This window comes from Mycobacterium tuberculosis complex sp. N0072 (assembly GCF_030323725.1).
GTDB lineage: Bacteria > Actinomycetota > Actinomycetes > Mycobacteriales > Mycobacteriaceae > Mycobacterium > Mycobacterium tuberculosis.
Genome location: NZ_CP040689.1, coordinates 1,955,674 through 2,071,016, shown reverse-complemented (window position 1 = coordinate 2,071,016; position 115,343 = coordinate 1,955,674). Strand labels below are relative to the sequence as shown.

Below are 115,343 nucleotides of genomic sequence, written 5' to 3'. Positions count from 1 at the left end.
GCCGTTTCGGCGGCTTCTAGGTCCGGGGGTAACCCCTGCGATCTGTATCAGCGACAGAACGAGAAGGATGAGCGTCTCGCAGGACAGCCCAGCTTGCCAGAGGCCAGAAAGGGCTCAGATTGCATTTGCCACCACCGCAAGTGTCAGCACTGGTAGCCTTGAGTGAACACGTTCTAATGCCGGCTGGACACGCCGATTGCAGCAGCTTCAATGCTCGGCCAGCACGGCCACCAGCAGCCGTGTCTGGGCATCGAAAACCACTCCTGGATCGGTTAGCATGTCGGCCCCGTACTGACCGAATACCTCCAGGCTGATCGCGCCCACCACGCCCGCCCAGAGCAGAAAGCACTTTGTGACGACACGATCGTCGCCGGGAAAGCCGAACTCCTGCCGGATCTTTTCGAAGTCCGATGACATCGGCTGCGGCGCAACGTCATCGGTTAACCTGATGTCTCCGGTGGCGATTCCCGCGGCGATCGCGTCGAAGAACGCTCCGACCACGCGGGTGGCGACGCCCGCGGTACGGTCAGGCGGCGCGTGATAACCAGGAACCGGGCTACCGTATAGCAAGGCCCAGCGGGCGGGGTTAGTGACTGCCCAACCGCGCACCGCTCGAGCGATTGCGATGACGTCGTCACTCCACGAGTCGGCGACGGTGTCGTCGCGGGCTCGGTCCACGGTATCGGCCAGGTCGGAGTAGGCGTCGACGAGCAGCAAAGTCAACAGCTCATCACGACTGGACACATAGCGGTATACGGCCGAGGACACCATGCCCAGGTTGCGGGCAATTGCCCGAAGCGACAACCCGGCCGCGCCGTGATCCAGCAGCTGGCGACGGCCGAGTTCGACAATTTTCGCCTCGATCTGTTCCCTCGCATCCCGGCGTTTGCCCACGCGGCAAGTCTGACACAACCGAGATCACCGCTCTAGCAAACACACGGCGATCAACCTGGTGGCCGCTAACGGGGTGCTTGCTAAGCAAGGGGCGTCACGCCGAGATCCGCGTGAACCTGCTCGGACGTCGACCGCCAGGACACCGCCGCGGGAAAGCCGCCCCAGACGCTGTTGAAGATCCCGACGATCTGCGCGGGGCCGCCATCGGGGGCCAGGTAGACCGGGCCCCCCGAATCCCCCTTCTCACTGAGCACGCCGTGGGACATGGTGAACCAGCCGTTGTTGACGCTTTCGACGGTCCCACAGGTTTCGCCTGTGCTGACGCCGAAATGGCAGACCGCTTGGCCCGGGTGAAGAACCACACCCGGTCTGGATTCCAGTGCACGCCCGCTCGGCAAAATGTTGCTTGCCGTGACGTCGTCAGCCAGCACAATCGCCTCGTAGTCGGCGATCAACTCGTGCGTGGCCACGGTGGAGCCGCTGGGTGTGTTGTCCCGGAAGGCCCTGAGATGGCCGATAACCTTGTAGTCCCGGCTGGTGACCGCTCCCCCGCCCCGACAATGCCCCGCGGTAAACGCGATTTTCAGAGCTGGGTCGACGTAGCCCAGGGTGCAGACGTGGTTGTCCTGACGGATTTCCATGCCGGGGAACACCAAGACCGGATCGGCACTGGCGGTCGCTGGCGAAAACCCGGCCGCCAATAGGGCGACCGTCGCTGCGAATGCGCGTGGTACCAGGCGGACCACCTTGAACTCCCATCCGTCGGGGCCAAGCGCATCGCCCGCCGCCGGTTACGGCTAAGGCGTACCAAAACCCGACGGTAATACTTTCGCAATGTCGGGTCGCGACGTTACCGAGACGTGACCAGGGAGGCGGCGGCATTGGATTTATCGATGGTGCGCGGTTCCCAGCCCGGCGGTCCGAAGACGTAGCCCAGCCGATCCCGCAGACGTGTTGCCGACCGCCAGTCACGCACGATCGCCACGTACTCGCGGGTCTGCAGCTTCCAGATGTTGAACGTGTCGACCCGCTTGGTCAGGCCATAATGCGGTCGGAATAGCTCCGGCTGAAAGCTACCGAACAGGCGGTCCCAGATGATGAGGATGCCGCCATAGTTCTTGTCCAGATACACCGGGTCCATTCCGTGGTGGACCCGGTGGTGCGACGGGGTATTGAAGACGAATTCGAACCACCGCGGCAGCCTGTCGATCCGCTCGGTGTGCACCCAGAACTGGTAGATCAAGTTCAGCGACCAACTGCAGAACACCATCCAAGGGGGAAGCCCCATCAGTGGCAGCGGAACCCACATGAGAATCTCGCCGCTGTTGTTCCACTTCTGGCGCAGCGCGGTGGCGAAGTTGAAGTATTCGCTGGAGTGATGCGCCTGGTGGGTAGCCCAGATCAGCCGAACTCGGTGGGCGATGCGGTGATAGGAGTAGTACAGCAGATCGACACCAACGATCGCGATCACCCAGGTGTACCACCGGTGGGCGGACAGCTGCCAGGGGGCAAGGTAGGCATAGATTGCGGCATAACCGAGCAGGGCAAGGGACTTCCAGCCGGCGGTGGTGGCTATCGAAACCAGCCCCATCGAGATGCTGGCCACCGAGTCGCGGGTGAGGTAAGCGCCCGAGGCGGGCCGTGGCTGCCCGGTAGCAGCGGTCTCGATGCTTTCCAGCTTGCGGGCCGCCGTCCATTCGAGAATCAGCAGCAATAGAAAACATGGAATGGCGAACAGTACCGGGTCCCGCATTTCCTCGGGCAGCGCTGAGAAGAATCCGGCGACGGCATCCACATCAGACAGGCTACGACTCGCATGCGTGACAGGTGACGACTTGACAGTGAAGCCGCTTGCCCGAAGGCCGTTGTTCCCTATCCGGTCGGTGCTGTTAGAGACTTTATGCCCTACCCGGGTCAGGTATATTTATCGCACACTTGGGCACATGACACACAAGCGCCAGAATCCCGGACCGAACCGAGCACCGTGGGTGGGCAGCCTCCATACAGCGATGACCTGATCGATCATCGGCCAGGGCGCCGGGCTTCCAACCGTGGCCGTCTCAGTACCCAGCCTCATTGACCCTTCGACGCATCCACTGCGCGTAAGTCGGCTCAACCCTTTCAAACCGCTGGATTACCGACCGCAGAAAGGGGGCAGGACATGATCACAAACCTCCGACGCCGAACCGCGATGGCAGCCGCCGGCCTAGGGGCTGCTCTCGGGCTGGGCATCCTGCTGGTTCCGACGGTGGACGCCCATCTCGCCAACGGTTCGATGTCGGAAGTCATGATGTCGGAAATTGCCGGGTTGCCTATCCCTCCGATTATCCATTACGGGGCGATTGCCTATGCCCCCAGCGGCGCGTCGGGCAAAGCGTGGCACCAGCGCACACCGGCGCGAGCAGAGCAAGTCGCACTAGAAAAGTGCGGTGACAAGACTTGCAAAGTGGTTAGTCGCTTCACCAGGTGCGGCGCGGTCGCCTACAACGGCTCGAAATACCAAGGCGGAACCGGACTCACGCGCCGCGCGGCAGAAGACGACGCCGTGAACCGACTCGAAGGCGGGCGGATCGTCAACTGGGCGTGCAACTAACAATCGCTAACCAGCGAGCCGAAGCCGAATGTGCCAGCGTACGCTGCTCTGACCCGGTATCTGCTACGCCGATGGCGATCCGCTCGATACTCCGCTGGCAGCCCGAGCGGGGGGTGTCCCCTACCCTGGCTGCCCCGGCTGACGGTATTCACCGGTATCCCATGATGCACTCAATCCCGATGCCTGCACCTTCTGTAAGCTCGCGACGGCTAACGGGGTTATCGGATGGCCCGGGCTCGAAGGAGGTTGGCACGTGTGGATGTTCCTGCCCGGTCGCCACGCGGCGGCGGCGATACCCCAGAGTCGTCAGGTGTTTAGCCGTTGACCCGGGTGGTGGTGATCGGCTCCGGGTTCGCGGGCCTGTGGGCGGCGCTCGGTGCGGCCCGACGACTCGACGAGCTCGCCGTCCCAGCGGGCACGGTCGACGTCATGGTGGTGAGCAACAAACCGTTTCATGATATCCGGGTTCGCAACTATGAGGCTGATCTGAGCGCCTGCCGCATCCCGCTCGGCGACGTGCTCGGCCCTGCCGGCGTTGCGCATGTCACCGCCGAGGTGACCGCGATCGACGCCGACGGCCGCCGCGTCACCACGTCGACCGGTGCCTCATATAGCTATGACCGACTGGTCCTCGCGTCGGGCAGTCACGTGGTCAAACCCGCGTTGCCAGGACTGGCAGAGTTCGGTTTTGATGTCGACACGTACGACGGCGCGGTCAGGCTACAGCAGCATCTGCAAGGACTGGCCGGCGGGCCGCTGACATCGGCGGCGGCAACCGTCGTGGTCGTCGGTGCCGGGCTGACCGGTATCGAGACGGCCTGCGAGTTGCCGGGCCGACTGCACGCGTTGTTCGCCCGTGGTGATGGTGTCACCCCCCGCGTGGTACTCATCGACCACAACCCCTTCGTCGGCTCCGATATGGGTTTATCGGCGCGGCCGGTGATCGAACAGGCGCTGTTGGACAACGGCGTCGAGACCAGAACCGGCGTGAGCGTTGCCGCCGTCAGCCCGGGCGGTGTAACGCTGTCATCGGGGGAACGGCTGGCAGCGGCCACCGTGGTGTGGTGCGCCGGCATGCGGGCCAGCCGCCTGACCGAGCAGCTGCCGGTAGCCCGTGATCGGCTGGGACGCCTGCAAGTCGACGACTACCTGCGGGTGATCGGGGTGCCTGCGATGTTTGCTGCTGGCGATGTGGCCGCGGCCCGGATGGATGACGAGCACCTGTCGGTCATGTCGTGTCAGCATGGGCGCCCGATGGGCCGCTATGCCGGCTGCAACGTCATCAACGATCTGTTCGACCAACCGTTGCTGGCTCTTCGGATCCCTTGGTATGTCACGGTTCTCGATCTAGGATCGGCGGGCGCGGTGTACACCGAGGGATGGGAACGCAAAGTGGTATCGCAGGGCGCACCGGCCAAGACCACCAAGCAGTCAATCAATACCCGGCGGATCTACCCGCCGCTGAACGGCAGTCGGGCAGACTTGCTGGCTGCGGCCGCGCCGCGAGTACAGCCCCGCCCCTAGTGTCGTGGGTCATTCGGCCTGCGCGTGCTCACCGGCATACCAGTGCACAGCGTAAACGCCCGGCTGCAGCGACAGTTCCGCCACCAACCGCTCTAGCTTGGCCGGGGTATGGCCAACCATCAATAGGTGGGCCGTCAACGTGATGTTGTCGTCTCCGGCCGGCCCCGTGCGTATACCCCGCAGCGTGATGTCGTTGCTGCTGGTGCGCTGCACGATATGGGCACGTACATAGGTCTCTGCTTTGGGCCGACAAATCACCCGTACCTGGTAGGGCTGCAGCCCTTCGTCTTCGACGGCGTTGTCGCGGTCGACCAGCCGGCCAAGTGGGCGCCCCAGGAGATGGACAGCGACGATGGTTCCGGTGCCAATCAGGGTGAACACCAGATGCCCGGAGGCGGCCAGCACTCCGACCGCGGCCGAGCACCAAAGCGTGGCAGCCGTGTTCAGACCGCGGACGTTGAACCCCTCCCGCAGGATGACCCCGCCGCCCAGGAATCCAATTCCAGAAACCACGTAGGACGCCACTCGGGTGGGGCTGCTGTCCTCGGTGGCGACCGCGTACAGCACGAACAAGGTAGCACCGGTCGCCACCAGAGCGTTGGTGCGCAACCCAGCCATCCGCGCCCGCCACTGGCGCTCGAGCCCGATAATGGCCCCGCAACCCACTCCGACGGCCAGCCGGAGAGCGAAATCGGCGACAGTCAGCGTTTGCATGACGCCGAGTCCTTCCCGATCGCAAGACGGCCACGGCAGCCAACCACGCGCAGGTTAACAGCAGTTTGAGCCTAGGCGAACCGGGTGCATCGCAACCCCCTCGGACGCACCACACCACCGCGAACCACCGCGGTGATCAGGAAATGCGCCCCGCTAACTCGGGTGATGTTCCAGGTGTTCGGGGCAGTACGCGCCTGATGCGATGGCAGCGAACTTGGCCGCGCTGTCCATGGTCAGCCCGGGATTGTAGTCCCGCAGGTCCGCGACCAGCTGTAGACCTGTTACGCCGTTAGCACACAGCCCACACATCGCCTTGGCGGCCGTTATGGCGTGGCCTGGGTCAGCGTAGGTGATGCCGGCCTGGTCCAACGCGGCAAGGAAGGCGGCATCGTCGCCTGTTGGATCGGCTTTCCCGGGTGCGGCTAGGCCGATCATGGTGGCGGCGCTCAGCAGGAGCGCTACTAGCATTCTCATAGGTCTGCTCATAGGTCTGCATTGTCCCATCGTGCGTTGTAATTGCATCGCGTCCTGCGGCAGATCTGCTGCGAGGGCCCGACATACTTTTCGAGTCAAAATTCGGCCATCAGTACAGCAAAGCCCTTACCTACCAATGACATTGACCGCGGTCGAAGGTGACCCGCCGGACGCGGATGTCAAGACGTGACGAATCTCACGGCCACATGGCAATGGTCTAAGCCTGGATTTCCAATGCGCTTTGCTTCAGCCGGTAATCACCTCCAGTATCAGTGTGGATTTCGAATCACGTTGAGTGTGAACCCAACTGAGTATCGGGCAAGGCAACCTTGGGTTTGTCGCCGTTCGACACGTGTACCGCGTGGATGCCGGGCTGTTTCGACAATCGATCCAGCAGGCCATCAAGATCGGCCTTATCGACATTCCAGTGTCGCACTGCGTCCGGTTGCTTTTGTAGCTGCGCGATGACAGCCTCCAGCTTGACCGGCTCAGCGCTGGGCGTTCCCCCATTGGCGCGGGCCCGGGCGCCACTGCCCGTGTAGATGGCGGGGGCGGCGGCACCGAGGGCACCTCCGGTCATGCTCCCCAGAGCCATCTGACCGAGCAGGTTTGCTGGGATCTGTGTCGCGGGGGCCGCAGCCAGGCTGGTGGCCGGCAATGTGTTGGCAACTAGCCTGACCGCCGGGGTAGCTGAGGCCCAACTGGGCGGTACCGACAGGTCTCCCACCAGGTTCGCCTGACCCAGACCCGCCGATGCGGCGTGGGCCAGGCCCGCGCTAAGCCCTGACCGCAGGCCAAGTCCGGCACCCAACGACGATTTGGGGATCTCGGGCGCCGGCGGGGGTTGCCAGAACACCTTGAACTCCGTCATTCCCAGGTTGGGCGCGCTCATGGCGTCGTTGGCCCACGTGCTGAACTTGGTGACGTTGGCTGCGGTGACAAACAAGTTCTGATAGGTCGTTGCGCCCGTCGGCCCGAAGATGGCGTTAATGAGTTGGCCCATGAGTTGGGTGTATTGGGTGCTGAGTGTGGCCAGGCCCTGCAGCAGGGTCGGGATGATGTCGAACGGAAACTGCGCCGCTGCACTCGAAAGCGCGGTTGTCACCGCATTGGTGCCGCTCGCTAGGGCGGTCGCTTGCCCCGTTGCGGCCGCCTGGCCGGCAAGTCCGGACGGGTTGGTGGTCTGCGGCGGTGCAGTGAACGGGGTCAGCCGCGAGGCGGTCGCCGAGGAGCTGGCATAGCCGAACATCGCCATGGTGTCCTGGGCCCACATTTCGCCGTATTCGGCTTCGGTGGCTGCGATCGCGGCGGTGTTTTGTCCGAAAATGTTGGTCGCCACCAGCGATATGAGCTGGCTGCGGTTGGCCGCAATCTGCGGCGGTGGCACCACCGCCGCGAACGCGGTTTCGTAGGCGACCACCGCGGCTCTGGCCTGGTCAGCGGCCGCCTTGGCCTGTGCCGAGGTACCCGACATCCAGGTCACATATGGTGCGGCCGCAGCGGCCATACCGGCCGACGACGGACCCAACCATGACTCACTCGCCATGCCCTCGACGATCGAGGCGTAGGAGGCCGCCATGGACTGCAATTCGGCCGCCAACCCATCCCAGGCCACTGCCGCAGCCAACATCGGACCGGCGCCCGGACCTAGGTACATCTCCCCGGAGGTGATCTCCGGTGGCTGCAATCCGAAATCCATTGCCACACCTTTCCTCAACCGGCCGCTAACTGGCTGGCCGCCAGCCACCGGCCACAGTGGCGATGACACCGTCCTTCTCTCCTCTCCGGTGGGGGCTAACACCCAGTTCAAGTGCCATCTCGAAAGTCCTGTCAGTCCGCGGGTATGACGATGATGGTGGTCGTGCTGGCGACGTCTTCGGTGACGGAACCGCCTGCGACGCGAGCAGCTCCGGCACCAGAGCGCACCGCGGTTCCTGCCAGCGCGCGTCCGGCCAGACTCGACAGGGCCATCTCGCCGAACAAGGCACCTGGTGCCTCGGCGGCCAGGGCGGGGGCGGCGCCGGTGCCCGGCAATACCGATGCGACCGCCCTCATCACCGGTGCGGCCTCGGCCCAGCCCTGCGGGACCGAGAGCGACCCGACGTAGATCGCACGGGCGATGCCCCCTGTGGCCCCACCACCGAGAGGCGTGATATCTGCGATATACCCGCCCCGTAGCGGCGCCAATGGCGACAACGCGCCGGCGGCGGCTTTCGGGCCCAGTAGGGCGGCCACACCTGGGGCGTTTTGGGCTAGGCCGAGGATCTGGCCGAACGTCAGCCACCAGCCGCCAGGTATAGCGCCCAGCCCGATGATGCTGTACGGCCCCGTGAGGTTCGCCAAGATAGTGGTGATGCTTTGCAGGACGGTGTCCCAACCAGCGCTGGCCGACGTCGCGGTCGCTGTTGTCGCCAGGCTTTGCAAGGTGCTGGGTAGCAGGCTGATCAACTGGGACAGCTGCGCTGTGATGTCAGAGCTGGCCGCGGCGCCGGCGGCCTGGGCGACGACGGCTGATTGAGCGGCCGTTGCCGACGGATTGGTCGTTTGCGGCGGCTCGCTGAACGGCGCCAACTGCGACGCAGTGGCCGACGAGCCGGCATAGCCATACATCGCGGCCGCATCTTGCGCCCACATCTCCGCGTAGTGGGCCTCGGTGGCCGCGATCGCCGGTGTGTTCTGCCCGAAGATGTTCGTGGCGACCAGCGACATTAACAAAGCGCGGTTGGCCTCGATTACCGGTGGCGGCACCGTTGCCGCAAATGCCGTCTCATAAACGCCCGCAGCGATCTTGGCCTGGGCCCCTGCCTGTTCGGCCTGGCCGGCGGTGACGCTAATCCACGCCACATATGGAGCGACCGCGGCGGCCATCGTGATCGAGGAGGGACCCATCCACGGTGCTACGGTGAGGCCCTCAATCGTCGAGCCATAGGACGCCGCCGCGGAGTACAACTCGGCGGCTAGCGCATCCCAGGCCGCTGCGGCGGCCAGCAACGGTCCGGATCCCGGACCCGCGTACATTCGCCCCGAATTAATCTCCGGTGGTAGCGCCCCGAAATCCAACATCCCTGACCTCCGGTCCCCTCGATGGCCGCCATGCTAATCACGCTCGCGTAGTTCTGCCCACCAACTGGTCAAGCTCTTATGAACTTCACCAGATATCCCAATGTCTACGTCCTGCCGATCCCATCTATTTGCGCTGCTGCACGGGTGCTTCGCCCGAGAAATTTCCGCTTATTGAGCCTGGCCCGCCTGCGCTGGTGAACGCGCTAAACGGAAATGATTTCGCGCGACCAACTCCGGTATTCGCAGAGAAAAGCACTGTCGGCTATTCGGCTGCGCCATCGTGACCCTGGCGCTTTCCAGGGAACCCACCCCCTACGGGATCACCCGGCGGCGGGCGGTCGTGCGACGAAGTTGGGGCGGAAGCCATACTGGGGCACGGCACGCCCGAAGCCTTGACCGCCCATGGTGCCGAAAGGCATTCCGGGCATGCCGGCCGCCACTGCTGGGGGCGGTGCCACCATCGGTGTGCCTCCCAACGCGGAGCCCAAGGGGCTGGCTAGTGGTGCGGCCGCCGTCCAGCTCGGCGGCACCGACAAGGTTCCGACGGTGGCCGCGTTGCCCAGGCCGGCCGCGACAGTGCCGCCTAGCCCGCCCGCTGAGCCAAGCGGCGCCACCAGCGCGCCACCGAGCCCGCCACTGGTGGCCTCTCCCAACACATCCCCGGCCGCATCCGCAGCTGCCACGCCGCCGAGTAGACCCAAAAAGGGCGCAATCGTGTTACTCGGCAAGAACAGTCCGGACGAAGCTATCGTGTTCCAGAAATTGGAGTTGGGGTCCAGTAACGCCCAGAGTTTGTCGAGCCAGGAAGATCCAGACCCGAGAATGCCCAGCAATCCGGACGGCCCCGACGCGGACGTGGCTGCAGTCGATGACGAAAGTCCTTGCAGTACAGACGGTATGGCGGCGATCAGCTGCGACAGCGTCGTTTGCTGAGCACCAGCCGAGGCGCCGGTGGCGTGGGCAATCGCAGCCGACTGGGCCGCCAGGCCGGACGCGTTGGTAGTCTGCACCGGCTCGGTGAACGGGGTCAGCTGGGTAGCGGCTGCCGAGGCGCCGGCGTAGCCGTACATGGCCATCGCGTCCTGGGACCACATTTCGGCGTACTGGGCCTCGGTGGCCGCGATCGCGGGGGCGTTTTGGCCTAGCACATTGGTGGCGATCAGCGCCATGAGCTGGGCGCGGTTGGCCTCGATGACCGGCGGGGGCACCGTTGCTGCGAACGCGGCTTCGTACGCTGCAGCGGCAGCCTCCGCCTGTGCCCCGGCCTGCTCGGCCCGGACGGCGGTGACGCTCATCCAGGCCACGTAGGGGGCGGCCGCGGCTGTCATCGATGCCGACGCCGGACCGTGCCATTCTTCACCGGTCAGCGTCGAAAGCACCGAGCTGTATGACAGTGCGCTGGCGCGCAGTTCTGCGGACAAGCCGTGCCAGGCTGACGCTGCGGCCAGCATCGGGGCCGAGCCCGCGCCGGAATACATACGCGCCGAGTTGATTTCGGGCGGTAGCGTGGCGAAGTCAAGTGCGGCAGTCATCGTTGATCTCCTCGTTAGCTCACAGCAATGATGTTGGCGGCTTCGGTAGCCGCGTAAGAATCCGCGCTGGCGCCCAACATCGCGACGAACGCCTCATTCATGGCGATCGCCTGGGCGCCGACCGCTTGGTACATGGCGGCATGGAAGTTGAATTGTGTTGCAGTCAAAGCTGATACTTCGTCAGCGGCCGCCGGGGCCAATTCGGCAGTTGCCGGTGCCGCGACCGCATTCCGCGCGGCTATCACCGATCCAACATGGCGCAACTGACCGGCCGCGATGGCCAGCGCATCTGGACAGACAAGAACAAACGCCATGGGTCTTCTCCTGACAGACGACCGAACCCGGAGGCCTATGACCGCTTCTGTCGTGGCTACTTCCCGTGAACGTCACTCACACAAGGCCGCGAAGCAACGAGCTTGCGAAATAACGGATTTCGAACCGGAAGGCCGATTCAGAGTGCGAAAACGGCGCCGGGGTCGGATCGGAACGAAACGGTCGTCGATCTCGGATACGGACTATCGCCGGGACTCATTTCGCTCTCACCTCCTCACGGCCGGGGCACACGGGGATGCCGATGCACAGCACAAAGGGATGACAGCCCAGCAGACCACCGAACTCGGCACCCCTCTCGTCAGAGCTTTGGCACCACACGGCGTATCCGGCCGGTCCAGCCGGAAGCCACTTGGGCTCAACCCTTAAGCCGGGAAGAGCTGTCCTGACCCTGGGCGTCTTTCGACGTTCGAGGTCAGTGGCCTATATCCGCGCAGACGCCTCACCTAGCGAGGTGCTTGCAAGGGTAATCGTGACACTCGTAGCGACGCGCGTCAACCCAACGGCTTGACTCATCCGATGCCCCGGAGGCTATCAAGATCGGCTGTTAGCCAGCGAGCAGACAACGCCGGTCAGCAGACGACCTTCAGGTCCAGCGCAACCCGAACACCCTTCAGCCGTAACGTATTGGAATGACGCGGTAACCGGTTGCACCGCAAGAGAAGCGCAATTCCGGGAGAATCGTTGTCTATGAGAGTTGTGTCAACGCTACTCAGCATTCCGTTGATGATCGGCTTGGCGGTTCCGGCCCACGCGGGGCCCAGCGGTGACGACGCGGTCTTTCTTGCCTCGCTAGAGCGGGCAGGCATTACCTACAGCCACCCGGATCAAGCCATAGCATCGGGCAAGGCCGTATGCGCGTTAGTCGAAAGCGGCGAATCGGGTCTTCAGGTCGTCAACGAGCTGCGGACCCGCAATCCCGGGTTTTCGATGGACGGTTGTTGCAAGTTCGCTGCGATCTCCGCGCATGTCTATTGCCCCCACCAGATCACTAAAACCAGCGTCAGCGCGAAATAGTTTGGGCTAGAGAGTAATCAGTGGATTGACCCCGCTTGGGGTGACACGGGGTTCACATCGTTGCCAGTGAATCTGGTGAATGCACCCCATAGCGGGTCCGCAAAACTGTAACGTTGGCGTCGGTTCCAAAATTCCTTTGGCGGTCGTATGGATTCCCCATGCGACGACAACGGCCAGGAGGTGTGGACGTCGCAGATGATCGTGGCGCCGGCGTTTGTCGATGCAGCGGCAAAGGACCTAGCAACTATTGGTTCGGCGATTAGCCGGGCCAACGCCGAAGCGTTGGTCCCGATAACGGCGTTACTGCCTGCGGGCGCTGACGACGTGTCGGCTGCGATTGCGGCGCTGTTCGCAACGCACGGGCAGGCATACCAGGAGCTCAGTGCCCACGCGGTCGCATTCCATGAGCAGTTCGTCCAGCTCATGAGCGCGGGGGCGGCCCAGTACGCCAGCGCCGAGGCAGCCAACTCGTCACCATTGCAAATCGTGGGCCAAACCGCCCTCGATGCCATCAATTCACCCGTGCAGACGCTGACCGGGCGTCCGCTTATCGGCAACGGTGCCAACGGGGTCGCAGGAACCGGGCAAAACGGTGGCGATGGCGGATGGCTATACGGCAACGGTGGCAACGGCGGGTCCGGCGGGACGGGCCAAAATGGCGGCAACGGCGGGTCGGCTGGGCTATGGGGTAGCGGCGGCAATGGCGGCCAGGGCGGGGCGGGTGCCAACGGCGCAGCCGGTCAACCCGGGAAAGCGGGCGGGTCCGGCGGCAACGGCGGCGCCGGTGGATGGATCTATGGTCACGGTGGACATGGTGGGGCCGGCGGAAACGGGGGCAACGCCACAGCGCCCGGGGGTGCGTCGGCAGGCTTCGATGGGGGCGCCGGCGGAAACGGGGGTTCGGGTGGTCGCGGTGGACTGTTGTTCGGCAACGGCGGCAACGGCTCGGTCGGTGGCATGGGAGGACAAGGCACTAATGACACAGCCGGAGATTCGGCCGGCAGCGGCGGATTAGGAGGCAACGGGGGCAACGGCGCCCAGGGCGGGTGGCTGATCGGCAACGGGGGGCAAGGTGGGGACAGCGGCGCCGGCGGCGGCACCGACTCCACTCAAACGGGCGTCATGAACGGCGCTTCCGGCGGTTCGGCCGGGATAGCCGGTAACGGCGGTGACACGGGCCTAGTCGGCAACGGCGGGGCCGGTGGCAACGGCGGGAATGGAGCGGCCGGGTCTGCGCTGGGTACTACCATCTTCGGCGGGAGCGGCGGGGTCGGTGGCTCAGGCGGCGACGGCGGCAACGGCGGGTGGTTGTTCGGCAGCGGCGCGTCCGGCGGCAACGGGGGTCAGGGCGGTGACGCAGGCACCAACGGATTTGCGGGCTTTGGCGGCTCTGCTGGCGGTGGCGGCTGGGTAGGTGCCGTTAACTTCGGACCGATTAGTGTCCAGGGTTTTGGGTTGTTTGGTCACGGCGGTGACGGTGGCAACGGTGGTGACGTTGGGGCCGGCAGCCTCAGCATTCAATTTGGTGCATCAGGGGGTGACGGCGGCCAAGGTGGGGTGCTATACGGCAATGGCGGCAACGGTGGTAACGCCGGCAGCGGCGGAGGTACCGGCTTCGAAGGCAGCGCCGGCCAGGGTGGCGCCGCCATTCTGATCGGCAACGGCGGGGCCGGAGGGAATGGGGCGACCGGTGGGACCGGAGTAGGCAACATCATTCAGGAAGCCGGAGGTGACGGCAGCGACGGTGGCGCGGGCGGCAGCGGAGGCCTACTGTTCGGTAGCGGCGGGGCCGGCGGCATCGGCGGGGCCGGCGGCGTCGGCGGGTCGGGCAACGACGGCGGCAACGGCGGCGATGGTGGCCAAGGCGGGGCAAGCGGCCTGGGGATCGGCAACGGCGGACCCGGGGGAAGTGGCGGTACCGGTGGGGCCGGCGGAACCGGCGGCAGTGCGGGCACTGGCGGTGCCGGCGGTGACGGTGGTAACGCCGCCCTGCTGATCGGTACCGGTGGCGACGGCGGAGATGGTGTCCCACCCGCACCCGGGGGCCAAGGCGGCAAGGGCGGATTGATCGGTTTGCCTGGGCAGAACGGGCAGCCGTAGCCGCCGGTCTGGGGACGAAACTAATTCTCCTGCTGTGGGATTCGGGTTCCGATCTCAAGGGCATCAACCAACTCAAGCAATGGTGCGGTCTGGCGACTCGTGTCTGCCTCGGGGCCTATCAATTGGAAGACACGCCCTAACCCTGCCCTAGCCCGATTCTGATATCGTCGGTGCAATTTCAGCCTTGTTGCCGCCGGCCATGTGCACGGCGTGGATGCCCGGTTTCTTCTTCAATTCCGCGAGTAGATCATCGAGCCCGTCCTCGTCGGTGTGCCAGTGCTGCACCGATTCGGGCTTCTCCATCATGTGCGCGACCACCCGCCGCAGCTTGTCCGGTGAGTCGCTGTCCTTGAGAGATTTCTTGACCGCGGTGACTCGGCCTCCGCCGAGGAAACCACCAGTGGCGCGTGCAGCGGCGCCGCCAAGGGCCCCTCCGGCCACACTCGCCAGGGCCATCTGGCTGAGCAGACTGCCCTCGCTAATTGCGGCCGCCGGGACAGCCTGAAGTCCGGTGCTCGAGAACACAGCGGCAACCGTCCGGATCGCCGGGGTGGCCGCTGCCCAGCTCGGCGGCACCGACATCCCCCCGACCGAGCCGGCCTGGCTCGCACCCGCCGATATCGCTGGCGCGGTCGAGCCCAGACCACTCGAGATCGCAGACCGCAGGCCAAGCCCGGCCCCTAGAGCAGATTTCGGGATCAAATCGGGATTGAAGGGCGTCACCGGATTGAAGAACTTCTGGAACTGCACCATGCCGAAGATGGTCGATATTACGGTGTCGTTAGCCGGCAGGACCATTTTTGACTCAGCGAAGCCAAGCCCGAGCATGCTGTTATACACCGAAGATGCGTACGGCACCCCGGTGACCGCGTTCATCAGGCTGGCCACCGTCTTGTTGTAGTTCGTCCCGGCCGTTGCCAGGAATTCCAGCACCTCGGACACCAGTGAGCGCGCGTTGCCGGCCGACGCGCCGACAGCCTGGGCAACCGCAACGCCTTGGGTGGCCAGTCCGGCCGCGTTGGTGGTCGGCGGCGGTGCAGCAAATGGCGTCACCTGGGTCGCCACCGACGACGAGCCGGCATAGCCATACATCGCGGCTGCGTCTTGCGCCCACATTTCCGCATAGCGGGCTTCGGCGGCCGCGATCGCACCGGTGTTCTGACCGAAAATGTTGGTCGCCGCCAACACCGCCAGCTCGGCGCGGTTGGCCGCGACGACCGGCGGCGGCACCGTGGCTGCAAACGCTGCCTCGTAGGCCGCCGCTGCCGCGCTGGCCTGGGCGGCCGCTTCCCGAGCGAGCGCCGCCGTGGCCGACATCCACGCCACATACGGTGCGGCCGCAGCCGCCATGGTCCCCGACGACTGTCCCGACCACACGCCGGTCAGAACCGAGATCACCGAGCCATAGTCGGCCGCCGTGGACTGTAATTCGGTGGCCAGCCCGTCCCAGGCCGCTGCCGCGGCCAGCATCGGACCCGACCCGGGACCGGCATACATGCGCCCGGAATTGATCTCCGGTGGTAACACCCCGAAATCCATTACCGCATCCCTCCTTAACGGGCCGTAACCCCATTGGCAGCCCCGGTGGCCACATACCGAACCGGCGCTGGTCGCAAAAGTGTCGACAACCTTCTCTCCCGTGACATGGCGCTAGTCGTCCATGGCCGGTATCACGAAGATGTTGGCTTCGGTGGCCAGGTCCTCGACGGCAGCGGCAGCGGCACCGACGGCGGGTGCTGCGGCGCTGCCGATGGGGTGGCCGGTAGAACCGGCGGCAGCGCGGCCAGCCAAGCCCGACAGCGCCATGCCACCGAGCAACGCACCCGCGCCGTCGGTGGCCGCAATCGGCGCGGCGGCCAGGCGCGTCGCCTGCAACGCCGCCGCCGGCGATGGGATCTCCGGGGCGGCCACCGTCCAGCCCTGAGGCACCGATAGCTTTCCGACCAAGCCTGCCCGGCCAATACCCGCGGAAACCGATCCACCACCCAAGCCCTCCGAACCCAAAATTGGTGTATGCAAAGCAAATTCGGCCAGCGGAGCCAACGCTCCGGTGATTGGTTTCCCCCCGATCTTGCCAAGCAAGGCGCTTACCCCCTGCCCGTTTTGGGTTACCAAGACGCTCTGAATGCCTAACAGGTATGGCACCCCGGAGGGAGGCAATACCCCGGGAAAGGTGTACGGGCCGGTGACCGCCCCGCCCAGGAAGGTGGACAGGTTCCCCAGGTCGGTAACCCACTGCGGCGTCGCCGATGCCGACTGTGATGCGGTCGGCAATGCCAGGCCTTGCAGGGCGCGGGGAACCGCGGAGAGCAGCTGCGGGAATGCCGATTGCAGGTTGCCGCCGGCCGCGGTGGCGGCGGTTTGTGCGACGGCGGAGGACTGGGCCCCCAACTGACCATGGTTAGTGGTTTGCGGCGGCTCAGTGAACGCTGTCATTCGCGAGGCGGTCGCTGACGAGCCGGCGTACCCGTACATCGCGGCGGCATCCTGCGCCCACATTTCCATGTATTGGGCCTCAGTCATCATGATCGCCGGCGTGTTCTGCCCGAAGATGTTCGTCGCGATCAACACCATCAGTTGGGCACGATTAGCGGCGATCACCGGCGGAGGCACGGTGGCAGCGAACGCAGCTTCATAGGCAGCTATCGCCAACCTGGCTTGCGCGCCCGCCAGCTCGGCATGCACTGCGGTGGCGCTCATCCATGCCACATAGGGTGCGGCTGCAGATGCCATGGACGTCGACGAAGGACCGCTCCATGCCCCGGTCAAAGCCGATAGCTCCGAGGCGTAGCCAGCCGCTGTTGCGTGCAGCTCAACAGCCAGCCCGTCCCAGGCTGTCGCGGCGGCCAGCATGGGCCCCGGCCCCGGCCCCGTATACATCCTGCCTGAGTTGATCTCCGGCGGTAACAACCCGAAATCCATTTCGCTTAATCCCTAATCGCGTGGCTCGCCGGAATCGCACTCGCGGCCCCCTGGCAGCGCAGGAACCGCAGCGGCCCGTAGTGACAAATCACCCGTGTTCACCTCTCGCCGCTGAGTTGTCAGGGACGGCGGCGAGTCGGTTTTTGGCGGCCGCTGGACCCAAACCCGTTCCAAATATCTGGCGATCATGGTTGGCGAGTATTGCTCGTGTCACGTTCCGGCGAGGTAATCGCAACGTAAAGAATGATCACCATCACCTCGCTGTTGGCTTGGGCCGCGCGTGAGATCTATTCGCCAACATTGGCATTGCTATGGCCAGCCGCATCGGTATCGGCGCTTTGTGATCAGCTAGCGGCACGCCAGCGGCGCCGACTGCCGATTTGGCGGCATGTATTCACGCTCGATGGAAGCACGCGAGCCAGTAGCAGCCCGAGAACCATGCCCTCTGGGTGGCCGCCCGATGACCGCGCAGGTAGTTGTCTCGACCATTGGCGCTCATGCATAGGTGGTCGCGCGGGCCGCCCCACACGCGAGCGGAACATACCTCAGCACAACGCTTTAAAGTTCACGCAAAACACGATCAGGGGACAATGGCCGAGATGTCATTGGCAATCGTTCGGCCCGCGCTGATGATGATCAAGAGCTGAAGACCGCCTGCGGCCGTGAACAGTGCCACGTCGGCCGCGAGTGGGTATCCGACCGCGTTGACGAGTCCCATCGGGTCGCCCTTGAGCGCTTGCTGGATGCCCTCCAAAAAAAGGTGGATGTTGTACGACAGCACGATCGTCAACGCCGCATTGGCGATGTCGGCGGTTGGGAGCACCGTCGCGTAGCTCGTCGCGGCCACCTTCGAAATCGTGTTGGCGAGGTTGCGGTTAGCCACCTGCAGGTCGTCTATCAGGCTGTCGATCGAGAGCGGGGGGACCGGCGTACCCGAGCCCGGTGCGGTGCTTGGCATCGTCGACCCGTCTGCCGGCAACGGCAGTTCGAGGTGGCTGACGTCGTAGGCGAAATCGCCGATTCCCTGCTGGGTCCCGGCGACGAGAGCGTCGGCGATGACGACCGGGCTGACCTCTGGGAACAACCCGAACGGAGTCGCAACATTGGGCGGCGAGGTCGAATAACCATAGGCCGGGTCGCCGTAGCCCAGGTTAACAATCACCTTCAAGTTTGGTTGAACCAGGTTCGCCAGTGGGTTCCCCACGATCGGCACCGATCGCAGTGGCTCTAGCAGCGGCAGGTTCTCCGTGCGAATGATGTAGTACTGGGTCATCGTGGGACCGACCGTATTGGTCAGCGGAACCGCTGCGTCAATTTGTTCCGGCGTCAGGATGAAGTAGTTGGAGTGCACGTAGTAGGTGCCGGCAATGGCGTTGAGGGTCGACACAAAGTTGAGCGGGTACCGCGGAAAGTCGGCGACGCCGTCGTATTCGATGGTGTAGATCTTGGTCGGGTACAGATTGTGCGGAGTGGCCCCGGTGGCCGTCACGCCCAAGCTTGGAAAGGAGATCCCCGGGAACCTGGTGGCAACCCCGCCATTGGGGTTGTTGGGATTGCCGATCAGCGTGAAGGAAAGCTCGTCTGGAGACGGCGGGTCGGCCGAAGCCGCAAGATTGGCCATCACTAGTGACGAGATCGTGGCGCTCTGCGAGTAGCCGAAGACGGTGACGTTGTTGCCGGCGGCAATTTGCTGCCGAATCGCACTTTCGAGAATGACGGCACCCTGCGCCACCGAGGAATCGAAAGTGAGGTTCTTGATCACGACCACCGGGTAGAGCCCTTGGGGCGTGAAGAGCGCCTGCGCGATAACACCCGGGACGCTGCCACTCATGTACAGCGCGTTCGCGAGCTCGACATATCTGGCCGACGGTATTGGCGTGCCGCTGCCTCCCATGACCAGGCCAACGGTTTGTGCCGCAGCCGCATTGGCGGCGATCGCGCTGTTGACCGCGCGGACGACTCCCATCGGTGCCTCGGCCGAGCTCGGCAGACGGGCATCAAGACTGGCGGCGCCGGGGATGCTCTGTAGCCGTTGCAGCCACGATGCCAACTGTGTGGCCACCGCCGAAGCCCCAACGTAATAACCCGCCATGGCCGCTGCATCCTGGGCCCACATCCACTCATACAAGGATTCGAGCGCGGCGATCGCAGGCGCGTTCTGCCCAAACAAGTTCGACGCTACCAGCGACGCCACCTGGGCGCGATTTGCCGCAACCATCGCCGGATGCACCGTCGCGGCCAGCGCCTCCTCGAACACCGATACCGCGGCCCGAGCCAGACCGGCCGCGCCCTCGGCGTGGGCAGCCGACGTGCTCAGCCACCCGATGTACGACGCGGCTGCGTCCACCATCGCCGCCGACGCCGATCCCTGCCACCACCCAACCACCAATCCCGACGTAACCGACCCGAATGACATTGCAGCACAATGCAGCTCGGAGGCTAGATCATCCCAGGCGGCCGCTGCCGCTAACATCGGCGCCGACCCCGCACCGGCGAACACCCTCGCCGAATTGACCTCGGGGGGCAGCACCGCGAAATTCGGCAGCATCGCGACGGTCCTTCCTCAGCCGAGACGGCACACTTTCATCCGATGCGCTAACAAACAACCGCGCAGTCGGATGAAAGTGCGTACAGATCCCGAACGGGGCGGTCAGACGCCGCTGTGCATCGGCGCGACGATCACAGTGCCACCCACCGGAGCCGGTGCCCCCTGAGGGTTGCGGCCAAGCGGGGGACCCTCTGCCAGACATGCTGAGCCCGTCAGCGCGATCATCGCAAACAGGGCCGCCAGTGCCACCAGTACCCGAGCGGCGAGACGACCGTTCTTACTCTTGACGCTCATCGATCATTCCTCTCATGTTTCGATATATTGGCCTGACCGTACGCCGATTAAATGCTAGCTCCATTGCGGCCTCCGTGAAATATTTCTGGGAAATTTGGTAGATATCCTTGAAGCCTCATTGACACCCAACCAATGCCGGGCACGGCGCCGCCGTCGCCCGCCGTGCGTCACACGAAGGGGGCGTGGCCCTTCTCAATCACTATGGCGCATAGGAATTTTAGTAGCAAACCTGTAGTCGAGGCGCAAGCGATGCTGTCTGGATACCGGACACCCACAAACGAAAGACACGCATTTCCATGCCCGGGAGTCCGCTCGATTGCCTAATGACTTGGCAACGCGCCACCGATACTTGTGCCAAACGTGGGATTTTTGACCGACGTCAAATATATTTACATTTGGAATTTAAGGTGTGGCACCACCGTTAATTGTAAACAATTTGGACACAGCACGGATTGAGACGGCACGTACCCCGCCCTGAGCGGCTGAACACCACACCCTCCCCCGCGTGCACGGACACCATCTGGACCAGTCTCCGCCCCGCCCCGCCTCATTCGCCAACCACAGACCACTCACCCACCGCCGACTGTTCAGGTCAAAGTAGCCAGTGACACCGACGAAAAGAGTGCCTACTTCGTCTTCTTCTCCGCGACCGCAGCGCGCAGCCCTTCGGCCAGGTCCTCGCGAGTCAACTCCTTGAATCGGCGCAGCTGATCCTCGCTGAATTCGGTGAGATCGCTGGCCAGTACGGCGTCGAGATCCTCATCGTCCAAACGGAAACTACGGTGGTCGCGGGCCTTCTCCACCACGTTGCGCACAAAGCCGGCATTGCCCAACAGATCGATCCCGCGGATCAGGTCGCCGTCCTCGGAGTAGCTCTGCTCCATGTAGAACTTGGTATACGACGGCAACAACACTTGAGACTCTTCCTCAGTGATCACGTCTTCGTTCTCCCGACCCATCAGCTGGGTCAGTGCGATCAGCTCCTGCGGGGTGTAGCTGAAGAACTCGATCACCGTCGAAAAGCGCCGGCGCAGACCCTGATTCACCTCGAGCATTTTCTCCATCGCTTTGGCGTAACCCGCACCAAACACCACCAGCTCGTCACGGTGATTTTCCATGTACAACAGCAGCGTGTTGATGATCGCGTTACCGTACGGGTCGCCCTGGGAGTAGCCCTTCTCATGCAGAGTGTGCATCTCGTCAAAGAAGACCGCACCGCCCAACGCCCCTTCGAGCATCTCCTCGGTGTTCTTCTCGGCGTCGGCCATGTACCGGCCCAACAGCTTGGTGCGGCTGGTCTCCACCACCAGCGGCTTGCGCAGCACTGTCAACCCGCACAGCTGCTTGGTGAAAGCCCTTGCGACCGAAGTCTTCCCGGTACCGGGCGGCCCGAGCAACAAGGTGTGGCGCGACGTAACCGGGACCGGAAGCCCCATCTTGGCACGCGCTAAATTCACCTTCGTCGTCGACTTGATGAGCTTGATCTCCTTCTTGGCCTGCTCCATGCCAAGCATCGCGTTGAGCTCGGCATCCCCTTCGGCCAAGTACTTCGCGGCCATCTCGGCATGGCGGGCGGCCTCGGTCTGAGCGCGGGTTGGCGCACTGTCCGGATCCCACGGATCTGTGCGCGCCTCAATCGTTTCCGGGTCGGTGAGGATCAGCCGAAAGTTGGGGTTATCCAGCGCCTCGCGGGCCGGGGTGAACTTCGCATCGCGCGAATACACGCGGCGCAGGAGTTCGACAGCTTCCTCCTCACGGCCGACGTGCCGCAGGCACATGCCTTGGGTGTACAAGGCGATGTTAGCCGCGCCCGGCACCCGGTCACCTTCGATTGCTTCCTGAGCGCGCCGAAAGGCCTCTTCGAACACCCCGAGCGACGCCAGCGCCGTGGTGGCCATCGCCGCCCCCGCGGCCTTTAGCTCGGGGTGACGCCACTGCGTTGCCTCGGGGAACTGCGCAAGAACGTCAGGCCAGCGTTTGGTGCGGAAGTACAGCACGCCCCGCACGTAACTCACCAGCTCGGCGTCGAACGGATGGCGAGGATCGGTGGCGTCGAGCAGCTCTGCCGCCTCCTGGTAACGCTTGGCCTCGGCGAGGACCGCCGCGTAAGCGCAGGCCAGCGAATCTACGCTGGTAATCGCCAGTCGCAGGAATAGCCCGTCGGACACCTCGGGGCGGAACTGCAGATCCGTCACGCCGAGGCGGCGGGTTTCCCAGCCGAAAGTCCGCACCGCAGCCCATGCGCCGGCGAGCACTTCGATGCTCTGGTCGCCGGCCAGCAGCCGAGCCAGCCAGGCATCACACATCTTGGGATCCAGCCTGGTCGCCGTGGTGAACATTTGGGCGGCCACCTGCGGGTTATGGCTGGGCTGCAGTCCATTGACGGAGATCCCCGATGCCAGCAGACCGGCGACCATGGCGTTGCGGGCATCTTCGGCGGCGGCCTGCGGGCGTGTCATTGCCCCACAAACGAGCTTGTCGCGTGCTCGAGTTCCTGGCCCACCGGCAGCACGAGCTCGTCGTGGTCACGCAGGTTCCGACTGGGGATGACCAGGAGTGGACGGTGCGTCGGGGCCGGCAGGCTGGCACGCACCGCGGCCAACTGGCGACCGGTGAGCCGGTTGAGTCCGGCCGCTACCTCCTTGGGCAGGCGCGTGTCGCTGTGATAACGCACCCATGCCGATAGCGCGGGCGACCCGACCCGAGTGGTCAGACGCACCGTGACCACGGTCGTCCCGACTTCGGGGCTATCTGGCAGACACAGCTCATCCAAGGTCTCCGACGTGATGTCTGACGGCGTAACCCAAAAACTGGTCGCATAACCATTGAAATGCTTGAGGTGACGCCAACCGGGGCGACTCCATGTCGGTTCCAAGTCAGCCAACACGGCGCTGTCGACCTCGGTCAGCTCATCGGCCGTCACCGGCCGGGCCGCACAACTTTGCCCATCCAGATCCTGGACCAACCGCTCGGTGGCTGCCACCAGCGTCGACGCCAACGAGTCACGACACGCCACCGCAGCCACATTTCGCTGCGGATTCATCCGTAACACCAACCAGGTGCGGCGCCGATCGGCGACAGTGCGATCACCGGCTCGTTCTTCGGATTTCCAGCCCTGCGGCTCCCACTCCTGCAGCGAGGCCGAAGCTTTAGCAGCATCAACCCCGCCCCGCACCAGCACCGACACGATGTCGATGCCATCGAGGTGAATGTCGAACTGGTGCAAACCATCGGCGACCGCGACCACCGGCAACATGGGTACCGGCGATTTCCGGTGCCAATGCCGACCCGACGGGCCGCTCTCACCGCAGGTGACCTCGATCACCGAGACCAGCCGGCCGTTATACTCACGCACCCCTACCGTGTCACGCCCAAAACGGCGCTGGTGGTCGATTGCCGGAGTGCACCCCGCACCCAGTGTCGTGCCCGGATCCGCCGACCAATCCCGCACCCACGTCGCCAAACCCGAAATCACCGTGATGCCGTGGTAACTGACCACCGACAGTAACGTCACTACGGCCGCCACGCCGACGCCGACCCACCACGCCACATGATGATCGGCCTGCCAGGAATCCGGGCAATGACTGGCCACCGCCAAGATCAGGACATCCACCAGAAACACCGCGGTCACCCGCGGCCACGACAACGCCAACCCGAAGCTGCGCTGAGCCTTCATTGCTGCTTCCGTGATCGCCGCATCAAGGTCGCGGTACCGAACACCGCACCGCCTATCAATAGTGCCCCGGCCAATCCCCCGGCGGCCACCCATATCGGCACCATATCGCGGGGGGCGGGCGGCTGCGGCACCACCAACGGCGCTGACAGCTGCTTGGGCGGCTCGGCCGGGCCTTTGGGCACATCCCAAGTCAGTGCTGCCACTGGGTCGACCACACCGTAGCCGACCTGGTTGTCGACGCCGCGAGCGGGTGGCCGGGCGGTATGAATCAGCCGATTGATGATTTGGTACGCCGACAATTCGGGGAACTTAGCACGTACCAGCGCAGCCACCCCGGACACGATCGCGGCGGAAAAACTGGTGCCAGCCGGAACCAGCAACGAATTATCCGGGCCGTCAATCGCATTGATCAGGCCGTCGTCACGGGGCGAGAGTCCGACGACGTCGGTTCCCGGCGCCGAAATGGAGACCCAGGGTCCCGCGATACTCATTTTGCTGAGCGGTTGACCGTTGGCGTCAACCGCTCCGACCGTCAGGACGTAGTCGTGGAACCACGAGGGTGTCACCACCGTGGTGACCGCGTTCCAAGCGCGTGGATCGTCGGGCTGCAAGGGATCAAAAATCGGGTTCTGCTTACAGTCCTTCTTGCTGCCGTCGCCCGCTGCAGCCACGATGACCGCGTCCTTGTCGACCGCGGCGTAGTGCACCGCGGCACCCAGTGCACGCTGGTCGATGACATTACGAGCACTCATGCACATCACATCGGAGATATTGATCACCGAAGCACCCATGTTGGCAGCATGCACGATCGCGCGCGCCATTGTCTCGACGTTGTCGATCTTTTGCGCCGTCTGCGGGTCTTCGTCCCCAGTGTAAGGGTCCTTAAGGCCGAAGGCCTGGCTTGACTGGCGGATGGAGATTATCTCGACACCGGGGGCGATCCCACTGAACGCGTCCGGCGGTGGTCCCAGCGCTGGCGATGGCGCACTCGGGTGCGGATTACGCGGGTTGTCGATCGGGGCTATCTTGCGGCCCCCGGAGTAGCTGGGTACTGTCACCGTGCCGCCACCGCGGTCCACGGCCGGCGGCTGTGGACCAGGAGCCGGCGGCGGCTCCGGTCCTGGCACCGGTGCGCCCGGCGGAACTCCTTCCTCGGGAGGTGGAGCCGGAATCACGGTCACGGTCTGCGGCGGTACCGGTGAAAGGGTCACCGTCTGTGGCGGCGGCGGCGTTTCGGTCGTGGGAATGGTGACCGGCCTGCGCGGTACCGACGGCAGCGGTACCGCCCCGTTCGCCGGAACCGCCGCGATCATCGACGCCACCAGGGTGCCGTGGGCGTCGCAGTCCGACAGACCGTCGCCACCGGCCATCACGTAGTCGCCGCCAGGGATCAGACGCGGCAACCGGGGATGTGGAGTCACACCCGTGTCGATGACAGCGACCTTCACACCGTCGCCGCGGCCGAACTGCCAAGCCTCGTTCAGGTTCAGCATCTCCATATATTTTGGCTGCAGCTGAAAGTCGGTGCCGGGCAAGACCCCGACCTCGGTGCAGTAGGCGTTCTGCTTCATGGGCGCCAGCGGTCCGGGCGGCCCGTCGGGTGGCAGCGCGCCCGGATCGATCGTCGGAGGCGAAATTGCATACGCTGGCGGAAGGCCGGTCAGCGCGCCCGAAGCTAGCAAGACTGCGGCAATGGTCGCGGTACCCGCGCGACCACACCACGACCTGCTGCTACCGGTACCGAATCGCTGCATAGACGTTCATCAACCACAACGCCAGCGGGAAGATCGGCATCAGGCAGAGGTATTCAATCCATTCCACAAACTTGCGGAATAGCGGACTGTAGATGGTGTGGGGCACATGTGCAGCAGCTGCCATGCCCGCCGCCGGCAGCAGCACCAGGATCGCGGCGACAATGGACACAGCCAACGGCGAGGACAATTCCAGCGCGTACCGCACACACACCGCAGCAGCGATGATCACCGCAGTTCCGGCCAGGGTAATCGACTGCCAACGGTCGACGTAGGAGCGGCCCCGCAACAGCAGGAAGCCCGAGGTAAATCCGGCCAGTATCAGCGGCAGCCAACGTTGCCCGGTGTGCGGGTCGCACAACGATGTCATGCACACCACCACCATCACGCCAAGTCCCGTTAGCAGGCCGCTCAAGAACGACCGAGCGCGCTCAGCTTGCAGCAGCACATCACGCACCGATGACGGCCCTTCCAAGACCGGTGCGCTGCCACCGGACACCACCACGGTGGTCGGTAGGTCGGGCCGAGCCTCGAAGACCCACCGGCTGGTGGCGGACGGGAACACCGGCAGTCGGATGCCGGCCAGCCGCCGAGACAGTGCCGGCGCCGCGTGGTAGGCCACTACGCAAATCAACAACAAGGACGACAACAGCGTCACCGCGCTTGTGGCCGCGACCATCCGCGCCAAGGCTGCAAGCATTGTCAGCGCACCGATGATGACGATTGTGGTGTAAATCCCCAGGCGGCGACCGGTGAACCGCAGGGCCAGGGCCGCAGCGACGGTCAGCACTCCGAAGCCCAACACGGCCTGCGGGGAGCCCACCGGGCCGGGCGGGGCCGCTGCCGCCGCCACCGTCACGGGCATGATCGCGCTCATCAGCATGATGTCGGCGACGCGTCGATCCGCGTCCGTCTTGGCACGCATCAACAGCAACATGGCGACCGCCAGCACCAGCACACCAATCACCGCGGTGTAGATGGTGGTCAACCAGGTGTTGTGATGCCAGCGCCACCAGCCGAGCACCCCGGTGGCAAGAACAACCCCGGTCGCCACCATCGACGCCCCGACCTGCACAGCAACGATCGGGTCGATCCTGGCGAACCGCTTGCTGAGATCCGAGGCGACTGCGGTGGAGATATGTTCGATGACTTGGGAGCGACGTTCGGTGTCTGCGATGAACCGAATCCACAGCCGGTCGCCGTCATAGACGTCTTGTTCGGTCAGCGACTGGGTAGCACGCAACGGCGCGCCGTCCACCAGACACAGCGCCCATCGGCCGCGTCCAGTGGCTTCCAGTGGAGCCTCACCGAGCTCTCTGAGCCGACTATTAACCACTTTCAGCAGCGGGTCGGTCATCACCGAAACTGGGGCGTTGGCATCCAGCAGGACGCCGATCTGGACGCCTTCGCCGGCCATGACGCCCACGACGACAGCCTGGGGCGATGCCACACCCTCAATGTCAGCCTGAGGTGCGTCAGCTACTGCGGTCATCGTCCTGTACCCCCTGCCATGGCAAACGTGTTACACCGTGGCTTCAGTGGCGCGGGGAGCTCCGTCGGTGTAGGCACCGAGGCGCGGTAGCCCACCGGGAGCTGCGGCTCGACTAACTCCGATTTCATTTGCCTTGCCTCGCGACCAAATCGTTGTGGTTGACCTTGCCTTGCAGTATTGCAGTCGATTCTAGAGCAATTTGCCCTGTACGTATCTGGGTTGTATCTGATGCTCAAATTTGTTGTTGTACTTCGGGTTTCACGCCCTGGCGTCATACTCTGCTGTGTGTTTTCCACTCGCCGTAGGGCAGTGTATCCAAAACGGTCTTCACTCCTACTTGCACCAACTGCGGGGTAGCCGGGCAGATAGCCAGCCACGCCTCGCCGGAACCTGCCGTTCGCGCCTGCTGATACAGCGCGATGCGTCCACCGGAGCCGTCTTTCAGCGACAACACCGAGGCGCTGGGGCCCTTGGCGTCGTCTCGGTACTGTCGCGCATACACTGCGACCTCGGCCGCGGGATCCGACAACGCCTGCCCCAGCGCGGCCACCGTCGCGGCACTGATGCCCATTCGGCGCAGATCTCCGCCGGAGAAGACGTTAAACCCCGATTCCTGCCACGACTTCGTTGCCTCTAGCATCTCCTCCATTGGCACGTTGACCGCGTTGATCGCGGCTGGGTCGGCGTGGTGAATCGACTCCAGACCGTCCATTACCAGTGCGGCGATCGAGGCGCTATCCGAGACCGTCACGTCATCGACGGTGATGTCATTGCCAACCCGTACCGCCGACACCCAGTGCTGGCCTCGCCGGGCCAACACCACCCGGAACTCATTGTCAGGGATGTCACGCGAACCCGGCGGCTGGTTCTCGTCGTCTATGACCCCGTACAGCAACTTGCCGCGTGACAGCAGGGCGACGACTTCAAGATCAGGTGCGGCAAGCACCTTCATCCGGGCAGCGACCTGTTCGTTGACCGCGTCGTTGACGACAATGCCCTGCTCGCGCATGACCGCCATCCCCGGGTGCTCGTTTAGCCAGTCATTGGAATCGGTGGAGACGTACGGCCGGCAACGTAACTCAGGCGCAACGTGGCGGATATCCAGTAGCGCCTGAAGCATCCAGAAGCCGTCGACGTTGACGGTGATGTCGGTGCGGGTACTCTGTTGATCCATCGCTACCTCAGCGGTCGAGTGCTAGTTAACTGCAGGACACAGCAGCACACCGGCTGGTTGGTGTGCTGCCGCGACTGAAGTTCAGTTTTAGGCCCAGCTGGAGCCGACGGCGCTGTCGGTTTGCGCCATGTTGTTGCCGGCAGCCTGCACCTTCTGCCCGTGGGCGTTGGCCTGCTCGTAGATCACCTGGAAGTTACGGCCCAACTGGGTAATGAACTCCTGGCAAGCCACCGAACCGGCGCCGCCCCAAAAGTCACCCGCGGCCAACACATCACGAACGATGGCCTGATGCTCCGCCTCAAGCGACGCCGCCTGAGCGCGGATCATGGCGCCATGAGCGTCGACGTCCCCGAACTGGTAATTAATCGTCATATTGGTGTTCTCCTAATGTGAGAAAGCGTACGCAGCTGTGGCTTTCGGCGCTAGCTGCTCAGGATCTGCTGGGAGGCCTGCTCTTGCTGTTCGTAGTTGTTGGCGTCGCGAACCAGCCCGTCACGCACCCCGTGCAGCATGTTCACGATGTTGCGAAACGCCTGATTCATCTGGGTCATGGTGTCTAGCGAGGTCGCCTCGGCCTGACCACTCCAGCCCGCACCGGAAATGTTTTGCGCGGACGCCCACATCCGGCGAGCCTCGTCCTCCACCGTCTGGGCGTGCACCTCAAAACGGCCCGCCATGTCCCGCATCGCATGCGGATCCGTCATAAAACGTGAGGCCATGTTGCCTGTCTCCTTAGTACTGAATGCCTAGATCGTCTGCTGTTATGGACGCCGATAGCTGAATCGGCTGGGCGCTGGCGCAACCCCTGACCCGAGAACTCCGGATGTTCCCCCTCTCCTTCAGCAGGTTCGTGCGAGCCCGTTCAGCCGGCAGCGGCTGCGTTGGCCGCCTCGGTGGCCGCGTATGAGCCAGAACTGGCCACCAGCGTGTTCACGAACATTTCGTGAATGGCCGCGGCCTGGGCGCTGACCGTTTGGTACATCTGCGCGTGCGCAGCAAACTGAGCCGCGGTCAGCGCTGATACTTCATCGGCGGCTGCGGGCACTACTCCGGTGGTTGGAGCAGCCGCGGCCGCGTTCTGGGCGTTCATTGTCGTGCCAATACCCTGTAGGTTCGCCGCCGCAGCTGCCAGGGCTTCCGGCTGTGTGGTCACGAACGACATGCTGTCTTCCTCTCCCAATTAATCCCAGCAACGGCTCTCTGCAAGAGAGTAGATCACTGCAACGCAACAAGTTGATTTCGATGCCACCCGTTCGCAAGTGTTCACCAGTTGGCACCGCAAATTCACCTGTGGTAACGCCACAGTAACAGCGTTTGACCGGGTTTGCGGCCCACTCGAGATACTCGGCGTCGAGCGGGCGCCCAGAGCATCGAATTCAGCCGGAAGAGTCGCGCTGACCAGCGTATTTATCGGCCCACCGACCGGGCTGGGGATGAAATCTTGCCGCAGATAAAGCCCCGTCGGGACGGTCAATTTGGCATCAACGCCCGCCGTGCGCATTGATAGTGCCGTGTGCGGCGTTTACCGACCGGCGCGGTCGATCGCTATCTGCAGCATTTCCGGCGGCCGCGCAGACCGGATCGAAAGCTATCCCGCCGACGGAGACCGGGTAATCACGCTGTGGCGGAACCCGTATCGGTGAGCGAAGGCGCCCGTACGCCGCCCCGCTCTCGCCAGCGGTATGCCTCGAAGCAGGCCTCCCTGACCGCAGCTGGACGCTTCGCCGATGACGGACATCGGCGTGCCCGCCTCAGGCTTCTCCGCGAAGGCCGGAGCCGCGACGGCCCAACTTGGCGGCACCGACAACCTCCCGACCGGCTCCGCCCGCGCCAAACTCGCCGACACCGCCGGGCCTGCACCCAGGCCGGCGAATTGTGGCGTTGGGTACCAGGCTCCGCCGGAGCCAGCCGTTGTGCCCCCTGGGCCGAAGGTCAGCTGCTGTGCGATCGAGGTAAGAAACCGCGCCATGCCCGTCGCCAAGTACGACTGACCGAGCAAACGAACGATCGTCGTCCTTTCCGTGGGGGTAATCGAGCCCAGCAACCGCACGAGCCACCAATCATTGGGATTCGGCCAGCTGACCGACGCAACCGCCTGGGCGACCACCCCAGCGGAGTTGGTGGTCTTCGGCGGCGCCGCGAACGGAATCAACCGCGACGCGCTCGCCGACGCAGCCGCATAGCCATACATAGCAACGGCGTCTTGCGCCCACATTTCGGCGTACTGCGCCTCAGCGACCGCGATCGCCGCCGAGTTCTGACCGAAAAAATTGGTCGCAATCAGCGTCATCACCAAAACCCGATTCGCCGTAATCACCGGCGGCGGCACCGTCATCACAAAAGCGGCCTCATAAGCCGCCGCGGCCGCCGCGGCCTGCATCCCCGCCTGCTCGGCCCGCGCCGCGGCTTGGCTCAGCCAGGCCACATACGGCGTGGCCGCCGCCACCATCGACAACGACGCCGCACCCACCCACGGCGCACCGGTCAGCTCGGCTATCACCGACGCATAACCGGTCGCAGCCAACCCCAACTCCACGGCCACCCCGTCCCAGGCCGCGGCCGCAGCCAGCATCGGCCCCGACCCCGGACCGCAATACATACGGCCCGAATTGATCTCCGGCGGTAACGCCCCGAAGTCCATTCCGAACCCTTTCTCCGGTTGCGGAGTCGCAAACGACATCTGAGGTGCCTTTCAATGGCTCGACGGGGATTGAGCCGCTGGGAAACGCGAGCTAGCTGCTCGGTTGTGAGGCTAAATCGCCGTGCTGCTCCGCCGCTGACCCCGACGCTGCGGGACGTTGGGCGGCCAGCTACATCCCGGGAGCCACAACCGCCAAGTACCCTGTGCTTCAGCGCACACGACCAGTCTCGCCGCGCCATCACCACCTGCATGGATACCGCGATCAACACCACCGGAACTTGCTGACGGCGCGGTGCCGTTGAGTCGCGGGACCGTTAGGAAATCCGGTGCTGAACCCGGCTTCGGGAAAAAATCCCACCGCAAATAACCCACCGAGATCTCGGCGCCGACCAATTGCCACCCGCAGCGGACCACACCAGCCGAGGCCGGCGCGTTAATACGTTGCGGCAGCGACTATCCGGCGAAGGGTGGGCGAGCCATGACGGTGGGACGGAATCCGTAGCGTGGACCCGCGCCGGCCCCGCCCGCACCAGCTAGCGGCAGGCCGCCCAACAGGCTTCCGGGCGCCGCCTCCGGGGCGGCACTGACCGTACTCACCGGTAGCGGAGCAGCCCCCGGAGTCACCGACCCGGGCAACGGTCCACTCCACACCGGCGGCACCGACAGCTTGCCAACCGAAGCCGCATTGCCCAGACCCGCCGCCACCGGCCCGCCACCGAGCATCCCGCCCAGTCCAGGCAAGCCCTTGGCGGCATCCCCAGCAGCCGCGACCGCAGCCGGTGCCGCCGAGCCGATCAATCCCAGGGTCTTGGCCGACTGAATGAAGTTGTTGCCCATGCCGATGCTGAAGTACGGCAGGCCCTCGGTGTTATAGAAGAAGCTCGCGTAGGGCTGCAGGTCGGTCAGCAGTGCCGAAATTGAGGTGGGGAAATTGGGCGTGCCGAACAAGATCTGCCACAGCCACGACAGCGGACCGTTAGACGACTGCAACAGAGGTGAGGTGAGGCTTTGCAGCGCGTTGGGTAGCCCGGTGATCATCTCCGTCAGCGTCGACTGGGCGGTACCGGCGGCGGTGGCCACGGCCGCGGCCTGCGTACCCTGAGCGGTCGGGTTGGCAATCTGCGGCGGCGTGCTAAACGGCGTGACCGCCGAGGCGCTCGCCGAACTGCCCGCGTAGGCATACATCGCCGCGGAGTCTTGGGCCCACATCTCGCCGTACTGAGCTTCGGCGGCCGCGATCGCCGAGGTGTTCTGACCAAAGACATTCGTCGAGATCAGCTGCATCAACGAAGCCCGGTTGGCCGCGATCAACGGCGGAGGCACCGTCGCGGCAAACGCCGCCTCAAAAGCGGCCGCGGCGGCCCTGGCCTGTGTGGCCGCCTGCTCGGCTTGCGCCGCAGCGGCACTCATCCACGCCACATACGGCGCAACTGCCTCGGCCATCGCCGCTGACGCCGGACCTAGCCACCCCTCACTGCTGAGCTGAGTGATCACCGTCTCATAACCGGTGGCCGCCGAACTCAGCTCCGCGGCCAACCCGTTCCAGGCCGACGCCGCAGCGACCATTGGTGCCGAGCCAGGACCGGCATACATCCGCACCGAATTGACCTCCGGCGGCAACGCCCCAAAATCCATCGCAGTGACTCCTCTAGCCGGCCGCGGCCGCGTTGGCGGCCTCGGTAGCAGCATACGACCCTGAGCTCATCTGTAGAGTGTTGACGAACATCTCGTGAATCGCCGCGGCCTGGGCGCTGACGGCCTGATAGATCTGGGCGTGTGCCGCGAACTGAGCCGCCGTCAGCGCCGACACTTCATCGGCGGCCGCCGGGACCACCCCCGTCGTGGGAGTCGCCGCAGCCGCATTCTGGGCGTTCAATGCGGAGCCGATTCCCTGCAGACTGCCGGCCGCCGCCGCCAGTGCTTCTGGTTGGGTAGTCACAAACGACATGCGATCTCCTGCTTAGTTGTCTTCGGGTGCTCACGCCTTTGGGAGCATTGTCATTTCTGCCGAGCTGAGGTCATGGCGTTATCCGGCCGATGGCGGGCGGGCAACCACACTGTGACGGAACCCATATCGGTGGGCAAAGGCGCCGCTACGCCGAGTGATCCGCGACCCTAGCGGCAGTCCGCGGAGCAGGCCATGCGGTCCGTGTGACGAACCGACGGTAGGGTTGGCGCTCACCGCGTGGGCGACCGGGCTTTCGGTCAGTGCAGTCGTTTTGACCCAGCTCGGCGGAACCGACAGAGCCCCAATCTTGTTGGCCCGCGCCAAACTCGCCGACACCGCCCGGCTTGCACCCAGGCCGGCGAATTGCGGCGTTGGGTACCAGGCTCCGCCGGAGCCAGCCGTTGTGCCCCCTGGGCCGAAGGTCAGCTGCTGTGCGATCGAGGCGAAGAACTGCGCCATGCCCGTCGCGAAGTACGACTGACCGAGCAAACGAACGATCGTCGTCCTTTCCGTGGGGGTAATCGAGCCCAGCAACCGCACGAGCCACCAATCATTGGGATTCGACCAGCTGACCGATGCAGCCGACGAAAGTCGTTGCAGCAGTCCAGGCATCGCCGCGACCGCAGCCACCTGTGCGACCACCCCAGCGGAGTTGGTGGTCTTCGGCGGCGCCGCGAACGGAATCAACCGCGACGCGCTCGCCGACGCAGCCGCATAGCCATACATAGCAACGGCGTCTTGCGCCCACATTTCGGCGTACTGCGCCTCAGCGACCGCGATCGCCGCCGAGTTCTGACCGAAAAAATTGGTCGCAATCAGCGTCATCACCAAAACCCGATTCGCCGTAATCACCGGCGGCGGCACCGTCATCACAAAAGCGGCCTCATAAGCCGCCGCGGCCGCCGCGGCCTGCATCCCCGCCTGCTCGGCCCGCGCCGCGGCTTGGCTCAGCCAGGCCACATACGGCGTGGCCGCCGCCACCATCGACAACGACGCCGCACCCACCCACGGCGCACCGGTCAGCTCGGCTATCACCGACGCATAACCGGTCGCAGCCAACCCCAACTCCACGGCCACCCCGTCCCAGGCCGCGGCCGCAGCCAGCATCGGCCCCGACCCCGGACCGCAATACATACGGCCCGAATTGATCTCCGGCGGTAACGCCCCGAAGTCCAACCAGTCCTCCCTCTCCACACACGATCGCGTTGGCGATCCGGATGAGCCCTGATGAGCATTGCCACCAAACGTGGCCAACGAGACGCGCGCTCGGCATCGAAAAGGCGCCGAATATAGCACCGCTAGTCGATAACGGCGTCGCTGCGCAACTGTTGCATAGAAAACACATTAGATTGCAATACCGGCCTCCAGCGCCGATGACGCCAAATATTCATTCCTCGTAAACGATCGTTTGGCCAGCGTTAATTTTGTGGTATGACCCGGAATCGTCAGTCCGCGTCGTCCTCCTCGAGGATGAGCGCCATTTCGGGGCAAGCGGCCACACCGTCTCTGGTCAGCTGCATGTCCTCGGGCCGCACCTCGTGCTCTGCCAGGATCGAGTTGCCCGAGTCGTCGATCGGGAACAGGTCCGGATCGACGGCATAGCACTGCGCATGACCCACGCATCTCGATGGATCGAGACGGACTTTCACGGGATTTCCTCCCTTTACCGCCCAAAGCACACGCCAGCTTGGACCGGACAGTTCGCTTCGAAGATTAGCCGCTGAGCCCCCAGATGCGCTCGACACCACAATGGTGGGTGCACGCCCACGTGCGATATTGGCTAGGTCGGCACCGCTTGGCTACGTCTGCGACCTGCGACAAGAACGGAGACACGAAAGACTTGAGCGCATGACCACCCCCGGCGAGGACCACGCCGGCTCGTTTTATCTACCGCGGCTCGAATATTCGACGTTACCGATGGCCGTTGACCGGGGTGTCGGCTGGAAGACCCTCCGCGACGCGGGGCCCGTGGTGTTCATGAACGGCTGGTACTACCTGACGCGCCGCGAAGATGTGCTCGCGGCGCTGCGGAATCCGAAGGTTTTCTCGTCGCGGAAAGCGCTGCAACCTCCGGGAAATCCGCTGCCGGTGGTTCCGCTCGCGTTCGACCCGCCCGAGCACACCCGATACCGCAGGATCCTGCAGCCATACTTCAGCCCGGCCGCTTTGAGCAAGGCGCTACCGTCGCTGCGCCGTCACACTGTCGCTATGATCGACGCCATCGCAGGCCGGGGCGAGTGCGAGGCGATGGCCGATCTCGCGAATCTGTTTCCGTTTCAGTTGTTTCTCGTCCTGTACGGCCTGCCGCTCGAAGACCGTGACCGTCTGATCGGCTGGAAAGACGCCGTCATCGCCATGTCGGATCGACCTCACCCGACCGAAGCCGATGTCGCTGCGGCGCGCGAGCTGCTCGAGTATCTCACGGCCATGGTCGCCGAACGCCGGCGAAACCCAGGGCCGGACGTCTTGTCGCAAGTGCAGATCGGCGAGGACCCGTTGAGCGAGATCGAGGTTTTGGGTTTGAGCCACCTCCTGATACTGGCGGGACTGGACACCGTGACGGCAGCGGTAGGCTTTTCGCTGCTCGAGCTCGCCCGCAGACCACAGCTGCGCGCCATGCTGCGCGACAATCCCAAGCAGATCAGGGTTTTCATCGAAGAGATCGTCCGGCTGGAGCCATCGGCGCCGGTGGCGCCGCGAGTTACCACCGAGCCCGTCACCGTCGGCGGCATGACACTGCCTGCGGGGTCACCAGTGCGGTTATGCATGGCCGCAGTCAACCGCGACGGCAGCGACGCGATGTCCACCGACGAGTTGGTGATGGATGGAAAGGTGCACCGGCACTGGGGATTTGGCGGCGGTCCACACCGTTGCCTGGGTTCGCATCTAGCCCGTTTAGAGCTCACCCTGCTGGTGGGCGAGTGGCTGAATCAAATTCCCGACTTCGAGCTCGCGCCGGACTACGCGCCCGAAATACGGTTCCCGTCCAAGTCCTTCGCGCTTAAGAACTTGCCGCTACGCTGGAGCTGATCGGTTTGGCCGAACTACCGACGCACCTCGGTGGCTGCCACTTGGACGAACACACCGGTGTCTTCTGCCATCAACAGGCCTCGACCGCGGGGCAGCGGGCCGCCCTTCATCTTGCCGCGAATGAAGCCCTCGTCGGGATCGGCGTCCATCACCAGCAGTGGCGCATTGGCCTGATGCAGGGCCCGCAACATCGGGTCGCTGCCGGCTGACGACCAACCACCGAAGGTGCGCGTGAAGATCACATGCAAGCCGACATCGGCGGCCCTGTTCACAAACGGAACAGCCTTGTGCAACGGTGAATCGAAGCCCGGCGGCAGCTGCTGGATGTCGTCGACGATCAGGAAGATTTCTGGGCCGCTCCACCACGACCGCGACAACAACTCTTCGGCGGACAGGCCCGGTGGCGGCTCACGACCGGCCAACGCCGCCGCAAGTTCACCCATCATCGCCACCACCCCGTCGAGGTTGTAGGCGAACCGCTCCACATAGTCCGAACCGAGCGCGGTCAGCAGCTGACGGCGCGGGTCGACCAGCCATACCTGCGCAGAGGGCCGCCCGGGGGCGGGAGGCGGTGCGCTGCTGGCGCCCGGCGCGTAGAGCCGCCCGATTTCGGACATGATGGTGGCCAGCGTGGTGGTGCGGCCACATTCGCGTCGACCAGTCACCATCAGGTGCGAATTCTCGGCGAAATTCAGATAAACCGGCGCCAGATCCAATTCCGATATCGCCCAGGCGATTCCGCCAGCGCCAACGCCTTGGCGGGTGTCCCGCGAGGCCAGCTCCCGCACCTGTTCCACGCCGAAACGCGCCGGCAACCGGCGCACCGGTGGAGCCTGGGCGCTGGTGAGCCGGCTCACCGCCGCGACCACGCTGTCGCACTCGAAGACATTGTCGGGTGTGCTGCCCAACGCCGGTCGAGCCACCAGGGTGTGCAGGCCGGCCTGCGGGTCGCTGTCCAGGCGGACGTAGTTGACCGCAACCATGCCGCGCCCCGGCTTGACCGGAACGTCCTTGGCGAATCGAGAACGCACCAGCTTGGCGTCCTCAACCGCCGCCAAGCGCAGCTCGATACGGGATCCGAAGCCGCTGCGCACCGGCGGCCGCAGCTCCGATTCGCGGTCGGCAGTGACCACCACGTGCACCCCGAACGAGGGGCCCTGGTTGATGATCACGTTCACCTGCTCGATCAGCACCTCGTTTTCTTCGGCCAGGGCCCGGTAGTTATCGATCACCAGGTAGACGTCACCGAAGCCGTCGTCGGGTACCGGCCCGGCCTCTCCGCCGAACTTGCGGCGCCGGAACATCTCCATCGACGCGATTCCGCATTCCAGGAAGCTGCGTTTGCGCTCGCGCACCAGCGCCAGCAACTCGGCCACCGTCCGGCGCACACCGTAGGGATCGGTGGGACCGGCAACCTCGCCCACGTGGGGGATGCGGGAGACCGTGGTCAACGCGGTGCTGCTGTAGGCCAGGCAGTAGAACTGAACCTGCTGCGGGGTGTGAGTCAGTGCCGCTGAGCAGATGAGTGTCTGCAGCGCAGTGGTCTTGCCCGAACCGCCGGCGCCCAGGATTAGCACGTTGGCACCGGGCCCGGAGGTGTCAACCGTCCACGGTGGCTGGTCATGCTTATAGGGGCGATCGATTATCCCGATCGGGAACACGAGATTGCACGCCGAACCGTACTCCTTGTGCCACGGGCGGCCGAGGAACCGGTTGACCAAGTCGTCGATGGCGACGGGTTGGGTTAGTGGCGGTTGCCAGAGCCGGTACGGCTCGAACTTGATCTTGCGCAGCTGATCAATGATCACCGTCCCAACCTTCGGGGTGCGCACCCCCTCTTCGTCCTCGTCCTCGCCGCCTTCAATGTCGTCCGACTCGAGCACCTCACCGTTGGGCTGGGCAACTACCGGCTCGATATCGGGACCCCCCACGCTAACTTCCAGCGGTGTGAACGAGTTGGTAAACAATTGCGGGCGAATGTAGTCGATGCTGTGTACTAAGGCAGGCGCTTCCTCGCCGTCGATGCTGACGCCGGGTTGGAAGTAGTCCCGCCACAGGAATTCCGCCTGGAATCGGATGATGTCCTCGAGGCTCTTGCGGAAGTAGCCCAGACCGGCCTGTGCGGGCAGATTCACCGCGTTGGGCACCCCGGCCGCCTGCGCCGCTCCCGCGGTACGCGCTTTCAGCACCAAGCGGTAACCCATGTTCTCCATGAGCTTTTCGGCTCGGCTCTCGATGGTCTGAGACGCCATCATCAGGTGAATCCAGTAGGCGCGGCCCTGCCGGCCGATCGAGTCGAGGACGTCGACCGCCGTCGGCATGATGCGGAACCATTCGTAGAACTCGTCGATGACCACCACGAGCATCGGCAGCGGCGCCATGTCCTGACCGCGCGCACGCATCCTGGCTCGCACCGAGTTGTACTCTTTGGCGTCGTCGACACCGGCGCTGTCGCATATTGCTTTGCGGCGGGCGATCTCGCCCCACAGCGCATCCAGAAAGCGCTCCATGAGCGCCTGGTCTTCTTCGAGGTCGGTGATGATCCGCGACACGTGTGGCACTCCCGCGAACGGCTTGACCGCCGAGCCACCTTTGAGGTCTGCCAAAACGAACTGCAACTCCTCCGGCGGATGGCTGAGCATCAGCGATTCGATCACGGTTCGCACCAACGTCGACTTACCGGAACCGGTCGTCCCGGACATGACCCCGTGCGGGCCGTCGCCGCCTTCGTCGAGCGATTTCATATCCAAGAACAGCAGCTCGCCGTTGTCGGAGCGATTACCGAACGGCGCCCGCAATCGCGACCGTCCCATGGTGTCGGTCCGGCTAGCCCACAGCGAGTCGAAGTCGATGTTGCCAGGATCGTCAATCCCGTAGTAGGACAAGATGTCTCGGGCACCAATGTGGGCAACCCGCTGGCCGATCTCTTCATAGGCCTCAGCCAGCCGCCACTGCGCCAGCTTCTGCGCGAACTCTTCTGCCTCGGCGATGCTGACTTGGTCGGTGAGAGCGAAGAACCAAGCCTTGTCGTCGATCACCATCCAGGTGTCGCGGTCGCGGGGCAGCGCCTCGATCACGCCGGTCTTGTCGAACTGCAGCTTCCGCTCCGGGATGTCAGTCCACATCGAAGAGCCGGTCAGGTCGAAGAACGTCACCCCGTCGACACCCTCGGCGCTGATCACGTACTCCCATTGCGGATCGTCGACGTCGGCGATGATCACGGTGTGCGGGGTCGGGGTCTGCGCCGACGAACTCGCGTGTCGAGGCGTGAAAGAACCACGGCCCGCGAATAATTCGGCTTGCTCTGCGGCAAACTCACGAACCGAGGTGTAGACCATCCGCGCGTTACCCGCCGCGTCGTGCCGCCGCGAGTCACCGAAATGCGGTAGCCACTTCACCCAGTCCCATTGGTCTAGATCGGAACTGACAACGATCATCTGGACATGGTCAGGCCCGTGGGAGAACGCCAGCTGGCAGATGATCGCCCGCATCAAACCCAGAACCTGCTCGCGTTCCCCGACCAGCGCATACCAGGGTTCGACCAGCAGCGAAACCATTTTCGGCAGGTTGTACACGACGCTTTGGTAGCGCCCGAATTCCTGCAGCGCCTTACCTGTCACCGGCTCCAGCTCGATGTCGGTCGGCATATTCTGCGGCTCACCCCAGGTCACTTCGGGACGCGTCATTCCCACGCCGACGCGGACAACCCCGAAGTTCAGGTCCTTACCGTCGGGCTTGCGCTCCCACATCCGGGGTGACCCCACGGCGGCCGCCAACGTATTGGGCGCCGGGTGGAACCACCGATAGTTGGCGTCCATGCTGTCGGCCGACTCTTGGGCCGTCTCGCGCAGCATGTCCAGCATCAACATGAACTGAGCGCGCATCGCGTCCAATTTCGGCCGGCTCATTTGCTGTTGGCCGCCGCCCATGCCGCGGAACATCATCATCATGATCCCGACCATCATGAAGAGCGGGAAGATCGAGCCGATGCCGCCGAACACGTGTGATCCGCTGGCGAAAACCATGGCGACCATGCCGCCCAGCAGGCCCACCACCACGACGCCAACCACAATCAGCCACCAGGGCTTGCCCTCCGGCGGCGGAATGCTCAGCGGTGTCGATAGGACAATATTCTCGGGCTTGATGACCGGAGGCTTTTCCGGTGTCGGGCGGGCAAAACCACGCTTCATTTCGGTACCACCAACTCTGCCGGGGTCATGTCCATTGGGAGCGTGTCGTGCTCCACCAACGCGTCCGCTCGTGACAGCGTGGGGCCCTGTGGCAGCAGCCGCAGCGCCACCCACGGCGCCAGGCTCGGCGTCAGGGTCAACCCCAACGCGTCACGCGCTTCTTTGCTGTCCTCCACCCCGAACCGCGCGCCCGCATCGGTCACCCACCATAGCGATTCGGACGTTTGGGCCCCCGGGTTGTTGCCGGTGACGGCCACGAAGTTCGCATGGTCGGGGCCGAAGTAGACCTGATCGGCTTGGCGGCCACTCGTGTCGGCCTTCACCAACGACACCACCTTGTTCATCTCGGTCGCCGCGACCGGAATGGTAGGCCCGGACACGACCCGCACACGGGCCCGGTTTTCACCGGCCGTCCGCTCCCACCACCAACAGGTCGACGGATGCTCGCGAATGTCCACCACTTCCAGGGGATTGTCCGGATACGCAGAGAGATCCAACCGATTCACCACCGGCATCTTGGCCAGCGTTGAGGGTTCCACGGTCAACGGCTTGGTGTTGCCCGCACTACCAGCGTTCTGCAGGATCTGGGCCACCAACGGCGGGAGCGTTTGCACTCCATCGCCCAGGACCAACGAATACTGTTGTGGTCCACTGATTTGCGGTGTGACGATTACCGTCCCGATCGGTCCGGGAGCGCCCGGGAACGTCGCAGGACCACCCGCATTCGGCACTTCCGGCACCAACAGTTCGGGCCCGACCGGCAAAGCGTCGAACAATGCCCGGCTCATCGGACGCGCCTGGCTAACCTGCTCCGGCGTCAACCCCAGCGGCAACAACACCGCTCGATTCGTCGGCTCGATTCGTGACCGGCGCCCCTCCCGGATGACCCACGCATCTCCGCCGTAGCGCAGCACTACCGCGTCCGATCCACTCAAAATCTGCCGGTGACCGGTAAGGTCCGGGGTCCCGTCGATGACCGTCACCGTCACGCCTTGCAGCGACCCGATGCTTGACGAGGTCGCTACCGTGTCGCAGACCAGCCAAGACGACGCGGGTGGACTCTTTGGCGAGAACGATGACGGCGCACCCGGGATACCCACCAGCGGACCGCGCGGCATGGTGGCAATCTGGCTTGACCGAACCAGGTGCGGGTTGTCCGGCCGCCCGGTGATCAGCCGTGCCGATGCCAAATTCAGCGCCGGGTACAACCTGTCACCGACACGGACATAGAGCGCACCGGAATCGCGGTCTGCGATGATCGGCGACTCATTCAACTGGCCGGACGGGCTGATGAACGACCACAACAGCGCCCCCAGACAGATCACCAACGCCGCCGACACCGACGCCACCACCGCCAACGTCTGCCGCCGACCCGGCTCAATCTCCATACGCACACGCCAGCGTGTCAACGCCATTGCGGTTCGACGCGCCAGGAACTGATAACCGGTTACCTGGGTCCGCGTGGACAACCCAAGGCCATACCCCGACCCCCGCTGCCCGCGGCTCTCTTCAGCCACGCTAGATCACCTTCCGGTCTGCTCAGAACACCTGGACATTGACCTGGGTATTTGCCACTGCGCGGATCCCCCAAGGATTCGTCGTGTCTTCACTGGGCATGGTAGCGGCGAATGACCGAGTCCGCCTGTGGAACTGTCCGCTCCGCAGTCTACCTCGTTGACCTGCAACGTAGTGGTGTACGGTAGCCAACCGTGCTGTGCTGACGGAAGGCTCAGATTCCTGCGCTCGCCCGCACACGGGTGCCGGACGCAAGATGGGCGACATGACCGAGCTCGCGCCTTCGCTGGTCGAACTTGCCCGACGATTCGGCATTGCCACCGAGTACACGGACTGGACTGGCCGGCAGGTGCTGGTCTCCGAGGCTACATTGGTGGCTGCTCTTGCCGCCCTCGGCGTTCCCGCCCAGACCGAACAGCAACGCAATGACGCCCTGGCCGCGCAGCTGCGGTCCTACTGGGCGCGTCCATTGCCGGCGACCATCGTCATGCGCGCCGGAGAGCAGACGCAGTTCAGGGTGCATGTGACCGATGGCGCTCCGGCCGACGTGTGGTTGCAGCTCGAGGACGGCACGACACGTGCCGAGGTGGTGCAGGTCGACAATTTCACCCCGCCATTCGATCTTGACGGACGCTGGATCGGCGAGGCCAGCTTCGTGTTGCCCGCCGACCTGCCCCTCGGCTACCACCGGGTGAATCTGCGTTCGGGCGACTCGCAGGCCAGCGCCGCTGTTGTCGTGACGCCGGATTGGTTGGGGCTGCCGGACAAGCTGGCAGGCCGTCGTGCCTGGGGCCTGGCCGTCCAGCTCTACAGCGTGCGGTCCCGGCAGTCATGGGGCATCGGGGATCTCACCGATTTGGCGAATCTCGCGCTGTGGTCGGCGTCTGCGCACGGTGCCGGCTATGTGCTGGTCAATCCCCTGCATGCGGCTACGCTTCCCGGGCCCGCTGGGCGCTCGAAGCCAATCGAACCATCGCCCTACCTGCCGACATCGCGACGCTTCGTCAACCCTCTCTACCTTCGGGTGGAGGCCATTCCGGAACTCGTCGATCTGCCCAAGCGTGGCCGGGTGCAACGGTTGCGCACCAACGTGCAACAGCACGCCGACCAGCTCGACACCATTGACCGCGACAGCGCCTGGGCGGCCAAACGCGCAGCACTCAAGCTCGTGCACCGGGTGCCGCGGTCGGCGGGTCGCGAGCTGGCCTACGCCGCCTTCCGTACCCGCGAGGGCCGCGCCCTCGACGACTTCGCCACCTGGTGCGCGCTGGCCGAGACGTACGGCGATGATTGGCATCGATGGCCGAAATCGCTGCGGCATCCCGATGCCTCAGGTGTCGCCGATTTCGTCGACAAACACGCCGATGCCGTCGATTTCCACCGCTGGCTGCAGTGGCAGCTGGACGAGCAGCTCGCCAGTGCGCAGTCGCAGGCGCTCCGGGCCGGCATGTCGCTGGGCATCATGGCAGACCTCGCCGTTGGCGTGCACCCCAACGGGGCCGACGCCTGGGCTCTGCAGGACGTGCTGGCCCAAGGTGTGACCGCAGGTGCGCCGCCGGATGAGTTCAACCAACTCGGCCAGGACTGGTCGCAGCCACCGTGGCGGCCGGACCGGCTCGCTGAGCAGGAGTACCGACCGTTTCGCGCGCTGATCCAGGCCGCGTTGCGGCACGCCGGTGCGGTACGCATCGACCACATCATCGGGCTGTTCCGGTTGTGGTGGATCCCCGACGGCGCACCGCCCACCCAAGGCACCTATGTGCGCTACGACCACGACGCGATGATCGGCATCGTCGCCCTGGAAGCCCACCGGGCCGGGGCGGTTGTCGTCGGTGAGGATCTCGGCACCGTCGAGCCGTGGGTACGCGACTATCTACTATTGCGGGGCCTGCTGGGCACCTCAATTCTCTGGTTTGAGCAGGATCGAGATTGCGGGCCGGCTGGAACACCATTGCCGGCCGAACGCTGGCGGGAGTACTGCTTGTCGTCGGTGACCACCCATGATCTGCCGCCGACCGCCGGCTACCTGGCCGGCGACCAGGTACGGCTGCGCGAGTCCCTTGGGTTGTTAACCAACCCCGTGGAGGCGGAACTCGAATCCGCCCGGGCCGACCGGGCAGCCTGGATGGCCGAGCTGCGCCGGGTCGGACTGCTGGCGGACGGTGCCGAGCCCGACTCGGAGGAGGCCGTCCTGGCTCTCTACCGCTACCTGGGCCGAACGCCCTCGCGGCTGTTGGCAGTGGCGTTGACCGATGCGGTCGGCGACCGCCGGACGCAAAACCAGCCTGGCACCACCGACGAGTACCCGAACTGGCGGGTGCCGCTCACCGGCCCCGACGGTCAGCCGATGCTGCTCGAGGACATCTTCACCGATCGCAGGGCAGCCACCTTGGCCGAGGCGGTGCGCGCTGCGACGACCTCACCGATGAGCTGTTGGTGAGCTTTCGGTGGCCGGCAGCCAGACTGCATCCAGAGCTGGCTACGGGCCGCTCCAGGTAGAGTCCAATTGTTCGGCCACATTGATGACTTGAGCGGCTTGGGATTTGGGCGAGTCGATCTCGGCAGAGACGTACTGGGCGATAAATCGCCGAATCTCACCGTCAACGCCTGCGAGGATGCGCAACACCTCACCGCGGATCGACTTCGACGACACGTTGACCGTGATATCAGAGGGCCGCGGTTTGGCGACGTCGACAATCAGTAGCAGCGGCTCGGCGGCGCGTGCGGTGGCGCGCAGCGCGATGTCGCCGGCGACCATAAACCGCTGCTTGTCGAGGCGCAGGTCAAGAAGGAGATCGATCGACAGCGGGATATGGATGACAAACGTGATCAGGTCACCCAGCTTTCGCGTCACCCGGGGCTCTCGGATCTTGACGTTCGCGCTAACCTTGGCGATCCCGCCGGGGCCCTGGGAGATCGGTTCCATTGCGAACTCGCTGCCCGCGATGTCGGCAAACGCGGCGGCGACGCGGTCCGGGGTAACTGCTACCTCGAAGAATCTGCGGCCGAACTCTTCGTAGGTAACGTAGTCGTGATTTTGCATAGGTGTATACCGTCTCACGTCACCTGCCATAATGGCCGCTGATCCGCTCGCGCCGCGGTAATTTTGACATTGAACTCGCTGAGGATTCGGCTGGGCAGCCGCGACGTGATCTGCGTCATCTCTCGCGCAGTTGTGAACAACACCACAAGGGGCCGCTTCGATTCGGTGTGTCGGGCGGGGGCCTGCCAGGCTTGACCAGCAGGAGGTGTTTTCAGTCTCATGTGCGCCCACGAATATGCTGAGCAGCGCTCGGCCGTGTCCGGAATCGAGGGGCTGCTTACCTGGCTCGGCGGCGGACACTGGCGCGAACTCGGCGAGCGTCACGAGCGGTCCACGCACGCCGTGGCCGGCGTGATTGTGGCCGTGGGCGCCGCGCTGGCCGGACTCCTCGCGAGCCTCGCGGTGAGCGAGGCGGCCCAGGGGCCGATCTCGTCCCCCATCGGGGCTGCCTCGCTCGCCCTGGTGCTCGGCCTGCTGGTCGGCGCGGTGACCCGCGGTACGGCCAGTGGCCCAGCTCGCGGTCGGGCCGGCGTTACGGGACGCGCGTCCGTCGCGGTCGCCGTCGGTTTCGTCGTCGGCGAACTCGCTGCGCTGGTCATGTTTTCCGGTGCCATCGACCGCCGTCTCGATGAACAAGCTATGCACAGCGCCGACGCGACGCCGGCGGCCGTGCAAGCGTCGGCCTCCCTGCAACAGGCCCGCAATGCGCGCACTGCGCTGGACAGCGCGGTCGAGCGGGCGCGCGGACGACTGGAGGATGCGCTGGTCGTCGCACGCTGCGAATACCACCCAACTCCGGCCTGCCCGCAGACCCGGATCACCGGCGTTCCCGGCCGAGGGCCCGAAACACGAACGGCGAACCAGCTTCTCGCCGACGCGCAGCGTGAGCTGGACAACGCGCTGGCGGCTCGTGATCACCAAGCACCTGCCTTGGACGCCAAAATGGCACACGACGAGCAGGCTCTTGCCGAGGTGCGCCAGGCCGTGGTCGCGGATGCGGGTCGTGGTTTGGGCTCGCGCTGGGTCGCCATGAACGATCTGACATTGGCCAGCGCCGGCGCCTTGACGGCGCGAATGCTGGCGATCGCTTTCTTCGCGCTGCTGTACCTGTTGCCGCTGATTCTCCGGCTATGGCGCGGTGACACAACGCACGATCGCCACGCGGCCGCGCGAGCGGAACGGGAGCGCGCCGAGTTGGAGGCGGACACCGCGATCGCGATCAAGCGGGCGGAGGTTCGCCGGGCCGCCGAAATCATGTGGGCCGAGCACCAACTCACCCAGACCCGCCTCGCCATCGAGGCCCAGGCCGAAATCGACCGCGAACAGCAACGCCGCCGAGTCGTCGAAGCGCTCGAAGGTCCAGTGCGCGCTTCGTCGGAGCGAACCTTGCAGCCAGTGGAGGACGAGGTGTATCTGCCCATCGCCGCCGAAACCGAAGCTGCCAGCCGGACGGTCGCCCAATTGCCTGCTGGGGCAGCCCATCACCGCCCCGGTATCGCGAAAAACCTGCCGGCACAGGTCCAACCGGAGGGTGCGGTTGAACCACGCGAGAAGCGTGCAACCCCAGTGATCCGGTCGATCCCAGACGCCACCAAGGCTGCGGCTCGGTGGATTCGCCCACTGGTGCCGCCGTTTGTCGCACGAATGCTCGACAACACCACTGCGCCGTTGCGCACCGCGCGTCAGGTGTTCGAAGAGGTCGAGGAGATCGCGTTTTCGTTCAAGCGCACCCACAAGGTGACGGTCAATGCCGAAGGTTCCGACCCCAACGACCAGCCCCCGCTGGAATCCCACTCCCCGGCTGCCCCTGCCGAAAGCAACCCGATCGCATCGTCGGACTCTGCGCGCCGTAGCCGGCTGGCTACCAACGATGATCACCCGCCGTTAGCGCAGGTGCCTCCGCGAGACCTGGCGAGCCTATCAGTTGGGTCGACCGGGGAGCTGACCCAACGGGAGGGTCCGCATGAACTGCGTTCCCCCGACGGTCCGCGCCAGCTGCCACCGCCCAGATAGCACAACATAGATCTACCGGTCGCCACGTATTATCCTGCCGTCGGGATGGAGTCAGTCTAAGTGGGTGCGGTATTGACCGACCTTCGGCTAGTTGCACATTGGGGAAGGACAGGGGTGGAATCGGAACCCGGGAGTTCGATCGCAGCGGCGGCGACATGAGGGTCAGTCTGTTCCTGTCGGACGCGGCGCAGGCTGATGCCCAGTCCGGGAAGGTCCATGCGCTCGGGCTGGGCTGGCGGCAATGCCAAACACCGACCCCCCCATTCGCTTTGGTACTGTTCCTTGACATCGACTGGGATGAGACCAATAAGCAGCACCAGCTGAAATGCCAGTTGCTCACCGCCGACGGCGATCCGGTGGTCGTGCCGGGACCACACGGGCCGCAGCGGATCCTCTTTGAAGCCGCCGCCGAGGCGGGCCGCGCTCCTGGCGCAATCCACGGCACCTCGGTTCGCATGCCGCTCACCCTCAACATTCCTGCGGGAATTCCCTTGGAACCAGGAATCTACGAGTGGCGCGTGGAGGTCGAAGGTTACGAGCGGGCCACGGCGGTCGAAGCATTTATCGTGGCCGGCGGGGGCCACCCGCCGGCGTCATGCGGGTAGGGTTGATCGCAGAAATCCTGACCGCGACAACCACTTTCACTATTCTCACGCATCCGATCGCCGCGGTTGGCACCTGCTGTTGCTGATATCCGTTGTGCTGCAATAGGAGTCGTCGAGCGCCTATTGTACAGCTAGCTCTAGCCGCTCGATGCGGCGCACCAGGATACTGGGCAACCACCCGCCGACATCGGCTGCCTCAATTACCGAGGTGCGATCGAGCAGCAGACGCAAGACGATTCGAGCCTCCAAGCGTGCCAGTGCAGCGCCGACACAGAAGTGGGCCCCTTTTCCGAAACTGATGTGGCCTTTGCCTCCTGCACGGTCAAGACGGAACTCGCCGGGTGCCTCGAACTGGGCTGGATCGCGGTTGGCCGCGCCCCACAACAGCAGCAGGTGCGAATCCGCGGGCAGTTCCGTGCCGTCCAAGGTGGTGGCGTTTCGCACGTGGCGGTAGTGGCCGCGAAATGGCGGCTCGTAACGCAGCGTCTCTTCGATAAACGCTCCCAGCAGCTCGGGGTTCGCGCGCACCTGTTGCTGGATATCGGGACGTGTCGCCAGTATCCATACCGCGCTGCCCAGCAGCGCCGCCGTGGACTCGCCGCCGGCGGCGAACAAGGTGACCATCATGACCTGGGCGGTGAGAGTGTCCAGCTCCCCCGATGCGCAGGCGGTGGCAAGCTCACCGAGCAGATTGTCCCGCGGATCGGCCGCGGCACGGTCAAACTGCTCGAAGATGTAACCGCTGAGCTCCATCAACGCCACACCCGCGGCGACGAGCTGATCGTTTTCGACCAACCCTTCGAGTAGCTGAGTGGCCGCGTATCCCCACTTCACCAGCTGGGCGATGTCGGGGTCGGGCAGGCCGATGAGCTCAGCTACGACCATCATCGGTAGGCGATTGGCCATGGCGCCCATCCATTCGATGCACCCATCCTGCATGCCGTCGACCCACAGCCGGTCGGCAGCCTGTACGGTGAACTGCTCCATAACGCGGATCCGCTTGGCCGCCAAGTGACGCAGCACGAGCTTGCGGTGCACGGCGTGGGCAGGATCGTCGGCGGTGGCCAACACGTGTGTGGGTCCGCCGAGTGGGTCCATCTCGAACGGTTTAGCGGTGCCCTCGGCCGTATAGGTCATCGTGGCGGTCAAATTCGAGGAGAAGTCCTCCGGACGACCGATGGCCTCATTGACAGCGTCCCAACCGCACACGGCATAGAAGTCCGAGTTAGCGATCCGGTGGACCGAGCCTGCGGCGCGCATGCGCTCATACAGCGGGTAGGGGTCCTGCACGGATTCGGCACCAAAGAACGTGTTGGCATCCTTGGCAATTGTCATTAGTTCAGCGTGATCGGCGGATACCGCCTGGTCAACGCGTCGCTGCAAGTCGAGAACTGCGCCCGGGGAGCCTTTCGGCGAACGTCTCACCGCGGGAGGCGGACCTGCAACTACGATGAGAATAAGTAAGGTTTGTGTCTCACTATGAGAAGAATCGCTCTTCGCCTCTCGATGGAAATGCGCCTGACCAGTGCCGGGTAACGATTGGATCGTGGGCGGCAACCGCCGCACGATCGCTGCCGAACGGATCTACGCCGCCGCAACCGACCTCATTACGCGCTACGGGCTCAACGCACTCGACATCGACAAATTAGCCCGCGAGGTCCACTGCTCCCGAGCGACCATCTACCGCCGTGCCGGCGGCAAGGCCCAGATCCGGGATGTCGTTCTGACCCGGGCCGCGGCCCGGATCGCCGACGGCGTGCGCTCGGATGTCGAAACTCTGCGGGGGCGGGAGCGAGTCGTCGCGGCGATCCTGTTATCGCTTCAGCGAATCCGATCCGACCCGCTGGGCAAGCTCATGTTCGGCTCGATCCACGGTGGCGCCGGTGAATTGGCCTGGCTCACCGAGTCACCGTTGCTTGCGGACTTTGCTACCGAGCTCACCGGCATAGCCGGCGGTGATCCGCAAGGCGCGAAATGGGTGGTACGCGTGGTGCTCTCACTGATGTATTGGCCAGCTGAGAACGACGAAGCCGAACGCCGGCTGGTCGAAAAATACGTGGCGCCAGCGTTTGCCGAGCAAAGCTGAAACCTCACTCGTCACCGAAGCTTTCCCACAGGTCCGCCAAGAACCCCGCCAGGTGGTTCATCTCCTGCGCGCAGTACACCAGCAGATTACGCGCGGTCGATTCCGAGACGCCGATTAGCTTCGACGCGATGGGACGCACCGCCTTGGACGCGACCTCGGGTGCCTTGCGCACCGCGATGTGCGGTCCGCCCATCCAAAACCGTGACCGCATCTCGGACCCGCCCGGCGTCGATCGGACCTGATGGACGAACCAGCCCGCATCCACCGGGGCGTCAGCAGAGCCCAACCGCGCACAGATCGACACCGTATCGTCGCTGTCGTCGGGCAGACCCATGGCCGCCGGCTCGACGAATTGTATTGCGGCACCCAGTTTCGTCGAGCCGATGTACTCGCTGATCATCGACCAGCGGCCGACGTAACGCTGCGCGCCCCGACGGCCGGCCCCGCTGTCCTGGTCGCCGTCCTTCCACCGCGCCGATAGATGGGCCCGCGGGTGCCACAGCTTGTAGCGGCGGGTGTCGCTGCCGTGCCAGCCGAACCACCATGCCCACATCGCGGGAGTGACCCCGGGCATGTCGGTGCGCACGGATACCTGCATGCTGCCGTCGCCGAGAATCCCGTAGCCGTTCTCGGTCTGCTGATAGCCCTCATCAACGATGCTCGCGGCGTCGTCGAAGGCGAGCAACGCCATCCCGGCCTGGGGGCCATGCTGCAACGCCACCACGACATGCTGTGGCAGCGGGGCCATCTCGGGTTTGAAGAACTTGCCGAACGGCGTGTCCGCGTCGTCGTTGCGGTAGCCCAGGTACAGATCGCTGGCCATCAGATTCTTCCCATCCAACTGTTGAACAAACCGTCGGGGTCGTATTCGGCGCGCACCCGGTCGAGCTTGGCCATGGCCGCGTCGCTGGCGAAGCGCGCCGGACGCGCACCGAGGTTCTCGTCGGCGAGCTGGATGCCGACCGCCAGATGCGACATCGCGGCCATGTGGGACCGCGCCCAGTCGGCGTACTTCGCCTCGTCGGCCGGATCCTTCCAGGAGCCGTAGAGCGCCAAGTAGATGTCGGCTTCGATGCTATAGGCCATGTCTTGACGGGGAGGGCATGGACCCCAGTTCAGCCAGAGGAAGTGCGCCGGATGCGGGGGCAGCGTGTCCAGGATTGAGCGGATACCCGGCAGCAGGTCCTCAGCGGACGCCGACGTCCACATATTGTCCACCGCGTAGTGATGGTCTGACAGGTAGTGGGTCATCGCGACGTCATACCAGGCAGGCAAATCGGTTGGCATATAAGGGACTTTGACCAGTGCCTGCTCGACAACCGGGCTGGTGCCGAACAGGGCGAGGGCCTGTTCGGCCTCTTCGGGCGAGTCAGCGAAAGCGGGCGAGGCAAGGGAGATGACGGGGACGTCGATGCCCATGCTCGGTTCACCGCGGGAGGCAAGGGCTTGCAGCTCGACCCGAGGGTCGACTTCGGCGCTGACCGCGCGGGCCCAGGTAAAGACCTCGTCGGCAAGGTCGAATGGGTAGACATAGACGCTGGTGCCACAGGTGGCCGGCCTCGGATACAGCTTCAGGTAAAACGAGGTGACGACGCCAAAAAAGCCCGGACCGGCGCCGCGGGCGGCCCAGTACAGATCGGCGTGATTGTCTGCGTCGCAATGGATCTGCGCGCCGTCGGCGGTGATGACGTCCAGGCCAATCACGCTCTCGCACGCCGGGCCGTAGATCCGGCTGTTCCAGCCGTATCCGCCCTGCAGCAGATAACCTCCGAGACAGACTCCCCTGCAGTGGCCACCCGGGAAGAACAGGCCCTGCGCCTCCAGTTCGGCCATGAGCACGCTGCCGCCCTTCCCTGGACCGACGACCGCGCGGCCCTTATCGGCGTCGATGGAGGCGTGGTCTATCCGGCTCACGTCGAGCAGCACAGCGCCATCGCGCAGATGGCTGGCGGCAAAACTGTGCCCACCGGACACGACGCTCACCTTATGGCCATTGACCGTGGCGTAGCGGATGGCGCTGACAATGTCGTCAGCACTGACAGCCTGAACGATCACCTCGGGGTAGCGATCCGGTACGCGCCGATGCCACACGGTGCCGCGGCGAGCCGCCTCGTACCCGTCACTGCCCCGGAAGAAGTGCCGCCCGGCCGGTAGCGCCCTCATAGCAAAACTCCTGGTCCGTATTTCGAATCATTGTGATCCGTATTTCGGTTCACTATATTGCAGTTGTGCCGCCTACGGAAGGAAAGTCGACAACGAATCGCGACGAAGGCATCCAGGTGCTCCGTCGCGCCGTCGCCGCGCTGGACGAAATAGCTGCCGAACCGGGACACCTGCGCCTAGTCGATCTCTGCGAGCGGCTGGGGCTGGCCAAATCGACGACTCGACGCTTGCTGGTCGGCCTGGTCGAGGTGGGGCTGGTTAGTGTCGATTCGCACGGCCGCTTCGCACTGGGCGAGCGTTTGCTGGGATTCGGAAGTGTCACCGGAGCCCACATAGCCGCGGCGTTCCGGCCGACCGTCGAGCGAGTTGCCCGCGCGACCGACGGCGAAACGGTCGACCTGTCGGTACTGCGCGGCCAGCGAATGTGGTTTGTCGACCAGATCGAATCGTCTTACCGGCTGCGTGCGGTCTCAGCCGTCGGGCTCCGCTTCCCGTTGAACGGAACCGCGAATGGAAAAGCGGCGCTGGCTGCTCTCGACGACGCCGACGCCGAGGCCGCGCTCTGCCGTCTGGATCCCATGGTGGCCGAAGGTCTACGGCGCGAGATCGTCGAGATCCGGCGCACCGGTATCGCTTTCGACCGCAACGAGCACACCCCAGGGATATCCGCGGCTGCGATCGCACGACGCGCCCTGGGCGACAACGTGATCGCGATCTCGGTGCCGGCGCCCACCGCACGATTTCTGGAAAAAGAGCAGCGCATAATCGCCGCGTTGCGCGCCGCCGCGGACTCGCCGGACTGGACTCGCTGATTGGGCTCCTGGATTCGAAGCCGATCCGTTTAGCTGGCGGCGGTGCTTCCCCACACCACCGCCAAGCTGGCATTACGCCGCCGCATGCGCAAAAAGCTGACCCCACTCCCGCCGAGCCGCCGACTGGGCATCGACGAAGCTCCGGCATGGCGTGCTTCCCTCGACCGCCAAATGCACTAGTGCCCAAGCTATTTCGAAGACCGGCAATCTGTGCCGTTGAGCGGCGTTGTGCAACTCGTCGAACGCGGTCTCTGCGGGGCACCGCCGAAGAGCGATGAGGATACCCCGGGCGGTGTCGAGAACGCGGCCAGAGTTCGAGCCGCTCGAGATTGCAGCGGGCCCTCGATTCGCCGTCATGGGTTGGCTACCTCCTGTTGAACCCAACCGATATCCGCCAACTCAGGCGGACGAATCCGTGAACGCGCACGCTTGGTTCGCGACGGTGGCTCCCAACGCGCATGCTGCCATGATTTGTGCATCGTGCCCGTTACGCCATACCACCGCTGATATCGGTACGCGGTTGTGACCGTGTCGATATCGGCCGAACACCACGAGGGTTCGTTGATTCGTTGTCAGGGACCGAGAACGCGCCGGGTGTAGTCGTTGAGAAACACCCGGTCCGGATCGAGGCGATCGCGAACCGCGGCGAACCGATCCCACTGCGGATAGCGCTCACGAAGCGTGGCGGCGGTCTGATAGTGACGTTTACCCCAGTGTGGCCGACCGGCGTAGTCGTCCATGATCTCCTCGACGGCGCGGAAGTAGCTTTCGAACTCCATACCGGCGTATTGATGAACCGCGATGTAGCAAGTGTCGCGCCCATATGCGGTCGACAGGAAGGAATCGTCGGGGGCGGAGAATCGCACCTCAATCGGAAACATGATCGGCAAGCTGCGACGGCGCACAAGGTCGATGACACGCTGGAGCGCCTCGCGCCCGTTTTCACGCGGGATCGCGTACTCCATCTCGGTGAACCTGACCTTGCGTTGGGTCGCAAAGACCTTGTAGGCGCGGTCTTGCACGGTGGAGGACGACATCATGTTCGTCATCAGGCGGTTCAGTCGCGGCGCCACACTAGGAAAACGACGGCCGGTCTGGCAGATCAGGCTCAATCCCCCGTTCTCGAAGTTCTCGCCGACCATGCGCTGCCACCCGGGCGTGGGTTTGGGCTGCTCGTCACTGCGATGCATGGTGCGCGTCAACGCCTTATCTGCGTAAGGGAATACGAAAAACTCGAAATGGTCATTACCGTCCACGAACTCGTCGAGGCGCTCCAGCGTCTGCGCCAGCGAGCGTCGCTGATCATGGCGATGCAACGTGAATAGCGGAACCGTCTGCAGGGTGACCTGTGAGATCACTCCTAGCGCGCCGAGGGAAACCCGTGCCGCCAGGTAATCGTCACCTTCGGACAGACTGAGCACTTCCCCGCCCGCGGTGACCAGCCGCAGCGAAACGATCCGCGCCGACAGATTCTGGAAACGCACCCCGGTTCCGTGCGTCGCGGTCGCGGTCGCGCCGGTGATGGATTGGGGATCCACGTCACCCTGGTTCTCCAGGCCGAGCCGTCGTTGCGCCAATTGGGGTCCCAGCGCACGTAGCTTTGCGCCCCCCTCGACCGTCACCAGGCCAGTCGGCTGGTCCACGTCGAGGACCCGCTGCAGGCCGGTCATGTCGATCATGACCCCGTCCGTGCAGGCGATGTCGGTAAACGAATGCCCGCTGCCAACCGCGCGTACCCGCTCGCCTCTTTTCGCCGCCTGCGCGATCACGTCGGCCAGCTCAGCCTCCGAGGTCGGCCGTACGATCGCCGACGGCGCGCAGACTTGCTCACCAGGCCAATTACTCCATATCGGGCTCATCGGGCCAGCTCCCTGATCACGGATTCGGCGACGGTGACGGCGTGGGACACCGTCTCATAGCAGAGATTCTCAGGTGTATCGGACATCAGGTGGTAATTGGCCACCGACTTGTGCCGGTTGATCGACACAAAGCACGCGGTCGGGTAGCCGGCGCGGCTCATCAACACCGCGTCGGTACTGTTGCGCGACCGGATGCCGCGCCGCAGCGGCGCGTCGGCGCGCTCGGCCGCCCGGATGACCAGATCCCGGAATGGCCGATAGAAGTAGTCCTCCATGACCGTCGGGCCCTCGCCCTCGAGCATGATGAGCTCGGGTGAGCCGATGGTGTCGAAGTTCAGGAAGTATGTGCGGTCGCGGTCCAGCTCGGGTTTGTGTCGCGCCAGGAACCCGTAGATCCCGCCCTGCAACGTTTCCTCGGCCCCCAGGGACACGAGCAACACTCGCACGCCCTTCACCGGCCGCTCGCGCAGCCGCTCGGCCAGCGCGACCAGCAGCGCAACCGCGGAGAGATTGTCGTTGGCACCGGGGACGACCGGACTGCGCGCGATGTCGGCGAACAAAGCGGCGGCCAGGGCGCTACCCACCGTTCCGGCGATCATCATCGGCCGGCTGCCGCGCAGGGCGCCGACACCGGCGAGTGCGGGCGCGAGGATCGGCCCCCACCAGTTCGGCAGCTGCGTGTCGATGCGCTCCACAATCCCGGGAAACAGCTCGACCATTACCTCCTCAATATGAGCCTCGAAAAACTTGCCGCTGTGCGCGGCGTCGTGGTGAGCGCACACAACAACTGTTAGCTGACCAGCAGGATCACCGGCCTCGGCTACCGCGTTCCATGTCGTCCGGGGCGTCTCCGTTCGTTTGCGCACAATGCGCGGCCCGTTGGCGCAATCGTCGGCGATTGCCAGCCCCGCACCCACCCCGGCCAGCGCGGCGGGGATGCGCAAACGTCTGCTGAGCAGGCCCGCGACGCCGGCCGCCACCCCGATCACCGACAGCTTGAGGTGCAGCCTCGGGTAGCCGTCGAGGTACTGCTCCTCCTCGATGCGCGCGTCCTGCGCGCCCGCCGTGCGCAGGCGCTCGACGATCCACTCGGCCGCCTTGTGCTCACCCGGCTCGCCCGCGGCACGCTCAATGGGTGCGAGCGTCTCGACTACCTCGCGCATGGCCGCCAACTCGGTCGGCAGGGCGGTGATCGGTGTCATGGCAGCTCCTCTTCGCGCGCCTTGAATTGGGCCACCGGGCCGCCCCGCATCTGCCGGGTGAGCCGGGTGGGCCTCGTCCATTTCAGCATTAGAGGAAGGTGCGCCCTTCACCCCGGTAGGTGGGGACGGTGTCGACTACTTCAGCGCCACGGACCAGATGCAGATGGTCGAACCGCTCACACAGCTCACCGGCCTTGGTGTGGCGGAAGTAGACCTTGTCGCCAAGCTTCAGCCGTCGGGCTGCATCACCGGATAGCGGTGTCTGAACTTCGCCCGTTCCCTCCAGCGCATTGAGCTTCAGCCCGACCGGCAGGTAGGGAGTCGGCATGCGGTCCTTCGCCCCGACCCCGCTGGCTAAATAGCCACCCCCGAGCGCGGTCACGGTCTTTGCACCGGGACGACGGCATACCGGCAGCGCGAACATCGCCGCGGGCTGCAGCGTGAACGTCGAATACGAGTCGAACAGTGTCGGCGCGTAAAAACCCGAGCCGGCGGTCGCTTCGGTAATCAACGGCTCCTGCGCAACCAGCTGCAAGTCGCCGGTGCCACCGGCGTTGACGATCTTGATGTCGGCGACCTCGCGCACCAGCTCGACGGCCCGGGCACGACGCTCGCGCAGCTCTTCGAACGACATGCGCTGCATCCGACGGATGATCGCGTTGTGGACCCGCTTGCCGGCGACGTTGTCACCGAGGCCCGCAATGTGGGCCTCGTAGCACATCAACGCCGCCAACGTTAGCGCCGGCCGCCGCGCGATCTCCACCGCGAGTGCGCGAGCCTGCTCCGGGGTGTGCAGCGGCGAGCGCTTGGAACCAATTTTTATCCGCCCGCCGGCGCGCCAATAGCCGGCATCGAAATCCAGACACAGCCGTACCGGCTTGTCGGTCGTGCGCTCGATCAGGTCAAGGTGCTCCACGCTGTCCACCATCACGATCGGCGCCCCGTCCGGGTCCTTGGCCGTCAGCTCGCCAAGCGCACGCAATGCCGCCCGGTCGGTCGGCGGGTAGGCCAACAACAGGTTCGAGAAACCTTGGCCGGCAAGCCACAGCGTCTCGGTAAGCGTGAACGTCAATAGCCCGTCGAATCGCTCACTGGCATCAAGGATTTCGCGTTGCAGTGGTCGGCAACGCAGCGACTTCGACGCCACCCGGATCGGCTTGTCGCCGGCGCGCGCAAGCAGTTGATCGGCATTGCCCCACATCGCGTCGAGATCTACGAACGCAAACGGTGCATCGTAGTCAGCGAACGCCTCCTCGTAACGCTGCAGTCGGCCCTGCGCATCCAGCCTCATCGGCCCGTCCGAACGTTGCTCACGAGCAGCCACCTCATGCACGCCGCCACCCTACTGAACCTAGCCAACTCTTACAGCCGCTTTTCCCGGCCCCACCCACGGATCGGGAACCAATCTCGTAGATGTGTGCGGTCTGCTGTCGACCTGGCCAATTGATGTGCAGATTGCCCATAGGGGGTTGGCCTGGGTTGGGGCGCTCACGGCCCGGGCATCCCATTTTGGCCGAATAGCAACCCGCCCGAGCCACCGGCACCGCCAGCAGCCCCACCGGTACCTGCCCCACCGTTGCCGCCGTTGCCGACCAGCAGCGCGTTTCCGCCATTGCCACCGGCGCCGATGCCACCGGGGGCACCGCTCCCGCCAGCCCCGCCGTTGCCAAACAGAACCGCGCCGAAGCCGCCGGCTCCGCCGGCACCGATGCCGCCGGCGCCGCCGGCCCCGCCCGCCCCGCCGTTGCCGAACAGCAGTGCCGCGTTGCCACCCGCACCGCCGTTGCCGACGCTGCCCGCCCCGCCGGCGCCACCGCTCCCGCCGGTGCCACCGTTGCCCCACACCAACCCGCCGTCGCCGCCGTTTCCACCGGCGGCGTAGAGCGTCCCGCCGACGCTGGTGGCACCGCCATTACCGCCCATGCCACCCACACCCAACAGCAGCCCGGCGCGACCGCCATTGCCGCCTGTGCCACCCACCGGGGCGACGTCGGGCGGCACCACGGTCGTGGTGCCAGCGCCTATACCACCGCCGCTACCACCCATGCCACCCGTGCCAAACAGCTGGGCGATGCCCCCCGCACCGCCGAAACCGCCGGAGCCGGCAAAGCCCACCGTCGCGCCAGTACCACCGTCACCACCCGGTCCGCCATTGCCGCCGGCCCCCCCGGTGCCGTACAACAGACCCCCGGGACTGCCGGCGCCACCCAGACCACCGACGCCGCCGTTACCACCCACCACAGCGCCGGGAGATCCGGTGCCGCCGGCCCCGCCGTTACCGCCGCCCCCACCGTTACCGATCAAGCCAACAGCGCCGCCATCACCGCCGGCCCCGCCGTGGCCGCCGAAGCTCTCGGTGTCGCCGGTGCCGGCTCCGCCGGCAGCGCCTGCCCCGCCGGCTCCCGCGTTGCCAAACAACAAGCCGCTCTGCCCGCCGTTGCCGCCCTGACCGCCGAAGCCGCCCACCCCCTGGACGGTGCCATCGGTCGGCCCGCCCAAGCCACCGGCACCGCCGACGCCGCCGGAGCCGAAGGCAAGCGCGCTCGCCCCGCCGGAGCCACCAGGCCCGCCGACACCGCCGGCCGGGAGGATGCCCATCGAGGGGCCGGTGCTCGGTGCCACCCCGCCCATCCCGCCGTTCCCACCGGCGCCGCCGAAACCGTAGAACAACCCGGCGCCGCCGCCGTTCCCGCCGGCGCCACCGGTGGTGCCCACCCCGCCCACGAGCGGAGCCGGACCGCCGTTCCCACCGGCCCCGCCGGCACCGCCATTGCCCCACAGCAAACCGCCGCTTCCCCCGGCGCCCCCGTTGAAGCCGTTGCGGCCGGCAGTGGTGGCGTTCCCGCCGGCTCCGCCGGATCCGCCATTGCCCCACAGCCCAGCATTCCCGCCATTGCCACCGGCCTGGTTGACCCCGCCGGACCCACCGTTGCCGCCGTTGCCGTACAGAATCCCGCCGTCGCCGCCGTTCTGGCCCGTACCCGGCAGCCCGTTGGCGCCGTTGCCGATCAGCGGACGCCCCAACAGCGCCTGGGTGGGCGCATTGATCAGGTTGAGCAGATCTTGCTGAACCGATTGCGCGGTTGCCGCCTCAGCGACGGCGTAGGAGTTACCGCCGGCGGCGAGGGCCCGGACAAACTGTTCATGAAACATCGCCGCCTGGGCACTCAACGCTTGATATGCCCGAGCATGCGCTCCGAACAACGCGGCTATGGCCGCCGATACCTCGTCGCCGCCGGCTGCGACCAGTGCCGTGGTCGGTGCCGCCGCGGCCGCGTTGGCTGCACTAATCGACGAACCGATGTTCGCCAAATCTGTTGCCGCCGCTGCGACCAACTCCGGCACCACGACGAGATAGGACATCAGGGACCTCCCGCCTCATGGAAACCCGGCGGGCGCCCGGTCACCATTGAACCCTCGGCAAAGGCTATCGCCATCGCGCCAACACGCCCCGCATTTCCGCGTGACCTACCATGCGTTTCGCCAGTCCGCCTCGGAACGTTTCAGCCCGGGTCAGCGCGGTCCGCTCGGTGGCCGCGACGACTAGGACGGCGTTGTGTCAGCGAATTCGCAAAATGCCGCGTAGGCACGAGCACCGTGGATGGTGGCCGGTCCACCGTGCATCAAGATGGTGACCCCGATGGCCTCAGCGGCTTCTTGCGCTGTAGCGCCGGCCCGTACCGCGGCTTGGGCGTGTGATGCGACGCAGCCATCGCACCCCTGCACAACCGCGATCGCCAGCGCCACAAGCTCCTTGACCTTGCGGCTGAGAGCGCCGTCGGTAAGCGCGGCGTCGCCCAGGGCTACAAATCGCTGGTACACCTGGGGAATCTGGTGACGTAGAGCGCGGTGTTGGGGCAGCAGGTCGTCGAGGACCTGGTGATGACGTGGCTGGTCCGACATGGCGTCCAATATACCCCTATGGGTATACACGGACGGCGGCCTTGGTTATTGATGGCTTCGGGCCCATTCAAGCGAGCGCCAGGAACAGCTTTTCTAGCTCAGCTGCACTCAGCGGTGCCGCGCCGCTGGCCGTGGCCCCGGACACGCATTCCTTCAACCCTGCCGCAACGATCTTGAATCCGGCGCGGTCGAGTGCGCGCGATACCGCGGCGAGCTGGGTGACCACGTCCCGGCAGTCGCGGCCCTGCTCGATCATCGAAATCACCCCGGCAAGCTGTCCCTGAGCACGGCGTAACCTGTTGAGAACCGCGGCGATGCTGTCTTGATCACCAATCACATGCACCCTCTATCTCGTTGAAGTGGCACCGCCATAGTACCCAGGGGGGTATTGGATGGCTGCACGAAAACAATGCACGATTGGATCTCCTACCGCCGGCCATGCCAGGGCGCATCCGACTGGCCGGAAAACACAGTCATAGTCTCAAGTTCGCCTACGCACGGCGCACCGCGACAACTACTCGGTCTACGGGATTAACAAGATGCACCAGGCCATGAAACGCAAGGGTTGGCACCTCGGCAGAGAACAAACCCGCCCGTTGATGCGCAAGGCCGGGCTGTGCGGCGTGCAACGGCCGTGTTCACCACCGTCACCGACGTAGCCGACCACGGCCGGCTGATCTGGTAAACCGGCAATTCAAGGCAGTAAGCCCAACCGGTTGTGGGTCGCCGACATCACGTTCGTGCGGACCTGGCAGGGGTTCTGCTACACCGCGTTCGTCACCGACGTGTGCACCCGAAAGATCGTCGTTTGGGCCGTCTCGGCGACGATGCGCACCGAAGATCTGCCCGTACAAGTATTCAATCATGCTGTTTGGCAATCAAATTCAGATCTTTCTGAGTTGGTGCATCATTCCGACCCCGGATCGCAGTAACTATCGCTGACCTATACCGACCGACTGGCTGAGCTCGGGATCGCCCCTTCGGTCGGGTCTCGTGGCGACTGTTATGACAACGCCCTCGCGGTCAACGTCGCCTCCAAGTCCGAGTTGATCAACCGCGGCAGACCCTGGCGGTGCATCGACGACGTCAAACTGGCAACCGCCGAATGGCTGGCTGGTACAACCAGGAATGCCTGCACGAAGCCCTAGGCTACCGGAGTCCAGGCCGAGTACGAGGCCGCCCTCACCGGCACCTCACACCCCGCGAGCCAGCCAACCCCGGCCCTCGCACCGACTAGGAACAAAGCCTGGGATAGTTCAGGTGGCCATCGTGGGCATCGTGAGGACCGTTTCGGGGGGCGAGTGCGGTGCGGATCGTGTGGTTTTGGTGTTGTTGGATCGCGCTGGATCGAGCGCCGTAGTTGGGGCCGTGGTGGGGCCGGGTTAACTGCATTGACGGTTGTGGTTGTTGAGTGGTCGGCGGCTGAGCAGGCGGTGTTGGATCGTGGGGTGCCCGTACCGGCGGAGCCGAGCATCTCTTTGCGGGGTGATGACGGCACGGCCCCGGGCGTGGATTCGGGTTGGCCGGAGTTGTCAGACCCTGCTGCGATGATGAACTCATGTCCTCGACCGCGACGTCTGGCGCAGCGGTAGTCAGTCCTGCCGAGCGTGTGGAGGTGTTGTTTGAGGAGTTGGCGGAGTTGGCCGGTCAGCGCAATGCGATTGATGGGCGCATTGTGGAGATCGTGGCTGAGCTGGATCGCGACGGGTTGTGGGGTGTGACGGGGGCGCGGTCGGTGGCGGGGTTGGTGGCCTGGAAGATGGGCTGCTCGTCGGGCAACGCCCACACGATCGCCACGGTGGCGCGGCGGTTGCCGGAGTTTCCGCGCTGCGCCCGGGGTATGCGGGAGGGGCGGTTGTCGTTGGATCAGGTTGGGGTGATCGCGGGGCGGGCGGGTGAGGGTTCGGATGCGCATTATGCGCAGTTGGCCGGGGTTGCCACGGTGAATCAGTTGCGGACCGCGCTCAAGTTGGAACCGCGACCCGAACCCGAACCGGATTTTCGGCCGGATCCGCGGCCCTCGATCACCAGGAGCGCCGATGAGCAGTTCAGTTGTTGGCGAATCAAGCTTCCGCACGTGGAGGCGGCGAAGTTCGATGCGGCGTTGCAGTCTCATCTGGATGCGTTGATCGCCGAGTACAAGCGTGATCACGACAACAGCGACGGTGTGTCGGATCAGCGGCCCCCGTTGCCGGGCAATGTTGAGGCGTTTCTGCGTCTGGTTGAGGCCGGCTGGGACGCCGAGGTGGCTCGTCGGCCACATGGGCAGCACACCACCGTGGTGATGCATCTAGACGTGCAGGAGCGTGCCGCTGGCCTGCACCTGGGTCCGCTGCTCAGCGAGTCCGAACGCCGATATCTGCTCTGTGATGCCACCTTTGAGGCCTGGTTTGAACGTGACGGGCAGGTCATTGGCTGCGGTCGAACGACTCGTCAGATCAATCGTCGGTTGCGTCGTGCGCTTGAGCATCGCGACCGCACGTGTGTGGTTCCCGGTTGTGGGGCCACCCGGGGTTTGCACGCCCACCACATCCGACATTGGCAGGACGGTGGGGCCACCGAGCTGGCCAACCTGGTGCTGGTGTGCCCGTATCACCACCGGGCACACCATCGGGGCCTGATCACCATTACCGGACCGGCAGACAACCTCACCGTCGCCGACAGCGCGGGCCGACCTTTGAGCGCGGGATCGTTGGCGCGGGCGTCGACGAAGCCGCCGCCGGCGGTAGCGCCGTGGCCTGGGCCCACCGGCGAGCGCGCCGACTGGTGGTGGTATGAACCCTTCCAGCCGCAACCACCACCGATAAGCAACTAGGCCCGGCAGCGGGTCCCGCTCGGTACCTGTACCCTGCAGTAACGCTTAAACGGTTTGGGGCATCAAGGATTTCGTTCGTGCTACCCGCTGGTAGCGCCCACCCGCTACCCGACGGCCTGCGCACGCCACCATCAAGATCCGCGGCGGCGCTACGCACGAATTGGGGCCGGGCATTTGCCTGCTCGGCTCGGGTTCGGCACTGGGCTGGATCATCGACCACGCCACCACCGACGAAACTCACCATCACACGCTGTTCACAGACCCGATGCCCCCGACGGCTAAGAACGCCGCCTGTCCCCTCGGGCCGCACTGATGGACGGTGGTTGGGATGTCCGCGGTGTGGCGGTTGATCCCCAGCCGAAGTTCGGCGATCCTCAACGGGCCGACATTGATGATCAGCCGAAGAAGGAGTGGATGTGCCGGGGCTGGGACAAATCGCACTGAACAGTGCGCCCATTTTTGGTGGCGCCATGCTTGCCATTGCGGCCGGGCAATTCAAAGGCCCCGACTTTCGAGCGCTGATCAGGCAGGATATGGACCTGCTCGATCGGCTCCCGGCGGATGCCACCAAAAGGCGCGCCAACCTACAGCGCACAATCGATGCCCGCATTGACGACCTGATCGATGCAGCCGATAAGAGTCACGCACTGCGCAAGGCGGCGATGTCCTACCGGGGCAATTGGCGAGACATCGTGCTACTTGTCTGCGTGCTGTTGTTCACGATCATCTGGTGGAATGTCAATCACGGCCGGGCCAACTGGTTGCCGACCTTTGTCCTGTTGATCCTGTTGGCGGCGGTGACTGCCGTCTACGCACTACGCGGCGCGTTACGCGCTGCCACCTCACTCATGCGCGGCCGGCGCGGTGCCGACCGGTAGCGTCGACTCCCCGGCGCGACTGCCAGACAACAGCGTTGCCGGCGCCAAGACGCCGCCGATGCCCTGGGGACGCTGATGGCAGACGCTGCATGGTTTGCGCGTCGTACGCTGACACACACCACAGGAAGGACGCACAACGATGCAATCAAGCTCGCTCGATCCAGTAGCCAGCGAACGGCTGTCGCACGCTGAGAAGTCATTCACGTCCGACTTGTCGATCAACGAGTTCGCATTGCTGCATGGGGCCGGGTTTGAGCCCATCGAGCTGGTCATGGGTGTCTCGGTCTATCACGTCGGCTTCCAATTCAGCGGCATGAGGCAGCAACAGGAACTGGGTGTCCTCACCGAGGCGACATACCGGGCGCGCTGGAATGCGATGGCGCGCATGCAGGCCGAAGCCGATGCCCTCAAAGCGGACGGGATCGTCGGTGTCCGGCTCAACTGGCGCCACCATGGGGAGGGCGGGGAACACCTTGAGTTCATGGCGGTCGGTACCGCAGTGCGATACACCGCCAAGCCCGGAGCATTTCGGCGTCCCAACGGCCAAGCATTCTCCAGTCATCTATCCGGCCAGGACATGGTGACGCTGCTGCGATCCGGGTTTGCGCCGGTGGCGTTCGTGATGGGCAATTGCGTATTCCACATCGCCGTGCAGGGATTCATGCAAACGCTTCGCCAGATCGGCCGCAACATGGAGATGCCACAGTGGACGCAAGGCAACTACCAAGCGCGTGAGCTGGCAATGTCACGCATGCAGAGCGAGGCCGAGCGAGACGGCGCAACCGGCGTGGTGGGCGTGCACTTCGCCATCTCGAACTACGCGTGGGGAGTGCACACGGTGGAGTTCTACACCGCGGGAACCGCCGTGCGCCGCACCGGCAGCGGGGAAACGATCACACCGTCATTCGTCCTGCCGATGGACAGCTGATGTCTGATTTCGATACCGAGCGAGTGAGCCGCGCCGTCGCGGCCGCGCTCGTCGGTCCCGGCGGTGTCGCGTTGGTGGTCAAAGTGTTCGCCGGACTTCCGGGAGTGATTCATACCCCCGCACGACGTGGCTTTTTTCGGTCTAATCCCGAGCGAATCCAGATCGGTGACTGGCGTTACGAGGTCGCCCACGACGGCCGGCTGCTCGCTGCCCACATGGTGAACGGCATCGTCATCGCCGAGGACGCCCTCATCGCCGAGGCCGTGGGTCCGCACCTTGCTCGCGCGCTTGGGCAGATCGTCAGCCGATACGGCGCCACAGTGATCCCGAACATCAACGCAGCCATCGAAGTTCTGGGCACCGGCACCGACTACCGGTTCTGAACGTACGACTCAGGAGTCCTGGTGGTTGCTGCCTTCCGGCTGGTCATCACTGCACTCCAGCAGCTCTTTGAGCGCCTCGGGAAACCCGTCTGCCACGCCCCACAGGTCCGGCAGCAGGTCGGGGCAGGAGACAATGCCGACACCCAGTTCCCCGTTGAGGGACATGACGGTGATGTTGAGGCCCGCGTTGCCAAGGAGGGGGCCGAGGGGAAACATCGAGTCCATTCGGCAACCCAGAAAGTACAACTGGGCCTGGGGTCCGGGCACATTCGACAGGATCAGATTGTAGGCAGGGCTATGCGTTATCGAAATGTGCGGCAAGATCCGCATGGCCGCTCCGAACATCGTCGAGCCGCCGAACTGAATCCAGTCGTGCAGCAGGGTGGGGCCGATGGCCGCGGCGTGGTCTTTAGCGACGGTGTTTCCGGCGGCGATGGTGCGGATGCGCTGGGCGGGGTCGCTGATCTGGCTCGGTACCCGACAGAACATCCAGGTGGCCTGGTTGCGCCCGGGTCGGTCCGACTTGTCGTGTACCGAAACCGGCACGGTGGCCACCAACGGGGCCTCGGGCAGCACGCCGTGCTCGAGTAGGAAGCGCCGTAGCGCTCCGGCACACAACGCCACCACCACATCGTTGATGGTCACCCCAAACCGGTCCTTGACACGCTTGACGTCGCGCATGTCGAGCTGTGTATACGCGATGTTGCGCAGCCGACCGAGGGGGCCGTTGAACGGAGTCGGTGGGGCCGAAAACGGGGCGGCCATGGTACGGCCCTCACGGGCACGCAGCAATGTGCGCACCAATGTGAGCACTGTCGCCGGTACCACCGTCGCCAGCCGCACTGGCCGCGACGCGAACCCCACCAGCCCACTCGCAGCTATCTGCAGCACATTGCCGCCACCGGTGCCCCGGACAGGTTGCGGTGCCGGCGCATCGGGCTGCAGGCTGCACAGGTGGGACAGCAGGTTCGCACCGGCGACACCGTCGACCACGGCGTGGTGGACCTTGAGCATCACCGCCACGGTGTCGCTACGGGCACCGCCTTCGATGACCCACATCTCCCACAGCGGGCGGTCACGGTCCAGCGGCAACCCGGCGATGTACCCACAGATCTCGGCCAGCTCGCGACGCCCTCCGGGCGCGGGCATAGCGACCCGGCGCAGGTGGTGCCGGATCTGAAAATTGTCGTCGTCCACCCACACGGGGTGATCCAGGTTAAGCTCGGTATCGGCGAGCTTCATCCGAAATTCGGGCGCCGCCTTGACATACTTCTCCAACGCGGCATGAAACCGGCCGTACGTGTAGCCGCCCGGCATCGTCGAGGTGTCCAACTCCAAGACGCAGCACACGTTCAGCGGCTGCGACGGTGTCTCCATATAGAGGAAGAAAGCATCGAGTCCGCTTAGTCGCTCCATAGCCGCCCACCCGGGACTGATCGGTTCAGAAATCCCCAACCCCGCCAAAAAGTTTAGGCACGCATTGCACGCGAATCTAGCCCCGGCGCAGCCCCTCGGCATCACATGTCGGTGACCGTGCCATTGCGGGGGCCTTCGCAACGGGTGACAGCGGCGCGAAAGTCTGGGGTGCCCAGACGCCGGTGGCACCGGCAGGCTGCTATTCGAGGAGAACGGGCTGAACCGCGTGGCGTCCCGAAGTGGTGCTAACGCGGCTTGAGGACGAGAACCAGGCCATCAGACCTAAGTGGTCTTGGCCGGGAGTTCGATGACGAATTCGTCAATACCGATTTGGCGGCTCACACCGACCAAGCCTGATACGGCCGTCGCGGCGATGCCTGCCCAGCGGCGACAGATCAAGGCGCGCAGGAAACGTTGTCGCCGGTGGCCGACCAACCCCACAGGGACCCGTGTGACAGCTGTGACGGTTGCCGACGTGCCCAAGCTACCAATGTGAAGCACGCAGCGTGTGACCACCGAGTGATTGTCAGGTCATTTGACAGCGGGTATGAGTCGGGCTGGAACACCGGTTGGGTCGCCTGCCCGCCCATACGCTGATTGGCACCGATTCACCCGGCGCCGAGGCTTCCTGGGTCGTCGGCATTACCTGGTGGTCAGCGGTCGTGGGAGGTTTTCAGATGTCGTTTGTGATCGCGGTGCCGGAGACTATCGCGGCGGCGGCGACGGATCTAGCCGATCTCGGCTCGACGATCGCTGGGGCCAACGCGGCTGCGGCGGCCAACACGACGAGCCTGCTGGCCGCCGGTGCCGATGAGATCTCGGCGGCAATCGCTGCGTTGTTCGGCGCGCACGGCCGGGCCTATCAGGCGGCGAGCGCCGAGGCGGCGGCGTTTCACGGTCGGTTCGTGCAGGCGCTGACCACCGGGGGGGGGCGCCTATGCGGCCGCCGAGGCCGCCGCCGTGACGCCGCTGCTCAACTCGATCAACGCGCCCGTCCTGGCCGCTACCGGCCGTCCGCTGATCGGTAACGGGGCTAACGGTGCTCCCGGCACCGGGGCCAACGGAGGGGATGCCGGCTGGTTGATCGGCAACGGTGGCGCCGGCGGATCCGGTGCAAAGGGCGCCAACGGCGGGGCTGGTGGCCCTGGTGGGGCCGCCGGGCTGTTCGGCAACGGCGGGGCCGGCGGTGCCGGCGGAACCGCCACCGCCAACAACGGGATCGGCGGGGCCGGTGGCGCTGGCGGGTCCGCCATGCTGTTTGGGGCCGGCGGCGCCGGCGGCGCCGGCGGGGCTGCGACGTCTCTTGTCGGTGGCATCGGCGGTACCGGCGGAACCGGCGGCAACGCCGGTATGCTCGCCGGCGCCGCCGGGGCCGGCGGTGCCGGCGGGTTCAGCTTCAGCACTGCCGGTGGGGCTGGCGGCGCCGGCGGGGCCGGTGGGCTGTTCACCACCGGCGGTGTCGGCGGCGCCGGTGGGCAGGGTCACACGGGCGGGGCGGGCGGCGCCGGCGGGGCCGGCGGGTTGTTTGGTGCCGGCGGCATGGGCGGGGCGGGCGGATTCGGGGATCACGGAACGCTCGGCACCGGCGGGGCCGGCGGGGACGGTGGGGGCGGCGGTTTGTTCGGCGCCGGCGGGGACGGCGGGGCAGGCGGGTCAGGACTGACCACCGGCGGCGCTGCCGGTAACGGTGGTAACGCCGGGACGCTTTCCCTGGGTGCCGCCGGTGGCGCCGGCGGCACCGGTGGGGCTGGCGGCACTGTCTTCGGTGGTGGTAAGGGCGGCGCCGGCGGAGCCGGCGGTAACGCCGGCATGCTCTTCGGCTCCGGCGGGGGTGGCGGCACCGGCGGGTTCGGCTTCGCCGCCGGCGGGCAGGGTGGGGTCGGCGGCAGCGCCGGCATGCTCAGCGGCTCCGGCGGCTCCGGCGGTGCTGGCGGCTCTGGGGGCCCCGCGGGCACCGCCGCAGGTGGGGCGGGTGGGGCGGGTGGGGCGCCCGGGTTGATCGGCAACGGCGGCAACGGCGGCAACGGCGGCGAGAGTGGCGGCACCGGTGGTGTCGGCGGGGCCGGTGGAAATGCCGTGCTGATCGGCAACGGCGGCGAGGGCGGCATCGGCGCGCTCGCCGGCAAGTCCGGCTTCGGCGGCTTCGGCGGGTTGCTGCTGGGCGCCGACGGATATAACGCTCCCGAGAGCACCTCGCCATGGCACAACCTGCAGCAGGACATTCTCAGTTTCATCAACGAACCCACCGAGGCATTGACCGGACGCCCGCTGATCGGTAACGGCGACAGTGGGACGCCGGGAACCGGGGACGATGGCGGTGCCGGCGGCTGGTTGTTCGGCAACGGCGGCAACGGCGGGGCCGGTGCGGCCGGCACCAACGGCAGCGCGGGCGGCGCCGGTGGGGCAGGCGGGATCCTGTTTGGCACCGGTGGCGCCGGCGGGGCCGGCGGCGTCGGAACGGCGGGTGCCGGCGGGGCCGGTGGCGCCGGCGGATCCGCCTTCTTGATCGGTTCCGGCGGTACCGGTGGTGTCGGCGGGGCCGCCACCACCACCGGCGGCGTCGGCGGGGCCGGCGGGAACGCCGGCTTGCTCATCGGCGCGGCTGGGCTCGGCGGGTGTGGCGGCGGCGCTTTCACCGCAGGCGTTACCACTGGCGGCGCCGGCGGGACTGGCGGCGCTGCCGGGTTGTTCGCCAACGGGGGGGCCGGCGGCGCCGGCGGGACCGGCAGCACCGCCGGGGGCGCCGGCGGGGCCGGCGGGGCCGGCGGGCTGTACGCCCACGGGGGAACCGGCGGACCAGGTGGGAACGGCGGCTCCACGGGGGCCGGAGGGACAGGCGGTGCCGGCGGGCCCGGTGGGCTGTACGGTGCCGGCGGCTCTGGCGGGGCCGGCGGCCATGGGGGCATGGCCGGCGGGGGTGGCGGTGTAGGCGGCAATGCTGGCTCGCTCACCCTCAATGCGTCGGGCGGTGCCGGCGGCAGCGGCGGCTCCAGCCTGTCCGGCAAGGCCGGTGCTGGCGGCGCCGGCGGCAGCGCGGGATTGTTCTACGGCTCCGGCGGGGCCGGCGGCAACGGGGGCTACAGCCTCAATGGCACTGGCGGTGATGGCGGCACCGGTGGGGCCGGCCAAATCACCGGCCTTCGCAGCGGCTTCGGCGGCGCCGGCGGCGCCGGCGGCGCCAGCGATACCGGCGCCGGCGGGAACGGCGGCGCCGGCGGCAAGGCCGGGCTGTACGGCAACGGCGGTGACGGTGGCGCCGGCGGGGATGGCGCCACCAGCGGCAAGGGTGGAGCCGGCGGCAACGCCGTGGTGATCGGCAACGGCGGCAACGGCGGCAATGCCGGAAAAGCCGGGGGCACGGCGGGTGCCGGCGGCGCCGGTGGGCTGGTACTCGGCCGGGATGGGCAGCACGGCTTGACGTAGCGCGGCGGAACACCGACGACACCAGAGCGAACCCCCGCCGCGCATCCGCAGCCCAAATCCCAGAGCATCAGGTTGTACAGGAAGTCGCGGACGTCGCCCCGTTTCGGTCGACAACGGGCCTTCAGCTCACCACCCGCACTCCAAGTCACAGCTCACCATGGGACACAATCCACGTCGCGGCGTTGTTGCGGATCGAGCAGTTCTCGGTCCCGCCGGTCACGACGTCCGATCGGTGTCGGGCTGAGTGGCGAGTGGCTGACACTGCCTTAACCGAGCCGACCGGCGGCAAACACTGCGGCCTGCTCGACCATGCCGTCGTCGGCGTACCCGTTATGCGCCGCCCAATTGCCTCCGCTAGAACAGACGGGGTCGCCCGGGGCGCACAGCTGGATGGTCTTTTCTGCATATAGCGGACCGATGACGATCGGCGGCGCGCCGATCGAGTGCATGAACGCAACCGAGAGCATTCCGAAGAGTGTGACGGCGGCCACGTGGTCGGCGACTTCGGGCGGCATCGGCCTGGGCGCGTCCAACGGCGCCCCATCCGGAATCGCCGCCGCGGTAACAAAGCCCATCACGGCCGCACCTTGGGAAAATCCGCCGAGCACCAGCTTGCTTTGGGGACAGTTCGCCGCCGTCTGTTCGACATGGGTGCCCGCGTCGTAAATACCGGCCATCGCTGTCGGGAAATCCGTGGTCGCCGGGTAGTCGACCCCATAAACGCCCATAGACTTCTCGCCAATCTTGGAACGCAGCGCATCGATGAAGTCCTCTCCGATCCCACCCACGCCGGGTGGCTCGCCGGTCCCGCGGGCGAAAACCACCTCAACATCGGGACACGCGCCATCCGATACCGTCGGGTCGGGTGGGTCGGCAGACGCGGCGGGTACGGGCGCGAACAGCAGTGCCCACGTCGTGACCATTGGGGCACCAACGAATCGACAGATGTTGAATGCGCTCACGGACCAATAATGCCCTTTGGACACATTCCCACACCAGGAGGGTCCGGCGTGCCTGGCCGAACCGGCCAGGGATCGGGCTCGGGTATCCCATCTCGGCGACCGGTCGCGCACGGGTCGTCGCCCTGGTGCACAGCTAAGGTGCTGTCCGGTGCGCAAATGCAGCGGGTTGCGGTGGCCCAGGCATCAACCCAGCCTTCGGCCGACAGCGAAGCTCCTAGCCGGCTGCTGCGCTTCGGCTCGTCACACTCTCGGATACGTATGCACGCGTGAATCGGTTCAATTTAGGCCGGCGACGGCTCGGGTACCTGCCGGTTGCTAACCGATCGGCGCGGCCACCACAGCCAGCGGCCCAGCAAAACCATCAGGGCCGGCAGGACAAAGCCTCGTATCACAAGGGCGTCCAGCAATAACCCCATGCCAACGGTAACGCCGATCTGTGCCACGCTCAGCGAGGTACTCGCGGCCAGCGCGAACATCGTTGTGCCAAACACGATTCCAGCGGCCGTGACTACCATTCCGGTCGCCGCGAACGCTCGGATGACACTGGTTCGTGGCCCGGCAGGACTTTCTTCGCGGATGCGCAGCGCGAAGAGCAGGTTGTAGGCCGAACCCACCGATATCAGCAAAACAAACGCAATCGGCAATACCGACCAGTGCAAGTTATCGCCAAGTATGTGTTTCCAAATCACTACGCTGGCGCCAAGCGCACAGATATACGATGTCGCGATTGTGCCGACGACCACAAGCCCGGCAAGCGGACTGCGCAGCAGCAGTGCGGCTATCGCGAAGATAACGGCCAGTGTGATGACCGCCAGCAAGGTCAGGTCACTGCCCACCAGATCCTGCAGGTCACGGGTAGCCGGTCCAACGCCGGTCAGCTCAACAGCGGTGGGTCGCAGCGTGCCCTCGTCGGTTTCCTCGGCCACCGCAGTCACGATCGCGCGAGCGCGTTGGGCGCCATCGTCACCCCACTCGCTCCCGTCGCCGTAGACGAGTAAACGCGTTGCATGGCCGTTTGGTGAGACAAAATAGTCCAAGACCGCGCGCATATTCGGGTCGGTCAGAATTCGCCGAGCGGCGTAGAGATCCACGCCCGGCGCACTCTGGGAGACGGCGGCAAGTTCGCGTAAATAGTCGGGAAGCTCTCGCAATGGTGCTGCGCCGACATTGTTAAGTAACTCTTGAACGCCTGCGGCCGATTCTCGTACCTGCGCCAGCTGACCTCCAATGCCGTCCAGGGCATTCGGTAGCCCGGACACACCCGATGTCGCCGAGGCGACATCAGCGATCCCCCGCGCGAGCTGCCCTGCCGCATCGGCCAGCTTCGCACAGCTCTCGGTGACGGTGTTTGCCCACTGCACCACCTCTTGGGCGACCGAACACACGGGGTTGGCCCGGCACTCGGGTATCGCCGCGACGAAACGACGCAACGGGTCGAATATGTCGAAGACGTCACCGGCGCTGCCCTGAAGTTTGGTTATCGCCTGTTGCATCAGCCGGACGGCCAGACTGACCTGGCCAAGTCCATAGCCATCCTGTCGTATGCCAGCCTGAACCAGATCGAGGGCTGACACCACGTCGCGGACCGCAGCTTCGAGATTGGTGAACGTTGCCTGCCTGGATGTGAGCTGATCGGAAAATTCGTCGAGCTGATCACCGAGATTCCCCGCCGATGCTGTCAAGGCAGCCTGCTTGGACACCATTCCGTTGGGATGACTCGCCGACTGCACCATGCGCACACCGCCAATAGCCATGATCGCGGCAGTGATTCGTTCGATCGCGGTCAGACCGGCGGGATTGCGGATGTCGTGGTCGGTCTCGATCATCACCTGGGTGGGCAGCAGTTGGTTCGGGGCAAAGTGGCGATCGGCCGCCCGGTAACCGCGATTGGATTCCGCCGCGGACGGGGTTGCCGCGGCTTCGTCCCAGCCGATCGGCACCCTAGGGAGCGCGATCATCATGATGAGTACGAACACACCGCTGGCTACCAATATCGGCGCCGGCCAGCGCGCCACATGTGTGCCGAGTCGCCGAAATTGGCGCTGTATGCGCTTGTGTTGTGGCGGTTTGAGGAGGTTGGCACGGCTGGCCAGCGCGACGAGAGCTGGCGTCAACGTCAGTGCGGCCAGGCCCACTGCGAGAACGCCAATCGAGCAAAGGATTCCGGTTGTTGCGAACATACCGATCCGTGCCAGGCTCAGCCATCCCACAGCGCCCAGCGATGTGACCACGATGAACGTCGCACCCGCGATCGCCGGCGCCACCCCGCGGTACGCGTCTGCCAGCGCCGCCGCCGGGGCAATATGTTGCCTTCGTCGTTCGTGGTAACGCCCGATCAGGAACATCGCGAAGCCGGTTCCCGCGCCGACAACCACCGCAACGCTAAGTCCGAGGGAAAACAGGGATATCCCGATGAAATCGCGGTCGACAAGGACGGAAACGATCGGCTTGGCCACGGCTAGGGAAACGACGACCGACAACAACGGCACCGTCGCGGTGATCGCGGATCGGTAGACGATCAACAAGAGGATCAGTAACACCACGATTGTCGTTGCCGTAATGAGCTGGGTCTGTCTGTCGATTGCCGCGAACTCGTCCACGATGGTGGCGCCAGGACCGGTGACGAATACGTGCAAACCGTCGGGGGGATGCAGTTGGGTAACGATGCTGCGCGCGGCGGTTATCGACTCCCCGGCTTGCGACGTTCCGACCATGCCCCCAAAGCGCAGGGCAGCTGTCACCGCGTGATGGTCGTCGCTGCGGGCGACCTCCGCGATGGCCGGGGTTCCCCACCAGTCCACCACCTCGATGACGTGGCGGGAATCACGGCGTAGGGCCACGACCAGCGCATCGTAGTAAGCCCGGTCCTGGTCGTTGAGGACTCCGTTTCGCTCCAGCACGAGATATCCGATGTTGTCGCCGGGCGCTTGGGAGAAGGCCGCCGCTGACCGTTCCACGGCACGCGAAGTGGCGGTGCCAGCCGGCGAGAACAGCTGATCCTCGGCGGTGATGACCTGCTCGAGTGGCGGGGCAAAGTTATTCCCGATGATGGCCGCGAGCGCCCAGACGCCGACGATCCATATCGCGTAGCGATGGATAAGTCGTCCAATGGCGGTCACCGCGTCGGCCTCAGCAGAGCCACCGGTCGGGTATCGTGTCGCCGGCTAGTTCCGTCAACTGGCATCACCTTCGCCTCACCTGACCTCGGGGCGTCACCGCCGACCGAGTCGGCTAATTCAACCACCCTAACCATCAGATCGGCAGTGCTTTCCAGTGGTCTTCGGAGGGCCCCGCAACCGGTTGATGACCGAGTACCCGGCTAACTCACGCGCAATGCGACGCGGGCCCAAGCGTTGTTGCCGTATCCGCGCGGATTCCACAGGGACACAGCCGATTCGGGCTGCAGCGCCCCGGTATCGTCCCAGGCACGTGCGGTGATACCCAACGGCCCCGGCTCCACGTCGACCGTCAGCGACCACGGCCGCCATGACCACTGGCTGGGCGCGGCGTGTAGGTCGGCCTGCTGCCAGGTGAGCCCGTCGTCGACAGAGACATCAACTCGTTCGACACTGCGGCCATCGCCGGCCATCCCATAGCCACGAATGGTCAGCGCCCCTGCCGGTACGTCGTCGCCATCGGTGGGGTCGAGGATGTCGCAGTTGAGCGCCAGCGACGAAAGCGAAATCCCTTCGCCCGGCCCGACGATGTCGGCGTCCGCATCCGCCGGAAGGATGCGGTAATCCAGAGCCTGAAAGTAATTCTGCGAAGCACCAGGCTGCACGGTGATGGCGGTGACCCACTTGACGCTGCGGGCCCCGATGAATCCGGGTACCACCACGCGAACCGGACCACCGTGGGCACGCGGCAGCGGTTCGGAGTTCATCTGCCAGGCCAGCAGAACTTCCGGCGACAGCGCTTTGCTCAGCGGGATCGAGCTGCCATAGGGCTGGATGGGGCGAGCCTCCTCAGCTACATCCGGAGCATCGAAGGCCACGTGTAGCCCCTCGTCGATATGCACATCGGCGGCCTGCAGGATGTCTGCCAGACGGACACCACACCACTGAGCGGTCGAGATCGCACCGTGCGCCCAGGGTTCCTTACCTGGGATCTGTCGCACCCGTAACAGCTCCGCACGCCGATTGCCGGCGCACGCCAGCGTCGCCACCACACAGTGTTGGTCGAACTCGGTGGTCAGCCGTTCATAGGTCACGGTAAGCGGGTTGTCCACCAGCCCGCCGACCGTCAGCCGCCAATGCTGCGGCGCGATGTCGGGGACCGGGCCGTGATTGCGGACGTAGAACGCATTGATCGGGGTGATGTCGCTGCCAGCCAACACGGCCGGCGGTGGCTCAGCGTTATAAGGCAAGCATCCACGCACAATCATGTCGGCGCGCTTGCCCCATAATCCAGCGGTCTCCAGCATGGCAATCGTTGTCCTGTTCTCCCCTCGATCGGTCAACTCCCATGCTCCGCCGTTGCTCGAACTTCCAGTAGCGGGTTTGACCTTGTGCGCTCACAAGTTCTGGTTGTGTCTGTCGGCTGGCGCGAAGCGCAGGCAGGTGCCCGCTCCGCAGGAGTTCATGGTCCGTTCAGGGAACCGTCGATGCTATGTCGTTGACCGCACACGACGGCCGGTTCTGCTCACGGTATGCGTGTTGTTCAGGTCGCCAACTTCTATGGACCTCGCTCGGGCGGACTCCGCACCGCGGTGGACCGGCTGGGCGCGGAATACTGCGCCAGCGGACACGAGGTGTTTTTGATCGTCCCGGGGGCGCGCACCGAACGACACCTCCTACGCACGGGTGTTGTTCGAATTACCTTGCCCGCCAAGCATATTCCATATACCGGTGGTTATCGCGCGGTTATGCCAGGAGCCGTGCGGACTGTATTGGAAACACTGCGACCAGACGCCCTGGAGGTCTCCGACCGGCTCACCCTGAGGTCACTGGGCCGGTGGGGCCGCGAACACGGCGTTACGACGGTGATGATCTCCCACGAGCGTCTTGATCGCTTTGCGGGCCAATTGCTTCCGCGTCGAGCCGCGCAGAAGTTCGCAGACTTCGCCAACGCGCGAACCGCCGCCAACTACGACACTGTCGTGTGTACTACCGGGTTCGCGCGCGAAGAATTCGACCGCATCGGAGCGACAAATACCGTCACCGTCCCACTGGGCGTAGACCTGAAGACCTTCCACCCGCGGCGGCGCTGTGCCCGGGTTCGGCAGCACTGGGCCACCCCGACGCAGATCCTGCTGGTCCACTGCGGCCGGCTGTCGGTGGAAAAGCACGCTGACCGCAGCATCGACGCACTCGCCGCATTGTGTGACGCCGGCGTCGACGCTCGACTGGTCATCGCTGGCGAGGGTCCGCTGCGCGCCAGGCTGGAACGCAAGGCAACCGGGTTGCCGATCGACTTCACCGGTTTCATCTCGGATCGGCATGCCGTCGCTGGCCTGCTGGCATCGGCCGATGTCGCATTGGCACCTGGGCCACACGAGACATTTGGGCTAGCCGCACTCGAATCGCTGGCGTGTGGCACACCGGCCGTGGTGTCCCGCACCTCGGCGCTGACCGAGATCATCACCGCAGACAGCGGCGCCTGCGCCGACAACCGCCCAGAGGCCATCGCACACGCAGTCCGCACAATCGTCAGCCGGCCCGAACGCCACCGGCGCCGCTGCGCGCGCCGCCGCGCCGAAATATTCACCTGGCAACGGGCAGCAGCCAGCATGCTAGCAACATTGGGCGCCATGGCCGTAAGCACCCGGTGCGGCGACACCCAAGACACCGCATAGCGGTTCAAGTTTGCGGCCGAAATCCGCAAGTTCGCGCGCGACACGCCGGTTGGCGCGTCGTGATCGTTCGTCGGAGTCCTCTACCTTGAGCTGAAATGCGGCTGGAGGTTCGACAGGAGAACACAGCGGTGAGCCAAAGCCACATCGGCGGAGTTTCGCGGCGAGAATTCCTAGCTAAGGTCGCTGCGGGCGGCGCCGGCGCGTTGATGTCTTTCGCCGGTCCGGTGATTGAAAAGGCCTACGGCGCGGGGCCCTGCTCCGGCCATTTGACCGACATCGAACACTTTGTGTTCTTCATGCAGGAGAACCGCTCATTCGATCACTACTTCGGAACACTCTCCGGCACCGATGGATTCAACACGGTATCGCCGCTCTTCCAACAAAAGGGTTGGAACCCGATGACGCAGGCTCTTGACGCCACCGGCGTTACGATGCCCTACCGCTTCGACACCACCCGAGGCCCGTTCCTCGACGGCGCGTGTGTCAACGACCCTGACCATAGCTGGGTGGCGATGCATGAGTCGTGGAATGGTGGCGTCAACGACAACTGGCTACCAGCGCAGGCCAAGACTCGCTCGGCGGCCCACACTCCCACGGTGATGGGCTACTACACGCGCCAAGACATTCCGATCCACTATCTGTTGGCCGACGCGTTCACCGTCTGCGACCGCTACTTTTGCTCGGTATTGGGTCCCACCCTGCCCAACCGCCTTTATTGGCTGAGCGCCACCATCGACCCCGACGGCCAAAATGGTGGGCCGGAGCTGCAGAGTCCCACTTTCCAACCGGTGCGGAGATTCGGTTGGCGCATCATGCCGCAGAACCTTAGCGATGCCGGCGTCAGCTGGAAGGTGTATCGCAACAAGACACTCGGGCCCATCTCCTCGGTTCTTACTTACGGCTCGCTTGTGACGTCTTTCAAACAGTCAGCCGATCCCAGGTCAGATCTTGTCCGCTTTGGCGTGGCACCAAGCTATCCCGCGAGCTTCGCGGCCGACGTCTTAGCCAATAGACTGCCGCGGGTCTCCTGGGTGATTCCCAATGTTCTCGAATCCGAACATCCTGCGGTTCCAGCCGCGGCCGGGGCTTTCGCAATCGTCAACATCTTAAGAATATTGCTTGCCAATCCTGCGGTGTGGGAAAAGACGGCGCTGATCGTCAGCTACGACGAAAACGGCGGCTTTTTCGACCACGTTGTTCCTGCTACCGCGCCGGCCGGGACTCCCGGCGAATATGTCACGGTGCCTGACATCGATCAGGTGCCGGGCTCCGGCGGAATACGCGGGCCGATCGGTTTGGGCTTTCGCGTTCCCTGCTTCGTCATTTCGCCGTACAGCCGTGGCCCGCAGATGGTTCACGACACGTTTGACCACACCTCACAGCTGAGATTGCTCGAAACTCGGTTCGGGGTGCCAGTTCCCAACCTCACGGCTTGGCGGCGCAGTGTGACCGGCGACATGACGTCAACGTTCAACTTCGCTGTCCCGCCCAACTCATCATGGCCCAACCTGGATTATCCCGGGCTGCACGCGCTATCAACGGTGCCGCAGTGCGTGCCCAACGCGGCGCTGGGCACGATAAACCGTGGAATCCCGTATCGGGTTCCTGATCCACAGATCATGCCCACGCAGGAAACCACGCCTACCCGTGGTATTCCGAGCGGTCCGTGCTAAGGCTCGAGGAACTCAAATCCGGTCAGGTACACGGTATTCCGTGCGGACCCGATCCAGGGACCGGGTAGCGATTGCCAGAGCCACACCTTGTTGACCTGTCCGGGCGACAGTGGACGCAAATTGATCGGATCGTCGATGTTCGGCACCGGTGGTCGTGGTATCCGCGGCCCCGATGGGCCTTGAATGTACCGGTACCAAGTCCGAGTGCAGCAGCGCAGGTCGGAGATGAACAGATGGGTTGCGACACGGTCACGGAGGCATACCTATCAGTGGATCACTGATCACAAGAGTCCCAGAGATCACTATCGTCACATCAGCGAACTGCGGACGTCAATTGCAACGTCCAGCCCGGGAAGGTGTGACATGTCGCCGATTCCTCGAATCGTGTCGGTATCGCTGGCGTGGGCGGCCGCTATTGGACTCATGGTTCCAATAGGCCTGGCGCCACCAGCGATGGCGGCGCCGTGCAGCGGAGACGCCGCGAACGCTCCGCCGCCACCGAGCGCCATTGTGACCGACCCCGGGGCCACGGCGCTCGGCCCGGTACGACCTGGACACGGTCCGATACCGACCGGACGCAAGCCTCGCGGTGCCAACGACCGTGCACCGCTACCCAAGCTGGGTCCACTGATATCCGCATTGCTCAACCCGGGTGCTAGAAATGCCGCGCCGCTACAACAGCAAGCGCTAGTCCCCAGGGCCAATCCTGGGCCCAATCCGGCACCCAATCCGCCAGCCACGGGCCCACAACCCCCGAATGCCACTCAGCTAACTCCGAACCCAGCCCCAGCACCCGACCCTGCTCCGGCGGCGGCGCCGGATCCTGGTGCCACGCTCGCCGGGGCTACCACATCCCTCGCCGAGTGGGTGACCGGACCGGACAGCCCCAACAAGACCCTGGAACGCTTCGGCATCTCCGGGACCGACCTCGGAATTCCTTGGGATAACGGCGATCCCGCCAACCGTCAGGTGCTCATGATCTTCGGCGACACATTCGGCTACTGCGCTGTCGATGGCCATCAATGGCGATACAACACGCTGTTCCGCAGCCAAGACCGCGACCTGGGCAACGGAGTTCATGTGACATCCGGTGACGCTTCCAACAGATATTCCGGCTCACCGGTACGCCAACCGGGCTTCTCCAAACAGCTCATCAACAGCATCAAATGGGCGCGCGACGAGACGGGGATCATTCCGACCGCGGGCATCGCCGTCGGCAAAACCCAATACGTCAACTTCATGTCCATCAGGAATTGGGGCCGTGATGGGGAATGGACGACGAACTACTCGGGCATCGCGGTGTCCAAGGACAATGGTCAGACCTGGGGGGTCTTCCCGGGCACCATCCGCGCGTCCGGACCGGACAGCGGCGGAAAAGCCAGGTTCGTTCCGGGAAATGAGAACTTCCAGATGGGGGCGTACCTCAAGTCCAACGACGGTTACCTCTACTCGTTCGGGACCCCGCCCGGGCGAGGCGGTTCGGCATATCTGGCACGAGTTCCGCAGCGCTTTGTGCCCGACCTCACCAAGTACCAGTACTGGAACGGCGACTCGAACTCCTGGGTTCCAAACAAGCCGGACGCGGCAACACCCGTTATTCCGGGCCCGGTGGGCGAAATGTCCGTCCAATACAACACCTACCTCAAGCAATACCTGGCGCTCTACACCAACGGTATGAACGACGTGGTGGCAAGGACCGCGCCGGCTCCGCAAGGACCGTGGAGCGCAGAGCAAATGCTGGTGTCGTCATGGCAGATGCCCGGCGGCATCTACGCGCCGATGATGCATCCCTGGTCGACGGGCAAAGACGTCTACTTTAACCTGTCTTTGTGGTCGGCATACAACGTGATGTTGATGCACACCGTGCTGCCATAGCCCCTGCGTTCGGACGCCGCTTGCGGTCCGCATGACCCGAGAGCGCCTTTTGTAAATCAAATTTACGAAACCTATGAGTCGTGGCCATTTGTGCGCGATATTTATGTGGCCACGACGGTTCAGCGTCTAGCTTGTGGGCCAAGAGCCACTCACCGGCCACGGTTTACCGCTGATCACGCGGGGCACGCAGGGAAGGCTGGACGATGAATTTTTCTGTACTGCCGCCGGAGATCAATTCAGCGCTGATATTCGCCGGGGCAGGGCCGGAACCGATGGCGGCGGCCGCGACGGCCTGGGACGGGTTGGCCATGGAATTGGCCTCGGCCGCAGCCTCTTTCGGCTCAGTGACATCCGGACTCGTGGGCGGGGCGTGGCAGGGCGCGTCGTCGTCGGCGATGGCGGCAGCGGCAGCCCCCTATGCGGCGTGGCTTGCCGCGGCGGCGGTCCAGGCCGAGCAGACGGCCGCTCAGGCTGCGGCGATGATAGCCGAGTTTGAAGCGGTCAAGACGGCGGTGGTGCAGCCGATGCTGGTGGCGGCCAACCGTGCCGACCTGGTGTCGCTGGTGATGTCGAACCTGTTTGGACAGAACGCTCCGGCGATCGCTGCCATTGAAGCCACGTACGAGCAAATGTGGGCTGCCGATGTGTCGGCGATGTCTGCCTACCATGCCGGGGCATCGGCGATCGCCTCGGCGCTGTCCCCGTTCAGTAAACCGCTGCAGAACCTGGCTGGCTTGCCGGCTTGGTTGGCCAGCGGCGCGCCTGCGGCCGCCATGACCGCAGCCGCAGGCATACCGGCGCTTGCGGGCGGACCCACCGCCATCAACCTGGGCATAGCCAACGTCGGCGGTGGCAACGTCGGCAACGCCAACAACGGCCTTGCCAACATCGGCAACGCCAACCTTGGCAACTACAATTTCGGGTCCGGAAATTTCGGTAACTCCAATATCGGCTCAGCAAGCCTGGGTAATAACAACATCGGCTTCGGGAACCTCGGCAGCAACAATGTCGGCGTGGGAAACCTTGGCAATCTCAACACCGGGTTTGCCAACACCGGCTTGGGCAACTTCGGCTTTGGCAACACTGGCAACAACAACATCGGCATCGGTCTTACCGGCAACAACCAGATCGGAATCGGCGGGCTCAACTCGGGCACCGGGAATTTCGGATTGTTCAACTCGGGCAGCGGAAACGTCGGCTTCTTCAACTCCGGCAATGGAAACTTTGGCATCGGAAACTCGGGTAATTTCAACACCGGTGGCTGGAATTCTGGACACGGGAACACGGGCTTCTTCAATGCGGGCTCGTTTAACACCGGTATGTTGGACGTCGGCAACGCGAACACAGGCAGCCTGAACACCGGCAGTTATAACATGGGCGACTTCAATCCGGGGTCGTCCAACACCGGCACGTTCAACACGGGAAATGCTAACACGGGTTTCCTCAACGCCGGAAATATCAACACTGGTGTCTTCAATATTGGCCACATGAATAATGGGCTGTTCAACACGGGTGACATGAACAATGGCGTCTTCTACCGGGGCGTGGGGCAGGGCAGCCTGCAGTTCAGTATTACGACACCTGATCTGACTCTGCCGCCGCTGCAAATACCGGGGATATCGGTTCCCGCCTTCAGTCTGCCGGCAATAACGCTGCCGTCGCTGACCATCCCGGCCGCCACCACACCGGCCAACATCACCGTCGGCGCCTTCAGCCTGCCCGGGTTGACGTTGCCGTCGTTGAACATCCCGGCCGCCACCACACCAGCCAACATCACCGTCGGCGCCTTCAGCCTGCCCGGGTTGACGTTGCCGTCGTTGAACATCCCGGCCGCCACCACACCAGCCAACATCACCGTCGGCGCCTTCAGCCTGCCCGGGTTGACGTTGCCGTCGTTGAACATCCCGGCCGCCACCACACCAGCCAACATCACCGTCGGCGCCTTCAGCCTGCCCGGGTTGACGTTGCCGTCGTTGAACATCCCGGCCGCCACCACACCAGCCAACATCACCGTCGGCGCCTTCAGCCTGCCCGGGTTGACGTTGCCGTCGTTGAACATCCCGGCCGCCACCACACCAGCCAACATCACCGTCGGCGCCTTCAGCCTGCCCGGGTTGACGTTGCCGTCGTTGAACATCCCGGCCGCCACCACACCCGCCAACATCACCGTAAGCGGCTTTCAGTTGCCTCCGCTGAGTATTCCTTCCGTAGCCATTCCGCCGGTGACGGTCCCGCCCATTACGGTGGGTGCTTTTAATTTGCCGCCATTGCAGATTCCGGAAGTAACTATTCCGCAGCTGACGATACCCGCGGGTATCACAATCGGTGGCTTTAGTCTACCTGCGATACATACTCAACCGATAACGGTCGGCCAGATTGGCGTGGGCCAATTTGGCCTGCCCTCCATAGGCTGGGATGTTTTCCTAAGCACACCTAGGATAACAGTACCGGCTTTTGGAATACCCTTTACCCTACAATTCCAGACCAATGTGCCTGCGCTTCAGCCGCCCGGCGGCGGGCTTAGTACTTTCACCAATGGCGCCCTCATCTTCGGTGAGTTTGACTTACCACAATTGGTGGTTCACCCATACACATTGACCGGCCCTATTGTCATCGGTTCATTCTTTCTGCCCGCCTTCAACATACCCGGGATCGATGTCCCCGCTATCAACGTCGATGGCTTCACCCTGCCGCAGATCACCACCCCAGCTATCACCACCCCGGAGTTCGCGATCCCTCCGATCGGCGTGGGCGGCTTCACTCTGCCGCAGATCACCACCCAGGAAATCATCACCCCGGAGCTAACCATCAACTCGATCGGCGTCGGCGGGTTCACCCTGCCGCAAATCACCACCCCACCCATCACCACCCCACCGCTGACCATCGACCCCATCAACCTCACCGGCTTCACCCTCCCCCAAATCACCACCCCACCCATCACCACCCCACCGCTGACCATCGACCCCATCAACCTCACCGGCTTCACCCTCCCCCAAATCACCACCCCACCCATCACCACCCCACCGCTGACCATCGACCCCATCAACCTCACCGGCTTCACCCTCCCCCAAATCACCACCCCACCCATCACCACCCCACCGCTGACCATCGACCCCATCAACCTCACCGGCTTCACCCTCCCCCAAATCACCACCCCACCCATCACCACCCCACCGCTGACCATCGACCCCATCAACCTCACCGGCTTCACCCTCCCCCAAATCACCACCCCACCCATCACCACCCCACCGCTGACCATCGACCCCATCAACCTCACCGGCTTCACCCTCCCCCAAATCACCACCCCACCCATCACCACCCCACCGCTGACCATCGACCCCATCAACCTCACCGGCTTCACCCTCCCCCAAATCACCACCCCACCCATCACCACCCCACCGCTGACCATCGACCCCATCAACCTCACCGGCTTCACCCTCCCCCAAATCACCACCCCACCCATCACCACCCCACCGCTCACCATCGAGCCGATCGGCGTGGGGGGCTTCACCACGCCCCCGCTCACCGTTCCCGGCATCCACCTGCCCAGCACCACGATCGGGGCCTTCGCGATCCCCGGGGGGCCGGGCTACTTCAACTCGAGCACCGCGCCTTCGTCGGGCTTCTTCAATTCCGGTGCGGGCGGCAACTCGGGCTTCGGCAACAACGGCTCGGGCCTCTCGGGTTGGTTCAACACCAACCCGGCCGGGCTGTTGGGCGGCTCGGGCTATCAGAACTTCGGCGGGCTATCCTCGGGCTTTTCCAACCTTGGCAGCGGCGTCTCAGGCTTCGCCAACAGGGGCATCCTGCCGTTCTCGGTAGCCAGCGTCGTTTCCGGCTTTGCCAATATCGGCACCAACCTGGCGGGTTTCTTCCAAGGCACCACGTCCTAACCCTGGCGGGTAAGCGACCGACGCCATTGGCCTGTCAGGCGGCGGACCCGCTCGCGGCGACCATATTCAGCTCGGGTTGCGCGATGGGAGCCCGGCGGCCCGATAGATCGCGTGGATCGCGCTCATGTTCTCGACCGCGTCCTTGGGCGTCGTCTTGACCGCTTGCCCGCGCAGCACTGCGGCAGCGAAAGCGTCGAGCTGATACGCATGCGAGGGGCGGCAATCGGTGGAAGAGTTGGGGCACAACCGGATTGAGCACGCGCAACTCGCCACGGTCGCCGACCACTCGAGCGCTCACATTCAACAGATCCGACGACCGCATTGAACAGCGGATCCCGCCGGTGTGCCCGCCTGGAAATTTCAGTTCGGCCGTCATGGCCCGATCGACCGCTGGATCGCGTAATTTGGCTTGCGCCGAAACCACTTCCGGCGTGGCCCCACCGAACGTGTGGGCCATGTGGACGGCATAGCAGCCAGCGTCCATGGTCGCGCCACCCGCGACACATCACGTGCTGCCACCACGACGCTCCCGCTGACCGGCTTGATGAGCGCCAACGGCGCTATCCGGGCTATACCCAAGACGCCGATTCGCGGCGGCGCGCATGTCGGCTCAAGGGCCTTTGCGGTTGCCGGGCCCGCGACGTGCGAAGGCCGGAGCATGCTCAGGCCGGACTCCAACTCCCACAAAGTAGGCGGGCACCGCCGAGAGCCATGGCAGCCGTTCGACCAGGCCAAGCAGGGCCGCCGGCGGCGTGGGGTCCCGGCCCTGCAGCAGCGGGCCGAGCAGCCTTCGGTGCAACACCCGCTGCACCGCTTGGGTCACCGCGGTGGGAAATGCGCGACGACGCCGTACCGCTGCCAGGTGGCGGCTGCTGACTCGATGCTCACGCAGCGGTTCGGCCAAGATGGTCGCTGCCGCGACCGCATCTTGGACCGCTAGGTTGATGCCGACTCCCGCCACCGGTGACATCGCGTGCGCCGCGTCGCCGATGCACAGCAGCCCATCAATGTGCCAACGACGCAACCGATTCACCTTGACGTTGAGGTGCTTGACCTCGTCCATGGACGCTAGCGCCGCCACCGATGCCGTCGCTTCGGGCAGCAGTTCGCTGACGTCCCGACGGAATTCCTCGATACCTCGCTCGCGCAACTGAGCGTCGGTTCCCTTGGGCCCGAGGTAGGCGATCTGGAAATAACCTTCGCGTGGGATCACGCCGAGCCCCTTGCCCGGGGAGAATCGCGGCAGGAACGAGAACTCGGCGTCACCTTCACGTGGCAGCTTGAACCACCACACGTCAAAGTTCACCGGGAATTCACGCGCCTTCAGTCCAGCCTCGTGCCGGGCGATCGACCATCGGCCGTCGCACGCCACGGTCAATTCCGCCCGCAATTCACCCGGGCCCTCGGCTCCTTGATAGCGCACCCCCGTAACTTTGCCGCCCTCCCGCAGCAACCCGGTCACCTCGGTTTTCATCCGCAGCGTAAAGCTCGGTTCCGCTTGGGCGGCCTCCGCCAGCAGGTTCAGCAGGTCCCATTGCGGCACCATTGCGACATAGGGGTAGGGCTGATGCAGTCGCTCGAAGTCGATGTAGGTCACCGCGCGACCATTCGAATGCAATGTGGCCGTGCGGACCTCGCTGTAGGGCAAAGCCGCAAAGCGTTCCCACAGCCCAAGCTCGTCGAGTAGCCGCATCGTCGTCGGATGCACCGTGTCGCCACGAAAGTCGCGCAGGAAGTCTCCGTGCTTCTCCAACAGGGTGACCTGCACACCTGCCCGCGCCAACAGCAGGCCCAGAACCATCCCGGCCGGGCCGCCGCCGATGATCGCGCACGTGGTTGTCTCGCCCATTAGCGCCCTAGCATAAGGGGTGACCTGAGGGGCGCCGGACGCGGGAGAATCTAGACGTTCGATCGTGAGGCAATCCACTGCCGGCGTGGTGATCTTGTTGTCATGTCGCGACCTCCTGGCCATTGATGGCATCGTGGCGATCATGCTGGATGACAGCGTCGCGGCCAAAGCCCGCGACTCGACATGGGAGCGAATTCATGACCGACACGATTCAATCGCTCTTGCGCCAGCACGTATCCGATCCAACGATTGCCGTGAAATACGGTGGTCTGCAATGGACTTGGAGTCAGTACCTGGCGGAGTCGGCGGCCCGCGCGGCGGCCCTCATCACAATCGCCGATCCGCAACGTCCGACGCATATCGGCTCTCTGCTGGGGAATACGCCCGAGATGCTGGCCCAGCTGGCTGCGGCCGGGTTGGGCGGCTATGTGCTGTGTGGCCTGAACACAACGCGACGTGGCGATGCACTGGCCGCTGACGTCAGGCGAGCCGATTGCCAGATCGTGGTGACCGATGCCGACCACCGAGCGCTGTTGGACGGTTTAGACCTCGCGGGCGCGCGGATCCTTGATACCTCGACACCGCGGTGGGCTGAATTGGTGGCTGGTGACGGCGCCTTTGTCCCCTATCGAGAAGTCGACACGATGGATCCGTTCATGATGATCTTCACGTCCGGCACCAGCGGAAATCCCAAAGCGGTACCGGTGTCACACCTAATGGCCACGTTCGCCGGGCGTAACCTCACCGAGCGCTTCGGGCTCACCGAACAGGACACCTGCTATGTATCCATGCCGCTGTTTCACTCCAACGCGGTGGTCGCGGGATGGGCGCCAGCGGTGGTCTCCGGTGCCGCGATCGCGCCGGCGACGTTTTCGGCGACCGGCTTCCTCGACGACGTCCGCCGATACCACGCCACTTATATGAACTACGTCGGCAAGCCGCTCGCCTATATCCTTGACACCCCCGAACGCGACGACGATGCCGACAATCCGCTGCGGGTGGCTTTCGGCAACGAGGCCAATGACAAAGACATCGAGGAATTCTCACGCCGCTTCGGAGTCCAGGTCGAGGACGGCTTTGGCTCGACCGAGAACGCGGTCATCGTGATCCGCGAACCCGGCACGCCACCGGGCTCGATCGGCCGGGGAGCCCACGGGGTCGCGGTGTACAACGGCGAAACCGTCACCGAGTGCGCCGTCGCGCGGTTCGACGCTCACGGAGCACTCACCAACGCCGATGAAGCCATAGGTGAGTTGGTCAACACGACGGGGTCGGGCTTCTTCACCGGCTACTACAATGACCCCGAAGCCAACGCCGAGCGCATGCGCCACGGCATGTACTGGTCTGGAGACCTCGCATACCGGGACTCTGAAGGCTGGATCTACCTTGCTGGCCGCACCGCCGACTGGATGCGGGTAGACGGCGAGAACCTGACAGCGGCACCAATCGAGCGAATTCTATTACGATACAAGGCTATTAACCGTGTCGCGGTGTATGCCGTCCCGGACGAATACGTCGGCGATCAGGTGATGGCGGCGTTGGTCTTGCGAGCAGGTGACACCTTCGACCCTGACGCGTTCGAAGCATTTCTGGACGCCCAGCCTGACCTATCCACTAAAGCCCGGCCACGATACATCCGCATCGCGGCCGACCTTCCCAGCACCGCCACACACAAGGTGCTCAAGCGCCAGTTGATCGACGAGGGAACCGCGGTCGGCAAAGCGGACACCCTGTGGGTGCGCGAACCACGAGGCAGCGCTTACCACCACGCGTCCGGACCGGCAAAAGCGATATGAAGTACGGAAAGGTCCGCTCCCCCATTACTCGGCCGGCGTTCTCGGGACGCCCGCAACAGCGGTGAGCGCCAGCCCGTCCGCTAGTGTTGCGTGCGGTCAATGAGATTCGACAGCATGACGGGACCCTAAAGCTAGGGAAGGGTGTTGGAATGTTCACCATTGTCGGGGTAATCGTCGCGCTAATCGGTGCGTTCGTGCAGAGCCGGCGTCACCGGCACCGCCCAGCCGCGGACATCCATATGCTGTGGTGGATGGTGCTGATCGTGGGCGTGGTATCGATCATCGGCGCGGGATACCACGTCTTCGACGGCGAGCGGACCGCCGAGTTGATCGGCTATACGCGCGGCGACGGCGGGTTCCAATGGGAGAACGCAATGGGCGACCTGGCAATCGGGGTGGTCGGCCTGATGGCGTACCGCTTCCGCGGGCACTTCTGGCTGGCGACAATCGTGGTGCTCACCATCCAGTACGTCGGAGACGCGGCCGGCCACATCTACTACTGGGTGGTGGAGAACAACACCAACCCATACAACATCGGCGTCCCGCTGTGGACCGACATCCTGCTACCCATCGTCATGTGGGCGCTCTATGCGTGGTCGTGGCACAGCAACGGCGACGCGGTGCCGAAAGGTCAGCCTTAGTCATCGAGCTCGCCGGCGATCCCCCGCTCGATGCCGGCCCGCGTACGGTCCGGCAACACGATGAGTCCGTCGAGTTCGGTGCGCGCCAAACGATATGCGCGCTCGCGTTCCTGGGCCGTCGCGCCGGCGTCGGATGCCACCCGCAGCAGGCTTTGCGCTCTTGCCAGCCGCTGCTGTTCCTCGCGGGAAAAGCCGGTTCTGCGTCTGCGCATCGCCTCGGCCTCCGCGGTGTCGAACGCGGTCACATAGTCCCGAACCGCATCGAGATAGTGGCCCGCGGCGTCCGGGTCGTCGAGAAGATCTTCCGCCCGCAACGGCTTGTGAAAGTCGGCTTGTAGCTTGGCCTTGTGAAATGCCGTCGTGAGCGGGTTCCCGCATGTCGGTCATGACCGGGAAGTCGAGCAGCTTGGCGGCGTCGAGCTCGTATTCCAACCAGCGTGCATCCGTTCGCTCGTGCGCCTCGACCGCGCGAGTGATCGCCCGCCACCGCGCTGCGTCGTTTTCGACAGTGGTTGGGCGTGGCATCGCGGGGCTATCCGACGCAAGATCGCCAGACGCCTCCCCTAGCCGCCGCGTGAAGGACGACAGCGCTTTGATGCCGACATATAGCACTCCGATGAGCGGCAGCATCACAACGAGCAACTCGGCTAGCCGAATCAGTAGCCCCACCAGGCCAGGATGCCACCATGGACGGCCCCAGGGTCGGCCGGAGCAGACACCACCCGGCAACCGGCTTCACCGCTTGTCAATCTGACCGGCCGCGACCTGGTCGGCGACGCCGAGGAGGGCGATCTCGGGCGCGTTCGCCGTCAAGCGCGCCGTCCCCGCAGCGCGCGGCCAACCGGCTCCGCGGTGATGCTGTCGAGCTTGCCGGAGGCTGGCAGCACGGCGTTGGCGACCCACACGTCGATCTCACCCGCCCGGCGCCGCGCTCGAGCTGGTCACCGGGCTCGAGTTCCCCCTGCGTGCGTTAGCTCAGAATCAGTCGCACGTCACGGTCGGCGGGTGCGGTCGCGTCGCGCGCCCAAGGCCACCTGTTGAGCCGGTGAGTGAGACAGCCATTCCCGTTAATTCCACCTGGGTTGGGCAGTGAACTGCCGCCTAGCACGCCTTGAGGCGAATCTTCCAGCGCACAAAGCCGACGTAGATAACGCTGAGCGCTACCAGCATGGCCATGTCGAACCACCACGCGCTGGCGGTGTGATGCCAATGCGAATCCTTCGGGGTCAGCGGACCGGGCACCAATTTGATCAGGTCGACCGTAGCGGCCGACGCCGCGAAACCCCATCTCGCCGGTGTGACCCAGGACATCTGGTCAAGGGGAACACGTCCGGTGACCGGAATCATGCCTCCGGAGAACACCAGCTGCGACATGACCGCCACGACCAGCAGGGGCATGATCTGTTCGTTGGACTTGGCGATCGCCGACAGCGCCAATCCGAGCATCGCCGAGGCGACACAGGTCACCGCGACATCAACGAACAGCTCCAGATCTGGCTTGCTCAACGCTACGGCACCCTGAGTCGGACCGCCCTTGCCGACCAGGACGATCACCGTCACAATCGCCGACTGAACCACCGCGAGCACGGTGTAGACACAGACCTTCGCGATCAGGTAGGCGGTAGTGGACAGGCCGACTGCCTGTTCGCGCCGGAAGATGGCTCGCTCACCGATGAGGTCACGAATGGTCAGCGCGGTCCCCATGAAGACCGCACCGACATTCAGCAACACTAGGATCTGGCCGGGCTCGTTGGGCGCGTCACCCATCGGGTTGGGAAACCCGAAGCCCACGTCGCCCGGTACCGACATGGACAGCGCACCCATGATGAACGGCAACAGCGCCAGAAAGACGAAGTAACCTCGGTCGGAAACGATCAATCGCAACTGTCGCCGCGCGATCGTGGAGAACTGCCGAAACAAGCTGGTATGGGCCGGATCGCCCAGTTCGGCGGGTTGCTCGACCGGTGGCGGTGGTGGGGTCGGACCCGTCCGCGCCAGGTAGCGGGCTTTGGCCGCGTCTGGGTCGTCGGCGACGGTGCTGAAGATGTCGGCCCAGTTCGTGGTCCCCATGACCGGACCAATCTGAGTCGGTGGCCCACAGAACGCGGTCTTGCCGCCGGGGGCCAACAGCAGAACCTGGTCACAGACGTCCAGGTAGGTCAGTGAGTGGGTAACCACGAGCACCACCCGACCGGCGTCGGCCAACTGCCGCAGCATGGTCATGACCTGCCGGTCCAGCGCAGGATCTAGGCCGGATGTCGGCTCGTCGAGGATCAGCAGTGACGGCCCGGTCAACAGCTCAAGCGCCACCGACGCCCGCTTGCGTTGACCACCCGACAGCTTGTCGACCCTGGTGTCGATGTGCTTGGACATCTCGAGTTCTTCGAGCACCCGGGCAACTACCTGGGTGCGGTCATCTTTGGTGGTGTCCGGCGGCAGCCGTAGTTCGGCGGCATACATCAGCGCGTGTTTCACGGTCAGCTGACCGTGCACCACGTCGTCCTGTGGCACCATGCCGATCCTGCTGCGCAGCGAGGCATATTCGGCGTGAACGTTGTGGCCCTCGAACGTCACCGTGCCATCCGTCGGGTGCGTATACCCAGCCACCAACCGGGCAAGTGTCGACTTGCCAGCGCCCGACGGACCGATGACGGCGGTGAGCATACCGGGGCGCGCCGTCAACGAGATGCCGTCCAGCAGTGTCTTGTCGCCATCGATGGTCCAGGTCACCCCGCGCACGTCGAGGCCGCCGACGCGGGTCTCCAGCAGGTTCTCTTCACGGCGCGCCAGGGTGCCGTCGGCGAAGACGAGGTCGATGTTGCCGATGGTCACGACGTCGCCGTCGTGCAGCAGCGCCGCGTCGACCCGGGCGCCGTTGACGAAGGTGCCATTGATGCTGCGGTTGTCCCGAATCTCCGTGCCGCCAGGCGTCGGGACCAGGGTGGCGTGGTGACGTGAGGCCAACACCTCGGGAATGACGATGTCGTTGTCGTTCGCCCGGCCGATCCTGACGGCACCGGGCGGCAACTCCCCCGTCAACCTGCCTGGCCGCAGGATCTTCATCATCGATGTCGCGAGGTTTCCCGCCTCAGTTCCGCCGCGGGCACCCGCCGGCGGCGGTGCGGCCGTGGGTGGCCGGTAAATCTGCGGCGCCCGTTGCGGTCCGCTGGGTGGCCACAACTGTTGCCCACCGGTGGGGTATCGCGGCTGTGGTCCCGATGGCGGAGCGGCGGGTATCCGGGTGGTGGCCGGTGGAAGCTGTTGTAGCTGGCCGGAGCCGAGCGTGCCGGTCTGCGGCGGGCCGTCGGTGGGCCACGCTCCCGCGGACAGGTTGGGCAGGCGTATCGACGTCGTCTGGGGTGGTCGCCCGGCCGAACCCCGGTGGCGGCCCACTTCGAAGTCCAGCGCCGGACCGTCGGGGTTTCCGATATGGACTCGCTGGGCATCGTAGATGTCCACGACTGGCACCCGACGGTTATTGAGGTAGAGCCCATTGAGGCTGCCATTGTCAATGGCGACCCAGCGACCCTGGTCGAATCGCAGCAGCAGGTGTGCCCGGGAGATCAGGGGGTGTGCGACGCGGACATCCGCGCGCAGGTCACGCCCGACGACGACATCGTGTCCTGCGGCGAACGTGCGCTCCGATCCCTCATACCGCACGGTCAACACGGGCGGGGCGGCTGGTTGGCTCATCGGCACCAACTGTATCGGGACCGCAGCCGACGCCGGGGCGGGTGCACCCGGTCAGGCAAGCCGACCATCACGGCCAGCCGTTGCTTCTGCGAATCTCCTCGCGACATTCCCGTCGGGTCTGGCCGGTCTGCTGCATGCACACTCGAATCGGCGATTCCTGCTCGATGGGCAGCGGCGCCTCCGTCGGGTCAGCAGTGGCGGTCACAGTCGGACTGGCCACGGTGTCCTCGGTCAGCGACCAGATGGTGGTGTTGGTGCCTTGCAGCGTCGAGCAGTAGGCCGTCGCCCCGGTCTTGGTGGTGCCGGTGCTGCCGAGCGGGAAGCAGAGGGCGCCGATGGCGACAACCGCAGCGGTCGGCGATGCAGTCGCGGTGTCGGCGGCGCCAGTCGTGGTCGGGGTCGTGGGGGCCGGGCGCGTTGTGCTCGCGGGGGCTACCGAAGTGGTCGTGCCGGCCGATGTGGTGGTCCGCGTCCGCGCAGGCTGCGCTGCACGCTCGTCGTCAGCACGCTGGAACTCCCGCACGGCGACCGCGACGGCCATCACCAGCAGCATCGCCAGCACCGCGGGGACGATGACGGCGGTCCGCAGCAGCGAGCGTTTCGCGGGCGCGGCCACGGCGACCGGTTGCGACACCCGCGTGTCGTCAGGATCACCCGCGCCGCCCAGACGATGGCCGAGTGCGCGCGCGAAGTCGACACACCGCTGGTAACGGTCCTTGGGTTGCTTGGCCAGCGCTTTGGCGAAGACCGGGTCCAGCGGTGTCAGCTCGGGAACCCGATCGCCGATCGCCGGGGGTGACGCGCTGAGATGCTGGCTGATCACCACGGCGGGGTTGGCGTGCTGAAAGGGCGGGGAGCCGGTCAGCAAGTGAAACGCCGTCGCGGCTAGTGCGTATTGGTCGGCCCGTCCATCGAGCTCGTTGCCCATAAGCTGTTCCGGAGCCGCGTATGACACGGTGCCCACAGTCATGTTTGTGGCGGTCAATCCGCTTGGATCATCGACCCAGCCGGCGATCCCGAAGTCGGCCAACATGATTCGACGATCAGGTGAATCAGGATTGGCGATCAGGATGTTGGCGGGTTTGACGTCGCGGTGCAACAGCCGACGTTCGTGGGCATAGTCGAGCGCTTCGGCCACCGCAGTGATGATCTCGGTGACCTCGGGGCCGGGCATCCCGTTCGGATAACGATCCCTGAGAAGGGATACGGTGTCGGTGCCGTCGACGAAGTCCATGTCGATCCAGAGCTGGCCGTCGAACTCGCCGCGGTCGTGGACGGCGACGATGTGTGGATGCCACAGCGACGCCGCGGCATCGGCTTCGCGGTTGAACCGTGCCCGGTATTCGCCGTCGGCTGACACATCGGCCCGCAGTACCTTGAGCGCGTCCTGGCGGGGCAGTCTGGGATGCCGGGCCAGGTACACCTCGCCCATCCCGCCGGATCCCAACTGCCGGACGATGGTGAAGCCGGCGAACGTCGAACCTTCCGCGAGCGGCATGGCGGCATCGTAGCCCGCCAGGAGGGCAGGGCTTGCGACACTCGACGAGAATCGTGGAACTCCGCACGCGACAAGTGACTCTCCGGTAGTTTGCCAGCGTTGGGGCCGCGAACCGACCCTCGCAAGCAAGCGTAAGGAGGTCTGGCATGACCCGCAGCTACCGGCCAGCTCCACCGATCGAGCGGGTGGTTTTGCTCAACGACCGCGGCGACGCGACAGGTGTGGCCGACAAGGCCACCGTGCACACCGGCGACACCCCTTTGCACCTCGCGTTCTCCAGCTATGTGTTCGATCTGCACGATCAGCTGTTGATCACGCGGCGGGCCGCCACCAAGAGGACGTGGCCGGCGGTATGGACCAACAGTTGCTGCGGGCACCCCCTGCCTGGCGAATCGCTACCCGGCGCCATACGGCGGCGGCTCGCTGCCGAACTCGGACTGACCCCAGATCGGGTCGATCTGATCCTGCCGGGGTTCCGCTACCGGGCCGCTATGGCCGATGGCACCGTGGAAAACGAGATCTGCCCCGTCTACCGAGTCCAGGTTGACCAACAGCCCCGGCCGAACTCGGACGAGGTCGACGCGATCCGCTGGTTGTCCTGGGAACAATTCGTGCGCGATGTTACCGCCGGCGTAATCGCCCCGGTATCCCCTTGGTGCCGCTCACAACTGGGCTACCTGACCAAACTTGGACCATGTCCGGCACAGTGGCCCGTGGCCGACGACTGCCGGCTACCGAAAGCCGCACATGGTAATTAACCGCTCGATCGCCAGCATCGACAGCATCGCCGTCGCGGGATCGGCCGCGACCACGGGCGCCGTCGCAGTCGCCGGCTCGGTGGCGACCGCGGGCAGCGTCGCAGTCGCCGGCTCGGTCGCGACCGCGGGCAGCGTCGCGATAGCCGGGGCGGCAGCCACGGCGGGCAGCGTCGGGATAATCGGCAGTCTGCTGACCGTATTGTGCGTGGCTGTCCGGCAGTGTGTGGCATGCCTAGCATGCATCACCTGCACCCGGTGCGTGGCCTGTATCGGCTGCGTGCGCTGCACCGACTGTGTGGGGTGTTTGTGGTGCGTGAATTGTTCGGGACTGCGGAATGTGGTCGGCGCCCGAAATCTTCGGGTTGGCAACCTGGGCCGGGTTTCGAATTAACGGCCACGTTCTGAGTCACCGGCCCTACAGTGGATCGGTGAACGACCCACCCGGTCTGCAACTCAACCGCAGGATATTTGTGGGCGCCTGTCGTTGGCATAGTAGCTGCCGCCCTCGGGACCATCGCCGAATCTGACCGCACCGTCCGCGACGCAAGCCACACCGCGGTGGTACCTGCCGACATCAACGGCGAGCATCGTGAATTCACCGTCACAACCGCGCACCGCTGCGGACATGCTGCGAGAGCAAGCGGAATTGTCCGGGACGAGGCCACACCACCCGCGCTACCCGATCAGCCTCGCGAGCCAGCTCGGATCCTGATAGTTCACGACCATGCTGCCGTCCCACACGAACGGCGTACCGCTGGCATTGAAGCCGGCCAGCGTCTCGCTGGCGTTTGTGGCCTTCGTTTGGGCGGTGCCCAGATCAGCTCCTGACTTGATACAGCTGATCGCCGTGGGCTCGGCGCCGACTGTTTGAGCAAGATGTGCCAGTTCGGCATCGGTGCGATCCGATGCGGCGTTCTCTTGCGGCTGAAAGTCGCTGCCGAATAGGGCGGAGTAGAAGCTGGCGTAGAGTTTCGGGTCGTTTTGCCCCGCTACACAGTACGAGGCGGCCACCGCTCGCGTCGAATAGTTCTTGCTGTGCGACTGGTCGTCGAGGAAGTTGAGCAGGTGGTAGCGCACCGCCAGCTGCTTGTCGGCCACCGCGGTATCGATATCGCTCGCATACGACCTGATGAAACTGCCGCAGGGTGGACAGATGGGTTCGTTGAAAATGTCGATCGTTGTCGGCGCCACCGAGCTACCCACAAAGACACCGTCGTTGAGAACGCGGAGCTCGACCGCATCTGCGGGCGGCGGTGGCGGCGGTGCCGACGTGCGGGGTCCAGATGACCGCCACGGATGGGCAAGCGCGATACCCAGGCCGCCCGCCAGCGCCACCACGACGGCGACGGCAACACCAACCCACAACCAGGGCTGGCGGGCTGACCGGGGCAGCGGAGACGACGGTGGCCCCCATGGCGGCGCCCCGCCAGCCCATGGCGTCGGCTGCGGCCACCGGGTACCCGGTGACACCGGGTGAGTCGATGGCACCGGCAGCTTGGCCACCTGGCTGCGCCGCAAGATGTCGGTGGCACGATCCTGATCCGCGGTGGCCAGGGCTGCGTGCGCCGCCGCTGACAGATCACCGCAGGTGACATAGCGGTCCTCCGGATTTTTGGCCATGCCACGGGCGATCACCGCATCGAAGGCGACCGGAATACCCGGCCGTACCGTGCTGGGCCGCGGGATCGCCTGGTTGATGTGCGCGCCCATCACGCTGAGCTGGTCTCCCTGATACGGCGGTGATCCGGTCAAGCACTCATACAACACGCAGGTCAACGCATAAATGTCGGCGCGGTAAGTTGCGTGCGACTCGCTGAACCGCTCTGGCGCCATGTAGTAGAGGGTGCCCACCGTGTTGCCGAGCTGGGTCAGCTTTTCGTCGGTGGTGGCGCTGGCGATCCCGAAATCGACAAGATAGGCGAAGTCATCCGCGCTAACCAGAATGTTCTCCGGTTTGACGTCGCGATGCGTTGCCCCGGCAGCGTGCGCGGCGTCGAGCGCCGAGCCGATCTGGCGCACGATCGCGACCGCTCGCGGTGGGGCCAGCGGCCCCTGGCGTCTCAGCATCGCGGCCAGATCCACGCCGTTGATCAGGCGCATGTCCACGTAGAGCTGCCCGTCGATCTCACCGAAGTCGTGAATCGGCACGACGTGCGGTTCCTGCAGGCGCCCCGCGGTGCGGGCCTCGCGCTGCATACGCGTGCGGAAGACCGGATCGCTGGAGAGCGTCTCCGACATCAGCTTTAGTGCCACGATCCGCTCGCGCACCGTGTCTTCGGCCTCATAGACGTCGCCCATGCCGCCGCGACCCACCAACCGCCGCAACCGATACGGCCCGAACTGCGTACCCTCCCGCGATTCCGCGGTGCCATCCATCGCCCGACTCCTCACCCCGCCAACCGCGGTGGTGTGACAGGCATAAGGCTAATGGTTTCAGCAACCGCGAGGTGCGGCGACTTCCGGCGAAACCTAATCGGTCTCGACCCGGATGTCGGTCAGCAGGATCGATACCAGAGTTGGGAAGGGCAGTGAGCGATTCCCCGGGCCGATCGGGTGGACCCACCGGCAAGTCGGGAATACAAACCCGTCGACATCCACGGGGTCGGCGCAATAATGAGCTGCCCGTGCCCAGTGGCCAACGACCTCCGGGACGTAGTCGTGGCGGCGCAAGAGACCGCTGGCATCGACGTAAAAGGTCTGGCGAGGCGAGTGGGTGTCGATATCCGGCGGGAAGCTCACAATCAGGCGCCGCCAGGTCTCGCCCTCCTGCTGCCAGGGCGCTCCCTCCTCGACCGCCACGCCTTCGCGCGTCAACAGGTACGGCGTGGTGAGGTAGTTCCACATCGCGTAACCGGCGAAATAGACCGAGTCCAGCGGGTCCCACCGGATGTTCCGGCGCAGGCCCGAGCGTCCGAAGAACGCCGCTCGCGGGTGCGCGCGCGAGCTGATGACCGCGCCATCGTGGCTTTCGATCCGCACCTGCCCGCTCTCGAAGACTCCGCGGTACCCGTCACGCGGGAACGGATCCAAGACCGTCCGGGCCTGTTGGACATGCACCGTGATGCGGTAGTCCGCGAAGCGGTTGCCCGGCACCCGGGTTCGAAGCAACAGCCCTCCCGTGCGTACCCGCCCATGAACCGTTTCCGCGGCGCGCCATCGCTGCAGCCCGCCGTGGGCGTCCAACACCCCATCCAGCAGGGCGCTCATCGCCGGCTCAGCCGGCGAGAACCGCGCGAATATCGATACATGCGAAATCGTCACCCTTATAGAGGAGAGGCTGGCCGCTGACCTTGGGTTCACGTCCCCCCGGTTCCCCGAAGCGTGTTTCGATCACGGTCGCCATCTCCGGATATGACGCCGTCGACATCAGCCAAACGTGGTCTGCTGCCACGGCTATCTCGAACCGTTGCGCCTCGGGTTCATCGTTGAGCATCGCGACCAGCGCAGAGGTATCGATCACCATCAGGCGGGCAACCCGCGCTCGTCGTAGCCGAGAATCGTGTCCGCGGCTCGGGTGTCGAGCACCGGTAAGGCCGCGCAGCGCCGGCCAATGGCGGCCAACTCCTCGCGTAGCGAAATGGATCTGGTGCGCCCGGCCCGGCGGGCCAGTTGCTCCCGCACTGCAACTACGACCGCTTGTGTCAAAGTCTCGCCCATTCGAGCCGCCAATTCCATGGTCAGGATTCTATAAAGATTGGGCGGGTTCTAGACCGACTCTAGCTAAGCGGCCAGCCGTCGGACAATGATTCCCACGATGACATCGGCCGGCTGGGCACCAGGGGTGGTGCAGTTCCGCGAATACCAACGGCGTTGGCTGCGCGGCGATGTCCTCGCCGGCCTGACCGTGGCCGCCTATCTGATCCCGCAAGCGATGGCGTATGCGACCGTGGCGGGCCTACCGCCGGCAGCCGGGCTGTGGGCGTCGATCGCGCCGCTTGCCATTTACGCACTGCTCGGATCGTCCCGGCAGCTTTCAATCGGCCCGGAATCCGCCACCGCCTTGATGACGGCGGCCGTGCTCGCTCCGATGGCCGCCGGGGATCTTCGACGCTATGCCGTTCTGGCGGCAACCCTCGGATTGCTAGTCGGCCTTATCTGCCTACTCGCTGGCACGGCGCGACTAGGTTTCCTCGCCAGCCTGCTATCGCGGCCGGTGCTCGTCGGATACATGGCCGGCATCGCGCTTGTCATGATCTCCAGCCAACTCGGCACTATCACCGGCACCTCGGTCGAAGGCAACGAATTCTTCAGCGAAGTACACTCTTTCGCGACTAGCGTCACGCGAGTTCACTGGCCGACTTTTGTGTTAGCCATGTCTGTCCTAGCGCTGCTAACTATGCTCACGCGGTGGGCGCCGCGCGCCCCCGGACCGATCATCGCGGTTCTTGCGGCCACGATGCTAGTGGCCGTTATGTCCTTGGATGCCAAAGGTATTGCGATTGTGGGTCGGATACCTTCCGGTCTGCCGACGCCGGGTGTGCCGCCCGTTTCGGTGGAAGACTTGCGGGCACTGATCATTCCGGCTGCCGGGATCGCGATTGTTACCTTCACCGACGGTGTGTTGACCGCACGCGCCTTCGCCGCTCGTCGAGGTCAGGAAGTCAATGCCAACGCCGAGCTGCGCGCGGTCGGGGCCTGCAACATCGCCGCCGGGCTGACACACGGTTTTCCGGTGAGTTCCAGCAGCAGCCGTACCGCCCTCGCCGACGTCGTCGGTGGCCGCACCCAGCTGTACTCGCTGATCGCGTTGGGGCTTGTTGTCATCGTGATGGTTTTCGCGAGTGGGCTGCTGGCCATGTTTCCGATCGCCGCTCTGGGCGCTTTGGTGGTATATGCCGCGCTACGCTTGATCGACTTGTCAGAATTCCGGCGACTGGCGCGGTTTCGGCGCAGCGAACTCATGCTGGCACTAGCCACCACAGCAGCCGTGTTAGGCCTAGGAGTGTTCTATGGAGTCCTCGCCGCGGTTGCCCTGTCCATCCTCGAACTGCTTCGTCGGGTCGCACATCCGCATGACAGCGTTCTCGGGTTCGTGCCGGGCATTGCCGGCATGCACGACATCGATGACTATCCGCAGGCCAAGCGCGTGCCCGGGCTGGTGGTGTATCGCTATGACGCGCCGTTGTGCTTCGCCAATGCCGAAGACTTCCGCAGGCGAGCACTGACCGTGGTCGATCAGGATCCGGGGCAAGTCGAGTGGTTCGTACTCAACGCCGAATCCAATGTGGAGGTCGACCTGACTGCGCTGGATGCGCTCGACCAACTCCGCACCGAGCTGCTGCGTCGGGGAATAGTGTTCGCCATGGCCCGGGTCAAACAAGACTTGCGTGAATCACTCAGGGCCGCCAGTCTTCTCGATAAGATTGGCGAAGACCATATCTTTATGACATTGCCTACCGCAGTGCAGGCGTTCCGTCGGCGCTAACGCGCCGGCACCCTCAATACAACAATCGCGCCGGCTGATGGGTAACAGCTTCGATGTCGTGGGTCGACACCTTCAACATTCGCTTCCCCAAGTCGGACAAGGCTCGGGCGACCGAGAGTTCATCGCCGATCTCGGGGACGTTGCGGTCGGCCGGATTGAGCCTTGCCAGGCCAACACCCACCAATTCCTTTTCCCGCCAACGCAGCCGTGCCTTCGCCCGAGTCAATCCTTCGTGTTCGTCGATCGATATGTCGACGGTCCAGTGCTGCAGCACGTGATCCGACTGGTCGCCGCACATGATGTTGCTCCCCTTTCCAGTGGCGACCAGGCTCAGCTCGCTGGTCATAATGCATCCTTGCGATTGGGGTGTAACCTCCACAGACAAATCCGACCACCGCGCCGGAGCCCTCCGATAGGGCCTGAAGTCCCGGCCACTGGGGTCATTCGTCCGCCAGGGGCGAAAGGTCTGCCACATTGGGGACTTCCGGCCCTAACTGAGCCGGCGCCATCGAAGCCAGGGTTAGCGCATGGCTGTCCGGGCGGGGCGCGGAGTTCGCCGGAGTCCGAGACCCCGGATCGTGTCGATGAGAGGGCAAGCGGCCAATCTCGTGCTGGCCACCTGGATCTCGGTGGTCAACTTCTGGGCGTGGAACCTGATCGGCCCGCTGTCGACCAGCTACGCGCGTGACATGTCACTGTCCAGCGCCGAGGCGTCGCTGCTCGTCGCCACCCCGATCCTGGTGGGTGCCCTTGGCCGCATCGTCACCGGGCCGCTCACCGACCGCTTCGGCGGGCGCGCCATGCTCATCGCGGTGACGCTGGCGTCGATCCTCCCGGTGCTCGCGGTCGGGGTCGCGGCAACCATGGGCTCCTACGCGTTGCTGGTGTTTTTCGGGCTCTTCCTGGGCGTTGCCGGCACGATCTTCGCCGTCGGCATCCCGTTCGCCAACAACTGGTACCAGCCGGCGCGGCGCGGTTTCTCCACCGGCGTGTTCGGTATGGGCATGGTCGGCACCGCGCTCTCGGCGTTCTTCACCCCGCGGTTTGTACGGTGGTTCGGCCTGTTCACCACCCACGCCATCGTCGCGGCCGCGCTCGCGTCGACCGCCGTGGTGGCCATGGTCGTGCTTCGTGATGCACCCTACTTTCGGCCCAACGCCGACCCGGTGCTGCCCAGGCTCAAGGCCGCGGCACGGTTGCCGGTGACCTGGGAGATGTCGTTTCTGTACGCGATCGTGTTCGGCGGGTTCGTGGCGTTCAGCAACTACCTGCCCACCTACATCACCACGATCTACGGGTTCTCCACGGTCGACGCGGGCGCTCGCACCGCCGGGTTCGCCCTGGCGGCGGTGCTGGCCCGGCCGGTGGGCGGGTGGCTCTCCGACCGGATCGCACCGAGGCACGTGGTGCTGGCCTCGCTCGCCGGGACCGCGCTGCTGGCGTTCGCCGCGGCGTTGCAGCCGCCGCCGGAGGTGTGGTCGGCGGCCACCTTCATCACCCTGGCGGTCTGCCTCGGCGTGGGCACCGGCGGCGTGTTCGCGTGGGTGGCCCGCCGCGCCCCGGCCGCATCGGTCGGCTCGGTCACCGGAATCGTCGCCGCGGCAGGCGGATTGGGCGGTTACTTCCCGCCGCTGGTGATGGGCGCGACCTACGACCCGGTCGACAACGACTACACGGTCGGGTTGCTGCTGCTGGTGGCGACCGCGCTGGTCGCGTGTACCTACACCGCGCTGCACGCGCGGGAGCCGGTGAGTGAGGAGGCGTCCAGGTGACGGTGACACCACGGACCGGCAGCCGCATCGAGGAGCTGCTTGCACGCAGCGGCCGGTTCTTCATCCCGGGTGAGATCTCGGCGGATCTGCGTACCGTGACCCGCCGCGGCGGCCGCGACGGCGACGTGTTCTATCGAGACCGGTGGAGCCACGACAAGGTGGTCCGCTCCACACACGGGGTGAATTGCACCGGGTCGTGTTCTTGGAAGATCTACGTCAAAGACGGCATCATCACCTGGGAGACGCAGGAGACCGACTATCCGTCGGTGGGCCCGGACCGGCCCGAGTATGAGCCCCGCGGCTGCCCGCGCGGCGCGGCGTTTTCCTGGTACACGTATTCGCCGACGCGGGTGCGCCATCCGTACGCCCGCGGCGTGCTTGTCGAGATGTATCGGGAGGCGAAGGCACGTTTGGGTGATCCGGTGGCGGCCTGGGCCGACATCCAGGCCGACCCGCGGCGGCGCCGCCGCTACCAGCGCGCCCGCGGCAAGGGCGGGCTGGTCCGGGTCAGCTGGGCCGAGGCCACCGAGATGATCGCCGCCGCCCACGTGCACACCATCTCCACATACGGCCCGGACCGGGTTGCCGGCTTCTCCCCCATCCCGGCGATGTCCATGGTGAGCCACGCCGCGGGGTCGCGGTTCGTGGAGCTAATCGGCGGGGTGATGACGTCGTTCTACGACTGGTACGCCGACCTGCCGGTGGCCTCCCCGCAGGTGTTCGGCGACCAGACCGACGTGCCGGAGTCCGGAGATTGGTGGGACGTGGTGTGGCAATGCGCCTCGGTGCTGCTGACCTATCCGAACTCACGGCAACTCGGCACCGCAGAGGAATTGCTGGCCCACATCGACGGTCCGGCCGCGGATCTGTTGGGGCGCACGGTCTCTGAGCTGCGCCGTGCCGATCCGCTGACCGCGGCGACCCGCTACGTCGACACCTTCGACCTGCGAGGCCGCGCCACCCTGTACCTGACCTACTGGACCGCCGGCGACACCCGCAACCGCGGCCGGGAGATGCTGGCCTTCGCCCAGACCTACCGCAGCACCGACGTCGCACCACCGCGCGGCGAGACCCCGGACTTCCTGCCGGTGGTGCTCGAATTCGCCGCGACCGTCGACCCCGAGGCGGGGCGACGGTTGCTGAGCGGGTACCGGGTGCCCATCGCCGCGCTGTGCAATGCCCTGACCGAGGCCGCATTGCCATACGCACACACGGTGGCCGCGGTATGCCGGACGGGTGACATGATGGGCGAACTCTTCTGGACCGTCGTGCCGTATGTGACGATGACGATCGTCGCGGTCGGCTCCTGGTGGCGCTACCGCTATGACAAATTCGGCTGGACCACCCGCTCGTCCCAGCTGTACGAGTCGCGGCTGCTGCGGATCGCCAGCCCGATGTTTCATTTCGGCATCCTGGTGGTCATCGTCGGCCACGGTATCGGGCTCGTGATCCCGCAGTCGTGGACTCAGGCCGCCGGTTTGAGCGAGGGCGCATATCACGTGCAGGCCGTCGTGCTGGGGTCGATCGCCGGCATCACCACCTTGGCCGGCGTTACCCTGCTGATCTACCGGCGGCGCACCCGCGGGCCGGTGTTCATGGCTACCACCGTCAACGACAAGGTGATGTACCTCGTGCTGGTGGCGGCGATCGTCGCGGGACTGGGTGCGACGGCGTTGGGCTCCGGCGTTGTCGGCGAGGCGTACAACTACCGCGAGACGGTGTCGGTGTGGTTCCGCTCGGTGTGGGTACTGCAACCGCGCGGGGACCTGATGGCCGAGGCTCCGCTGTATTACCAGATCCATGTGCTGATCGGGTTGGCGTTGTTCGCGTTGTGGCCGTTCACCCGGCTGGTACACGCGTTCAGCGCCCCGATCGGCTATCTGTTCCGCCCGTACATCATCTACCGCAGCCGCGAGGAGCTGGTGCTAACGCGGCCGCGGCGGCGCGGGTGGTGACGGGAGTGCGTCTTCGGCGAGCGGACAGGACTGCCCATCGAGATCGACGTTAGCGACACGTCTACTCGTCGAACAAGTCCGCGCTGGCGTCGATTTCGATGCGAGACACGACTTTCGGCCCTGTCGTCACCCGCCTGTGCGGGTGGACGTATGCCCTTTCCGTCGTCCTGCTGTGGGTGACCTGCACCGCCTATGCTGTCTTGATCGCGGTGAGCACGACACGAATCGTCATCTTCCGCAAAGAATTCGCCGACGACCTAGCTGATCCGCGCCGGGGATTTGGGATGTTCACCTTTGTCGCTGCGTCCGACGTGCTCGGCACGCGATTAGTTGGTCAGTAGGCGTGTTTCTGTACGTCGCTGTCGGCAGCCTGGTCGTCGCCCGCCTGCTGCTCTACCCGCTGCGGCCCGCGGATCTCACCCCGCCCTATTGGGTGGCGATGGGCGCCACGGCTATCACCGTGCTGGCCGGCGCCCACATCGTCGAAATGGCTGATGCACCAATGGCTATCGTCACCAGCGGACTCGTTGCGGGAGCGTCGGTGGTGTTCTGGGCCTTCGGACCGTGGCTGATCCCACCGCTGGTCGCCGCCAGCATATGGAAACATGTCGTCCACCGTGTCCCGCTGCGCTACGAGGCAACGTTGTGGAGCGTCGTGTTCCCGCTCGGCATGTACGGCGTGGGCGCATACCGTCTCGGCCTGGCCGCCCATCTGCCCATCGTCGAAAGCATCGGCGAATTCGAAGGTTGGGTCGCGTTGGCGGTGTGGACGATCACCTTCGTTGCCATGCTGCACCACCTAGCCGCCACCATCGGCCGCAGCGGCCGGTCATCGCACGCCATCGGGGCCGCTGATGACACCCATGCCATCATCTGCCGCCCGCCGCGGTCGTTCGACCACCAAGTTCGAGCGTTTCGTCGAAACCAGCCGATGTAGCTGAGATACCGCCCGACAATGCCATCAGCACCATGACCGCCTGGCCACCAATCGCCCGTAACAAGCGGGACGTCCGCGACGACGCGTGCGCTAGCGCCGTGGCGGTGACAACGACCAGATATGGTCCGAGCACGCGGGCGAACCTCGTGTTCTGGCCTCGGCCAGTTGTGTAGAGCTCATCGCTGTCATCGAGCGATATCCGACCACTGATCCAAGTCGGGGGCTCTGGGGACCGAAGTCCCCGGGCTCGGAGCTATCGGACCTCACGATCACCATGACCAACGTCGGTGACCAGGGGGTTGACGCGGTCTTCGGGGTGATCTACCCACCTCAGGTCGCGCTGGTCAGTTTCGGCAAGCCGGCACAACGAGTTTGCGCCGTCGACGGCGCGATCCACGTCATGACGACCGTGCTGGCTACGCTGCCCGCTGACCACGGCTGCAGCGATGACCATCGCGGCGCGCTGTTCTTCCTGTCGATCAACGAGCTGACGCGGTGCGCCGCAGTAACAGGATGAGGATCTGCCCGAAGGCGGTAGCCCCGTCTTGGGACGGTAGGTCAAACCGGGTGTACATACCCGCTCAATCGCCCAGCACTTCGGGCAGATCACCGGGTTTCCCCGGTATCACCAATACTGCCACCAAACACAGCAGGCGGGAAGGGGCGAAAGTCCCTTATCCGACAATAAAACTTCGCTTGTTCGACGCCCGGTTCACCCGATATGCACGGCGCCCAGCCATTCGTGACCGACGTCCCCAGCCCCAAGGCCGAACGACCCTAGGAGCCACGAGCAATTCACAGCGATGATCGCCACAACCCGCGATCGTGAAGGAGCCACCATGATCACGTTTAGGCTGCGCTTGCCGTGCCGGACGATACTGCGGGTGTTCAGCCGCAATCCGCTGGTGCGTGGGACGGATCGACTCGAGGCGGTCGTCATGCTGCTGGCCGTCACGGTCTCGCTGCTGACTATCCCGTTCGCCGCCGCGGCCGGCACCGCAGTCCATGATTCCCGCAGCCACGTCTATGCCCACCAGGCCCAGACCCGCCATCCCGCAACCGCGACCGTGATCGATCACGAGGGGGTGATCGACAGCAACACGACCGCCACGTCAGCGCCGCCGCGCACGAAGATCACCGTGCCTGCCCGATGGGTCGTGAACGGAATAGAACGCAGCGGTGAGGTCAACGCGAAGCCGGGAACCAAATCCGGTGACCGCGTCGGCATTTGGGTCGACAGTGCCGGTCAGCTGGTCGATGAACCAGCTCCGCCGGCCCGTGCCATTGCGGATGCGGCCCTGGCCGCCTTGGGACTCTGGTTGAGCGTCGCCGCGGTTGCGGGCGCCCTGCTGGCGCTCACTCGGGCGATTCTGATCCGCGTTCGCAACGCCAGTTGGCAACACGACATCGACAGCCTGTTCTGCACGCAGCGGTGACAACCGTCCGGTAGCGGCAACCAGGGCTCCGCCAAGCTGGACCGCGACCGTACTCTGGACGGCATGGCCGTTGAATCCAGCATGCTCGCCCTCGGCACCCCCGCGCCGTCGTTCACACTGCCCCAGCCGGCGACCGGCGCCACGGTCAGCCTCGACGAGCTCACGGGTCCCGCCCTCGTCGTCACCTTCATCTGTAACCACTGCCCGTACGTGCAACACGTCGCCGCCGGATTGGCCACGCTCGGCCGGGACCTCGCCGATCAAGGCGTCCCGATGGTCGGTATCTCCAGTAACGACGTCGTCACCTACCCGCAGGACGGGCCCGATCAGATGGTCGCCGAGGCCCGCCGCCACGGCTGGACGTTCCCGTATCTCTACGACGAAACCCAAGACGTCGCCCGCGCCTTCTCCGCGGCCTGCACACCCGACACGTTCGTCTTCGACGGCCAGCGCCGACTTGTCTACCGTGGTCAGCTCGACGACTCCCGCCCGGGCAATGGCCGACCGGTGACGGCCGCCGACGTCCGGGCCGCGGTCGACGCCCTGCTCGCCGGGCGGCCAGTCAACCCCGACCAACGACCGTCGATCGGGTGCGGCATCAAGTGGCGCTAGGCCGCGCCGTCACCTGCGGCCGGGAAGCTTCATCACGGTGCGCACGATGGGTAACAGTGACTTCTGCCAGACTGTGGCCGGGATGCCGAAGGGCGGATCGAGATTGAACACGCGGGCGGTCGCGATCGTCTGTGATTCGGTGTACTTGAGCAAGCCCTCCGGACCGTGCCGGCGGCCGACCCCCGAGAGGCCCATCCCGCCCATCGGCGCGCTGAGGCTGCCCCAGGCGAACGCGTACCCCTCGTCGACGTTCACCGTCCCCGACCGCAGCCGGGCGGCGATCCTCTGGCCCTCCGCGGTGGAGCCGGCCCAGACGCTGGCGTTGAGCCCGTAGTCGGTGTCGTTGGCCTTTTCGACGGCTTCGTCCACGTCGGCGACCGGGTAGATCGAGACCACCGGCCCGAACGTCTCGTTGGCCGCGCATTCCATTTCGGGTGCGACGTTGGTCAGCACGGTCGGCTCGTAGAACAGCGGCCCGATGTCGGGTCGAGCCTTGCCGCCCGCAATCACCTTGGCGCCCTTGGCCGTCGCGTCATCCACGTGACCGGACACGGTTTTCAGCTGTGCTTCGGAGATCAAACTACCCATGTCGACCGAGAAGTCGTATGCGGTGCCGAGCTTCATGTTCCGCACCGCATCGCCGAACTTCCGGGTGAACTCCTCGGCGATGTCCTTTTCGACGTAGATCCGCTCAATGGAGATGCACAGCTGGCCGGCGTTCGAGAAGCAGGCACGGGTGGCCGCCTTGGCGACCTTGTCGAGGTTGGCACCCCGCGCCACGATCATGGGGTTCTTGCCGCCAAGTTCGGCCGAGAAACCGATAAGCCGGCGGCCGGCGTGCTCGGCGAGGCGGCTGCCGGTCGCCGATGAACCGGTGAACATCAGGTAGTCGCAGTTGTCGGTGATGGCGGTGCCCACCACCGAGCCCGGACCGGGCACGATCGCATACAGCGCTCGCGGCAGACCCGCCCGATACAGCAGCTCGGCACACGCGAGCGCACAATACGGCGTCTGGCTGTCCGGCTTGAGCACCACCGCGTTACCGGCCACCAGCGCGGGCACCGAGTCCGACACCGTAAGCGTCATGGGGTAGTTCCACGGCGAGATCACCCCCACCACGCCCTTCGGTTGATAGCACACCGTGGTCTTGCCTATCCCGGGCAGCAGCGGCTGTGCCTTACGGGGCTTCAGCAGGTCCACACAGACTCGTGCGTAATAATTCGCGTTCGCGATCAGATCGACAATTTCCTCTTGCGCCGCCCATCGGGCCTTGCCCGCCTCGGCTTGCAGGAGGTCCATGAGGAACTCGCGGTTCTCGATGACCAGGTCGCGATAGCGGCGGATGACTGCAGCTCGCTCGATGACGGGACGCTTCGCCCAGTCGGTCTGCGCCGCGCGAGCTTCGGCGAATGCCGCTTCGACGTCCGCGGCCGTGCCGACCGGAATCGTAGTCAACGGCTTGCCGGTGAAGACCTCGTCGATCGTCCTGGTCGGACGTGCGGCGACGTCCTTGATCGCGGCCAGGTTACGCAAGCGATCGAAAACCTCGGCCGAGGGTGCAGGCATATCGTCACCTCTTTCGAAGAAATGCAGGTGTCTAGGGCACAGAGTATCGGCCTGCGATTGGTGACCAAAGGCATTCTCGACGAATGCCGGGTTCTTCTTGTTCAGGTGGCATCAATACGGGTTGTGGGGCCAAGCCGTGCACGCCGCAGCGCCTACGCCCTGGCTGAACGGGATCCTCCAGCCAGGGGATTGCCGAATCTCTCGCGACGCCCCAAGCGGCGCAACCAAATTCGCTTCCGGCAGTCCCTTGGGATCCCGGCACGTTACCACGAAGAACCGGCCTCGCGATGTTCATGTTAGTCCAGCTATATTGACACTCATGTGGACGCGACCGCGGAAGGCCAAAGCCATGCTTTCCGCGTTGGTTGACGAAGCGGATCCCCCCACGAAGCTGTTCAGATCGGCCGCCACCGGCCGGGTCGCCGCGGTCCTTGTGTCCGCCGATCATCTTGAGTTCCGCGACGCCGACCGGCACGCGGTGCGGGACGCGCCATGGGCGCGCGGTCGTCACCGAATACGTGCGTGCGCTAGATCGACTGCCGCACGAAATCGCCACTGCAGTGGTTGAAACTGTCAACTGCGCAGACCCTGGTGCAGCGTTCGACGAACTCGATGCAAAAATCAACGCGGGCATGAAGGCCTATGCGATTCCGGGCGTCGCGGTTGCTGTCTGGGCCGGCGGGCAAGAATACGTCAAAGGCTACGGGGTCACCAATGTCGACCATCCGATGCCTGTTGACGGCGACCCTGTCTTCAGAATCGGTTCCACCACAAAGACTTTCACAGGTACGGTGATGATGCGGCTGGTCGAGCGAGGCAAGGTGGACCTGGATTCACCTGTGCGCCGCTACATCCCCGACTTCGCGGTAGCCGACGAATCAGCCAGCGCTACGGTTACCGTTCGCCAACTGCTCAACCATACCGCAGGCTGGGATGGTCGCAATGGGCAGGACTTTGGGCGCGACGATGACGCGGTGGCGCTCTATGTCAAGGCGATGACACGCCTACCGCAGCTCACCCCTCCGGGAACCGCGTTCGCGTACAACAATTCAGGTCTTGTGGTTGCGGGCCGCATCATCGAGCTTGTCGCCGGAACAACCTACGAATCTACGGTTCAGAGGCTGTTGCTTGACCCGCTGCAGCTTGCTCACACGCGCTACTTTTCCGACCAAATAATCGGTCTGAATGTGGCCGCATCGCATAGCGTGGTCGACGGCAAACCGATTGCCGTTACTGACTTTTGGACATTCCCGCGCAGCTGCAACCCCACCGGTGGGTTGATGTCCACAGCGCGAGATCAGCTGCGTTACGCACAGTTCCACCTCGGCGACGGCAGGGCGCCTAACGGTGAGCAGATTCTGAGCCGACAATCGCTGAAGGCAATGCGCTCTAACCCTGGGGCGGGCGGAACACTTTGGGTGGAACTGACCGGGATGGGCGTGACCTGGATGCTGCGGCCCTCCGCGGAGAATGTGACCATCGTTGAGCACGGCGGCACCTGGAAGGGGCAGCGCTCTGGGTTCGTCATGGTGCCCGATCGAAACTTCGCCATGACCGTGCTCACTAACTCTGATGGCGGATTTCATATGATCAACGACCTTTTCGCATCCGACTGGGCATTGCAGAGATTCGCCGGGCTCAGCAATCTTCCGGCCACGCCGCAACGCCTTGGTGCCGTCGACCTGGCGCCCTACGAGGGCCGGTACATCGCCAAGCAAGTCGCCCAAAATGGCGACCTCGAGACAACGGTCATCGACTTCCGGGCCAGGGACGGCCAGCTTGCTGGAAGCATGAGCACCGACGATGCCAACCCGGATGGCCAAAACAGCGCCAATCTGGGCCTCGCCTTCTATCGGCCCGACTATGGGCTCGACCTTGGACCCGACAACAAGCCCACCGGCAGTCGCTCCAACTTCGTGCGCGGGCCGGACGGCAACATCGCCTGGTTCTGTAGCCAGCACGGCCGTCTGTTCCGACGCCAATAGCACAGCACCAGCCGGCTTGGTTTGCGGCGCGAGGAGGAACCGGGCAATCAGACGACGCCCGGTGACGATGCGCGCCGTTTGCGGCGCGAGGAGGAACCGGGCAATCAGACGACGCCCGGTGACGATGCGCGCCGTTTGCGGCGCGAGGAGGAACCGGGCAATCAGACGACGCCCGGTGACGATGCGCGCCGTTTGCGGCGCGAGGAGGAACCGGGCAATCAGACTACGCCCGGTGACGATGCGCGCCGTTTGCGGCGCGAGGAGGAACCGGGCAATCAGACTACGCCCGGTGACGATGCGCGCCGTTTGCGGCGCGAGGAGGAACCGGGCAATCAGACTAGGGTGGGCTGGTGGCCCGCACCGACGACGACAACTGGGATCTGACGTCTAGCGTCGGCGTCACCGCGACCATTGTCGCGGTCGGGCGTGCGCTGGCCACCAAGGATCCGCGCGGTTTGATCAACGATCCGTTCGCCGAACCCCTGGTCCGTGCGGTGGGGCTGGATTTGTTCACCAAGATGATGGACGGTGAACTCGACATGTCGACGATCGCGGACGTTTCACCGGCCGTGGCGCAGGCAATGGTGTACGGAAACGCGGTCCGCACCAAATACTTTGACGACTATCTCCTTAACGCCACCGCTGGGGGGATTCGGCAAGTCGCTATCCTCGCGTCCGGGTTGGACTCCCGGGCCTACCGGCTGCCGTGGCCGACCAGGACGGTGGTATACGAGATCGACCAACCAAAAGTGATGGAGTTCAAGACGACAACCTTAGCCGACCTGGGCGCCGAACCCTCCGCCATCCGGCGCGCCGTGCCCATCGACTTGCGCGCAGACTGGCCGACGGCATTACAAGCCGCCGGGTTTGACTCGGCAGCACCGACGGCGTGGCTGGCCGAGGGGTTACTGATATATCTTAAGCCGCAAACTCAAGACAGGCTGTTCGACAACATCACCGCACTCAGCGCGCCCGGGAGCATGGTAGCCACCGAATTTGTTACCGGTATAGCGGATTTCAGCGCCGAACGAGCGCGGACCATATCCAACCCGTTCCGCTGTCATGGCGTGGACGTCGACTTGGCTTCGTTGGTCTACACCGGCCCACGCAACCACGTCCTCGACTACCTCGCCGCCAAGGGCTGGCAACCCGAAGGCGTGTCGCTGGCAGAACTGTTCCGGCGCAGCGGTCTCGATGTGCGCGCTGCAGACGACGACACCATCTTCATCAGCGGCTGCCTGACCGACCACTCTTCCATTTCACCGCCGACGGCAGCGGGTTGGCGATGAGCGTGAACGGCTTGCCCGGTGCGCACAACGCGGGTCTGCAACCAATCGATAGCAAAGGTTGCCACACGCGTCGCACACGACACACTAAAGTGCTGTTCGTGAGCAAAGGCGTGTTGGCCAACGGCCGGGGCCGCTGGTTGGCAATCGCGGCCTCGCTCGTCGTCTCTGCCGCCATCCTCTATGCCCAAGGCGCAGAGCATACGTGCTGCCGCGAGACCCCGGCGGCAATCCCGACAGGCCCCGACTCTGCGCCGGCCAACGCACCGCGCATCGCCAGTCCCACGGAAGCGGACTTGTTGGCGGCAAGCGCGCCTGTCGCTGCCCAGCAATTCCAGTTCGCGCTACCTGCTGGCGTTGCGTCGGAAGAGGGGTTGCAGGTCAAGACGATCTGGGTAGCCCGTGCCGTCTCTGTGCTATTTCCTCAGATCACCAACATCTTTGGCTATAGGCAGGATCCCTTGAAGTGGCATCCCAACGGGTTAGCGATCGACGTGATGATCCCGAACCATCACAGCGACGAGGGTATCCAGCTCGGCAACCAAGTCGCCGGACTTGCCTTGGCGAATGCGAAACGATGGGGAGTGCTCCATGTGATCTGGCGGCAGGGCTACTACCCAGGCATCGGCGCGCCGAGCTGGACGGCGGACTACGGCTCAGAAACCCTCAACCACTACGACCACGTCCATATCGCCACCGACGGCGGCGGATACCCAACCGGGCGGGAAACCTACTACGTCGGATCCATGAGCCCTACGCCGCCAGAATGATCGAACGCGACAACCAAACGCAGCTCACCGCGGTTTCCGTCCGGTAAGGGCGACGAGCCGCTGAGTGGGCGTGGCTTCCCCCGCTAGGTCGACGTCGTGTGCGAACAGGCCCCGCGGACGCAGGACGGGAACCAGTTCGGCCGCCACCTGTTGGGCCGCTTCGGCCAGGTGCTCCGGGAGTTCGCCGGCCTGGCCCGTGGCCACCGCTAGGTCCCAACCGTGGACGACGGTGGAGAAGGTGATGATCGCAAGAGCCTGCCCCGCCGGCATCACGCCGATGAAGGTCGACAGCTCCGCGTTCAGATCGCGCACGGTCGACCAGGCCGCCTGCGACCGCCGGGTGATCCGCTGCGTCGCACCGAGGGGGTCGTCCCCGACGATGTCGGCACCGCTGAACACCTGCGCCATGTCCGGTCCGGGTGCTCCGTCGACGGCCGCCGCGAAGGCGTCGATCGAGGCCAGCGCGTGGCTGAGCAGCGCCCGCACGTCCCAGCGGTCGCACGGCGTCGGCGAGGAGTAGCTGTCGGCTTCTATCGACGAAACCAGCGCGACCAGGCGTTGTTCGGCTTCGACGAGGTTTGAATAGAGGTCCATGATCGTCCTTCCTACGGTCAACTTGGGCCCCCTCATGCCGAGGGGCGGATGTTGTGGTTATTGCGGAACACGTTGTCCGGGTCGAGTCGGTTCTTGAGGGTCACCAAACGACTGAACTCCGTTGTGCTGTAAAGTGTTTCGACGTGCATCGGTGCGTCGTCGGCGGTGAAGTTCACATACGCGGTGCCCAGCCCGTACGGGGCCAGCGCCTCGATCGCGTCGCGGGTCCATTGGCGGTGAAGGTCGTCCTCGCGGGCCTCGGTCCAATGGGTGGCGTAGTTGACCATGAATCGCGCGTGCCGGCTCGGGAAGCAGGAACGCTCACCGCCGCGAGCGGCGGCGCCGCCGAGCTGGAAGATTCCGATGAGGCTGTCCGGCGAGGACAGCTGCGCCGTCTGCTCAACTAGCAAGTCGATGGCCTCGTCGTTCAGCTCGGCCAAGTGGTCGGATTTCCAGTAGTAGCGGTGACCGGCCGGGTTGGAGGCGTCCAGCACCGCCTGGTGGGCCAGGAACGGGGTCGGCCACACGGTGTCGGCGACGGGTCTGGCGAGGGACTTGACCGGTCGCAGCGCTTCGATCCCGGTCTGGATGCTCCCGGTGTGGACGGCGCCGATCATGACCACCGGCTTGCCGCGCTGGTCAACGGGAATCCACGGTGCCGGCGGGGCGTGGCGCAAGACCACGATCGTGGTCACCTCCTCGGGTGCCGCAGCGGCGAACTGCCGGTAGCCGCGAAGCACCGCGGGCCCGTCATCCAGCCGGTAGACGACGAAGCCGGCCACGGCGACCGGACCGAACGGATGGGTGGCGAATTCGAATTCAGTGACAATGCCGAAATTGCCGCCCCCGCCCCGCAGGCCCCACATCAGCTCCGGGTCGCGCTCGTCGTCGACGCTTAGGTAGTCGCCGGCGGCGGTGACTAGCCGCACCGCGACCAGGTTGTCGCAGCTCAGTCCGAAACGTCGAGTCGTCCAACCCACCCCGCCGCCCAACGTCAGCCCGCCGACACCGGTGGTGGTGACGATCCCGGCGGGGGCCACCCGGGCGAACGGGACCGTGGCGTGGTCCAAATCGGCGAGCGTGGCACCACCCTGCACCCGTACCCGCCCGGTCGCTGGATCCAGCGAGACGGCCCGCATCGCCGAGAGGTCGATCACCACGCCGCCGTCGCACAGCGCGGTGCCGGCCACGTTGTGCCCGCCGCCACGTACCGCGGTCACCATCCCGGCGTCCACCGCGCGCCGCAGCACCGTTCGGACATCGCACGCGTCGTGGCACGTGGCGATCAAGGCCGGTTCGCGGGCCACCTGCCCGTTCCAGATGGCCCGCACCCTGGGGTAGTCCGGATCACCGGGGACACAAAGCGTTCCCCTGAAATCGTCGAGGGAACCCAGCGTCTTGGTCAGCGTCGCGGTCATCGCCTCTCACCTCCAGCACCAAGCGTTACGCCTCCCACAGGGGGTGCGGGAAGTTCGAATTCCGAACCACGCAGCCAGGGATGGCGACTAGCCTGGTGTCGTGCAGCCGTACGGCCAGTACTGCCCGGTAGCGCGGGCGGCGGAGCTGCTGGGGGACCGCTGGACGCTGCTAATCGTGCGGGAGCTGCTCTTCGGCCCGCTGCGGTTCACCGAAATCGAGCGGGGCCTGCCCGGCATCTCCCGCTCGGTGCTGGCCCAGCGGCTACGCCGACTTCAGCACGACCGCATCATCGAAGCGGTCCCCGAACACACGGGCGGGGGCTATCGGTTCACGGTGGCCGGCGAGGAGCTACGCCCCGTGCTGCAGACCCTGGGGGACTGGGTCTCCCGTTGGTTGATGGCCGACCCCACTCCCGCCGAATGCGACCCCGAACTACTCACGTTGTGGATCTCCCGGCGCGTCAACACCGAGGCCCTTCCCGGCCGGCGGGTGGTGGTGGAGTTCCGCTACCACGGCGAGCGGCCACTGTGGGCCTGGCTCGTGTTGGAACCTGGGGACATCTCGGTGTGCCTGCACGATCCATGCCTACCTGTCGACCTCACGGTGCGCGGCCATCCTCGAGATCTGTATCGGGTCTACAGCGGCCGCAGCACACTGGCCGCCGAGATCTCCGCCGAGCGCATCGAACTGGACGGCCTGCCGGCGATGCGGCGCGCGTTCCCATCCTGGATGGCTTGGAGTCCCTTCGCCCCAGCCATGCGGCAAGCCGTGGTGTCCGTAGACCAGATGCCGGAGGCTCATGGTGGGTAATGAAGAGAACGAACTCCAGGACCTGCGGAACCTGCGGCGACCATGCTTCAGCCGAGCGGAAGCGCCCATCGGCGTCTACAACGGCGAGCAAGCCATCATCGTCTACGATCTGAGACCGGTGCCGCATTGGCCAAAGTATTGGATCCAAGCACTAGCCAAACACTTCCAGCGCCAACTCAAACCATCACCAAAGATCGACATTTCGCTGCTCGACGACCGTATTCGGTTCTCGGTTTTCGTATCGACCGACGTGTCCGCAAAGGATCTATGCAAGCTGGACGATGCCGTCTACAACGCCGTGAGAAACGCCGGTCGTGCCATCGAAAATGAGCAGGCGGCGCTTGACCACAAGCTCGCCGAGGTACGCAAGCGTCGTATGGATACCTGGGACGAGTCATATTTCCACTAATAAGCCCATCGCCCTGGAACTCGGTTACGTGGGCACAAGCCGTTACCCCGGACTGGCCTCCTGGGCTGGCGGGGAAGGCCGCTGCGGGTCGTTGGTCGAACTCGATCTGATTCCTGACAATTCGTGTGCCACCGCATCGAATGCGCGCAGGGTGTCTAACATGTGCGGCTCATGGGAGTGCGGCTGGGTGGACAGCTTGGCGGCGACCACCTCCGCGGCGCGGTTGACGTAGATCAGCTGGCCGCACATGCCCACGCACAACGCGACATTGCTGCCCGGGTAGGGAAACCACACTTGGTTGCGGTACATCCCGCCGGGCATCGGGTTGTCGTCGGGGCTGGCGGCGAACGCCTGACGCGAGTCGGGGCCGCCGTCGAAGGTGTCGGCGATCCAGGCCGCGGGCACCACTTGCTGGCCGGCCAACGAGACACCGTCGCGCAGGTACAGCGACCCGAACCGGATCATGTCGGTCAGACAGGCGCTGATGCCGCCGTCGAATATTCCGGTGCCCGCCGCGCCGGCTACGTCTAGGGCGATGGTGGCATCGCACTGGGCCCCGATGCGGCTCCACAGTAGTTCCGACATCAGTTCGGGCATCGGCTGTCCGGCCGCGGCCTCGCAGATCCAGCCGAGGACGTCGGTTTCACACGAGCGATATTCGAACGGGCCGCCGTGCGCCGACTTCCGCCGCAAGGTCAGCAGGTAGTCGCGCAGCGTGGCGGGCAGGTCCGGACCGCGCTTGGGCGCCCACCCGATCACCTGCTCGCGCACGTGAATCTCGGCGGCCGGGTCGTCGTAGTTCTCCGAGAAGGCGACACCCGATCGCATGTCCAGCAGGTGGCGCACCGTCGCACCGGCGTAGCCGCAGTCCGCCAAGGCGGGCACGTACGCCGTGACCGGCGCGTCAAGCTCGATCGCCCCGGCCCCGTGCAGCGCGCCGACCACAGCCGCCACCAGCGACTTGCTCACCGAGAACAGCAGGTG

General features: G+C 65.1%; 93 protein-coding genes, 5 pseudogenes and 1 riboswitch (2 of these 99 only partly in view). Of the genes and pseudogenes, 39 read left to right on the top strand and 59 right to left on the bottom strand.

The window, feature by feature from the left end:
• The 4 genes and pseudogenes from FF952_RS09605 to FF952_RS09590 form a co-directional block, all read right to left on the bottom strand.
• Positions 1 to 69, bottom strand: a pseudogene (locus FF952_RS09605) (VOC family protein) (its annotated part extends 209 nt beyond the left edge of the window); the annotation flags it as partial.
• A gap of 138 nt (positions 70 to 207) precedes the next feature.
• Entirely contained in the window at positions 208 to 894 is a 687-nt protein-coding gene (locus FF952_RS09600) for a TetR/AcrR family transcriptional regulator (RefSeq protein ID WP_003899034.1), read from the bottom strand.
• An 80-nt stretch (positions 895 to 974) separates the two neighbouring features.
• A complete protein-coding gene (locus tag FF952_RS09595) occupies positions 975 to 1,640 on the bottom strand; it encodes an Rv1815 family serine proteinase (protein WP_003409204.1) in 666 nt (221 codons plus the stop codon).
• 104 nt (positions 1,641 to 1,744) lie between these two features.
• A complete protein-coding gene (locus FF952_RS09590) occupies positions 1,745 to 2,689 on the bottom strand; it encodes a sterol desaturase family protein (protein WP_003899033.1) in 945 nt (314 codons plus the stop codon).
• A gap of 366 nt (positions 2,690 to 3,055) precedes the next feature.
• On the opposite strand from FF952_RS09590, the gene FF952_RS09585 reads away from it, so the two are divergent.
• Positions 3,056 to 3,487, top strand: a complete 432-nt coding sequence (locus FF952_RS09585) for a DUF4189 domain-containing protein (RefSeq protein WP_003409199.1) — start codon at positions 3,056 to 3,058, stop codon at positions 3,485 to 3,487.
• A 321-nt stretch (positions 3,488 to 3,808) separates the two neighbouring features.
• Positions 3,809 to 5,011 (top strand): NAD(P)/FAD-dependent oxidoreductase, encoded by a 1,203-nt coding sequence (locus tag FF952_RS09580; RefSeq protein WP_003409193.1) that lies wholly within the window; start codon positions 3,809 to 3,811, stop codon positions 5,009 to 5,011.
• A gap of 9 nt (positions 5,012 to 5,020) precedes the next feature.
• Here the strand turns inward: FF952_RS09580 and FF952_RS09575 are convergent, their stop codons facing one another.
• The 6 genes from FF952_RS09575 to FF952_RS09550 all read right to left on the bottom strand — a co-directional run bounded on the left by FF952_RS09575 (position 5,021) and on the right by FF952_RS09550 (position 11,108).
• Positions 5,021 to 5,725 (bottom strand): MgtC/SapB family protein, encoded by a 705-nt coding sequence (locus tag FF952_RS09575; RefSeq protein ID WP_003899032.1) that lies wholly within the window; start codon positions 5,723 to 5,725, stop codon positions 5,021 to 5,023.
• A gap of 153 nt (positions 5,726 to 5,878) precedes the next feature.
• Complete coding sequence (locus FF952_RS09570) at positions 5,879 to 6,199, bottom strand: DUF732 domain-containing protein (protein WP_015288168.1); 321 nt, start codon at positions 6,197 to 6,199, stop codon at positions 5,879 to 5,881.
• Positions 6,200 to 6,485: 286 nt separating this feature from the next.
• The gene (locus FF952_RS09565) at positions 6,486 to 7,898 is read right to left on the bottom strand and encodes a PPE family protein (RefSeq protein WP_003409185.1); all 1,413 of its coding nucleotides are present in this window, start codon (positions 7,896 to 7,898) and stop codon (positions 6,486 to 6,488) included.
• A gap of 131 nt (positions 7,899 to 8,029) precedes the next feature.
• Positions 8,030 to 9,259 carry a PPE family protein gene (locus FF952_RS09560; protein WP_003901258.1) on the bottom strand — a complete coding sequence of 410 codons (1,230 nt, stop codon included), beginning with the start codon at positions 9,257 to 9,259 and terminating at the stop codon, positions 8,030 to 8,032.
• A 323-nt stretch (positions 9,260 to 9,582) separates the two neighbouring features.
• Positions 9,583 to 10,794 (bottom strand): PPE family protein, encoded by a 1,212-nt coding sequence (locus FF952_RS09555; protein WP_003409179.1) that lies wholly within the window; start codon positions 10,792 to 10,794, stop codon positions 9,583 to 9,585.
• Between the two features lie 14 nt (positions 10,795 to 10,808).
• A complete protein-coding gene (locus tag FF952_RS09550; RefSeq protein WP_003900412.1) occupies positions 10,809 to 11,108 on the bottom strand; it encodes a PE family protein in 300 nt (99 codons plus the stop codon).
• Positions 11,109 to 11,410: 302 nt separating this feature from the next.
• Positions 11,411 to 11,585, bottom strand: a riboswitch (M-box (ykoK) riboswitch).
• A 229-nt stretch (positions 11,586 to 11,814) separates the two neighbouring features.
• Here FF952_RS09550 and FF952_RS09545 point away from each other — a divergent pair.
• Together FF952_RS09545 and FF952_RS09540 are read left to right on the top strand one after the other, a co-directional pair.
• Entirely contained in the window at positions 11,815 to 12,141 is a 327-nt protein-coding gene (locus FF952_RS09545) for a DUF732 domain-containing protein (RefSeq protein ID WP_003409065.1), read from the top strand.
• 180 nt (positions 12,142 to 12,321) lie between these two features.
• Positions 12,322 to 14,241, top strand: coding sequence for a PE family protein (locus FF952_RS09540; protein WP_003904707.1), 1,920 nt, complete (start codon positions 12,322 to 12,324; stop codon positions 14,239 to 14,241).
• 147 nt (positions 14,242 to 14,388) lie between these two features.
• On the opposite strand, the gene FF952_RS09535 is transcribed toward FF952_RS09540, so the two are convergent.
• The 17 genes from FF952_RS09535 to fdxE all read right to left on the bottom strand — a co-directional run bounded on the left by FF952_RS09535 (position 14,389) and on the right by fdxE (position 34,336).
• A complete protein-coding gene (locus FF952_RS09535; RefSeq protein WP_003409061.1) occupies positions 14,389 to 15,780 on the bottom strand; it encodes a PPE family protein in 1,392 nt (463 codons plus the stop codon).
• Between the two features lie 111 nt (positions 15,781 to 15,891).
• Positions 15,892 to 17,163, bottom strand: coding sequence for a PPE family protein (locus FF952_RS09530; protein WP_003899026.1), 1,272 nt, complete (start codon positions 17,161 to 17,163; stop codon positions 15,892 to 15,894).
• A 580-nt stretch (positions 17,164 to 17,743) separates the two neighbouring features.
• Positions 17,744 to 19,711, bottom strand: coding sequence for a PPE family protein (locus FF952_RS09525; protein WP_031656810.1), 1,968 nt, complete (start codon positions 19,709 to 19,711; stop codon positions 17,744 to 17,746).
• Positions 19,712 to 19,813: 102 nt separating this feature from the next.
• Complete coding sequence (locus FF952_RS09520) at positions 19,814 to 20,005, bottom strand: hypothetical protein (protein ID WP_003899024.1); 192 nt, start codon at positions 20,003 to 20,005, stop codon at positions 19,814 to 19,816.
• Between the two features lie 626 nt (positions 20,006 to 20,631).
• Positions 20,632 to 22,464 carry a type VII secretion system ESX-5 AAA family ATPase EccA5 gene (eccA5, locus tag FF952_RS09515; RefSeq protein WP_003408868.1) on the bottom strand — a complete coding sequence of 611 codons (1,833 nt, stop codon included), beginning with the start codon at positions 22,462 to 22,464 and terminating at the stop codon, positions 20,632 to 20,634.
• Positions 22,461 to 23,681, bottom strand: coding sequence for a type VII secretion system ESX-5 subunit EccE5 (gene eccE5 / locus FF952_RS09510; protein ID WP_003903618.1), 1,221 nt, complete (start codon positions 23,679 to 23,681; stop codon positions 22,461 to 22,463). The genes eccA5 and eccE5 overlap by 4 nt, the downstream gene beginning before the upstream one ends.
• The gene (mycP5, locus tag FF952_RS09505; protein WP_003408854.1) at positions 23,678 to 25,435 is read right to left on the bottom strand and encodes a type VII secretion system ESX-5 serine protease mycosin MycP5; all 1,758 of its coding nucleotides are present in this window, start codon (positions 25,433 to 25,435) and stop codon (positions 23,678 to 23,680) included. Before mycP5 ends, eccE5 begins: the two co-directional genes overlap by 4 nt.
• Entirely contained in the window at positions 25,413 to 26,924 is a 1,512-nt protein-coding gene (eccD5, locus tag FF952_RS09500; protein ID WP_003900411.1) for a type VII secretion system ESX-5 subunit EccD5, read from the bottom strand. Before eccD5 ends, mycP5 begins: the two co-directional genes overlap by 23 nt.
• Positions 26,925 to 27,195: 271 nt before the next feature.
• Entirely contained in the window at positions 27,196 to 28,098 is a 903-nt protein-coding gene (locus tag FF952_RS09495; protein WP_003408846.1) for an ESX secretion-associated protein EspG, read from the bottom strand.
• Between the two features lie 87 nt (positions 28,099 to 28,185).
• Positions 28,186 to 28,470, bottom strand: coding sequence for an effector (gene esxN, locus FF952_RS09490; protein WP_003408840.1), 285 nt, complete (start codon positions 28,468 to 28,470; stop codon positions 28,186 to 28,188).
• Positions 28,471 to 28,520: 50 nt separating this feature from the next.
• Positions 28,521 to 28,817 carry a type VII secretion system ESX-5 protein EsxJ gene (gene esxJ, locus FF952_RS09485; RefSeq protein ID WP_003408810.1) on the bottom strand — a complete coding sequence of 99 codons (297 nt, stop codon included), beginning with the start codon at positions 28,815 to 28,817 and terminating at the stop codon, positions 28,521 to 28,523.
• A 143-nt stretch (positions 28,818 to 28,960) separates the two neighbouring features.
• Positions 28,961 to 29,260: a type VII secretion system ESX-5 target PE19 gene (locus FF952_RS09480; RefSeq protein ID WP_003408807.1), complete on the bottom strand. Its 300-nt coding sequence runs from the start codon at positions 29,258 to 29,260 to the stop codon at positions 28,961 to 28,963.
• A 426-nt stretch (positions 29,261 to 29,686) separates the two neighbouring features.
• Positions 29,687 to 30,739 (bottom strand): type VII secretion system ESX-5 target PPE27, encoded by a 1,053-nt coding sequence (locus tag FF952_RS09475; RefSeq protein ID WP_003408805.1) that lies wholly within the window; start codon positions 30,737 to 30,739, stop codon positions 29,687 to 29,689.
• Positions 30,740 to 31,192: 453 nt separating this feature from the next.
• Complete coding sequence (locus tag FF952_RS09470; protein WP_003408979.1) at positions 31,193 to 32,374, bottom strand: type VII secretion system ESX-5 target PPE26; 1,182 nt, start codon at positions 32,372 to 32,374, stop codon at positions 31,193 to 31,195.
• A gap of 13 nt (positions 32,375 to 32,387) precedes the next feature.
• Complete coding sequence (locus FF952_RS09465) at positions 32,388 to 32,687, bottom strand: type VII secretion system ESX-5 target PE18 (protein WP_003408976.1); 300 nt, start codon at positions 32,685 to 32,687, stop codon at positions 32,388 to 32,390.
• A gap of 78 nt (positions 32,688 to 32,765) precedes the next feature.
• The gene (locus FF952_RS09460; RefSeq protein ID WP_003901254.1) at positions 32,766 to 33,863 is read right to left on the bottom strand and encodes a type VII secretion system ESX-5 target PPE25; all 1,098 of its coding nucleotides are present in this window, start codon (positions 33,861 to 33,863) and stop codon (positions 32,766 to 32,768) included.
• A gap of 269 nt (positions 33,864 to 34,132) precedes the next feature.
• Positions 34,133 to 34,336: a ferredoxin FdxE gene (fdxE, locus tag FF952_RS09455; RefSeq protein WP_003408803.1), complete on the bottom strand. Its 204-nt coding sequence runs from the start codon at positions 34,334 to 34,336 to the stop codon at positions 34,133 to 34,135.
• Positions 34,337 to 34,535: 199 nt separating this feature from the next.
• Here fdxE and FF952_RS09450 point away from each other — a divergent pair, with 199 nt between their 5' ends.
• The gene (locus tag FF952_RS09450) at positions 34,536 to 35,717 is read left to right on the top strand and encodes a cytochrome P450 (RefSeq protein WP_003408802.1); all 1,182 of its coding nucleotides are present in this window, start codon (positions 34,536 to 34,538) and stop codon (positions 35,715 to 35,717) included.
• 14 nt (positions 35,718 to 35,731) lie between these two features.
• Here FF952_RS09450 and eccC5 read toward each other — a convergent pair whose 3' ends face one another.
• Both eccC5 and eccB5 read right to left on the bottom strand, forming a co-directional pair.
• Positions 35,732 to 39,907, bottom strand: a complete 4,176-nt coding sequence (gene eccC5 / locus FF952_RS09445; RefSeq protein ID WP_003903615.1) for a type VII secretion system ESX-5 FtsK/SpoIIIE family ATPase EccC5 — start codon at positions 39,905 to 39,907, stop codon at positions 35,732 to 35,734.
• Positions 39,904 to 41,424 (bottom strand): type VII secretion system ESX-5 subunit EccB5, encoded by a 1,521-nt coding sequence (gene eccB5, locus FF952_RS09440; RefSeq protein WP_003899021.1) that lies wholly within the window; start codon positions 41,422 to 41,424, stop codon positions 39,904 to 39,906. Before eccB5 ends, eccC5 begins: the two co-directional genes overlap by 4 nt.
• 263 nt (positions 41,425 to 41,687) lie before the next feature.
• On the opposite strand from eccB5, the gene malQ reads away from it, so the two are divergent.
• Positions 41,688 to 43,862, top strand: a complete 2,175-nt coding sequence (gene malQ / locus FF952_RS09435; protein WP_003408795.1) for a 4-alpha-glucanotransferase — start codon at positions 41,688 to 41,690, stop codon at positions 43,860 to 43,862.
• A 39-nt stretch (positions 43,863 to 43,901) separates the two neighbouring features.
• On the opposite strand, the gene FF952_RS09430 is transcribed toward malQ, so the two are convergent.
• The gene (locus tag FF952_RS09430) at positions 43,902 to 44,465 is read right to left on the bottom strand and encodes a hypothetical protein (protein ID WP_003408792.1); all 564 of its coding nucleotides are present in this window, start codon (positions 44,463 to 44,465) and stop codon (positions 43,902 to 43,904) included.
• Positions 44,466 to 44,684: 219 nt separating this feature from the next.
• Between FF952_RS09430 and FF952_RS09425 the strand changes: the two genes are divergently transcribed.
• Together FF952_RS09425 and FF952_RS09420 are read left to right on the top strand one after the other, a co-directional pair.
• On the top strand, positions 44,685 to 46,478 hold the full coding sequence (locus FF952_RS09425; RefSeq protein ID WP_003904703.1) for a DUF4407 domain-containing protein: 1,794 nt from the start codon (positions 44,685 to 44,687) through the stop codon (positions 46,476 to 46,478).
• A 155-nt stretch (positions 46,479 to 46,633) separates the two neighbouring features.
• A complete protein-coding gene (locus FF952_RS09420) occupies positions 46,634 to 47,083 on the top strand; it encodes a DUF6941 family protein (protein ID WP_003408775.1) in 450 nt (149 codons plus the stop codon).
• Between the two features lie 120 nt (positions 47,084 to 47,203).
• Here FF952_RS09420 and cyp144 read toward each other — a convergent pair whose 3' ends face one another.
• Complete coding sequence (cyp144, locus tag FF952_RS09415) at positions 47,204 to 48,418, bottom strand: cytochrome P450 Cyp144 (RefSeq protein ID WP_003911660.1); 1,215 nt, start codon at positions 48,416 to 48,418, stop codon at positions 47,204 to 47,206.
• 190 nt (positions 48,419 to 48,608) lie between these two features.
• On the opposite strand from cyp144, the gene FF952_RS09410 reads away from it, so the two are divergent.
• On the top strand, positions 48,609 to 49,169 hold the full coding sequence (locus FF952_RS09410) for a TetR/AcrR family transcriptional regulator (RefSeq protein WP_003899018.1): 561 nt from the start codon (positions 48,609 to 48,611) through the stop codon (positions 49,167 to 49,169).
• Between the two features lie 4 nt (positions 49,170 to 49,173).
• Here FF952_RS09410 and FF952_RS09405 read toward each other — a convergent pair whose 3' ends face one another.
• A complete protein-coding gene (locus FF952_RS09405; RefSeq protein ID WP_003408760.1) occupies positions 49,174 to 49,992 on the bottom strand; it encodes a DAPG hydrolase family protein in 819 nt (272 codons plus the stop codon).
• The gene (locus FF952_RS09400; RefSeq protein WP_003904702.1) at positions 49,992 to 51,332 is read right to left on the bottom strand and encodes an FAD-binding oxidoreductase; all 1,341 of its coding nucleotides are present in this window, start codon (positions 51,330 to 51,332) and stop codon (positions 49,992 to 49,994) included. Before FF952_RS09400 ends, FF952_RS09405 begins: the two co-directional genes overlap by 1 nt.
• A 65-nt stretch (positions 51,333 to 51,397) precedes the next feature.
• Here FF952_RS09400 and FF952_RS09395 point away from each other — a divergent pair, with 65 nt between their 5' ends.
• The gene (locus FF952_RS09395) at positions 51,398 to 52,144 is read left to right on the top strand and encodes an IclR family transcriptional regulator (RefSeq protein WP_003408754.1); all 747 of its coding nucleotides are present in this window, start codon (positions 51,398 to 51,400) and stop codon (positions 52,142 to 52,144) included.
• A 72-nt stretch (positions 52,145 to 52,216) separates the two neighbouring features.
• On the opposite strand, the gene FF952_RS09390 is transcribed toward FF952_RS09395, so the two are convergent.
• From FF952_RS09390 to FF952_RS09360, 7 genes are all read right to left on the bottom strand, one after another.
• A complete protein-coding gene (locus tag FF952_RS09390; RefSeq protein ID WP_003408753.1) occupies positions 52,217 to 52,528 on the bottom strand; it encodes an ANTAR domain-containing protein in 312 nt (103 codons plus the stop codon).
• 188 nt (positions 52,529 to 52,716) lie between these two features.
• Positions 52,717 to 54,003, bottom strand: coding sequence for an L-gulono-1,4-lactone dehydrogenase (locus FF952_RS09385; RefSeq protein WP_003408749.1), 1,287 nt, complete (start codon positions 54,001 to 54,003; stop codon positions 52,717 to 52,719).
• Positions 54,000 to 55,205: a M28 family metallopeptidase gene (locus FF952_RS09380; RefSeq protein WP_003911655.1), complete on the bottom strand. Its 1,206-nt coding sequence runs from the start codon at positions 55,203 to 55,205 to the stop codon at positions 54,000 to 54,002. Before FF952_RS09380 ends, FF952_RS09385 begins: the two co-directional genes overlap by 4 nt.
• An 88-nt stretch (positions 55,206 to 55,293) precedes the next feature.
• The gene (locus FF952_RS09375; RefSeq protein WP_003904700.1) at positions 55,294 to 56,538 is read right to left on the bottom strand and encodes an amino acid deaminase/aldolase; all 1,245 of its coding nucleotides are present in this window, start codon (positions 56,536 to 56,538) and stop codon (positions 55,294 to 55,296) included.
• Positions 56,539 to 56,693: 155 nt separating this feature from the next.
• Positions 56,694 to 58,568, bottom strand: coding sequence for a PE family protein (locus tag FF952_RS09370; RefSeq protein WP_003408745.1), 1,875 nt, complete (start codon positions 58,566 to 58,568; stop codon positions 56,694 to 56,696).
• A 180-nt stretch (positions 58,569 to 58,748) separates the two neighbouring features.
• On the bottom strand, positions 58,749 to 59,108 hold the full coding sequence (locus tag FF952_RS09365; RefSeq protein WP_003408743.1) for a carboxymuconolactone decarboxylase family protein: 360 nt from the start codon (positions 59,106 to 59,108) through the stop codon (positions 58,749 to 58,751).
• Between the two features lie 67 nt (positions 59,109 to 59,175).
• The gene (locus FF952_RS09360) at positions 59,176 to 59,445 is read right to left on the bottom strand and encodes a metal-sensitive transcriptional regulator (RefSeq protein ID WP_003899012.1); all 270 of its coding nucleotides are present in this window, start codon (positions 59,443 to 59,445) and stop codon (positions 59,176 to 59,178) included.
• Between the two features lie 202 nt (positions 59,446 to 59,647).
• On the opposite strand from FF952_RS09360, the gene FF952_RS20780 reads away from it, so the two are divergent.
• The 6 genes from FF952_RS20780 to FF952_RS09340 all read left to right on the top strand — a co-directional run bounded on the left by FF952_RS20780 (position 59,648) and on the right by FF952_RS09340 (position 64,112).
• On the top strand, positions 59,648 to 59,767 hold the full coding sequence (locus tag FF952_RS20780; protein ID WP_021083427.1) for a hypothetical protein: 120 nt from the start codon (positions 59,648 to 59,650) through the stop codon (positions 59,765 to 59,767).
• A 33-nt stretch (positions 59,768 to 59,800) separates the two neighbouring features.
• Positions 59,801 to 60,040 (top strand): DDE-type integrase/transposase/recombinase, encoded by a 240-nt coding sequence (locus FF952_RS20775; RefSeq protein WP_077365248.1) that lies wholly within the window; start codon positions 59,801 to 59,803, stop codon positions 60,038 to 60,040.
• A gap of 626 nt (positions 60,041 to 60,666) precedes the next feature.
• Complete coding sequence (locus FF952_RS09355) at positions 60,667 to 61,923, top strand: HNH endonuclease signature motif containing protein (protein ID WP_003902247.1); 1,257 nt, start codon at positions 60,667 to 60,669, stop codon at positions 61,921 to 61,923.
• A 410-nt stretch (positions 61,924 to 62,333) separates the two neighbouring features.
• Positions 62,334 to 62,801, top strand: coding sequence for a hypothetical protein (locus tag FF952_RS09350; RefSeq protein WP_003899010.1), 468 nt, complete (start codon positions 62,334 to 62,336; stop codon positions 62,799 to 62,801).
• Positions 62,802 to 62,940: 139 nt separating this feature from the next.
• Positions 62,941 to 63,729, top strand: coding sequence for a heavy metal-binding domain-containing protein (locus FF952_RS09345; protein WP_003899009.1), 789 nt, complete (start codon positions 62,941 to 62,943; stop codon positions 63,727 to 63,729).
• Positions 63,729 to 64,112: a DUF5073 family protein gene (locus FF952_RS09340; RefSeq protein ID WP_003899008.1), complete on the top strand. Its 384-nt coding sequence runs from the start codon at positions 63,729 to 63,731 to the stop codon at positions 64,110 to 64,112. The genes FF952_RS09345 and FF952_RS09340 overlap by 1 nt, the downstream gene beginning before the upstream one ends.
• Before the next feature lie 9 nt (positions 64,113 to 64,121).
• On the opposite strand, the gene FF952_RS09335 is transcribed toward FF952_RS09340, so the two are convergent.
• Positions 64,122 to 65,528, bottom strand: a complete 1,407-nt coding sequence (locus FF952_RS09335) for a WS/DGAT/MGAT family O-acyltransferase (protein WP_020621419.1) — start codon at positions 65,526 to 65,528, stop codon at positions 64,122 to 64,124.
• A gap of 677 nt (positions 65,529 to 66,205) precedes the next feature.
• On the opposite strand from FF952_RS09335, the pseudogene FF952_RS09330 reads away from it, so the two are divergent.
• Positions 66,206 to 68,951 (top strand): annotated as a pseudogene (locus FF952_RS09330) (PE family protein).
• A 266-nt stretch (positions 68,952 to 69,217) separates the two neighbouring features.
• Here the strand turns inward: FF952_RS09330 and cut1 are convergent.
• The 3 genes from cut1 to FF952_RS09315 form a co-directional block, all read right to left on the bottom strand.
• Positions 69,218 to 69,874, bottom strand: coding sequence for a cutinase Cut1 (gene cut1 / locus FF952_RS09325; protein WP_003907766.1), 657 nt, complete (start codon positions 69,872 to 69,874; stop codon positions 69,218 to 69,220).
• A 320-nt stretch (positions 69,875 to 70,194) separates the two neighbouring features.
• Entirely contained in the window at positions 70,195 to 73,032 is a 2,838-nt protein-coding gene (locus FF952_RS09320) for an MMPL/RND family transporter (protein ID WP_031653855.1), read from the bottom strand.
• A gap of 200 nt (positions 73,033 to 73,232) precedes the next feature.
• Positions 73,233 to 74,336: a sulfite oxidase gene (locus tag FF952_RS09315; protein ID WP_003911638.1), complete on the bottom strand. Its 1,104-nt coding sequence runs from the start codon at positions 74,334 to 74,336 to the stop codon at positions 73,233 to 73,235.
• Between the two features lie 225 nt (positions 74,337 to 74,561).
• Between FF952_RS09315 and FF952_RS09310 the strand changes: the two genes are divergently transcribed.
• From FF952_RS09310 to FF952_RS09295, 4 genes are all read left to right on the top strand, one after another.
• Positions 74,562 to 75,707 carry a glycosyltransferase gene (locus FF952_RS09310; protein WP_003899004.1) on the top strand — a complete coding sequence of 382 codons (1,146 nt, stop codon included), beginning with the start codon at positions 74,562 to 74,564 and terminating at the stop codon, positions 75,705 to 75,707.
• A 95-nt stretch (positions 75,708 to 75,802) separates the two neighbouring features.
• A complete protein-coding gene (locus tag FF952_RS09305; protein WP_003916382.1) occupies positions 75,803 to 77,380 on the top strand; it encodes a phospholipase C in 1,578 nt (525 codons plus the stop codon).
• A 183-nt stretch (positions 77,381 to 77,563) separates the two neighbouring features.
• A complete protein-coding gene (locus FF952_RS09300) occupies positions 77,564 to 79,255 on the top strand; it encodes a glycoside hydrolase family 183 protein (RefSeq protein WP_003408678.1) in 1,692 nt (563 codons plus the stop codon).
• Positions 79,256 to 79,458: 203 nt separating this feature from the next.
• Positions 79,459 to 83,148 (top strand): PPE family protein, encoded by a 3,690-nt coding sequence (locus FF952_RS09295; RefSeq protein ID WP_242363175.1) that lies wholly within the window; start codon positions 79,459 to 79,461, stop codon positions 83,146 to 83,148.
• A gap of 66 nt (positions 83,149 to 83,214) precedes the next feature.
• Here the strand turns inward: FF952_RS09295 and FF952_RS09290 are convergent.
• A pseudogene (locus FF952_RS09290) lies at positions 83,215 to 83,650 on the bottom strand (Gfo/Idh/MocA family protein); the annotation flags it as partial.
• 108 nt (positions 83,651 to 83,758) lie between these two features.
• Positions 83,759 to 84,997, bottom strand: coding sequence for an FAD-dependent oxidoreductase (locus FF952_RS09285; protein ID WP_003911631.1), 1,239 nt, complete (start codon positions 84,995 to 84,997; stop codon positions 83,759 to 83,761).
• Positions 84,998 to 85,194: 197 nt separating this feature from the next.
• Between FF952_RS09285 and fadD1 the strand changes: the two genes are divergently transcribed.
• Positions 85,195 to 86,793, top strand: a complete 1,599-nt coding sequence (gene fadD1 / locus FF952_RS09280; protein ID WP_003903595.1) for a fatty-acid--CoA ligase FadD1 — start codon at positions 85,195 to 85,197, stop codon at positions 86,791 to 86,793.
• A gap of 83 nt (positions 86,794 to 86,876) precedes the next feature.
• Positions 86,877 to 87,434, top strand: a complete 558-nt coding sequence (locus tag FF952_RS09275) for a DUF6790 family protein (RefSeq protein WP_003408556.1) — start codon at positions 86,877 to 86,879, stop codon at positions 87,432 to 87,434.
• Here FF952_RS09275 and FF952_RS09270 read toward each other — a convergent pair.
• The 3 genes and pseudogenes from FF952_RS09270 to pknF form a co-directional block, all read right to left on the bottom strand.
• Positions 87,431 to 88,103 (bottom strand): annotated as a pseudogene (locus tag FF952_RS09270) (hypothetical protein). The gene FF952_RS09275 and the pseudogene FF952_RS09270 overlap by 4 nt on opposite strands.
• A 432-nt stretch (positions 88,104 to 88,535) precedes the next feature.
• Positions 88,536 to 91,133: an ATP transporter ATP-binding protein/permease gene (locus FF952_RS09265; RefSeq protein WP_003408545.1), complete on the bottom strand. Its 2,598-nt coding sequence runs from the start codon at positions 91,131 to 91,133 to the stop codon at positions 88,536 to 88,538.
• Between the two features lie 61 nt (positions 91,134 to 91,194).
• Entirely contained in the window at positions 91,195 to 92,625 is a 1,431-nt protein-coding gene (pknF, locus tag FF952_RS09260) for a serine/threonine protein kinase PknF (protein WP_003899000.1), read from the bottom strand.
• 146 nt (positions 92,626 to 92,771) lie between these two features.
• On the opposite strand from pknF, the gene idi reads away from it, so the two are divergent.
• On the top strand, positions 92,772 to 93,383 hold the full coding sequence (gene idi / locus FF952_RS09255; protein ID WP_003898999.1) for an isopentenyl-diphosphate Delta-isomerase: 612 nt from the start codon (positions 92,772 to 92,774) through the stop codon (positions 93,381 to 93,383).
• A complete protein-coding gene (locus FF952_RS09250) occupies positions 93,373 to 93,774 on the top strand; it encodes a hypothetical protein (protein ID WP_003408538.1) in 402 nt (133 codons plus the stop codon). The genes idi and FF952_RS09250 overlap by 11 nt, the downstream gene beginning before the upstream one ends.
• Positions 93,775 to 94,058: 284 nt before the next feature.
• On the opposite strand, the gene pknE is transcribed toward FF952_RS09250, so the two are convergent.
• The 4 genes from pknE to FF952_RS09230 form a co-directional block, all read right to left on the bottom strand.
• Positions 94,059 to 95,759 carry a serine/threonine protein kinase PknE gene (gene pknE, locus FF952_RS09245; protein ID WP_003898998.1) on the bottom strand — a complete coding sequence of 567 codons (1,701 nt, stop codon included), beginning with the start codon at positions 95,757 to 95,759 and terminating at the stop codon, positions 94,059 to 94,061.
• 93 nt (positions 95,760 to 95,852) lie between these two features.
• The gene (locus FF952_RS09240) at positions 95,853 to 96,590 is read right to left on the bottom strand and encodes a hypothetical protein (protein WP_003898997.1); all 738 of its coding nucleotides are present in this window, start codon (positions 96,588 to 96,590) and stop codon (positions 95,853 to 95,855) included.
• 7 nt (positions 96,591 to 96,597) lie between these two features.
• Entirely contained in the window at positions 96,598 to 96,846 is a 249-nt protein-coding gene (locus FF952_RS09235) for a type II toxin-antitoxin system VapC family toxin (protein ID WP_003898996.1), read from the bottom strand.
• Complete coding sequence (locus tag FF952_RS09230) at positions 96,846 to 97,058, bottom strand: type II toxin-antitoxin system VapB family antitoxin (RefSeq protein ID WP_003904688.1); 213 nt, start codon at positions 97,056 to 97,058, stop codon at positions 96,846 to 96,848. Before FF952_RS09230 ends, FF952_RS09235 begins: the two co-directional genes overlap by 1 nt.
• A 67-nt stretch (positions 97,059 to 97,125) precedes the next feature.
• On the opposite strand from FF952_RS09230, the gene FF952_RS09225 reads away from it, so the two are divergent.
• Positions 97,126 to 98,808, top strand: a complete 1,683-nt coding sequence (locus tag FF952_RS09225; protein ID WP_003898994.1) for a SulP family inorganic anion transporter — start codon at positions 97,126 to 97,128, stop codon at positions 98,806 to 98,808.
• Positions 98,809 to 98,821: 13 nt separating this feature from the next.
• Here the strand turns inward: FF952_RS09225 and FF952_RS09220 are convergent, their stop codons facing one another.
• The gene (locus FF952_RS09220) at positions 98,822 to 99,106 is read right to left on the bottom strand and encodes a DUF1876 domain-containing protein (protein ID WP_003408522.1); all 285 of its coding nucleotides are present in this window, start codon (positions 99,104 to 99,106) and stop codon (positions 98,822 to 98,824) included.
• A 286-nt stretch (positions 99,107 to 99,392) separates the two neighbouring features.
• Between FF952_RS09220 and narK the strand changes: the two genes are divergently transcribed.
• The 7 genes from narK to FF952_RS09185 all read left to right on the top strand — a co-directional run bounded on the left by narK (position 99,393) and on the right by FF952_RS09185 (position 105,520).
• The gene (gene narK, locus FF952_RS09215; protein ID WP_003898992.1) at positions 99,393 to 100,580 is read left to right on the top strand and encodes a nitrate transporter NarK; all 1,188 of its coding nucleotides are present in this window, start codon (positions 99,393 to 99,395) and stop codon (positions 100,578 to 100,580) included.
• Positions 100,577 to 102,535, top strand: a complete 1,959-nt coding sequence (narI, locus tag FF952_RS09210; RefSeq protein ID WP_003408515.1) for a respiratory nitrate reductase subunit gamma — start codon at positions 100,577 to 100,579, stop codon at positions 102,533 to 102,535. Before narK ends, narI begins: the two co-directional genes overlap by 4 nt.
• 98 nt (positions 102,536 to 102,633) lie before the next feature.
• Positions 102,634 to 102,876, top strand: coding sequence for a hypothetical protein (locus FF952_RS09205; protein WP_003408513.1), 243 nt, complete (start codon positions 102,634 to 102,636; stop codon positions 102,874 to 102,876).
• Between the two features lie 2 nt (positions 102,877 to 102,878).
• Positions 102,879 to 103,472, top strand: a complete 594-nt coding sequence (locus FF952_RS09200; RefSeq protein WP_003898991.1) for a tellurite resistance/C4-dicarboxylate transporter family protein — start codon at positions 102,879 to 102,881, stop codon at positions 103,470 to 103,472.
• Positions 103,473 to 103,746: 274 nt separating this feature from the next.
• Positions 103,747 to 103,989, top strand: a complete 243-nt coding sequence (locus tag FF952_RS09195) for a 2-oxo acid dehydrogenase subunit E2 (RefSeq protein ID WP_003408509.1) — start codon at positions 103,747 to 103,749, stop codon at positions 103,987 to 103,989.
• Between the two features lie 286 nt (positions 103,990 to 104,275).
• Complete coding sequence (locus FF952_RS09190) at positions 104,276 to 104,908, top strand: Rv1733c family protein (RefSeq protein WP_003408506.1); 633 nt, start codon at positions 104,276 to 104,278, stop codon at positions 104,906 to 104,908.
• A gap of 63 nt (positions 104,909 to 104,971) precedes the next feature.
• Positions 104,972 to 105,520 (top strand): thioredoxin family protein, encoded by a 549-nt coding sequence (locus tag FF952_RS09185; protein ID WP_003408503.1) that lies wholly within the window; start codon positions 104,972 to 104,974, stop codon positions 105,518 to 105,520.
• A 9-nt stretch (positions 105,521 to 105,529) separates the two neighbouring features.
• Here FF952_RS09185 and FF952_RS09180 read toward each other — a convergent pair whose 3' ends face one another.
• Positions 105,530 to 107,086, bottom strand: a complete 1,557-nt coding sequence (locus FF952_RS09180; RefSeq protein ID WP_003898989.1) for a succinic semialdehyde dehydrogenase — start codon at positions 107,084 to 107,086, stop codon at positions 105,530 to 105,532.
• Positions 107,087 to 107,238: 152 nt separating this feature from the next.
• A pseudogene (locus tag FF952_RS20960) lies at positions 107,239 to 107,368 on the bottom strand (galactofuranosyltransferase GlfT1); the annotation flags it as partial.
• Between the two features lie 149 nt (positions 107,369 to 107,517).
• On the opposite strand from FF952_RS20960, the gene FF952_RS09175 reads away from it, so the two are divergent.
• The 4 genes from FF952_RS09175 to FF952_RS09160 are packed head-to-tail and all read left to right on the top strand — an operon-like array spanning position 107,518 to position 111,127.
• Positions 107,518 to 109,071 carry a serine hydrolase domain-containing protein gene (locus FF952_RS09175; RefSeq protein ID WP_244736169.1) on the top strand — a complete coding sequence of 518 codons (1,554 nt, stop codon included), beginning with the start codon at positions 107,518 to 107,520 and terminating at the stop codon, positions 109,069 to 109,071.
• 21 nt (positions 109,072 to 109,092) lie between these two features.
• Positions 109,093 to 109,455 carry a hypothetical protein gene (locus FF952_RS09170; RefSeq protein ID WP_154079946.1) on the top strand — a complete coding sequence of 121 codons (363 nt, stop codon included), beginning with the start codon at positions 109,093 to 109,095 and terminating at the stop codon, positions 109,453 to 109,455.
• Positions 109,422 to 110,360 (top strand): class I SAM-dependent methyltransferase, encoded by a 939-nt coding sequence (locus FF952_RS09165; RefSeq protein ID WP_003408497.1) that lies wholly within the window; start codon positions 109,422 to 109,424, stop codon positions 110,358 to 110,360. The genes FF952_RS09170 and FF952_RS09165 overlap by 34 nt, the downstream gene beginning before the upstream one ends.
• A complete protein-coding gene (locus FF952_RS09160) occupies positions 110,357 to 111,127 on the top strand; it encodes a VldE C-terminal domain-containing protein (RefSeq protein ID WP_003408495.1) in 771 nt (256 codons plus the stop codon). The genes FF952_RS09165 and FF952_RS09160 overlap by 4 nt, the downstream gene beginning before the upstream one ends.
• Positions 111,128 to 111,151: 24 nt before the next feature.
• On the opposite strand, the gene FF952_RS09155 is transcribed toward FF952_RS09160, so the two are convergent.
• Both FF952_RS09155 and FF952_RS09150 read right to left on the bottom strand, forming a co-directional pair.
• Positions 111,152 to 111,721, bottom strand: a complete 570-nt coding sequence (locus tag FF952_RS09155; RefSeq protein WP_003408493.1) for a TIGR03086 family metal-binding protein — start codon at positions 111,719 to 111,721, stop codon at positions 111,152 to 111,154.
• A 32-nt stretch (positions 111,722 to 111,753) separates the two neighbouring features.
• Entirely contained in the window at positions 111,754 to 113,139 is a 1,386-nt protein-coding gene (locus FF952_RS09150; RefSeq protein ID WP_003900395.1) for an FAD-binding oxidoreductase, read from the bottom strand.
• Between the two features lie 100 nt (positions 113,140 to 113,239).
• Between FF952_RS09150 and FF952_RS09145 the strand changes: the two genes are divergently transcribed.
• Entirely contained in the window at positions 113,240 to 113,950 is a 711-nt protein-coding gene (locus FF952_RS09145) for a winged helix-turn-helix transcriptional regulator (protein ID WP_003408486.1), read from the top strand.
• Entirely contained in the window at positions 113,940 to 114,359 is a 420-nt protein-coding gene (locus tag FF952_RS09140; protein ID WP_003904685.1) for a hypothetical protein, read from the top strand. The genes FF952_RS09145 and FF952_RS09140 overlap by 11 nt, the downstream gene beginning before the upstream one ends.
• A gap of 42 nt (positions 114,360 to 114,401) precedes the next feature.
• Here FF952_RS09140 and FF952_RS09135 read toward each other — a convergent pair whose 3' ends face one another.
• Positions 114,402 to 115,343: the 3' portion of a serine hydrolase domain-containing protein gene (locus FF952_RS09135; protein ID WP_003408476.1), read on the bottom strand. Its footprint extends 306 nt past the window's final position; 942 of the gene's 1,248 nt are visible here — the last part of the coding sequence; its start codon lies beyond the right edge, outside the window — the gene reads right to left on this strand; its stop codon occupies positions 114,402 to 114,404.

Coding starts and splice junctions, on each gene's coding strand:
- FF952_RS09585 (WP_003409199.1), top strand. CDS start 3,056: ATGATCACAAACCTCCGACGCCGAACCGCGATGGCAGCCGCCGGCCTA.
- FF952_RS09575 (WP_003899032.1), bottom strand. CDS start 5,725: ATGCAAACGCTGACTGTCGCCGATTTCGCTCTCCGGCTGGCCGTCGGA.
- FF952_RS09570 (WP_015288168.1), bottom strand. CDS start 6,199: ATGAGAATGCTAGTAGCGCTCCTGCTGAGCGCCGCCACCATGATCGGC.
- FF952_RS09565 (WP_003409185.1), bottom strand. CDS start 7,898: ATGGATTTCGGATTGCAGCCACCGGAGATCACCTCCGGGGAGATGTAC.
- FF952_RS09555 (WP_003409179.1), bottom strand. CDS start 10,794: ATGACTGCCGCACTTGACTTCGCCACGCTACCGCCCGAAATCAACTCG.
- FF952_RS09550 (WP_003900412.1), bottom strand. CDS start 11,108: ATGGCGTTTGTTCTTGTCTGTCCAGATGCGCTGGCCATCGCGGCCGGT.
- FF952_RS09545 (WP_003409065.1), top strand. CDS start 11,815: ATGAGAGTTGTGTCAACGCTACTCAGCATTCCGTTGATGATCGGCTTG.
- FF952_RS09535 (WP_003409061.1), bottom strand. CDS start 15,780: ATGGATTTCGGGGTGTTACCACCGGAGATCAATTCCGGGCGCATGTAT.
- FF952_RS09530 (WP_003899026.1), bottom strand. CDS start 17,163: ATGGATTTCGGGTTGTTACCGCCGGAGATCAACTCAGGCAGGATGTAT.
- FF952_RS09525 (WP_031656810.1), bottom strand. CDS start 19,711: ATGCTGCCGAATTTCGCGGTGCTGCCCCCCGAGGTCAATTCGGCGAGG.
- FF952_RS09520 (WP_003899024.1), bottom strand. CDS start 20,005: ATGAGCGTCAAGAGTAAGAACGGTCGTCTCGCCGCTCGGGTACTGGTG.
- eccA5 (WP_003408868.1), bottom strand. CDS start 22,464: ATGACACGCCCGCAGGCCGCCGCCGAAGATGCCCGCAACGCCATGGTC.
- eccE5 (WP_003903618.1), bottom strand. CDS start 23,681: ATGAAGGCTCAGCGCAGCTTCGGGTTGGCGTTGTCGTGGCCGCGGGTG.
- mycP5 (WP_003408854.1), bottom strand. CDS start 25,435: ATGCAGCGATTCGGTACCGGTAGCAGCAGGTCGTGGTGTGGTCGCGCG.
- eccD5 (WP_003900411.1), bottom strand. CDS start 26,924: ATGACCGCAGTAGCTGACGCACCTCAGGCTGACATTGAGGGTGTGGCA.
- FF952_RS09495 (WP_003408846.1), bottom strand. CDS start 28,098: ATGGATCAACAGAGTACCCGCACCGACATCACCGTCAACGTCGACGGC.
- esxN (WP_003408840.1), bottom strand. CDS start 28,470: ATGACGATTAATTACCAGTTCGGGGACGTCGACGCTCATGGCGCCATG.
- esxJ (WP_003408810.1), bottom strand. CDS start 28,817: ATGGCCTCACGTTTTATGACGGATCCGCATGCGATGCGGGACATGGCG.
- FF952_RS09480 (WP_003408807.1), bottom strand. CDS start 29,260: ATGTCGTTCGTGACCACACAGCCGGAAGCCCTGGCAGCTGCGGCGGCG.
- FF952_RS09475 (WP_003408805.1), bottom strand. CDS start 30,739: ATGGACTTCGGGGCGTTACCGCCGGAGATCAATTCGGGCCGTATGTAT.
- FF952_RS09470 (WP_003408979.1), bottom strand. CDS start 32,374: ATGGATTTTGGGGCGTTGCCGCCGGAGGTCAATTCGGTGCGGATGTAT.
- FF952_RS09465 (WP_003408976.1), bottom strand. CDS start 32,687: ATGTCGTTTGTGACTACCCAACCAGAAGCACTGGCGGCGGCGGCCGGC.
- FF952_RS09450 (WP_003408802.1), top strand. CDS start 34,536: ATGACCACCCCCGGCGAGGACCACGCCGGCTCGTTTTATCTACCGCGG.
- eccC5 (WP_003903615.1), bottom strand. CDS start 39,907: ATGAAGCGTGGTTTTGCCCGCCCGACACCGGAAAAGCCTCCGGTCATC.
- malQ (WP_003408795.1), top strand. CDS start 41,688: ATGACCGAGCTCGCGCCTTCGCTGGTCGAACTTGCCCGACGATTCGGC.
- FF952_RS09430 (WP_003408792.1), bottom strand. CDS start 44,465: ATGCAAAATCACGACTACGTTACCTACGAAGAGTTCGGCCGCAGATTC.
- FF952_RS09425 (WP_003904703.1), top strand. CDS start 44,685: ATGTGCGCCCACGAATATGCTGAGCAGCGCTCGGCCGTGTCCGGAATC.
- FF952_RS09420 (WP_003408775.1), top strand. CDS start 46,634: ATGAGGGTCAGTCTGTTCCTGTCGGACGCGGCGCAGGCTGATGCCCAG.
- cyp144 (WP_003911660.1), bottom strand. CDS start 48,418: ATGACAATTGCCAAGGATGCCAACACGTTCTTTGGTGCCGAATCCGTG.
- FF952_RS09405 (WP_003408760.1), bottom strand. CDS start 49,992: ATGGCCAGCGATCTGTACCTGGGCTACCGCAACGACGACGCGGACACG.
- FF952_RS09400 (WP_003904702.1), bottom strand. CDS start 51,332: ATGAGGGCGCTACCGGCCGGGCGGCACTTCTTCCGGGGCAGTGACGGG.
- FF952_RS09385 (WP_003408749.1), bottom strand. CDS start 54,003: ATGAGCCCGATATGGAGTAATTGGCCTGGTGAGCAAGTCTGCGCGCCG.
- FF952_RS09380 (WP_003911655.1), bottom strand. CDS start 55,205: ATGACACCGATCACCGCCCTGCCGACCGAGTTGGCGGCCATGCGCGAG.
- FF952_RS09370 (WP_003408745.1), bottom strand. CDS start 58,568: ATGTCCTATCTCGTCGTGGTGCCGGAGTTGGTCGCAGCGGCGGCAACA.
- FF952_RS09365 (WP_003408743.1), bottom strand. CDS start 59,108: ATGTCGGACCAGCCACGTCATCACCAGGTCCTCGACGACCTGCTGCCC.
- FF952_RS20780 (WP_021083427.1), top strand. CDS start 59,648: ATGCACCAGGCCATGAAACGCAAGGGTTGGCACCTCGGCAGAGAACAA.
- FF952_RS09355 (WP_003902247.1), top strand. CDS start 60,667: ATGTCCTCGACCGCGACGTCTGGCGCAGCGGTAGTCAGTCCTGCCGAG.
- FF952_RS09345 (WP_003899009.1), top strand. CDS start 62,941: ATGCAATCAAGCTCGCTCGATCCAGTAGCCAGCGAACGGCTGTCGCAC.
- FF952_RS09340 (WP_003899008.1), top strand. CDS start 63,729: ATGTCTGATTTCGATACCGAGCGAGTGAGCCGCGCCGTCGCGGCCGCG.
- FF952_RS09335 (WP_020621419.1), bottom strand. CDS start 65,528: ATGGAGCGACTAAGCGGACTCGATGCTTTCTTCCTCTATATGGAGACA.
- cut1 (WP_003907766.1), bottom strand. CDS start 69,874: ATGGTCACGACGTGGGCACTGCTGTTCGCGCCCGTACCCGCCGCGTCT.
- FF952_RS09315 (WP_003911638.1), bottom strand. CDS start 74,336: ATGCTGGAGACCGCTGGATTATGGGGCAAGCGCGCCGACATGATTGTG.
- FF952_RS09310 (WP_003899004.1), top strand. CDS start 74,562: ATGCGTGTTGTTCAGGTCGCCAACTTCTATGGACCTCGCTCGGGCGGA.
- FF952_RS09305 (WP_003916382.1), top strand. CDS start 75,803: ATGCGGCTGGAGGTTCGACAGGAGAACACAGCGGTGAGCCAAAGCCAC.
- FF952_RS09300 (WP_003408678.1), top strand. CDS start 77,564: ATGTACCGGTACCAAGTCCGAGTGCAGCAGCGCAGGTCGGAGATGAAC.
- FF952_RS09295 (WP_242363175.1), top strand. CDS start 79,459: ATGAATTTTTCTGTACTGCCGCCGGAGATCAATTCAGCGCTGATATTC.
- FF952_RS09285 (WP_003911631.1), bottom strand. CDS start 84,997: ATGGGCGAGACAACCACGTGCGCGATCATCGGCGGCGGCCCGGCCGGG.
- fadD1 (WP_003903595.1), top strand. CDS start 85,195: ATGACCGACACGATTCAATCGCTCTTGCGCCAGCACGTATCCGATCCA.
- pknF (WP_003899000.1), bottom strand. CDS start 92,625: ATGCCGCTCGCGGAAGGTTCGACGTTCGCCGGCTTCACCATCGTCCGG.
- idi (WP_003898999.1), top strand. CDS start 92,772: ATGACCCGCAGCTACCGGCCAGCTCCACCGATCGAGCGGGTGGTTTTG.
- FF952_RS09250 (WP_003408538.1), top strand. CDS start 93,373: ATGGTAATTAACCGCTCGATCGCCAGCATCGACAGCATCGCCGTCGCG.
- pknE (WP_003898998.1), bottom strand. CDS start 95,759: ATGGATGGCACCGCGGAATCGCGGGAGGGTACGCAGTTCGGGCCGTAT.
- FF952_RS09240 (WP_003898997.1), bottom strand. CDS start 96,590: ATGAGCGCCCTGCTGGATGGGGTGTTGGACGCCCACGGCGGGCTGCAG.
- FF952_RS09235 (WP_003898996.1), bottom strand. CDS start 96,846: ATGGTGATCGATACCTCTGCGCTGGTCGCGATGCTCAACGATGAACCC.
- FF952_RS09230 (WP_003904688.1), bottom strand. CDS start 97,058: ATGGAATTGGCGGCTCGAATGGGCGAGACTTTGACACAAGCGGTCGTA.
- FF952_RS09225 (WP_003898994.1), top strand. CDS start 97,126: ATGATTCCCACGATGACATCGGCCGGCTGGGCACCAGGGGTGGTGCAG.
- FF952_RS09220 (WP_003408522.1), bottom strand. CDS start 99,106: ATGTGCGGCGACCAGTCGGATCACGTGCTGCAGCACTGGACCGTCGAC.
- narK (WP_003898992.1), top strand. CDS start 99,393: ATGAGAGGGCAAGCGGCCAATCTCGTGCTGGCCACCTGGATCTCGGTG.
- FF952_RS09205 (WP_003408513.1), top strand. CDS start 102,634: ATGCGAGACACGACTTTCGGCCCTGTCGTCACCCGCCTGTGCGGGTGG.
- FF952_RS09195 (WP_003408509.1), top strand. CDS start 103,747: ATGACCAACGTCGGTGACCAGGGGGTTGACGCGGTCTTCGGGGTGATC.
- FF952_RS09190 (WP_003408506.1), top strand. CDS start 104,276: ATGATCGCCACAACCCGCGATCGTGAAGGAGCCACCATGATCACGTTT.
- FF952_RS09185 (WP_003408503.1), top strand. CDS start 104,972: ATGGCCGTTGAATCCAGCATGCTCGCCCTCGGCACCCCCGCGCCGTCG.
- FF952_RS09180 (WP_003898989.1), bottom strand. CDS start 107,086: ATGCCTGCACCCTCGGCCGAGGTTTTCGATCGCTTGCGTAACCTGGCC.
- FF952_RS09160 (WP_003408495.1), top strand. CDS start 110,357: ATGAGCGTGAACGGCTTGCCCGGTGCGCACAACGCGGGTCTGCAACCA.
- FF952_RS09155 (WP_003408493.1), bottom strand. CDS start 111,721: ATGGACCTCTATTCAAACCTCGTCGAAGCCGAACAACGCCTGGTCGCG.
- FF952_RS09150 (WP_003900395.1), bottom strand. CDS start 113,139: ATGACCGCGACGCTGACCAAGACGCTGGGTTCCCTCGACGATTTCAGG.
- FF952_RS09140 (WP_003904685.1), top strand. CDS start 113,940: ATGGTGGGTAATGAAGAGAACGAACTCCAGGACCTGCGGAACCTGCGG.